The sequence below is a fragment of the Gillisia sp. Hel_I_29 genome (genome assembly GCF_000744275.1).
Classification (GTDB): domain Bacteria; phylum Bacteroidota; class Bacteroidia; order Flavobacteriales; family Flavobacteriaceae; genus Gillisia.
The window spans coordinates 692058-807400 of record NZ_JQLP01000001.1 but is presented as its reverse complement, the minus strand read 5'-3'; the positions used below and the strand labels follow the sequence as shown (position 1 = coordinate 807400).

Below are 115343 nucleotides of genomic sequence, written 5' to 3'. Positions count from 1 at the left end.
TAAATATTGATTTAGCAGTTAATATGGTAATTAAGTGTGAAATTTTTACGGTGATATATCACCATAAAGAATTATTTTATTATATTTACCTGATATTATTATATTTGCGAAACTTCTTAAAGTAAAAAATTAGAAGCATTCGCTTTGAATCTCGCCGTCAAAAACTGGTAATTTATGCAACGAGATGATAAGCAAGGATGCTCACGACCCGGGCGTGGGCTCTCTTATCGTTGCACGGTATACCAGTACCTTGATGGCATAAGTTGAGCTTTAACGCCCTTTTTATTTTTTAAAACAGGCATATATTTCTCCTCTTATTTTCAAAGCAATTTCCTTCAAATTCTTATAAAGTCTCGCAGTCCCAAATCCTAATTACTGGAATTTGTGACAAAAATCATGTCTAATACAAACTCGTTGCGGGACGGGTAAAAATCAAATAAAACTCTCGTGAAACGGCTTGCTCAGTTATTCTTATAGAATAATTAGAAAAGCTGCAATTGTTTCAAACCTGTTGCGGGTACAGGTGATAATCCCGTGGGAGCTGTATAACCCTATTTCCATACAGCGTGGGTGGGTGGGAATATATTACTCCTTTGAAACCAAAGGAATTGAATTAGCCTAGTAATAGGTATTAAGCTCAAAAGCCTTCCCCTTAGATTGGACTCGGTTGGGGAAGGCCAAAGCTTGAATAAAACAATGTTTCATTTAACACATTACAATATTATGAAAAATACTTACTCGCACCTTAAATGGGTGGCGCTAATTATTCTTAGTGGGATACTTATTTTCCTATCTAAGTCTGCTATGGCAGCAACCACTACTGCCCTACCCTTGCAACAGCAAAAGATTTCGGGAGTAGTAACAGATCCAAATGGGATTCCAATTCTCGGTGTTACTGTTACAATTAAGAATACTTTACAAGGTACGGTTACAAATTTAGATGGTGAATATAAGATAAGTGCTCCTGGCAATGCCATTTTGGTCTTTTCTTTTGTAGGGTTCAAAAAAGTAGAAATCCCTCTAGAGGAAAACACTGTAATTAATATTCAATTAGAAGAAGATATTGCCGCACTTGGGGAGGTACAAATAAATGCAGGATATTATAATACTACTCGAAGAGAAAGCACTGGAAATATTTCTAGAGTAACAGCAGAAGAGATAGAATTACAGCCCGTAGTGAGTCCTTTACAAGCTCTACAAGGTAGAATGGCGGGTGTTGAGATAACATCAGGCGGAGCCAACCCTGGAGCGGCTTCCACGATCCGAATAAGAGGTATTAACAGCCTTAGAGCGGAAGGAAATTATCCATTATATATTATTGATGGAGTCCCTATAAGTGCAGAGCCTGTAGAAACCAACTCACTTTTGAGCAATTCAGGGCTTGACCCTTTAAATAACCTAAATCCTTCAAACATTAAAAGTATTGAAGTCTTAAAAGATGCAGATGCAACGGCTATTTACGGCTCCAGAGGAGCTAATGGAGTGGTTCTTATTACTACTAAAATTGGTGCGCAAAAAGGAACCGGTCTGGACATACGCACTTATACCGGAATATCTTCAGTACCGAAAAAATTGGATCTACTTCGAACGTCAGAATATCTGACAATTAGAAAAAGTGCCTTTGAAAATGACGCTGTGGAACCTACCCAAAGAAATGCATATGATCTTGTGCTTTGGGACCAGAAAAGATATACAGATTGGCAGGAATATGCATTTGGAGGAAATGCTGAAGTTACGAATGCTAATTTGACTTTTAGTGGAGGGAATGACAAAACGTCTTTCAGATTGGGTGGTTCATGGTTTTCACAAGGAACTGTCTATCCCGGAGATTATCAATACCAAAAAATCACAGGAAATATGAGTCTGAATCATTTTTCTGAAGATGGGAAGTTCAAAATTACAGCTTCTCTAAATTATGGTATAGATAGGAATGAGATTACTGGAGATCTTAAACTCAGTTCTCTAAATCTGCTTCCACCCAATGCCCCAGCTTTACTTAATCCCAACGGAACACTAAACTGGTCAGAATGGGCAGAAGCAGGACTTGTAAACCCCTTAGAAGGATATTTCAATAGTAATGATATCGGCACCAATAACCTGATTACAAGTACAAGTATTTCTTACGAGATGTTACCGGGGTTCGAAATAAAATCAGGTTTTGGATACACTCGTTATGATAGCAATGAATTGTGGAAGATGCCGGCGAGATCTTATAATCCAGGTGGAAAACCAGTAAATAGGTCTGCCCATTTAAGCTCTGTAAGAAAAGCATGGATCATAGAGCCACAGTTATCCTACAATACCAATTTTGGCAAAATGGAAGTAAATTCCATACTTGGTGCCACTCTTCAGGAAAATAACAGTTCACGTCAAAGTTTACAAGGAAGCAATTATGCCTCTGAGGCACTCATTGGCAACCTTGCTGCAGCGCAGGATATTCTTAATGCCAAAAGCTCAAACATCCAATATAAATATGCAGCGGTATTTGCCCGTATTGGGATGAACTGGGACAAAAAATATTATCTCAACTTAACAGGAAGAAGGGATGGGTCGAGCAGATTTGGTCCCAATAACCGGTTCGCGAATTTCGGTGCCATTGGAACTGCCTGGATCTTCTCAGAGGAAGACTTCTTTAAAAACGTATTTTCCTTTATATCTTTTGGTAAGTTGAGAGCGAGTTATGGAAGTACGGGTAATGACCAAATAGGAGATTATGGATACCTCGATGCTTATGAAGCAACTAGAGGTCCAGGAGGCTTATACCCTACCTCACTTGCAAATCCAGATTATTCTTGGGAGGTCAATAAGAAAATGGAAGTGGGTCTTGACGTTGCTTTTTGGAAAAATAGGATGAATGTTGGTTTAAGCTGGTATCGTAACCGTTCTTCGAATCAGCTAGTAGGATATACACTTCCAGCAATTACAGGTTTCGAGTCTGTGCAGGCTAATTTACCTGCTACTGTAGAAAATAGGGGATTAGAGTTAGAGTTAAATAGTGTCAATTTTAACAATAAAAACTTTAGATGGCAGACTTCTTTCAATATAAGTCTTCCTGAAAATGAACTCCTGAGTTATCCCGGTATTGAGCAGTCTTCCTATGCCAATACTTACCGTGTGGGAGAACCACTCAACATTTCATTAAATTATGATTACACCGGAATAGATTCAGAAACCGGCTACTATTCTTTCACTGATGTGAATGGAGATGACAAGCTAGACTTTCAAGACAGAACTATTGTCGAAGATCGTACACGAGAGTTCTTTGGAGGTTTGAACAATAATTTTACTTATCGAGGCTTCTCTTTACAATTTTTGTGGGAGTTCGTAAAGCAAAATGGAAAGTTGATCTACTACAATGCAGGGAGAATACAAAACATACTCTCTAACTATTCTCGGGATGACTTCCAAACTCCAACCCAGTCTTATCAAGGTAATTTAGCATTTTCTAATGCTATTAATAGTTCTCGTTTTATTGAAGACGGATCATTTTTTCGTTTAAAAACTCTATCAGTAAGCTATGATATTCCAGAGAAAGCTCTTAAGGGCTTAGGGATACAGAGGTTTAATTTGTTTTTACACGGACAAAACCTCTGGACAATAACATCGTATGGTGGAATGGATCCCGAAAATTCTTTCAACGGCAATTTTATTGGCAATCTGCGAACCATTACAGCAGGAGCTCAAATCAACTTTTAAAAAAAATAGCAATGAAAATTAATAGATTAATTATTCGAACTTTCATTCTCATTCTTCTTAGCTTACACTTTTCCTGTGATGATCAGGTATCTATTGATGCTCCTACAGATAAATTAGTAAGATCTGAAGTTTTCAGCAATGATCAAACCGCAATAAGTGCCATGAATGGCATTTATAATGAACTATATCAGGCAGATTTCTCAAGTGGTTCCAGATCCAGCGTCACGGTATTGGCTGGGTTATCATCAGATAACGTTCGGTATTTCAATTCTGTGAATCTCAATATGATGGAATTCCAGGATCACGAAATTGCCCCAACTAATCCTGGTAACCTGGACCTTTGGTCAAGTGCTTATAACATTATTTATTTGTGCAATTCTTTTATCGAGGGCCTGACAAATTCTACTTCCATTGATGTAGAGTTACAACAACAATTGGAAGGAGAGGCAAGATTTGTAAGAGCTTTTACCTATTTCTACTTAGTTAATTTATATGATAAAGTTCCACTCGTTCTAAAAACAAATTACAACATTAATGCTCTGAAACCACAGGTAGAAAAAGAAGAGATTTATACTCAAATTGAAAATGATCTTCAGTTCTCATCTGAGGTATTAAATACATCTTATCGGAATTCTGAAAAGACCAGCGTAAATAAATACGTTGCCAAGGCCTTTCTAGCAAGAGTTTATTTGTTTCTGGAAGATTGGCAAAATGCAGAAAGATTGAGTACCGAAGTCTTACAAGAGACAGCTTCCTACGAAATTCTGGAAAACCTTGACGATGTTTTCCTTGCTAATAGTCGTGAAGCCATATGGCAAATCTCACCGATTGGAGGTGGTGGTATTGCTTCCAATACGAATGATGGTAGTATGTTCGTTATCGATCCATTTTTTTCTTTCTTTTCTACGCTAAAACTTGATGAATCTCTAGTTGCAGAATTCAATGAGAATGATCTTCGTCGGGAAAAATGGATTGGATATAATGCATCTTTAAAGGCATATTTCAGCCATAAATATAAAATCAGTGCTAGTTCCCAATTTCCTATCCAGGAATATTCAATGGTCTTAAGATTAGCAGAGCAATACCTGATTCGCGCTGAAGCCAGATTAAAAATGGATAAAACTCAGGAGGCAGTCGAGGATCTGGATGTGATTCGTAAGCGAGCAAATTTACCCTTAGTAGCAGAAATTAATCCCACCATTTCTGGTGAGGCATTACTGAAAGAAATTTATATCCAACGCCGTGAGGAATTATTTACAGAATGGGGTCATCGTTGGTTTGATCTAAAAAGAAGTGGCTATATAGATACTATTTTTAATAATAGTCCTACCTGGGAAATAACCGATGGCTTTTATCCTATTCCGAGCGAAGAAATTTCAAAAAATCCAAATCTAATTCAGAATGATGGTTATTAATCGACAATTAATTTACACAACAAGCTTTATTTTAAGTACATTTTTTTCCTACGGACAAGTCTCACAGACAAAACTTTCAGATAGGCCTATTACACTAGATAGTACCGTGAGATTTGGTAAACTTGATAATGGTTTTACTTATTACCTAAAGAATAATGATGATCCACAAGGAGAAGTAATTATGAAAATGATTGTTAAAGCAGGAAGATTTCATGAAGATGAAGATCAATCCGAGTATGCTCATCTTTTAGAGCATGTGGCTGTTCGGGATGTAGAGAAATATAGCGATCTGATAACGATGCTTACTCTTCAAGGAATTGATCACAGAGCTCACACCAGCAGACTTTCTACTAGCTACTATTTGTTTATTCCAAATAGTAGTAAGGAGAAGCTCCAACTTGGATTAAACGTTCTGGAACAATGGGCTGGAGGTATTAGAATTGACTCTTCACACCTTGATATGCATCAAGGAAGCATACTTGGTGAATTACGGCCGACTGATGCTTATAGCAATTGGCTATACAATAAAGAAGGAGATATTATTCTTCGAAATACCTCATTTCCTTCTAAAGATATAAATGAAAGTATTGAGGCTGTAAAAAATATTAATATTAAACGATTAAAGGATTTTTATCATGATTGGTATAGACCAGATTTACAAGCTGCTATAGTGGTTGGATCTTTTAATCTTGACAGTCTTGAAAATATCATTCAAAATAAGTTTTCCAAATTAACTAAACCATCAGAAATTAGGAATCCATCTCAGGCTATTAAAAAGTTTGAATATCAATTAACCGGGGAAAACCAATATGAATCTATTAATGATACCTTGAACACTAATTGGCGACTTGATATTTTTTCCAAAAGAACCAATTATGAATTCAGATTTAGGTCGGTAAAAGACATTTACTTTGGTATTCTTCAAAATTTATATGAATCTATCATAACAAAAAGAAAAACAGAATATGAAAGGCAATATGAACCTTCATTTTCAAGATACTCGACTAGATATTATACTAATGGATTGGCTAGTAGCCAAATAAGCATTGGACTTATGAGTGTTGAATTAGATCAAAAATCTGCTTCTATAGAAGATAAAATCTTTGAAGCTGTTAAAGCAGATGTGATTATGCACTCCAATTTCACACAGCAAGATTTGCAGGAAGCAAAAGACAGATTAAAATCAACGATGGTAATTTCTTCCCCAAGTTCAAAAGAACTTTCAAGGGAATATGAGAATCATTTTGTGTATCAGAATGCAGCGCCATCTGATAGTGTGCGGAAAAAATTAGCTAACCTTGTCGAGAAAATCTCTCTTTCGGAATTACAAAAATTTGCAAATGAAAGAAGAAATTTGCTAGAAAATACTGATTTCATCTTTATTAATGTACCAAAAATCTACATTCCGAAAGATTATAAAATTGAAAAGGTTATTAAAAAGGCATATGATATTCCCATTGCAAAATATCGTTCTCCATCAAAGAAAATTTATTCGATTAAAAGCGTAGTAGATAAAAATATTATCCCTAAAATGAATATAGTTAAGAATTCTGTCAATGTAACTACAGTCACATTCGGAAATAATATTAAAGTTCTGTTGAAGCCTACAAAACCTCAATCTCTAAATTTTAAAAATCGAATAGAAGTTTTAGGTTTCCAACCCATACGTTTTAACGGGAATTCGGAACTTTATAATAAAAATCTATTAGCTCACAATTACTCCTCAATTGCTGGCACAGATTGGCATACTCATTTTCAAATTGAAGAATTCCTGAGAGATCATAATATGCAGATGAACTTCGGAACAGATCAGGAAAATTTTCTTATTGAAGGGAATTTTGAGAGAAAGAATATACATAATTTCTTTAATCTTTTTATTCAATACATTAAGTCACCTAATAATGATGTTCACGCTTTTAAATACTGGAAGAAAACAATGAAGGAACGTTTTAGCCCTTACCAAATAAAAGGGGGAACTGGCTTTTTTAAAGACAAGATCGAAAAAATATGGAATCCAAAACACCTATCTTTTGATGAAAAAACCATAAATGAATTGAGTCAAAAAGATATGTTACATACCTTTAAGCAACATTTTTCAAACTTTGATGAATATACATTCATTGTCACAGGTGATTTTCAGTCCTTGGAACTTATAGAAGAAATTGCACCTTATTTATCAGGCTTACCTGTTTCAGGAGGTCGTGAAGGAGAAAAAATTAAAAAATGGAGTAAAAGACTAGAGAGACGAAGTGATACTTTACGCTACAAGGGTATTGACCAATCATTTTCTGAAATATACTTTCCGGTTAAGATAGACCCAACAATTAAAAATCAGATTATTTTAGATCTTGTTAATAATGCTTTTCATGAAAGACTTGTTAAGGTTTTACGATTAGATTGTTATGCTCCCGGTGCAGGCGGGCAGTGGATCAAATTAAATGATAGTTTATACACCTTCCAGATAAACTTCAGTAGTACACTAGGAAACGAAGGCAGTATGTTTGCCAATTCGATGAAGGAAATCGAAAAACTCAAAACAATTGGTGTGGATGATGATTGGTTGGCATCTCATATTAAGTATGCATCTATAAGATTTAGTTCTCGAATAAATTCATTCGGTTACTTTAATTTTTGGCCACAATTTTTAAAGAGTCGATTGGAAGATAGAAGCGATTATGAGGAATATATTTTAGAATATCCCGGAATAATAGAAAATTTTATTAGCCTAAAAGATGTCAATGATGCCATCGATAATTATATTGTAAAAGACAATTTACAGAACTTTCTGGTGCTACCCGAGTAAATTACATGATGAAATCATTCAGGTTAATAATGAAATAGCCTACTGAAACTAATCAGTAGGCTATTCTAAATTAAACCTATTAAAGAACAATTATAGTTCCATCACTTTGGTTTTTCTTGGTAAATTGATCCATTTCATCATATAGATCATAAATTGGTCCATTTGCACCAAATTGAACCTGACAAGTTTGTGTACCTCCCGTACAATTTTGTTCCGGGACTGCTCGCCAGTTACCATTATCCAATACATAATCATTCGCAACCGCTTCCAGTTGAACTTCTGTTTCACTTCCCAAACTTGTAAAGGACATGCCTAGAACAACAAGAAGCGCCATTGCTGGAATTAAAAATAACTTTTTCATAATATAAAGTTTTAATATATACCTACTCTTTGAAGGATTTTCGGCTTCTCCTACTTTCTGCGCAAAAAGATTTCTATTTTTAATCTTTGTAAAATATCAGTGTATTACTGAATTTTGAAAAAAGTTTAAGCTTAAGGCTACTATCATTTACATAAGTAAATTTCATCAATTAACCTTAAAGAAAATGGTTGCTAAAGCCGTAATACTATTCTGCTATTGAATTGACCAAGCATTTTCCATTCTGTATAACGAGGGGGTCTTTCCATATTGGCGTCGAAAATTTTTAGAAAAATGCGAGTGATCCTTAAAACCACATTTCTGCGTAATTATGGAGATAGGTAATTCAGTACTTCGTATTAATAATGCACCTTTTTCCAGCCTCTTTTCCATATGAAATCGCGGGATCGTAGTGCCGTAAATTTTCTTGAATTCTTCTTTAAGCTTAGTTTTATTTGTACGATGAATAAGTCCCAATTCCTTCAGGGAAGGAAGTTCAGTATGCAAATTTCGCAGTATATAGAGACGAACTTGTTTTATCAATAATTTGGTCGCGGCATTTTCCTTTTTTCCTAATTTTGAAGAGCCACTGGTATTATTTTGTTTCACTTCCTCTTCATCATTTTTATGTCCCAAACGGAAAGCTGTAATTACATAATAACAATCTGAACTCATGCCTATCATTTTCTGAATTGTACAAGGAACCCTATAAAGAGTATTATTTTCTGTTAGAAAATCTAAAGGAATTAATCGCTGATAGGGTTTACCATTATTTGTTTGAAGTTCCTCTTTTAACGCTTTTACTGAATTATTTGAAAGAATTACTGAAACTGGTCTATCAAAATTTTCATCATCCCATTTTAAAATTTTTAAGGTTCCAGAAGAATAGGATGTTATGTGATAATGTGTATTTAGAAATATTGAAAAATGAAATTCCGGATATTCGTCCCAATGCTGAGCGTTAAAACAGGAATAATTAATCTCTTCTGACATCATGTTTAGTAATACTGTTATAGTATCTATATGATCTCTACGACCTGAAGGTTCTTGACGAAACATAAAATTACCACAGGCAATTTCAATGATTTGCTGATGTAAAGAATTTAATCTTATTTTCTCATCGTTGCTAATTTCCCTTTCCATAATTATTTTATTAATGGTTACTTTTATCTGTAGTCTTGCAAGAATGCAAGCGCTTCTTCCTTATTAGTAAATACCTTAGTAGGATAAGCCGGGCTGCTTGTTTTTATATATAGCTGAGTAATTACCATGGCGTGCTCATCTTCCACTAGTATTGCAAGAGCTTTAGTCATATATGCACCTTCAATTGCCAAATAATCTCTGGCTTGTTTTTGTGCATTAGTGACCGCCCTTAGATCGCAAAATATAGGATATGAATTTTCATTTTGCAGTTGTAACCGCTGGCTAACGATCTGTTTGGCCATACTCCGATTGATCTCATAAATTTCTTTATAGACAAAGTATAAGATCCCCTTGGAAATCCACATTTTTGCATAAGTACCATCCACAACCATCCCGTAATAATTTGGATATCACTAATATAGAATAAATTTTCAATACGTCTTACCAGAACATCATTCTTGACTTTATATAATAGGATATAAAGCTATTCTCATAAGATTTAATGGCATTTGAACGAAAAGACGAATAACTGTTCTGAAAAGACTTTTTTTTATAACGGTTAGAATTATAATAGATATTTATCATAGCTTGAAAAGGGAATATTCATATCAAAAATTATGGCTAAGGTTAAACACAATAATTTTCTCGATACGGTTGATGAAGTAATTACAAATGCAACTAATGCCGGAGTTATCCATCTTCATGCAGAAGGTGATGAATTAAATGGACGTCGAATAACTGTTAATGGTAAATCTTTATATCATTTCGGCACCACGGGATATTTGGGACTTGAACAGGATAAAAGGCTTAAAAACGCAGCAATAAATGCTATTCAAAAATATGGAACCCAGTTTCCCTTATCTAAAACATATATTTCTCATCCGCTTTATGCCCCATTAGAAGAGAAAATTTTTAAAATGTATGAGCATCCCATACTCATTACTAAAAATAGCACTCTTGGGCATTTAGCAGTTATCCCGACTGCTGTAAGGGAAGGAGATGCTGTGATTTTAGACCACCAGGTGCACTGGAGTGTACAAAGTGCTACCGAAGTTTTGAAATCGAAAGGTGTTACGGTAAGGATGATCAGACATAGTAATATGGAAATGCTGGAACATTATATCAAAGACTTAAGAAATAAGGTCAATAAAATTTGGTATATGGCAGATGGGGTTTATTCTATGTACGGTGATTTTGCTCCGTTACAAGACCTTATAGAGTTATCCCAAAAGTATCCCCAATTACATCTTTACATAGATGATGTCCATGGAATGAGCTGGAGAGGAAAACATGGTTCCGGGTATGTGATGTCTGTATTGAAAAAGCTTCCACAAAATATATTATTATTTGGAACTTTAAGTAAAACTTTCGGAGCTAGTGGCGCCGTCCTTGTTTGCCCTGATAAGAAATTGCATAGAAAAATTAAAAATTTTGGCGGACCACTCACATTTTCTGCCCAATTAGAACCAGCCTCCGTGGCTGCTGCAATTGCTTCCGCAGATATTCATTTATCGCCGGAGATCTATGATTTACAATCAGATTTGGAGCTAAAAATAAATTATTTCAATGAATTACTAGAGTTAACAGATTTGCCACTGGTACATAAAAATGATTCTCCGGTATTTTACATTGGCACTGGACTCCCAGCCACAGGTTATAATTTTGTAAGCAAAATGATGAATGCCGGATTTTTTGTAAACCTTGGATTATTCCCGGCCGTTCCGGTTAAAAATACAGGCGTTAGAATAACAATTTCCAGACATAATGAATTGATAGATATAAAAGCATTAGTAGATGCTATGAGTTATTACTTTCCGCTTGCAATGGAAGAAACATACACCAATGTGTCTAAAATTCACCACTCTTTTGGAATTCAGAAAACCGAAATAAAAAAAGTAAGAGATTCTAAAATTGATGAATTAAATCTGGAATGTACTACAACAATTCAACAAATAGATAAGGAGGAATGGGATACTTGTTTTTCAGGAAAAGGTACATTTGATTGGGATGGTCTAAATTTTATAGAAAAAGTCTTCACTAATAACAATTTACCCGAGCATAATTGGGGTTTCTATTATATTACGATAAAGGATAAAGAAGGCAAAATGGTTTTGGCAGTATCTCTTACCAGTGCGCTATTAAAAAATGACATGCTATCTAATGTAAAAACCTCAAAAATTATTGAAGAGATGCGTGAGGAGGACCCCTATTATATGACCGATATAGTATTATCATCAGGATCGGTTTTTTCAGAGGGGGCTCATTTGTATTTAGATAGTAAACATTCTCTACATCTACAATCAATGCGATTATTTTTAGATAAACTTGATCAGATAAAGACTCAAGTTGGAGCAAAACTTATCATCATAAGGGATTTCGAAAAAACTAATTCTTTAAACACTTTTCTTCACGAACAAGGATTCATTTCCATAGATATGCCCGATGCTTGTGAACTTACCAACCTCTATTGGAATGATGAAGACGAATATTTGAAATCGCTCAGCAAACGTTCAAAAAAGCATTTTAGAAAAGAAGTGAAAGCATTTGAAAATTATTTTACCTTATCAGTAGTTAAGAATCCTACCCCTGCCCAAGTTGATTATTACTATTCATTATTCGAACAGGTTTGGAGTAATAACTTAGGAATCAACACCTTTAAATTTCCAAAAAAGTTATTTATTGAAATGGGTAAAGATCCAAAATGGGAATTTTTAGTCCTAAGTCTAAAAGTTGAAGTTAAGAACTCTGACAATGCCATGGGGGTCATGTTTTGTACTAATTCAGGTGATACTTATATCCCAAGCTTAATAGGAATGGATTATGATCAAAACGAGAAATTTAATATATACCGACAATTACTTTATAAAACAATCCTAAGAGCGAATGCGCTCGGATTTTCCAAGATTGATTTAGGACTTAGCGCTAGTTTTGAAAAAAGAAAATTAGGAGCAACCTTGATTCAAAAATTAGCCTATGTTCAGGCCGATGATAACTTTAGCCTAGAAGCCTTGGATTGGCTTAGAAAAGATTAACTCCCCCTTTGAAGCATATTTTTTAATATTTACCCTATAAAAAGCCATATTGAAAATAGCACAGCAAAGGCATTATTTGTTTTCAAAAAATACCGAAGTAATGTTCGAGAAAGCGATGTCTACATTTAGCGAAAAAGTTGACAGCCTAATTCAATCAGGAAAAACTGATTTGAACAAGGCTGAGGATGGTATTAGCCTATGCATTAGAACTTTATCTAAACTGCAAAGACAGGTTGAACAGAACGACTTTGATGATTCCCAATCTGAAATTGATTTTTTCAGAAATATCAAACCGCTACCCATGAGCTATCTTATATATTTTACAGAAGTTAGATCTTGTGAACTGATGCTTCCAAAAGCAGGGAATTCTCATAAAGTTCGCTATTTAGAAAAAGAAATTAAGAAAATCAACAAGTTCTTTTCAGCCAATAATAGTTTTGTGAATTATATGGAACAAAACCATAATTATTTGGATCATGAATTCTTCAGCAGAAAAGGTGGAAGAGATTTTTCTTTCAGCCCTACTATTAATTATTATCAAAATCCTGAATTTTCCACCAGTCATGATATGCTTTGGTCTAAGATACAGGCGCTTTATCGCTACATACATTATATTCGAGAGAAATTAGAATTAATTCAACCCGGTAGCATTGGTAATTTCAGGGAACGACAACCAAAGCTTCTAGTATGGTCGGGTTCTAAAATTTCCTTGGTTGAAATCATATATGCACTTCATAATGCAGGAGATATTAATCATGGAACAGCAGATCTTAAAACCCTCTTTGCTGCTTTCGAGGATTTCTTTAATATTAAGCTAGATAATTTTTATAAATCTTACGGCGAAATGAAAGCTCGGAAAGATCCCAGGGCTAAATACCTTTACCAGCTTGCGAGCAACTTAGAAGCTAAGATGCGAAAAGATGATGAAAAATAATTTTTCGAAGTAAAGCGTAACTACGAATATCCGGAGCCCAATAATATTTATTTAATATTGCTCTTCTCACCTTCTACTCTACTCCCAAATTTCAACAATTCAAATCAAAAACTATTAAAAGTTAAAATTTATCGTACTCCGAAAGATATGGTGAAATATTTTCCTTAAACAATTTCAATTTTATGGAACAATTATAAACCAGGTCAGGAACAAACAAATATTATGTTCTGAGCCATTAAATTTGTTCTATTATGCCAACATCAATTATTACCACAGACGATCTTAGAGAATTCAAAATGGAATTACTCGAGGACATTAAAGATCTTCTTACCAAACAAACTTCAGGGAAGATTAAGAAATATCTTAAATCTTCAGAGGTTATGGATTTACTGCAAGTTAGTCCAGGGACCTTACAGAATCTCCGAATCAATGGTACACTGCCATATTCCAAAGTTGGAGGTATTATTTATTATGATGTGGTGGAGATTCAAAATGTGATGGATTCCAACCGTGTTCAGCGTGAGATAAATTATAAGCGATGAACTATATAAAGTTATTAAATACAGCTTTTTCAACCTTCTATTTTGATGACCGTTTAAACCCTACCCACATTAGTTTATACATGGCACTATTTCAAGAGTGGAACAGTAGTCGATTTGCAGATGAATTCTATGTGAACCGCAGGGATTTAATGATCGCCTCAAAAATAGGATCAAAATCCACCTACCATAGGTGCATAACTGAATTACATTCTTGGGGCTATTTATTCTATTTACCGTCAAATAATCCGTATAAAGGAAGTAAAATTAAGATGGCCATTATTGAAACAGGTGACGAACCAGTTACGGGACAGTACAATCCCATGTTAGAACAACTCGCGGAAAAGTACCATCCCAGAAGTGTACCTATTGTGAACCAGTACCATCCCATATCTGAACATGTTATGGACTCGCACCGTCCCACTAGTGGACAAGCATTGGTATCTACTATAAACAATATCAAACAAGTAAATAAATTAAAACAGCCAAAGGGCAGGCAGGCCGTAATTAATTTTTTTAAGGAAAAAAGTTTTAATGCTGATGAAGGAAAAAAATTCTTTGAGCATTATGAAACTCGGAGTTGGAAAACCAGCGATGGAAAAGATATTCGAGATTGGCGTGCTTTGGCCATCCACTGGATGGATAGGGCAGAATTATTAGCCAATGAAATCATATCAAATCCGAAAGAAGCGTCTCAAATTAAGGACAACTTACGAACCACTAAAAACAAGGATTATGGACAACCCCTCTAAAATATCTGAAGCTGGCGTGGAATATTCGCTTGGAGAGTTTGATGGAAAAAATGTATTATACGATTTTTCAAAAATTCTTATTTATCTTGATGTCAAAGGCAAACTGCTTTTCGGAAATAAATTTAAAATTCACAAAAAAGATAAAAAAATATTATTGCAGCTGTGCTCCTACTTCATTCGCGACGAAGAAAGTTGCAGAAAATATAATTTAGATATAGAAAAAGGAATATTACTCTCAGGACCAGTCGGATGTGGGAAAACCAGCTTAATGAAATTATTGCGTTATATCGTACCCTTGCAAAGACCCTATGAGATGATTCCATGTAGAAATGTAACTTTTAGTTTTAACCATCTTGGTTATAAAACAATCGAAGAATATGGAAATAATAAATTCTTCTGTTTTGACGATTTGGGAGTGGAGCCTCCTGGGAGGTTTTACGGAAAAGATCTCAATGTGATGGGTGAAGTTCTTCTTTCAAGATACGATCTATACGTGCAATCAAAATATAAAATAAAAACTCATGCAACAACGAATCTAAATGCCGAAGAATTGGAAGAACGATACGGCAATCGGGTACGTAGCCGAATGAGGGAATTGTTTAATTTGATAGCTTTTGACAGAGAAAGTGCGGATAAAAGGAGATAGTTATTTTCTACAAGATTTATAGAAATCGATAGATTCAGTAATTTAAAAAGTAATAATTTTTTTCAAGATTTTAATTAATGCTTCAAATAAAATTTTCATGAGTTAAAGATTCTGGATTAATAATAAAATTGCTTTGGCCATTGCCGTAATATTAAAATTTTCCATAAAGTATTTGTTATCATAAGGATTACTTAAAAATCCAATCTCCAATAGAACTGAAGGACAGTAATTAACCATTTTTTTCAACACCTGAAAATTTGCAAATTTTACACCCCTACTATCAAACCCTAATTGCATTTTAATATGGTTTTGTAATTGATAGGCAAACCAAACTGACTCTTTTGAATATCTAGATTCATTCATGCCAACATATACCTCTATTCCTCTAGCCTTTGGATTATCCGAATGATTACAGTGTAACGAAATAAAAAAATCAGCATTAAGATTTTGGGCAAGTTTAGGCCTATCCGATAATGAGATTAAGGTATCCCTATATCGAGTCAAATAAATATCCATTGGTGCGTCCGACTTTTTATTAATACTCAATAATTCCTTAGCAATCTTCAAAACAATCGTTTTTTCTTTTATATCATTTAATGCAATGGTACCAGAATCTTTTCCTCCGTGTCCAACGTCAATTACAATTCGTTTTTGAGTTACGTTTTCCTGTCCAAAAATGAAGCACAATTTTAGAAGCAAAATGACAAAACTGACGTTTTTGAGCAGATTTTTCATATTTGGGTTTTAGGTTATTAACAACTTCCACTCAAGAATTAATAGAATTTAATATCAAATAATAGCAACCGAATTCAAATACAACCAAATAATATTTTATTTACAAATACTTGATTACCAGTTATTTATAATCAAATATATGTATATTTCAAATAACGAAACGAATCAAAATTTTAAACCTTTCCGTTATGAAAAATTCATTATTATTAACCGCATTTTTTTTGATGATCTCCACTTCGCTATTTGCTCAAATTGGTGGTATTGAAGATTCAGTTAATGAAGTTTCCAATACCATAAGAACTATTTTCCCCATCATTCTGGGGGTGATTTTCCTAATTGGCTTCCTGTTTAATGCAGGTCACTTCTTTGGAGAAAATGCAGACCTCAAAAAAGGTATTACAAGGGTTCTTGTATTTGTTTTAATCGCTGGGGCAGTAGTAGGCATCTTTACCTACCTAATTGGGATCGTAGTATAAGTTTATAAAAGACACTTTTAAGTAAACAGTACTTATGAAAAAGTTCGAGATCTATAGAAATATTAGAAAAAAGGCAATCATTTTTGGGTTACCCATTTCCCTGTTTGCCCTGATGATGATGTCCATACTAGGATCGCTTATGATTATTATTTTTTCATTCAGTTTCGGGATAATTATAGGCATCTTAATTTTTAATACTGCGCTTTTCATTGCACTGACCCGTATCACGAACAATCCACAACTGTTTGAGATAGCGAACTCCTTCCCGAAAATAATTAGTAACAAAAGAAATTCAGGCTTTGATTATGAACAAGATTAACCTTTCAGCATACAGACCTATTGCAGATATTCAAGACAATATCATTTTTGCTAATAATGGTAATGTGGTCTTGTGTTATAAAGGAGATCTGCCAGAAATCTATTCTTTATCTGAAAATGATTTGGAAGATATACACGGTGCCTGGTTTCAAGCTTTGAAGTCGTTGCCTGTGGGAACCGTGGTTCATAAACAGGATATCTATCTCAAAAAAATATATTCCTCAGAAAAACTTCCGAACAACACCTTTTTGGAAAAAGCCACACATGAGCATTTTAAAGGCCGGGAGTATATTGAGCATAAATGTTATTTATTCTTCATCTTAACCAAGAATAAAGCACTCAATAATTCTAAATATGTCAATCCTTTTCGAAAAATTTCAAAGGGAATTGTACAGAAACTGGATGATAACATTAAAAGTTTCGCCAACTCGATACACGATTCTGTTTCTTTTATAAATAACAGCCGGAAACTGTCTCTCACCCCATTAAACGAAAAAGAAATTGTCGGTCTCACAGATACCTATTTCAATGGATTTAATGAAGGCTGTGATACTGATATTTTACTGGATAATAAAAGCGTCAATATTGGCGAAAACCATTTTGATGCCCTTGCCATCAATAGCGAACTGTGCTTTGGCGAAAGTGTACAGAGTAGCAAGACCAATGAGAGATTCACTTCAGACGATTTTGTGTTTCACCAAGGGTTTATTGATGGCTTAGGGCTTACGCTTAAAGAAAATCATATTGTCAACCAAATTCTATATCTCGATGACAAGCATAAGTGGCGTAAGCTGCTCGATAAGAAAATTGAAGAACTCAGCAAGAGTTCAAACTTCGGTTCACAAAACAAGGTGGTGCTTGGAAAGATTCAGCATATCCTTGACCAAATCAATGCAGATGACAATTCCAGAATTATCCGTGGACATCTCAACGTTTTTTATTGGGCAAAGGAAACTAAAGAGTTAGACAAAATAACTTCAAAAATAAAAACTGAATTTAAGGAACTTGATATCATTCCCTACTACCCAAGAGGAGAAGAACGCAAAAATTATATACTAAACAGTTACTGCTGTTTCTCATCCAATTTCTCAAATAACGATTTATACGTAACCGATTTAAAACATGCACTTTGTCTATTTGTCAACAACACCAATTATAAATCAGATACAACCGGCATCATTTTTAACGACCGTGAACATAACATTCCCGTATTAAAGGATGTTTGGGATGAGCGTAAAAAACGTATCAAGGCTAGAAACTTTGCCATCTTCGCTCCTACAGGCGAGGGTAAATCTTTTTTGGCAAATAACATTCTACGTCAATATTTTGAGAGTGGCGTTCGTCTTGTAATTATCGATTTGGGTGGTTCCTATAGCAAATTCGCTAAACTCTATCCGGAAGAACACACCATATTGCGTTATGAGAGCGGAAAGAATCTGGGTATCAATCCATTTTACATCAGCAATCAAAATGACCTGACACCAGAACGATTGGAAGATTTATCTGTCTTCTTATTTGAACTCTTTGCCTCAGATTTGAAAATAACAAAAGCCCATTCGGTTTCCGTTAAAAAAATACTGCGTTATTATTATGATAGTACTTCTGTAAATCATTCTTTGGAAGGTTTCTACAACTTCATCGAGAACAATCAGGATGATCTACTAAATAGTCTCAAAATTCATTCTGACTACTTTAATGTAACAAGCTTCTTACACGTAATGTCGGAGTATGTAGGCGATGGACTATATAGTTTTCTTTTTGAGGTAAGCCAAGACCAGACCTATAAAATTGAGGATAAACGCCTGATCGTTTTTGAACTGGATGAAGTGAAAGACAACAAGGAAATCCTGTCCGTAATGTTGAAGCTGATTAAGTCAGCTATTCAAAGAACAATCTGGAAAAACAGGGCTGAAAAAGGTATCATCCTATTCGATGAGTTTGCCAAGCAATTGAAGTTTGAAAATGTATTGGAAAGCGTAGAATTTTATTATCAAGCTATTCGTAAGCAAAATGGTGCTATCGGCATCATCTTACAATCTATCAATCAGTTACCTAACAATACCACTTCGGCAAGCATTCTGGAAAACACTCAGGTAATCTATAGCCTTAATAACGAGAAAGGTTATGACGAACTGGTAAAAAGGCTCAACCTCTCCACCCACGACTTGAACCAATTAAAGTCTATCAAAAACAATCTTTCTGGCCAAAGGAAGTACACCGAAATGTTCATCAAGATTGGAAAGGAAAGCAACATTTTTAGGCTTGAAGTTCCGAAAGAAGTCTATGCCGCTTACCTAACGGACGGAGAGGAAAATGAAGCCATAATGGCCATTTACAAAAGAACCCAGAACATGGAACAAGCAATAATAGAATTCATCTCTAAAACATAATACCATGAAGACTAAAATCAAAACAATCTCATTAGGACTAATTCTTATGATTTCCCAATTATTGCCTGCAAGCGCTGCGTGCCAGGGAATGCCTACTTATGACAATACCAATTTTATAAGCCTGGTAAAACAACTCATAGAATCAGGGAAGCAAACTGCAAATATTATCAAGACTGTTCAGTTCTTAAAAACCCAACAAGAAAATATAGAAAAGGTCAACGATGTGGTTAGGCAATTAAATGCTGTTCGCGAAATAGGAAGAAACAACCAACGTCTTATCCAGATGATGCAAAACGATTTAAGGGATATTCTTGATAGTCCTTATATCAAACTCGATGAAGTGGCCAGAGTTTCGGAATCGTTTACTGCCATTGTAGAAAATTCTATAGAAACAATGGACTTCATCGATGAAATATTATCCAGTGATTATCTAAAAATGAGCGATGCCGAACGTGCTGAAATCCTTAAACAAAAAGAACTGGAATCAAAGGAAATGGTTTCCAATATCAAAGTCAAGACCAAACGATACATGGATATTATTTCCTTTAGAAAAATGCAGGATAAAATTAATTATCGTGAAACTGATTTTTAGAAAATGGCTGCAACTATTATTTTAGGAATAGGACTGGAATATATTGATACGGTATTCCAGACCATACAGGACAGCAGCTTCTCGCAATATACTATTGCCGGAATGAAAACGCTTGCTGTGCTGTTTTTTCTGGTTAATATTCTTAAAAAATATAACGAAGGTATTTCTGATAAGGACGGATATACCTGGGGATTGACTCCAGGGGAACTTGCTAAAAATTTTGCGGTAGTACTATTGGTTATTTTTTCAACACAGATTTTAGGATTCTTCGATAGCATTCTAGTTTCCATAGAAGCCCAATATCGCGGCACAGCACCTGATCTTATGCCTTTGCAAATGCAGGATATTCCTATTGAAGAGGATGTTAATCTCATAGATGTTGCAAAAAATGCTATGACAATGCTTTATGAAGCTTTGGTAACCCCTCTCTATGGATTTAAAATTTTCGCATTCATATTTAGTGTCATACTTTGGATTTTGGATCTTTTCATATATCCTCTATTCTTGGCAGAACGGTTCTTTCTTTTAGGAATTATGCAAGCTTTTTTTCCTTTGGTATTAAGTTTAGCGGTATTTGAAAAATTTCGCTCGCTGGCCTATACCTTTTTTAAATTGTATGCCGCGGTTTATATGCTTGTACCTGCCTTCTTTCTGGTCAATGTATTTATCAATGCTCTCTATACAGAAATCAATACAAATTTCTGGAACAACTTATTCGGAACCGATGCTGGTCAAGGCTTTTTTGCGCCTGTGATACAACTCGGTTCAGTTGGCTTTATCGTTTTCTTAAAATTCAAATTGTACAGACGTGCAACATCTTTTACGCTCAGATTATTCACCTCCTAATTCCAATCAAAATGAAAGCACCATATAACAACATTTACAACATCTTAAAATTAAACCGATTCATCGTGTTCTCGGTTGTGATTTTTGCCTTTTTATTTAGCATATTTTCATTATGGATGGCTTTTAGCACGAATAAAAAGGCCCTGAATAGTGCTTTTGCGATCAATACAGATGGCAGTATTATTCCGCTAAAACTTATTACCCAAAAGGAGAATTTCAGGGTGGAAGCTTTGGCGCATTTAGAGTTGTTTCATACTTATTTCTACAATATCTATGCGAGCAATTACGAAAGGAATTTAGAAAAGGCACTCTGGTTGGGTAACAGTTCTGTAGATAATCTATACCGACAGAAAAAAGCGGATGGTGTTTATAATCGCCTATTGCAATATTCATTGGTCCAAAAGGTACAGAGTATCGATTCAAGGTTAACCGAAAGTAATGGCTCATACAGTTTCACAACCACAACCATTTTCGAAATCAATAGGGGTTCTATAATTGACACCTACGAACTGGTTTCCACAGGAAGCCTAATGATAGTTGACAGAAACTTCCCCAACAATCCGCACGGATTATTGATTACAGACTATTTCGAAAATACCTTAAAAAAATTAAACAATGAAAATTGAGCCGATAATGGGCATTTAAAAACACACGATTATGAAAATAGAAAAAAATAAAATTGTATTCGCAACGGTACTAGCTGTAATTTTTTTGTTTCTGATTTCCTATTCCTTGATGGTAATGGGCGATGATGAAAGTAAAAATGAAAACCTTAAGCAGACCTTGGTACCCAATTTAGAAGAAAACCAAAAAGAGTACGATTCTAAATTAGATGCTATCAATGATTTAAAGGAAGTCCGTGAGAACAATGCTCCGAGTATTTACGATGAAAAACTGATTGATTCCCTAGGTTATTATGATCCAGATCTGCCGGAACGGGAAAAGAAACGCATTGTTGATAGCATCTATTCCGCTGGGAAAATGAAATATTCTGAATCGACCTATCAGAATCTTAGAGAAAGAAAAATAGCACACAAAAAAATTCAAAAAATAGATCCCCAGGAAATAAAACGGGAACAGAAGATTCAAGCTAAGGAAATGGGTTTGGAACATCAACTGTTCTTTGCCTCCTCGCCTAAGCCCAACGACATTTCAATTATCGGGAATACAGATGAAACAATATATGTAGTAGTTGATGGCGATCAAGTTGTAAAAGAAAATAGCCGACTGAAAATGCGACTTTCAAAAGCTGCAATGATTAACAACAAGCAAATGCCAAAAAACACCTATGTTTTTGGATTTATCAGTTTTCAACCCAATAGGGCTTTAATAGAAATCGAGAATATCAAACATCATCCAACGAAGCTCAAAGCCTTCGATTTGCAAGATGGTAGTGAAGGTATCTATATTGAAAACAACATTCGAGCAGAGGCTACCAACGAAGTACTTGATGATATTATAGGGGATATTAATATTCCGAGTGTCCCGCAAGTGGGAGGAATCACGAAAGTACTAAAACGCAATAACCGTAGTCTGAAAGTGACCGTACTTAACAATTACCAACTTATTCTAAAACCAAAATTATGAGGCCCATAATGGGCATTTAAAAACGCACTCTTATGAAAAACTATATCATCATTTCGGCTTTTATTGTTCCTTTAGCTTTCGCAAAAGTGAACGCGCAGACCACAATAGTCCTCGACACCATTTATGCAAATGATACAAAGAACGTTGCACTATTTTTTCCAGAACCTATACGCCAAGGCATAACTGGTGCAGAGAATTTTGTGTTTACTTACAACCGTGAAAAAGAACAGTATTTCGGTTTGCTTCAGGCCAAACCAGGAAAGGAAAGCAATCTCTTGGTAGTGAATAATGATGGATCTATTTTTTCATATATAGTCCGCTATAAAGCCCAGCTATCAAAGCTCAATTATTTCGTTCCTCTATCAAGTAGTATCGGAAATGAGAAACCAAGAGTAAAGGATGTAATTCAGGTTAAGACTTCTGAGAAACGTGTTAATTTTCGAAAGTATTATTATGAAAAATTCTGTTCCTTTCTTCTTGACAGAAAACAGAGTATTGGTCGAATTAATAATAGGAATGAAGGTATTGTTTTGAGTGTTGAGAATATTGTTTTTGATAAGGAGGAGCTCTATTTTGTTCTAGAGATCGATAACAAGTCAACCTTAGATTACGATTTAAATTTCCTGAATCTTTCGGTTGAAACAAGAAAAAAAGGAAAAAGGAAATCATTGCAACGTCTGTGTCAAGAACCACTGTTTCGATATAATGTACCTTCCAAAATTAGTGAAAACGAAACGGTACGATTCGTTTATGTGTTGCCCAAGTTTTCGTTATCCAATGACCGTAGGGCAATTTTAGAATTGAATGAAAAAGATGGGGAACGAAATATTGAACTGAAATTATCGCATAGATATGTCATTAACCCAAATTAATGGTGTTATGAAAAAAGAATCAGAAGCTGATTTTAAAGTGATAGATGAAGCTTTGAACGGCTAGTCGACTGGGGGATTGAACTGTGAGAAAAATTTCACTCAAAGAAATTACGAAAATAAAATGCTGACTTTTCCTATTCGCCATCGCTTAATTAATATTCCATTTTATTTCTTTTAGTCTTGATCCAATCATCATCAAAGATTGAAGCACATCCTTTTCATCAGGCAATTCTCCGGTAAGTAACTCTTTAAAAGAGCCAGCATAAATTTTACTCAAAGTTTTCCAAACTATTTCGGTTTCCCTGAAAAATAAAGATTCTGATGGATGTTTGAACAACCATTCCTTATCGTTAGGTATGGCTTTGTCATCATCTTTTCCTACTTGTATTAGCATTGTTTCAAAATCATCCAATTTCAAAAAAGATGAGATCTTACTTTGCTTTAGTAATTGGTGTAAATCGTAGGTGTGACGAACTTTATTAGCCAAATCCTCTAAAGGATTCTCGGTATATGAAAATCTGACAAGGCTTATTATTTTTTCACAAAAGGTGCGCTCGATGCTTATTACCGTTACCTTAAATGGTTCAAGTTGGTATTCCTTGATAAGGTCCGGGCTATTGGTTGTGGCAATAAATTGCGTAATCATGGAGTGCACACTGACTTTTTCCGAAGGATGTGAATTACCAAGACTTGAAACTTCCAGAACAATGTGGTCACGAACTTGACCATACGCTCCTTTAACTCCAACCTTGTCATACCCATAGACCACTTTTCTAATCTTTCCACATTTGTTTTCTAAAGGATGGTTGGGAATGACAGTCATAAATTCTTCCAAAGTGCTTGTTATTTTTTTGAGTTTTCGTTTTAAGGAATTTTCTGTTTCTCCATCTTCTTTAATGACCACCATATCAATATCTTCAGAAAAACGCTCAATGATTTTGAAGCATTTGGAAAGGGATGTTCCACCTTTAAAAACAGCGATTTCCTTGGAACTGGGATCCGTAAAAATCTTTTTGAGGGCAAAAGTTACCCAATAATCCTTTTCAACATAGATTTCTGCAATTCCAAAGTGCTGAGCAGTTGCGACGATTGCTCCTTCAAAGGCGTCTTTATAATTATGTAATTTCATTAGGCAATGTTCCAGTTTGAGATAGTAGGCAATGTTTTTTCGGATATTCCAAATTCATAATTGCTCAAATAATTAATGGTTTCTTTAAGTGATTCACTTAATTCGTTATAGGAAAGGTTTTCAAGAAGTGCTCCCAATAAAGCCCTAACTTTTGGTGGGTATGCTTTTGCGAAAATGGTCAACTTGCCTTTATCTTCAGCCGTAAGATTTTCAATCTGTTCCTTCAGAAAATTAACAGCTCTTTTTTTGTCCATATCTGGAATGTTCTTAAAATCCTTCATTACGTCCAAGAGTTGTAATAAAGGCACATTCTTTCTTGTAACAGGCACGTAACTCTTGGCAGGTTTTATAATTAGGTTTCCTATTTTCGTCTTTATCTCTTTATCCTTGCTTGCTAATCTTACAACCTTAGAAACTTGGGTGGTCAATCCAAGTTGATTGTATAATCGAACACCGGTTATGTATGCAATTTGTTTATTGTTCTCAAAGAGATAATTTTTAAGCAATTCATCCTCTCTTGGTTTTAGTTCTCCAAAAGCGGTTTGTTTGGGTTTATAGTACATCCCATTTTTATACCTTTTGATTACGCCATTGGAAACCATGCGGCTTAAAGCCTTTGCTGCTGCGGAAAATTCACTTTGAGCAATAGATAACGTATCGTATGTAAATACTTCTCCAGTATTTATACGAGCGACTTTGTTCTTTATTGATGTTGTTATATTCATAATTATGATAGGACAAAGATACTCATTACAGTAATATTTGTCAAGTTTTTTCCAATTTTTACTTGACAGTTAGAAATAATAATATTTCAGTTATAGATTTAGTGAATATATTATTTATTAAAAATAGACCTAGCCTCCTCATAAATCCTTTCAAAATTAGCTTCCAAATCTTCATTAGAAAATTCTTTTACAACCCTTGGAAGTTCTCTCTCAATCTTCTCCAACTTAAATTGCACTTTTTTATCCTTCCCATCCGCATAGGTAATAAATTCACCTTGCTTTAAACGAAAAAAAACATCAGCTCTTATTTTAGGGATTTCCTTCTCACCTGTTGTTACGCGCGTATCAAAATCTAGGTTATACCCTCGACTTACACTTTTTGTTGGATCTTTAACTATTACAAAGAATCGTTCGTAATATTTTGCGGTATCCGGATCGTTCACTTTACCAAAAAACTGATAAGAAAGATTGCTTAGAATTGCTTTGCTCGCTTTGTCTCCATACATCATATCGTTCTGAATCTTGTCTTGGATTACATAAATGGTTGCGATGTTATAACTTCGCAAAGTTGCCGGAATACGGTGCATATTCAATAAACGTATGGTGGGTGCTTCTTCCATCAATAAGAAAGACGGTCTTTGACCGCGTACGCTCATTTGTTTGGTAAGTGTATGGATGATTGTAGCGATCACGGGCGAATAGGAAGTTTCAAATTTGGGATTGTTCACGATTGAAATCACACATGGATTTTCAGGATTATTTATATTTAGTGGTACTTCATCAGCAGAAAGTGCCATAAAAATACGTTGCGTACTGATTCGTTTAAGCGCATTGGCTAAGGTGCTTTTTACTCCAGCTGTTTGTCTTTCAGAATCTTTCCCACTTATAAAAGCATCTGCCATTGCTCTCGATGTTGTATTGGTTTCAAGAAATTGGATAAGGCTGTTGGTATCGAGATATTGGTATATAGCAATCAAATGAGGAAGTGTACAGAACTCGGGATAGGTGGTTTTCAGTTTCCAAATAAGACCTCCGATCAATCCTTCCGCAGCATCATTAAAAAATTTAGTTGTTCCGGTTGTTCCAGATTCTCTTTGCTCTAAAAGGTTTTCAATTAGTACCCGAGACACCTCATTTACGCTTTCCTCGTTCTCTAAATAGCGTGGAGCTATAGGATTTACCCTATGAATGATTTTATCGAAGGAAATGATCTTAAAGGAGATATCACCATCCTTAAATAGCGGATATGCCATCTCCGTTAGTTCAAAATCTTTATAATCGTGAATAATTCCGCAAAAACTTTCTTTTCGAAAGTGTTTCAGAAAACCGTAAACTACACTCTCAGTCTTTCCGCTTCCAGCAGAACCAATAACCGATGCACCACGCTTGATGTTATCCAATTTAAAATTTCCTTCGGTGGTGGGAAAGTTAACCCGATATTTTATATCACCATTTTTTGGGGTATCAGTTTTGTGCAAAAACACATACATCCCTGCATTAATTAATGTTAGCGGGCAGACCAAATAAAGTACTCTTAATACCAATGATAATTCTTCATCACTATAAAATACAAGAGCACCAAGTATTATAAAATTAACACGGAAAGCGAATCTACTTACCCGGTACATTCCATAGAAAACACTACTGGCCAAACCAATAATTAGAAATACCATTAACAGATTGTCTAATTGCATAATTTTATATTAGATTCCTATGGAACTCGATTTAATAGCCACTTCCGCTCCACGTCTAAGCTGCTTAAATATTCTCATCGCTAACTGTGCTTGTGTAACAGGAATACGAGGCATCATTGGGATGCCAGCCTTGCCCATTATTTTAAAGGCAAGTGCTTTTTCGTTTGTGGGGAGTTTCATCAGGGCAGAAAAATAGATTTTCGGATTTTTGATGAAATCTTTTCTTGCCTGGTAGGTTTCGGCAAAATTTCTATGATAGCTAAAAGTTTTATCAAAGGTTTTCTCTGCACTATCAAAAAACTTATCACGATCGAAACCGCGTTTCACTTGCTTCCCGTGCATCTCCACTTCCGAAGCTTTGTGCTTGCTTCCGGGCGAAAGGCTGAAGGTATTGGAAGCATCTTTGCGACTAACGATGATATGGATATGACTTTGGTTTCCGGCTTTTGGCATTCCTTGCACAATTCGCTTTCCTTCTTGTTGATTTGGTGCCTCACGTTCCAACTTGATAATTTCCCGCTTTTTACTTTTAATATTCCCTTTAACCGTCCCATTTTGAATTCCTCTGATTTCATTCTTTAGCTGAAGTATTTTTGTAGCATAAGGTTGATTTTCTTTGATCTGTATATCCGTTCCTTTAAAGGTTCGTTGATGTTCGATCTTCGCATAATATTTTATATCATCGATTCTTATAGGGCATCCGTTGATTTCTCGATTGAACGAAGCAACATAATCTTTCATGAGTTCACGTGTGTACTTTTTTAGATCCTCGCTATGGTTCTGTAATCTTTTCAATTCATATTGTGAAGGGCTGACCGTAATGGAATAGAATTTCGGTTCGGTCTTTTTAAGCTTTCCACCATTTCCATCAATATCTTTTACCACTACCTCTGCAGAAATATTATCGGTGTATTGATTAAAAAAGTGCTCCATTTTTTCCTGTTCCAGACCTTGGTTTTCTTTCTCCAAATAGCCCACAAAATCAGCTGAACTTTGGGAGTATGTGCCACCTAATTTTTGAGGTGTGATTGTGATATACATTTTTCAAAAATTTAAAGTTGATTGTTTGGATTTAGTTTTTCTTGGAAACGAACTTCCTTCTTTTCCTCTATAAATTTCTTTTCTAAAATCAATGGTTTCTTTATTGGTTCATCGGTTTGAAAAAGTGATTCTATCATCGCAACTGTAGGTTTGGTTTGCGTCTTTTCCATATCCCTCATAATGGCAATAACCGCATTAATACGTTTCTTAAAAGAAGCTTCGATAGTCCTACCTGTAGGCCCTAATTTTTCTCTTGGAGAAATTTCGTTATAGAAGAAAAAGTCGAGCATTGTCTCCAGGGCTTCGGTGTGTGATTTGAAATGTGTTCTTGAAAATTCCTGGAAGCGTTTTGCTGTTTCCTTTTTGAACCTGATGCCAATAAATGAATCCATAATTCGTCGATTTGTCGCAAATTCTTCCCTAAAATTGGGCCCTGGCAGGGCATTTGTCGCAAATTGCTTAAAAACAGGAATTTGAATATATTTTAAACAACTGGTTTACAGTTATTTAAAAACGAAAAGGAGTGCTTAACATCGCGTAGCGTGTTACCCTCTTGCTACTCCTTTTCGTCCCGCAGCGCGGGACAAAAATGCCGTACAATTTGGTTTGTTGCCTGTCCATATAGACAGTCAAAAGCCACTTGCCAATTCCCGGAAAAATTTCCGAATTAATAATTTTTTGATGTGCAGGAATATCGGCGAAAGTCAAAAATGGATACACTGCGTAAATTTGAATACTGAAAATCAGTGTAATAAAGATACATTATTTTTACAAAATCAAGGCAAAGAATACCTGACGAATAAACTTTTTGCTATATTTAAAATCATTTGAATTTTTCATTTAATGAAAGAAAGGAAAATCCAGATAACAGGGATTTTCCTTTTTTACTTGAACTGAACGTAAAATGCTTCATATTTTTAAGCACCACCAACCAGGCTATTTTGCGCGTTCCTGTTATAGAACTGCTTTGCTTAAAAGATTCATTAAGAAATATCTGAGCCTAAAAAAACACCCCTAAAATTAGAAGTGTTTAAAATCTGGTTAGCATTGGCCAGGTAAATTACAGAATGCCTTCATCTGCAAAGCTGTAATAATTACCATCAGGAATTAGAATAATATGATCCAGTACTTTAACATCAAAAAAAGATGCCGCATTTTTAATTTTCCGGGTCAGGCTTTTATCTGCTTCACTTGGTTTAAGGGTTCCACTGGGGTGATTGTGCATTAAAATTATTGCCGTGGTCAAGGACTTTAATACTACTGCGAATAGGATTCGAATATCGACCAGGGTCCCTGTAATACCTCCATTAGAAACTTCATAAATTCCTTTAACCTTATTAGCATTATTAAGCAGTATAATTTTAAAAGTTTCCTGCAATTCAATATTATTTTTATTCCAGTGGTTAAATGCCAAATCGGCCGCACATCTCGAACTGGTTATTTTTGGAAGCAAATTTGTTTTTAAGCTTCCGCTGTAGCTTACCGCTATTTCATTAACTTTGGATTTCATCATTAGCTTATTTAAAGGGTTAATAATTAAAAGAGGGCGAAATTTTCGACGATGACGCCCTCTTTGTTTTTACTCGAGAACTAAAAAGTCCAGGTAGCTTAATTACCGGAAGCTTCTCCACTTCCCAAAAACAGGATTTCACTAACTAAAATTTCGGTAACATATCGTTTCTCTCCGCTTTGGGTTTCATAGGATCTGGAAGTCAGTTTGCCGCGGATGGCCACTTCTTTACCTTTATCGACATATTTTTCGATAAGCTCTGCCTGTTTTCCCCAGGCCACTACATTGTGCCAGTCGGTTTGTTGAATTTTCTCCCCTTCCTTGTGGTAGTACTCATTGGTAGCCAGTGAAAAACTGCATACTTTTTTACCACTTTCGAAATTTTTGGTTTCTGGGGTATTCCCTACGTTACCGATTAACTGTACTTGGTTTCTTAGACTACTCATAATTAAAAGATTTAGATACCTGCTTTTAATACAGGTTGATTAAACGTTGATTTACTTATTATATCCGGAGCGTTTTCCTTTTTTGATTTTTTTACTTCGCTTCCGTTTTTGTTGTTTTGAAATGATTTCATAATTTTTATTTTTTGATTTACTTCCCATAGCGCCGTTTGCTGTTCCCTTTTTTGATGCTGATACAGTTGCTAATATTTAGAATTAGGGAAGGTTTATAAAAAGGAGGGACGACTGGCTTATGCAACCTGGACTAACTTCTAAATATTGGTATTTTGCATTACAAAAAAGGTAAGGACAGCAACGGCCGGAAGGAAATGGAGATACTGAAATTGAAAAACAACCGGAAGCGAAGTAAATGAGTGAATGGAATTCCGATTTAGCGGGCGTCCTTTTTTACTTAGTTTTAAGTATAAGACTACATGAGGACAGGCAACTACTTATATAACTGATCATCATTAGGAAAATGAATAGGATACCCAAGATATTCTTAGGGAAACACCACTATTCCCCATTTTAAGTATAATTACACTTTCTTATACTTTTAACCAGATTTCCAAACTCCAGCAACCATAAGATTTAATGATGATAAAGAAACTCAAGAGATCTTGTCTAAAACAATAAAATTGGAAACTGTAAATCAAGCAGATTATGACGCAGTATTTTATCCTGGTGGACACGGTCCTTTATGGGATTTAGCTGAAGATGAAAACTCAACTGCCTTAATAGAAGATTTTTATAACAACAATAAACCTATTGCTGCTGTTTGTCACGCTCCTGCAATTTTTAAAAACACAAAAAATACGGATGGGACATCTTTGGTTAATGGGAAAAAAGTAACTGGATTTATAAACGGAGAAGAAGAAGCTGTTCAACTAACTTCTGTTGTTCCATTTTTGGTTGAAGATATATTAAAGAGTAATGGTGGAATTTACACTAAAAAAGCAGACTGGAATCCTTATGCGGTCGAAGATGGTTTATTAATAACTGGACAAAATCCTGCATCTTCAGAACTAGTTGCCGAACTATTACTAGAAAAGTTAAAGTAAAAACTACTCACAACAACACGTGTATAAGTAATAGCGACTTAGTTTTTTAATCCAAGTCGCTATTCTTTTTTATTTTGTAAATTACTTTGCAAAAGTGATCGCAAAAATTTCGCTACTATTCATACACAAATATGCGTTGTACGCAAGTCTATATAATTTTATTCTTTCGAAACATACTCAGATATATCCTTGGTTAAGATAAACTTGAAATTGGCAAACGTGTAAAACAGCATACCTATTGTAATTCCAACAAGCGCATACTCTATTTTTGGCAAATAGGTTGATGCTATGGTTATAAAAATACATACCAGTGTATTAATTGTCATCCTTTTACGGAAGGGAGGAATAAAAACAATATAAACGGTTTGTTTTCCGATATAAAAAAAGCTCATTCCCGTAATCGCCAGAATTCTAAACTCATCCATATTTAGATCATTTAAAATAGCATGTCGAATCACATTAGCCAAGATTACAAAACCCATAGCTAAAAACAAGTGGGAATACAACATAGGAAACCCGTTGGTCATAGATTTAATCCGCTCATTAACATGAAAACTATCATAATATATCCACCAAATAAGGCCAATCATAATAAAACCCGTAACTGCCGCCACAATACTTAAAATGTCCCAATTGACATTTCTTAAAGTACCTGTAAGACTTATAATAGATTCTCCCAGAAGTATTATTGAAAATAATCCTATTCGTTCTACCATATGTTCGCGATGGACTGGTTTTGGTTTCTCCAAATTCCGTGTACTTACAAGATAAATACCGAGCATTTCAACTAGAATTCCTGAAACCAAAACAATTTCCCTTAAGGGTGTTTCCAAGGAAATGGAAATAGCTGAAATTCCCGTGCCTAAAAGAATTATATAACCACTTTTCCTAGCATAACTTACAGAGTGCTGGTCTTGATTAGATGCTCTAAAAAATAAAAACACCAATATTAACTTTATAACCGCATAAAAACCGACAAAGGCAGGATAATCCTGAAAGAGATCATCTCCAAAAAATGCAGACATGATTATCATCAAGAACATAATTGTAAGACTAAAGATTCTTTCAGTCCTATTATCATGATTGAATCGATTGGAAAATAAGGTATGTACGATCCAGATCCACCAGATCAAAATAAATTGTAATGGGAATAGCCAAATCTGTTCAGGAGTTAAATGGTTATTATGAGTATGCGCCAGAGAATGAGTTACTACTCCAATGCTGGATACAAAAACAAGGTCGAAGAATAGTTCGAGCCAAGTAGCATGTCGGTGTTTTAGAAAATATTCCAAATATTCAATTTTCAGGATTTACTTTTAATGAAATTGTAAGCGACTTTTCCTTCAGCAACCACTTAACCTTCCTGGAAAGCCTGCATACTTGTTGCTGTTAGTCTATTGCCCAAAAGTACTAAATTATCTTAAAATAATTAAATGCTTTTGCACCTTGTAAATCATCAATTCTAAGATCAATAGTTGCTAATTTATCTTCTTTAGAAATAAAATTGGCAATTCCAACCATTCCACCTACTGAATCCATTATTAGATCAATAACGCCACCGTGCCACCTGCTTCTTCGAATGTCTCCTACCAATTCTTCCCTGTAAGGTAATAATACCCGTACTGGCTGAACCAAAAACCAAAGTTGTACAAATGAAAGCGCTAATATATTAATGGAAAAATGTTTAGCAGATTCTAAAGAAATGGCAGTAAAATATCCTGATTTGACTAAAGGGTATTGTAAATGATCAACTGCAAAGATTCAAGCGGAATACATCGAGATTATTAAAATTGGAATTGAAGAACAAAAGCAAAAGTTATTACAAGTATTTCCAAGCTGCTTGTCGGATTACCAAAATAATGTGAAAAAGCATAATTAAAACATTAATACTAATAAGCCTGCGCACAACAAAGATGAGACACTTCTTCTGGGAAGAGTTGTCGTGTACGACTGATGGTAGAATGCCAGGGTAGCTCTTCATCAATATAATACCCGATGAAATACAAGATATCCAGCCGCATACTGCAATGTTCGATAAGTTTGCGGTCACTGATGATAATCTCTAAATAGCCCACCAGGCAAAGTTTAAAGAACACCACCGGATCTATACTCTTCTGACCGCTGCTGCCATAAAAGCCACGTGTAAGATCATAGAGAAAATCTAAGTGTAAGGATTCTTTCAATCGGCGGTAGAAATTAGTGACCGGCACCCGCTCACTCAGCTGAAAACTGTTGAACAGCTGTTCTTGATATACTTTTTTTCCTTGCATACCATGAAATTAGAACACAACTGTAAATTAAGTATAACCGTATGTTAGCTTTTTGCTAACTTGTGCAACAGGCACAATGTGTATAAGCAATAGCGGGTTAAGTGCTTAATTCAAGGTTATTGCATTTAATCCGCAAAAACCAATTTTTTATTTGCTTTTAAAATGTAAATTAGCAAATAGATAAAATGATTTTGCTTAAATTAGTACAAAGTTGAGAGTTCAGTCTTTCTAATCCGCTCCTTCGCAAAGCCCTTTTCCGTTGTGCGTCAGCTTAAAAAATCTATCGTACCAAAATAGGTTGACTAAAATTTAAACACTTTTAGTATCCTATGGACACACAAAACAATCAGCCCTGCCGAAAAAGAAACGGTAAAGAAACCTCTTTTGAATTCAAGATTTTCGTCATTCAGCAAATTGCCAACGGACAAATTTCTGCTAACTTTGCTTCCAAGAAATACAACATTTCCAAAAGTACAATCGCCTATTGGCAAAAGAAACTATCCAATTATATGACCGAAAAAAAATACAGAAGCAAAGACGATGAGATTAAAGCATTACGCGAAAAAACCTACGATTTAGAAGGCATCAAAGACTTCCAGCAAGACATCATCATTGAGTTTGAACGAGTTACCGGAAAGGAACTCTCAAAAAAGTTCTTGCCCGGGAAATTGGCAAACGAGATTCAGCGCAAAAAGAAAAAATTAAAGGATTAAAACCTTTTAAGAAACGCTGGATATACCAATCTCTCGGGATATCTAAACAAGCTTACTATCAGAAAATTAAAGCAGATAAAATTCAAGAAAAATCAAACCAAACGGTATTAGAAATGATCGCTGAAATTCGAAAATAAAGACGGAAAACAGGAACCGTAAAGCTATACGAAGAAATCGCTCCTAAACTCAAACAAAAAGGTATCGAAATGGGTCGTAACAAGCTCAATTCCCTATTCCGTTTTAACGGAATGCTCATAAAGAAAACTAAACGCTTCCACATCACAACAGACTCTAAACATGGATTTTACAAGTCTCCTAACAGAATTAAAGAATTGGAAATAACTCATGCCGAACAGGTGTTTGTTGCCGATATAACCTACATCAAAACGGATTCTGGACACACCTATTTGGCTTTAGTAACCGATCTTTATTCCAAGAAAATTATGGGCTGGAGTTACTCCGACAAAATGCCTGCAGAAATCGTGATCCACGCACTAAAAATGGCTAAAAGAAACGCTATTCATCACGAAAAAGAAATTATTCACCATTCAGACAGGGGGATCCAATATTGCTGTCCTGCTTTCTCTGAATATGCCGAAAAAAAAAAGGATTCATTTTAAGCATTACCCAACAATATGAACCTTATGAAAACACTGTCGCTGAACGTGTTAATGGAATTTTAAAGAGGGGGGGGGGGAATTTGGTCTAAAACAATCCATCAAAAACAAAGAAACTGCCTTTAAAATGATTGCTCAAGCCGTAAGAATTTACAATGAAAAAAGACTGCATTGGTCACTTCAATTCAAAACTCCAGAAGAAGTTCATTGCAGTTAAAATGAAACGAAATACCTTTCTTATAAAAGAAAAACCGCATGATGTTGTCGAAAAAACTACGCAGAGGGCGGGAAATAAAATGTGGGAAAATTAAGCCCAGAAAAGCTAGGAAATTTTTCCAAATTTTATTCTCGCAAAAACAAAAAAATAACTGCTTTTGAATTAATAATTAACCTAAAAAAAGGTCAACCTATTTTGGCACATGACAAATTTTTAAATTCCATTTCATCTTGACTACATTAGATCATTTCTATATATAAAATCCTTTGTAAAATTTTACAAAGGATTTTATACATAAATGAAATATTTTATTTTTAAAAAATTAAGGGGTCAAAACCACTTTCACACAACCATCTTCTTTATTTCTAAATTTCTTGTAAGCTTCCGGAGCTTCACTTAATTTCATTCTGTGTGTGATAATAAAAGAAGGATCTATTTTTCCTTCTTCTACTTTTTTAAGTAGAGGATCTAAATAATGTTGCATATGTGTTTGTCCCATTTTTAAATTAAGGGATTTATTCATTGCCATTCCCATTGGTAGCCCATCAACCTCTCCTACATAAACGCCGGGTATAGAAACATTTCCTCCTTTTTTACAGGATTTAAATATTTGAGCCAACGCATTTGGCTGTGCTTTATCAAGATCTTTATTGAAGCCTTCCGTACCGTGAGCTTCTGCACCAACCGCATCAATACAACAATCAGGGCCCTTGCCACCTGTCATTTCCATCAGTTTGGCATATACTTCATCTGCATCTACAGTTCTAATAACTTCAGCCTTACTATGTTTCTCAGCCATATCTAGACGTTCTTTAATCACGTCTATAGCAATTACACGTTTTGCTCCTAGCATCCAAGCACTTTGTATTGCAAATTGGCCTACTGGTCCACAACCCCATATTGCAACCGTGTCACCTTGTTTAATATCTGCATTTTCTGCACCCATATAACCGGTTGGGAAAATATCAGAGAGAAATAAACTTTGTTCGTCACTTAAAGAATCCGGAACTTTAATTGGTCCAAAATCTGCATAAGGAATTCTTACATACTCAGCCTGTCCTCCAGAAAATCCTCCCAACATATGCGAAAATCCAAATAGCCCGGAAATGGAGTGTCCTAAATTTTCTCTACAAAGTTCTTCATTCGGGTTAGAATTGTCACAAAGAGAATATTTGTGATCATCACAATAATCACAATTTCCGCAGGCAATCGTAAACGGAACTACAACACGATCTCCTTTTTTTAATTTTTTGACATCTTTTCCTAATTCTACAACCTCTCCCATAAACTCGTGACCAAGGATGTCACCATCCTTCATGGTAGGCATTAGATCGCCATAAATATGGAGATCGGATCCACAAATTGCGGTAGAAGTCACTTTAATGATAACATCTCTTGGATCTTCAATTTTTGGATCGGGGACATTATCAATTCTAACGTCTTCCTTTCCGTGATAACATAATGCTTTCATAATGATTTATTTAATTGGTTTCTAATTGAGTAATTTATTTAAGATACTAAATGTAACATTTGTAATGAAAGAACTATTTAAGTTTAACAAGTTTTATGAATATTGTAAAAACTATATACTACATACATAATATAATTAAGAAAATAGTCTGCAATACAGTTAAGTGTTTTCCGTATAAAGCACTTTATACCTACCCACATTCTTTAATTTTATCATCTTAATAAAGTTTTATGAGGAGAGGTTTTCTGTATAGTATTATATTTTTAGTGGGTTTAGTTTTAATGTGGTACGATTCTTCAATTTTTGTGTTTTTATTACTTATTAATTTTGGTTTTCACTATTTCCAATTAATAAGTCAGTTATGGCTAGCATATAGAAAAAAACGTACTTATACTCCTCTTAGAAAGAACAAAAATTCCCCATTTATTTCAATTCATATTCCTATTTGTGATGAGCCACCAGAGATTGTCATCCCTGTAATAGAGAGCTGTTTAAACCAGACTTATTCAAACTTCGAAATTATTGTTTTCGACAATAATTCATCCCAAGAGGCTAATTGGAAGCCCGTACAGGAATTTTGTGCTTCACATAATAAAGTTAAGTTTTTCCACCAGAAAAAGCTTAAAGGGTTCAAGGCAGGTGCGTTAGATTTTTGTAGAAAAAAATCTCATCCTTCCACACGTTACGTTATTACGGTTGATGCGGATTATATGTTAGATAGAAAATGTTTATCTACCGCAATTCGCTATATTACAAACTCTAAATTAGCAGTTGTACAATTTCCGCAAGCTTATTATAATGCTTCGGAGCAAAATTTTCTAGTAAAAGAATTTGAACATTACTTTAATACATATGCTAATGGTGGAAATAAGAAAGGTACAGCTCTACCTACGGGTACGCTTACATTAATTTCTGTAAAAGCCTTAAATAAGGTAGGAGGTTGGAAATCTTTTTCCCTTACCGAAGACGCTAATTTAGGAATTAAATTGTTAGCCAATGGTTGTAACCTATGGTATATTCCTAAAATAGTTGGTAAAGGTTTAATCCCTTCTACCACTATCAGTATATGTAAACAACTTAATCGATGGATTTACGGCAATATGCAATGTTTAATTAAAATTTTTAACAATAGCAGATTACGCTTTAATGATAAGTTGATCATAAGCGTGCAACTTAGTGCTTGGATAAATTTTTTAGGTTTTCCTAGCTTGGGGCTTTTATTGTTGCTTATTTCTAGGGCTTTTAATCAAAGTTTACCACTGCAAACTATGATACAAATTTGTTTGGGACATTACTTACTATTTATCCTTGTTAAATTACTTATTTTTAAAAAAGCAAGAGTTCCAATACGCCCGATTGGGTAAAAGAAAAAACCAATTTATACCGTTTTTTTATCTTCAGAAAATAGGAAGTCGGTTTCTTTACCGAAAATTGAAACAACCAAACGTGTTTTAATAATTAGTGGTAAAGGCGGAAATGATAAATTAGAATCAAGCACTGAAATAATTGTTGAAATATTTAAAGGATATGAAATTTTAGCTGCAGGAAATCACAACAAAAAAGCTTCCGATTGGCGATTTACATTTATTTCCAAATCATTGTATTGGGTTGCAGAGAACAATGAAGTTAAGACTGAAACACACCCAAAATGCTATACGTATCTTCTAGGTAAAAATGAAACTGTAAAAACGGCGGTAAACCAATTTGAATGGCTTTTTAATCAAATTAACTCTAGAGAGATTCTAAAAGACGAGTTCTATCTCGACTAGACCTTTGATAGCCTACAACACGCAAAGAGAGCAACAAAAAACAATTAATCTATACAACGAAATAAGATTACATTTATCTTTAGACTATAAAACACCGAATATGGTATATTTAAAAACAGCGTAAATCTCCCGATAGTTATCGGGATTAACCTGTAGCCATATTTCAGGACAAGACATTAATTTGAATCTAGTTTAGCAAAACCAACTGTCTTACGATAATTATCAGGTGATACTCCTACCTTCTTTTTAAAAAAACGACTGAAATAGAATTCATCGTCATAACCTAAAAAAGCAGCAACTTGTTTCACTGGTTTAGAAGTTAGATAAAGTTCTCGTTTCGCCTCAATAATAATCCTATTTGAAATTAAGGATGAAGTCGTTTGATTGAGATATTTCTTGACGATACCGGCTAAAGTTTTAGGACTTACACATAGTTCATCTGCGTATTCTTGGGGAGAATGGAATTTGCAATAATTACTCTCAATTGCATCGACTAAATTTTGTAAAATTTCTGTTTTTGAATCTGACAATCTGGGAGTTAATTGTTGATCAAATTGTTTCTTATGTCTGACCGCTTCTATTAAAAACACTTTTAAAAATGCCACAAGAACTTCATGCTGAGCAATTGAGTCTTTGTCCATCTCTTTCGAAATTTGATCAATCAAATTAAGAAATAGGCTTTGCTCGTTTACAGTAAAATAGGGTAAACCATGGAAATTATTAAAAAGGGATCCCTCGGTCTCTATTTCGTTTTGATGTCTATATGTACAAAAAAAATCGGGATGAAAATTCAATAAATAACCCTGACACTTTTCTTCAGAACATATCATGAAAGGTTGATACGGAGCCAAACAAATCATTTGATTTCCTTGCAATTCAAAACTTTGAAAATCAACGCTTAGTTCATAGCTAATTCCACATAACAAAACGATAGAATAATAATTTCTTCTTTGTAAATGATCAAACTGGCTTAGGTCGTTGAACTCTTCTAATCTAAACGCAAGTTCCCCGTTTTGTTTGTCTATAATTATTTGGGCCATACTAAATTTATTTTTTAGCTCATTCAAATTTAAAAAGAAAGGAGTGCCAAAAGCACTCCTTTCCTAAATCAAATATTTATTTTGAAGCTAGAATGTTAATTTTTTGAATAGCTGAAGCATCAAAGCCTTCCAAAATTAAAGGCGCATTCTCCATCAACGCTGCTGCTACTTTCCCTGTCAAATGAGCATCTCTGCCAGCGTCATCTGCAAACGTATCGAAAATGGCATAGGTTTCTTCATTGATTTTAATAGCATACCATGATAAAGTTGCAGGCTCGGAATTTACCAATGACTGGCCCGCTTGTAAGAAATCCTCCACTGCAGATGTCTTTCCTTCTTTGGCTTTCATAATCACCAACAATCCGTTATTCTGATTACCCACTTTATGATTACTTGCTTGAACATCAACGGTCTTAATGTCTCTGCTAGAATCAAAACCTTCTAAAAGATCTCCAGCATTGGCCAATAGGGCTTTTGCCACTTCTCCTTTTAAGTGTGCCTGTCTGCCTTCTTCAGCTTCAAATGTGTCATAAATTCCGAAAGTTTGTTCATCTATTTGAAATGCAAACCAAGATTCAGTTTTTGGTTCTGCATTTACCAATGATAAACCACCTAAAAGAAACTCTTTCACTTCTTGCACCTTACCTTCTTTCGCTTTCATGATTACTAATAATCCGATTTTTTCATTTTTTGTGTTGTCCATAATATTGCTTTTTTTAGATTGAGAAAATGTTTGAATTGTTATCCCTAGAAGTAGAACTAAGCTACTTAATTTAAATAAACTTTTAAATTTCATTTTGACTTATTTTGTTACACTGCAAATGTGGAAATAAATAAGGGGCCTTGGAATGGAGATAAGAGACTTGAGCATGGACAATTTTCCAGTGACAATGAAGAATGTAAAAAAGCTCATAACACTTTATATGAAATCATAGCTCCCATTCGGGCGGTACGCTTCATATACTAAACGTTGTGCGTAATGCGGAGAAGTGTCATTTCCTGAAATAGGTTGACTAAAAATTAAACCTTTTAGTACTTGGAATTACTACATTAGACTGGACATAGAGTTGAGTGACTATTATTGCAAGTTATTAACTTAGCAATTATGAGACGTAAAGCCAAACATTACACTTTAGAGTTTAACAAAAAGCAGTAGAATTAAGTTATGCCAAAGGCAGTGTAGCACAGGTTTGTGAAGACTTGGATTACTTACCTGCTGTTCTTTACCGGTGGCGTAAAGAGCAAAAGAATTATGGTAAAAATAGTTTTCCCGGCCAGGGTAATCCTAAAATGACCGATGAACAAAAAGAGATAGCTCGTTTAAAGAAACAGCTTAAAGAAGCCGAATTAGAACGTGATATCTTAAAAAAGGCGATTGGCATCCCAGCCTGCCGGCTGGCAGGTTCTCCGCGAGCGACAAGAAAAATACAGGTTCATAAAACAGCATCGTATGAAATTTCCTGCCCGTAAGATGTGCACTATATTAGCTGTGAGTAAAAGCGGTTATTACCATTGATTAAAATCTGGTCCCAGCACCCTTTGGAAAGAAAATCAGAAGCTCTCTTCATTAATCAAAGATATATTTGAGGATAGCCACCAGAGCTATGGAGCTCCGAGAATAGAAGCTGAATTGAAAGCTTTAGGCTTTAAGATTTCAAAGCCACGGGTAGCCCGTATAATGAAGGCAAACTATTTATATGCTAAGAGAAAGCGTAAGTTTAAAGCCACCACCGATAGTAACCATAAATATCCCATAGCACCAAACTTGTTGAACCAATGCTTTAATGTAGCTAGAGCTAATCAAGTATGGGTAAGCGATATTACCTATGTTCAGACCAATCAGGGTTGGAGTTATCTAACAGTGATTATCGATCTATTTAATAGAAAATTTAAGTGATACCCTAAATACCGAAGATACTGTTATAAAAGCTTGGCAGATGGCTATTAAAAATACCAAAATCACACAACCTTTGATTTTCCATTCAGACCGAGGTATTCAGTATCCCAGCCAAAGATTTACCAATCTACTTAAAAGTTATAATGGCCTGGTAAAACAATCTATGAGTCGAAAAGGAAATTGCTGGTACAATGCCGTGGCGGAATCCTTTTTTAAATCTCTAAAAGTAGAGTGGGTATATTGGCATAAGTACAAACTTAGATCACAGGCAGAGTTATCTATCTTTCAGTGGATAGAAACCTGGTACAATACCAGAAGAAGACATTCTTATTTAGGAAACAGAACCATTAAAGAATTTGAAAGAGATATGTATAATCAAAAACTAGCAGCATAGTCACTCAACTTAAAGTCCAGTTTTTTATTGCAAGTCCACTATTGGAACTTCCATCAATTCAGGATATGGATTATCTAATAGTATTGGTTCAACACTATCATCAATATTGCTCGTATAGTACATTTTAAAATGCCCCACAGGAGCATCTGGCGTATGTTTTCGATCATTATCATCCTCCCAATGTGTGAACACACTACCTTCCTTTATCTTTTCTAAAACAGTTTCTATTTCATTTTGAGGTAAAAGGAGGATAACTAATATATTTTTTAAAAAGATTACTCCAAAAGTGAGTCGACTTAGAAAATAACATTCCAACAAGACCAAAAATTATTCCTGCCAATAATGCCCATAAAAGATTTTCAGGATTCATATCGGCAATTTCTTTAATGTAATAATGAGTATGAGAAACATTCCATATTCTACAAAAGAAATCAGCTAAAACAGCTGCTATGAAACTTGGAACGATGGCATCTAATCTAAGTCTTCCCAAAATCAACACTTCCAAAGCAAATATTCCTCCAGCCAAAGGTGTTCTAAAAACAGAAGCAAATCCTGCACTTATACCAGCGATCAGAACGATTTTCCGATCTAGTTTGGATAATTTAAAGAGTTTAGTAAATCGATCCGCGACCGCACCGCCAACTTGTACAGCCGTTCCCTCCCTTCCAGCAGATCCACCAAAGAAATGAGTAAGCACTGTACCAAAAAGTACTAAGGGAGCCATTCTAAATGGAATTATCTTTTTGGGAGAATGAAATTCTTCTAGAAGCAGATTGTTGCCTTTGACAACACTATCTCCATAAAAATAATATGAAAGTCCTATTACAAAACCTCCTAAAGGAAGTAACCATATAATCCATAAATGTAATTCTCTCCAGTTAGTTGCCCATTCTAAACTTAAGAGAAAAAAAGCTGAAATACTCCCAACTATTGCACCGATTAATGTGCAAATTAATAACCCGATGTAAATACCATTACAGCCTCTGAAGATGGAACACTAAATATTCAATCTGGCCTTACTTTCGATTCTCAAGTAGACGGATTTCAAGACGTGGATCGAAATGGAAATACCATGGTTGGTATTTCTTCTCCTTTAAGTCCGACTATGGGTGAAAACATAAAGTTTTATACGGTAGATATTGCCTCCAATACAAAAAACAATATCACCAACATTCCATTTAGCAGTGTGTATGATATTACTCAAGATTGGATTTTTCATACTGGAATGCAGATAAGCGGAGGGAAATTATATCAAACCTTTTACCCTGTAAATGCCACTACTTACGAAACCAAAAATACTGATACACAATATGTAGCAATTTATAGCTACCCCGGCTTTGAGTTTGTAAAAGTAATTACAGATACTCGTGTAGGACCAGCAGGTGCTTTTAATACGCGAAGCGGTATTTTTAAAGCTGAAAATGGTGATCTATATACTATTTCAAATTCTAGCTTTACAAATGGATATAGCCAATCGACTAAGCCCGCTGGAATCTTGAGAATTCCAGCAGGTACCAGTTCTTTTGACCCAGATTATTTCTTCAATACAAGCGAAGCTATGACAGGAGGGCGTATTGCTCATGCTATTTATATTGGAAATAATAAATTATTTGCAGCCGTAACTGTTGCAGAACGTACAATAGATAATCGTTGGAGTGATACAAACTTGCGTTTAGCAATTGTAGATCTTACAAGTCAAACTATTTCTCTTATCGAAGGTGCGCCGGAATTTACCGGAAACGGCGGGCGCAGTTTTGCAGCTTTTAAAGAAGAAGGAAAAGTATATACCTCAATTTCTGATGCTAATGGTACTGTAAATATTTACCAAACAGATATTAGTACTGCAACAGCTGTTAAAGGAGCAACAGTAGAAGCTTCATTCGTTGGTGGAATAGGACGTTTAAGATAAGTGAATTAGCAAATTAATTAAAAAACGCGTATTCTTTTAACTAGAATGCGCGTTTTATATTTATGAAAAAAAAGCGTTTAATACTTAATTAGCCCTTAATTACACCCAACAGAAATTAAGCATAGAGTAAGTTATAGTGAATTTGGGGTGACCATTGAATAAAAATTGTACTCTTATCTTACCATAGTATCTTTCTACCTACCTTATATTCACTCCAAAGAATAGATAAAGGAATAGTTATTACTTAAATAGTTTTAAGTTGTCGTCAAATCTGCACTTATTTTTTGCAATAGGAATAGTTTCATTGCAATTTATCTCTTTTTCACGGCTACTGACTTTTTCATTATTACGAATCGCTTTTCAGCTCTGAAAAATTCGGAGATATTTTTCAGTAGGATTTAATCAAAATTATTAAAATATACCTCATTGGGTATATTTTCTTAAAAAATTAAATAATATACCTATTCAGGTATAAAACATGATAATTTTATTATATTGCACCCGTAAAGGTATATTATGGAAAAATGGAATCGCAGCAATCCTATTGCCGAATATTTGCGAAAACAGAGGAAAGCGAGTAAAATGACCCAAACAGAGCTGTCCGACCTGACGGGAGTAGGGCTGCGTTTTGTTCGTGACCTAGAACAAGGTAAGCCCAATTTAATGACTGATAAAGTAAATCAGGTATTGCTTTTTTTTGGTGCTACTTTGAAACCTCAGCCTATAACAAATGAGAAAAGCTAAAATTTTTATTGACGATGTATTAGCTGGAATACTATCTGAAAATGAGGAAGGATATTTTTTTCAGTATGAAAAGACTTATTTAGATAGTATGGTTAAGAAACCTGTTAGTTTGACATTGCCACTTCAAAAAGAACCTTTTAAAGCCGAATATTTATTTCCATTTTTTGATGGTTTAATACCAGAAGGTTGGTTATTAAATATCGCTCAAAAAAACTGGAAATTAAATCCACGTGATCGTATGGGATTACTGATGGACACCTGTAAAGATTGTATAGGCAATATAAGTGTGACACCGTTATGAAAAATTGTTTAGCCTGTTTTATGCCCTTAAAAAAGGATGATATAATTTATCATCCTAAATGTCTTGCAGATTTCTGGCAAAATGAAACTCCTGTATTGAAATTAAACTTCTCAATATTAGAACTGGAAAAACTAGCCAAAGAAAATATCTCACAACGTATAACGGTACCCGGTGTGCAGCCAAAACTTTCATTAGGGTTCACTAACAAAGAAGAAAATAAAAGATTAACCATAGTAGGAGCATTGGATGGTAAATATATTTTAAAACCACCTTATTCACAGTATCCTCAAATGCCGGAAATAGAGGCATTATCGATGTTAATGGCTCAGGCTTGTGGAATTGCAACAGTTCCTTTCTTACTAATTCCTTTGAAAGATGGAGAGCTCGCATACCTTACACGTAGAATCGATCGGGATCAGAAAAACAATAAATATGCTATGGAAGATGCCTGCCAATTTACTGAACGGCTTACAGAACATAAATATCGAGGTTCATATGAACAAATTGCCAGAGCTATCTTAAAGCATAATGGAAATCGATTGATGGACGTAGTGCATTTTTATGAACAGGTAATAGTATCTTACCTAATTGGTAATAATGATATGCACTTAAAGAACTTTTCTTTGATATCTACAGAAACCAATTCATATCAATTGGCACCGGCCTATGACATTCTTGCTGTAAAACTACTAATGCCAGAAGAAGATGAAGATCTAGCGCTAACACTTAACGGGAAAAAGCGAAAACTAAGGCAGAATGATTTTAATGAAGCTATGTTAAAAGCACATATCCCAGAAAAGGCAATTGATAATCTTTGGAAGCGAATTGGGAGAGGTATGTTTGAGTGGAAAGAATTGATTGAGCGTAGTTTTCTTTCAAACGAAAGAAAAGAAAATTTTAAAAAACTAATAATCCAGGAATCAACAGAAATAAATTTAAGAACGACTGACTAATATATATTGATTTACGCATATCTTCAATAATAGATTGTTTTATAGTTATAATCGCTTATTTCATTCGAACAGAAATACCTGACTTTTTATAACATGTAACGAGAATGTTATTCGAGTTTCCAATTAAAAAATACCTCTATTTAAAATTTATCTTTAATAATTAATAAAATTTACATATCATACCCGCTCCTTTTTTCGATTTAGTAAGTGGTAGCATTTATGAAGGCGATTAATTTGATAGATCATAATTATAATTGTTGTATAAACATAGCTATTCCAGTTTATAAAGAATAGTCACCTCCATTGTACGAAGAGATATTTAAAAAAATTATATTAATCCGTAAGAATAATTTAATAAGGAAAACACATAAAGTACAAGCTCCTATAATCTTCTCTCAAACAAATGAAGCTATCAAATAAATTTTGATAGCTTATATACATTTAATATTAATGTAAGTTCTTTAATCCTCATATTCTTTAATAATGGAACCAATTTCATCAAAAATTACCATTTTTTCATTGTTCCAACCTTTTTTTAATTCAACTTCGTAAGTAATTTTACCCGCTTCTTCCTTCATTTCTATATCCTCAATTTTAAAAGAAGAATAAGAAGTACTAATTTTAGATTTGATAGCCTGTGGTAGTTCTGCTTCATTTAATTCTTTTTCCGTTTTTATAGTTTTTCCGGAAGCATCATACCAAATTTCATTTTCATTTCTAGCTATATCAAATTCTACTTTGTAGAGATCATTTTGTTTTTCCCACTCTATATTTGTGGCATTGACAAATTCCTTTTCGAAATTTAGTCTTAAATCCCTTGGAACTTCGTTATTTTTTAAGTCTTGCGCATTTACTGCCACAGTTGCAAATAAAGTAAGAGCAGCTAATTTTAAATTTTTCATAATAGTTGTTTTTTAATTTGATTCAAAGAAAGAAGCCAAAACTGGAAGAAATTAGGAACTTATAATAAAATTGAAATTCCCAAATCTTTCTAGAATTAGCTCGTATTTTTAACCTTTATCACCGAATATGAAAATACTTATAATAGAAGACGAGCAGGAAATGCGAGAGAATATGCAAAATTCTTTGGAAAGAGAAGATTTTGTAGTAGAAACTGCAGATGGATATCATGATGCACTTTCCAAAATTGGTGTATATGAATATGATTGTATTTTGCTTGATATATCTCTGCCAGATGGCAACGGACTTGAAATTCTAAAGGAGCTTAAAAATAAAGAAATATCAGATAACGTAATTATAGTTTCTGCTAAAGATTCTTTAGATGATAAAATTAAAGGACTGGATCTGGGAGCAGATGATTATTTGCCAAAGCCTTTTCATATTGCAGAATTACATGCAAGAATAAATGCTGTTTTAAGACGCAAAAAATTTGATGGATATAATATTCTGAACATTGCTAATGTGTCTATCAATTTTGATAAACATCTGGTATTTATTGATAATAACGAAATTAGTTTTAATAGAAAAGAATTTGACATTCTCTTATACCTTGTCACAAATAAAGACAGGTTGGTAAATAAATCTGCACTTGCAGAGCATGTTTGGGGAGATTATATAGACCAAAGTGATGATTTTGAATTTATTTATTCCCAAATAAAGAATTTAAGAAAAAAGCTTAATACATATAAGGCTGACATTGAAATAAAAGCAGTTTATGGAATTGGATATAAACTGATAAGTTTATGAAATTACTAAATTATACTACCAGATATTTTGCAATAATCTTATTTGTTCTTCTTTCAATTTGGGCGGTCATATTTTATTATGCCATGCTGGATGAAATATACGATAGTATGGACGATGGTTTAGAAAATCAAAAAATGTTAGTGATTCGTCGTGCAGTAGAAAATATTTCTATTGAAGAGAAAAATGACTTTGGAGATGGTTATTATACGCTCAAAAAAATCAAATCAGAACATGCTAATAATATCAAAGATCACTACCGAGACACTTTGATGTATATGCATAATGAAGAGGATTTTGAACCAGTAAGGCTATTGGAAAGTGTTTTTAAACATAACAATGAATATTACAAGATAAAAGTTATTACCTCGATGGTCGAAGAAGACGATCTTATAGAAGATCTCTTGTACTCACTCTTATGGCTATATTTAGGTTTAATAATTTCAATAATATTTTTGAACAATATTGTCCTCAATAAAATTTGGAACCCATTCTACAAACTTATCACTGAGCTTAAAAATTTTAATATTGAAAAGGATGAAAATATAAAGGTTCAGCAAACTTCAATTGAAGAGTTTAATTTATTGAATAAACAAATTCAGGTCCTCCTGCAAAAATCCCGAGATAGCTTTATAGGTCAGAAGCAGTTCATCGAAAATGCTTCCCACGAATTGCAGACTCCGTTGGCTATTAGTATCAATAAGTTAGAATTATATATTGAAAACTATGATCTAAGCGAAAGTGAATTAGTGCAAATTGCCCAGGTACTGAATAATTTAGAGCGTTTGACCCGCTTTAATAAATCCTTGCTGCTATTAAGTAAGATTGAAAATCGACAATTCCTTTATGTACAAGAGGTATCCATCATTTCAATTATCCAAGAAGTGGTTGAGGATTTTTCAGATTTTGCTGCTCACAAACAAATGGAGTGTATAATAACATCCGAAGAAAACATTGTTTTTAAAATGAATAGGGACCTGGCAGTCATTCTATTCACCAACCTCATTAAAAATGCAATTGTTTATGGGGAAAATGGAAGTCTGATCAATATTGAAATTGAGAAACAAGAGATAAGAATCTCTAACTTATCTACACAAGAAGCCTTGAAAAAAGAGAAATTATTTACCCGTTTCTATAAAATAAGCAGTAAAAATTCCAATGGTCTTGGTTTGGCAATCTCTAAAGCCATAGCTGATGAATACGATCTAGAATTAGAATATTATTTTGATGAAAGACACATTTTCAAAGTAGTATTTCCAAAATCCTAAATTTCTTCCCAAAATATAATCTTACAAGATAAATTCCAGGTTCTTTCCTGATTTCAGTTTCATATTGCGGTAATCTTTAAAATCTGTAATATGAAACGAAGAATCTTAATGACAGTGATTTTAGCAGGAATCCTTATATCCTGTAATTACAATGATAGTCCTGATGTGAAAACTCCTTCTGTGGTATTAAATACTTTTCAGCGAGAATTTCCAGAAGCAATAGATATTAGATGGGAGGAATTTAAAGATAAGTATGAAGTAGAATTTGAATATAAAAATATAGATTATTCCGCCATAATTGCGAGGGATGGTAACTTGATTAAATATAAGTATGAAATCTTGTCTTCCCAATTACCAGAAGCTGTGAATAACACCATCAAGACTAATTATGATATGAGAAAAATTGATGACTATGAAATTTTAAAAATTGGAAAAATTACTTATTACCAGATAGAAATTGATGGAAGCCTAATGGACGAAAAACTGGTTTTTAATTCAACTGGAGATCAAAATCCACAGATAAAATATTTTGATTAATCTAGTAGCTACAAGAAATATCAACCTTTATAAATGCCTATTTATAAAGCGATTTTTTTACTTAAAATTATCAATTATGAACAAAACTGTTTTATCAATTATACTCGGAGTACTTATTTTGGTGGGAGGATTAATTTTCTCATTTGAGAGAAAAGGAACTTTCACACAGAATAAAGATTATTCCTATCAGATCGAATCCACATGGGAACTTCCCAAAATTTTGTCTGAAATTTCAGGAATAGAATGGATTGACGAAAATAAAATTGTGGGAATTCAGGATGAAGATGGGATCCTATTTATCTATAATTTAAAAACATCCAAGATTGAGAAGAAAATAGAATTTGCTGACAAAGGAGATTATGAAGGTCTAGCAATACATGAAAAAAATGCATACGCGTTGAGAAGTGATGGTACTATTTTCGAAATTCTCAATTTTATGGAGAATCATCCAAATATCTCAAAGTTTGAAACTTTCCTAACTGCTTCTAATAATGTCGAAGGACTTTGTCTGGATCTAGCTCATCATCAGCTTTTACTAGCCATTAAAGATAGAGAATCAGGTAGTGATGATTATAAAGGGGTATATTCCTTTAATTTAAAAACTAAAGAATTAAATAAAAACCCCTTTATTAAACTTGGTATGAAGGATAAGTTACTGGAAAATTCTAGCAATAATATAAGTAAAAGATTGAGACCTTCAGACATTGAGATTCATCCTATAACCGGTGAGATATATATTTTAGACGCTAAAGATCCCAAGCTGCTCATATTAGATAAGAACAGAAAATTTAAAAAATTATACGCTTTAGATGAAGATAAATTTAATCAACCGGAAGGTCTTACATTTACTCCTACCGGCAGACTCTTCATATCGAATGAGGCAGGGAGTAACCCAGCCAACATTCTAGAGGTTATTTTAAAGAAAAATTAATATATGAATACTGCATCTCTCGAAAATGCTTCAATTAAAAAAAGCAAAGCACCATTATATATTTCCATAAGCATTATTGCACTGATAATTGGCTCTTATTTTTTGATTCCCAGCGTACAACAATTCTTAAATGAGAGCTGGAGCGTACTTACTAGCAATAATAATGAACGTATCAAAAACTGGGTAGATGGTTTTGGTTGGTTTGGCCCTTTGCTCTTAGTATTATGTATGGTAGCGCAAATGTTCCTTCTAGTGATTCCGTCCGTTGCGCTTATGGTTGTTTCGATTTTGGCCTACGGTCCGGTTTGGGGTAGTTTAATTGTACTGGTTTCCATATTTACCGCCTCCTCTACAGGTTATTGGATTGGTCGATATTTTGGACCTGGGATTGTAGAGAAATTAATTGGTCATAAATCTGAAAAAAAGATCGCCAATTTTTTGGAAGATTATGGTTTTTGGGCAGTAATCGTTACACGTTTAAACCCTTTTCTTTCAAATGATGCGATAAGTTTTGTTGGGGGAATTCTTAAAATGGGATATTGGCGCTTTATTTTTGCTACTATAGTTGGGATTGCACCTTTAACACTATTTATAGCTGTAATAGGCAAAAGTACCGATTCTTTAAAAAACGGATTATTATGGGGATCGTTGGTTAGTTTGGTAATTTTCGGACTATATGTTTACTGGGATAAATGTAAAAGAAATTAAATTTAAAATTCCAACAGTAAGGATAAATGACTTTCAAGGCTCAAATAAAAATAACTCTCTTCTTATTTTTTTTTCTTACGAGCAATAATCTTGCATTTACACAAAATACGCAATCTTACTTTTTTGAAAATGAATTCGAGGTTTCTCTCACTTTAGTAAACAGATGGTCTATGAATTTTGGAGTAGGTAGTCGCAGTCTGCTCGAAGAAAGATTTGATGGTGAAAGAATATTTGGGTATCAACATGAGCACCTCGAGTTGAATCATTTTACGAATTATCAAACCAATGAATCACTGCTTTTAAGTCTAGGACTGCGATATAGATTTAAAGAAATCTTCAATCCTATTGAAACAAATGAAATCAGAATTATTGAGCAAATAAAATTTGTGCCTATAAATTCATCTCTCTTCCATAGATTACGCCTCGAACAGAGATTTAGAAAAAATACAATACATCGTCTAAGATATGATATATCATATTTATTTCCTCTAGACCAAAATTTCTCTTTAACATTAGGAACGGAAGCTTTATATGCTATTTCTTCCCAACTAAAACCAGAGGCCGAACAAAGATTCTCAATTGATCTAGAAATTTCTGCTTTGAAAGATTTAGAACTTGAGCTTGGTTTCGAATATAGGATAGAAAACTATTCTCAAGATCTGGAACATGAGTTTTTTATACTAACTGGGATGAGTCTGAATCTGAACTAAATTTGATTAAATAAATAGTAATTTGATCCTTTAAAAGTTAAAATTTAGTTAAAGGTGTCCACTTCGGGGACACTCCCATCGGCTATGCTTGGAAAGTCCAATAATAGAGGCACGAGCAAATTTTAAAGCACTCCCGCCTCGAGTACTTAAAAACCCTGATAATCATTTAATTATCGGGGTTTTATTTTTTCCTAATTTCCTTGGGCTATTCACAACACCTAAATCAATCATTTTTCTACCAATCCAGATCACTCTATCTTTATGTAGCTGAATGTTCTCTTCAGACATACACCACATCAACATTCTAACCTTCAATAAGATCGTTAAAAACGTTACAAAATTAACTCAACCATAAGATTTACGAAACTTTAACATATCCAGGTTTTAAAAATTCCTTTAATAAAGTATGAATATAGATCTTATCAAGTAAAATTGGTTTAGATCAAAATGAGATTATTTATTATACGACGCTAAAAAAAGCAAGTAAAAAATTCAAACTAATCTAAAAAGAAGTTGTGAATTCATACCGCATATGTAAAGGCAAATGCCAGTTACAAGATAGTTCTTGCAGCACAAATTACTATTTTAATAAACCTAGAAACTTGGCCTTCTCAGCAACCAAACTCTACGAAGATACATGTGCGAATTTCACTTTAATGACTTCGGACTACCAAAAAAAGAATGGATGATCTAATGGAAATAAACCCCATTTGACACTATAAATATTTAAAGATATCATACACAGTCATTTATAGAATATTATTTAGAATTATTATAAATAGTTAGGTTATTTGGGTTCATAAATATAAATTTGACCAAAAATATTATTTATAATTAGTCTAAATAAAAACAAATGAAACAACTATTACTTCTATGCATAATGTTAACCGGCAGCTTGATGCTTTCACAAAATTCTCAGGTTTACGGAATAGTTAACGATGCAAATATGCATCCGCTTTCTAGCGTAACCGTTCTATTAAACGGTCTGAATAAAGGCACCCTGTCTAACAATAAAGGAGAATTCTATTTTTATGATCTTAAAGACGGAAACTATACCCTAACTATTTCCTATATAGGTTTTAAAACCAAAGAAATTTCTTTTTCCATTACCAACAATGAAGATCTAAATTTAAAACCAATAGTTATCTATGAAGGCAGCGAGATCTTGAATGAGGTGATCATACAAGGAGAACGCACTAACAAATTCTCTAGAAAGAAAACCGCTTATGTGGCTAAATTACCTCTAAAAGATATAGAGAACACTCAGGTTTATAGCACTATTACAACAGAACTATTAAAATCTCAACTAACAACAAATTTTGATGATGCTTTAAAAAATGCTACAGGTGTAGAACAATTATGGGCATCTACCGGTCGAGGTGGTGATGGAGCTGGCTATTATTCACTACGTGGATTTTCTGTGCAGCCTCAATTGGTTAATGGATTGCCTGGATTAACGAATGGAACCATTAATCCTGCGAATATTGAGCGAATTGAAGTCTTAAAAGGCCCTTCTGCTACTTTATTTGGTAACGCTGTAAGTTCTTACGGAGGACTTATAAATGTAGTTACCAAAAAACCGTATATAGGAACTGGCGGAGAGTTATCCTTTTCTACCGGATCATACGGGCTTAATCAAATTATTGGTGATTATAATACCGCATTAAGCAAAAAAGACGATCTCTATTTTAGAATAAATACCGCTTATACTACAGAACAAAGTTTTCAGGACGCAGGATTTAGAAAATCTTTCTTCGTAGCACCTTCTCTGTCTTATAAAGTAAGTAACAAACTTTCATTTTCTTTCTATTCAGAAATCACACAGGCAGAACAAACCAATCCTACATTTTTATTCTTGAACAGATCTGCACCATCTGAGGCTAAAGATCTTGAAGAACTTAACTACAACAATAAATTATCTTTTACGAGTAATGATCTCACCTTAGAAAATCCCAATCAGAACTATAGAGTGGAGATGGATTATAAAATTTCAGATTCTTGGCAGTCTCAAACTCTGGTGTCAAAAAGTGCAACTTCTACCAATGGTTATTATTCCTATTTATTTGAATACGGAATTTTACCCAACAACACATTTACCAGATATATAAACAAACAAAACTCCAATACTCAAACCACCGATATTCAGCAAAATTTTATTGGCGATTTTAAGATTGAAAACTTAAGAAATAGAGTGGTTATTGGATTAGATTACTTTACTGCTACTACCACAGATAATAGTACGGGTTATGCTTTTTATGGCAACATCACTCCACAAGGTGGGGCCAATGGAGATAATCCATTTACAGAGAATGTGGAAGAGGATCTTTATCCGCTTTCCACCTCAGCTGTAGACGCTGTGCTAGCTTCTCAACCTGTAGGGAATAACAAATCTAGATATCATATCTATAGTTTATATGCTTCTGATGTTTTAAGTATTACCGATAATTTCTCTGCGATGTTAGGCTTAAGATTAGATAGGTTTGATAATGAAGGGGATGTTAATACAGAAGAAGACAACTATCAGCAAAATACGCTATCTCCTAAATTCGGACTGCTTTATCAGCCAATAAAAGATAAACTTTCGGTGTTTGGAAACTATCAAAATGGTTTCAATAATGTAGCTCCAAAACTGGTTGGAAATCCCGAAGATGGCGCACAACAACTTAAAACCTTCAAGCCTGAAAGAGCCAATCAGACGGAAATTGGAATAAAGACTAACTTTTTTCAAAATAGATTCAATTTAACAGCAAGTTATTATAACATTCAGGTTAAAGATAGAGTGATACAAGATCCAGACTCTCCTTTTAATAGCATTCAGGGTGGGGAAATAGAAAGTAAAGGTTTTGAGATCGAAATAAACACCAATCCGTTACGAGGATTAAATATAAGAGCAGGTTACAGCTATAATGAAAGTGAAACCACCAAAACAGACGATCCTTTAATTCTGAATAAAAGGCCTTTAGAAGCCGGTCCCAAAACCTTATATAATTTTTGGGCAGATTATCAATTTAACGGCGTGTTAGATGGATTTGGATCTGGATTAGGTTTTAACGGAGCCAGTGAGCGTTTTGTTAAGAATTATACTACTACCGGGAACTTTATTTTACCTAGTTATTTTGTAGCAAATGCTTCGGTTTACTATAAAAATGACCACTACAGAATAGGATTAAAACTGAATAATGTTCTTAATAAAGAATACTATAAAGGGTGGTCTACCATCAATCCGCAAACTCCAAGAGCATTAATTGCCAACATTTCATACACTTTTTAATTAGCCAAACCTAGAAGAGTAATTTTTAGGAATTACTCTTCTTTTAATATATTATTATGAATTTTAAGAAGATCGTTTTTCAGGCACATAAGATAATAGGCTTAGTTACAGGTATTATAATTTTTGTTGTTGCCATTACCGGTTGCTGTTGGGTTTTTAAAGAAGAGATTGAATCCCTAACTAGCAAAGAGATCTATGTTGAACCTCAAAGTACTGCAATCTTAACTCCTTCTGAAGTAAAAACTATTGCAGAAGATGTATTTCCAGAAAACACCATTCATGGTGCTATTTATGGAAAAACCAATGAAAACATTGAAGTAGTATTTTACGACTTGGAGCCAGAATTTTATAAGAGTGTGTTCATAGCTCCGTATACCGGAGAGATTCTAAAAATTAATGATCATTTCTCAGGATTTTTTGCTTTCGTTCTTAAAGGTCATACCAGATTATGGTTACCCGCTTGGTTGGGAGAAGAGATCATTGCTATCTCTGTGTTATTATTTGTTATTATCATGATCACAGGATTTATTCTATGGTTACCTAAGAAAACTAAAAATTTAAAGCACAGATTAAAATTTAATTGGAAAAAGACCACGAGATGGAAAAGAAAGAATTTTGATCTACATTCTATTGTTGGTTTTTACAGCATTCCGCTAGCCATTATATTGGCCTTTACCGGACTTGTAATGTCTTATGATTGGTTTCAAAAATCTATGTATGTAACTATTGGCGGAGAGAAAAATCCAACTTTTTTAATTCCGGAAAATATGGTTAGTCCAGAAAATATTAGTGCGTCCACGTTACCAATTGATCTTTTATTACCAAAGCTTAAAAATGAAAATCCTAAAGCAAAAAGTTTCGAAATACATTACCCTTATAATGCATCAGAATCTATATATGTAGAAGTTACTAATACAGATGGTATCTATTACGATTCAGATTTTTTATTCTTTGATCAAAACTCTCTGGAAGAAATAAAATCTCCAACAATTTATGGCAGGTATGAAGATGCTAAAATTGCAGATAAAATTCTAAGAATGAATTATGATATCCACATTGGTGCTATTGGTGGTATTGCTGGTAAGATCTTAGCATTTTTGATAAGTTTAACCATTGCAAGTTTACCTGTAACCGGGATACTACTATGGTATGGAAGAAATTACAAAAAAAAGAAGAGATCAACTAAAAGTAAACCTATGCTATAATATCAAGATATAGGCATTTGCGAATATTATAACAATGAGCGGAAATATTTATCGCTTATTCATAATACTCATATGCGTCTATAATATCTAAGTAGACACCATCAAAACCACACTTTATAATTTTATCTGTATAAGAAGATTCTGCTGCATAAATTATGTTCTGCCAGTCTTTGTTCCAATATTTCACCTTGTAATTGCCTTCCCATTCCGGATTTTCATTACTCAACCAATCCGGAGTATTTTTTTTCCAAGTACTATCCCAATAATATCGGTAAGACTCGGCTTCACCAATAGACATATAAGAAATCACTAATCTACTCCCACCGTTTTGTTTGGTCTTTAATTGCTGAACATCTTCTTTCGTGAAAATCTCTTCATTATAATAGGCATCTAATATTAGAAGATCATAATTTGTTTTGGAGAGTGCTGTTAGCAGCTGATTTTTAGTACTAAATTGGTCATAATTCAACAGATATAAAAAATTCTTAGCCATCTTTAAAGAGGTGATATTCGAAGAATTTTCATTATTAAGAGTAGTATTTGTATCTGGAATCTTATCTAACTCTCTACTTGGTGCAGCAAAGGATATATAATTACTATCATTATTTTCAGCATAAGATTTCATTACCTTCGAGGAAGTCCAGCAATAATCTACCACCAATATCTTTTTATTTTCAGCATAAGAAATATCCAGCAAACTTTTAAGCTCCTTAGTTACATCAACCGGAGTACGCTTATCATCGTCTTCATAACCATACAAAAGATCTTCTTGTGCATTGGCGTCTATGGCTTTAAGATAAGCAGTAGCTCTAGGATCTTCCGGCTCTCCATTGCTGGTAATAAGTGCTATTCCATTTTGAGGAATAATCATAAAATTAGGAGCCAAACTATGAGAATAAGTACTAATATCAATTACGAAATCTCTCATTTCCTGACGGAAATCTAGATCTTCCAGTGGCATTTCAGGGTCGTTGCTAGAACATCCAAGATTAATAGTTAACAACAGGGCTAAGAAAATCATGAAAAAGCATTTCATAAATAAGGTTCTCTGTCAATTAGATGCATAAAAACCATTCAAAATTACGCTTTTAAGGAATTGCTTCTTTAAAAAATGATTATATTTTTGTAGGAATTGTATCTTCGAAGAATCTTACTAAAAACCTATGGGGAAGGAAGCAGTGATGTTGGTATTGGAGGGAACATATCCTTATAATGGGGGTGGAGTTTCTACTTGGGCACATTTATTATGTAGTAAGGTGCAAAACGTAAATTTCAAATTGTACTCTATAAATGCAAATTTTGAAAATAAGCCTAAATATGATCTAAGTCCGAATATCACGGAAGTGATTCAGGTTCCTTTATGGACCCCAGATGAGCCTTATGATTATATTAGTTACGGTGATGAATATTATAAAACCGTGGGAAAGAAAGAATGGACTACTACTGCCGTAGTAGAAAAGAATTTTGTTCCATTATTCTCTAAGCTTCTGAACCTAATTTATGATGAAAATGTAGATGTTAAAGACCTAGATGAGGTTTTTAGAGCGTTATGGTTGTATTTTGAAGACTATGACTATAAAGAGACCATGAGAAGTGAGCCGGTTTGGAAGGCCTACAGAGAGGCGATCTCTAAAAATATCGTAAGAGACTATAGCCCGGATGCAGCCTTAATAGATATTACTATTGGTTTACGATGGATCTATAGATTTCTAATTCCATTGGCCATTACCGACGTTCCAAAATGTGCTATTGCGCACCTAACTCTCTCCGGTTTCCCAGTTATTCCGGCTTTGATTGCACATTATAAATACGGTACCAAGATAATGCTTACAGAGCACGGCGTATTTATTAGAGAGCGTCTATTGGCGCTTAATAATTCCGAATATCCGTTCTTTTTAAAACGACTTTTAATACAATTCTCTGAAGCCATAGCAAAACTGGCTTATTACAAATCTGATGCGATTGTTTCTGTAAATCAATTCAATATAAAATGGGAAAAAATGTATGGGGCAGATCCTAAAAAGATCTCTATAATTTATAATGGAATAGATTCTGAAAAATTCAAGCCTAAACCTAAACCTCAACATCTTCAGAAGATACCAACCGTAGTGGCTGCTGCAAGGATCTTTGAATTAAAAGATGTATTAACCATGATACGATCTTGCGCAGTTGTAAAGAAAGAAATTCCAGAAATACTATACCTAGTTTATGGTGACGATAAAGCAGTTCCAGAGTACACTCAAACCTGTTTAGAACTTATTGAAGAATTAGGAGTAGAGGAAAACTTTAGATTTATGGGACCTAGAAATGATTCTCATGAGATTTTCCCGGAGGGAGATCTATCTATCCTAACATCTATATCAGAAGGTTTCCCGTATACTGTAATAGAAAGTATGAGTTGTGGTGTTCCTGTAGTCTCTACAGATGTGGGTGGTGTAAAAGAGGCACTAGATGAAAACAGCGGATATTTATGCAAACCTAAAAATGCAGAAGAGATTGGATTACGCATTATAGAATTATTGCAGGATAATGAGAAACGCTTAAATATGGCTAACCATGCCAGACAGCGAGTTTTGGACAATTTTACCATCTCAAAGTTCATACAACAATATGAAGATATTTACGAATCGCTTTTACAAGAGAATATAGTAGAGAGCAAATACATGGAGGTGGAATAAATGAGTCCGGATCAAATAAAAGCGGTAGCATCGCTAATTATACAGGTTAAAGAACGAAACGGTAAGCCCGTAAACCTAAATGTAATAATTGCCACTATAGAATCTTTAGGGATACGAGAAATCGATGCTCAAAATGATTATGGTTTTAAAAGTATCTCTCACCTTGCAGAGTACATTTACAAAACCTTTGGGCTTAGAGCCTATAATAATCTTAAGAACGATAAACAACGTATTGCAGAAGCTAAAAATTATAAGAAAATAGCAATAGCTTCTAACTTTTCTTCTCGAGCCTTAAAGCAATTTGTAGTTGAAAATGGCTCTGGTATAGCAAACTTTTTTCCTGTTTCAATTCAAGTGATATCTATTGTACTGTTTGGCATATCGCTCTGGACCTTTTCAAAATTTAATAACCTCCAATCTACCGCTGTAGTTTTAGGTGTAATAATTGGATTCATTGCAACAGGTGGGTTTGTTCAGGTTATTGGGAAACAGGTGTCCTATTACTGGTATAATGAAGATTTCTACATGGCCCGGCATTCGGTAATCAAGATCATAAAATATGGTACACAAACCATCTTTGCTATATTCCTGCTATCTGCAGTACTCAACTTTATAACCCCACTTTATTCTTTTAGTTTTGTTATAATTTGCTTTGCCTATGCTTTATTAATTGGGTTTCTCCTTTTAGTATTAGCTCCTCTATATGCGTTAAAGCAACGTTGGATGATCACGGTGAGTATTACCTTAGGAACTGCTTTGGCTTTAGCATTGCATTTTACTACCAACATACCTGTTTACATTATACACTGGAGCAGTATTCTTTTTGCAGCATTGATTCTGTATTTTACCTGCAGTGGTTTCTAAAACATACACTAAAGAGGAAAATATCCCGGTCTATCGTAGAACCAAAGGTTACCCTGTCTATCTACAGGAATTTTAATTATTTTCTATATGGGATATTCTTTTTCCTTTTTATATTTATGGACAGGATCATAGCCTGGTCTTCTTCTACAAATCGTGAGATTCCCTATTTATTCTACTACGAAAAAGATTATGAGATTGGAATGGATCTAGCCATTCTATTCTTTTTCTTATTGGGGGGAGTTCTGGAATATAGCATCACATCGTTTAACAGACATTTAGATTATTATCAGCTTATTCACAGCTATTCTAAATTTAAGAAATTCAATTCTAAGATGATAGAATTATATTATAGAAATTTAAGATTGTTACTTATAACCACTGTAGGAGTTGCCATACTCTTATATCTTATTATGACGCAACCTTGGGGATACAGCGCCGGATTTGATGAAACCCTATCTGAGCTCAGTATTAAAGTAAGCATTTTAGGTAGTTTAGGATATATTTTCCTAACCATTGGTGTTCTTAACACCTTATATCTATATACTCTTAATCAAAATAGAAAACCCCTAATAGCTATAATTGCAGCACTAATAACCAACTTTACATTTGGTGTGCTTTGCAGCAGGTTGATATCTTATGAATATGCCGTAATTGGCATGATGTTAGGATCTTTAGTATTTATGATCGTTACATTTAGATACACCAAACGTTTTTTTAAAAATCTGGACTATTACTATTATGCAGCGTATTAAATTTATAATGATGTACATTGTTTGCTTTTCCATATTTAGCTTTTCTAAATGCAAGAATGATATTGAGAAAAAAGTTTTAGTAAACTATGGAGATTTTGATCCGGAAACTGTAAAAGGTTATGATTATCTAATCATAGAAAGTGCACATTTTTCTGCAGAAGATATTAAATTATTGAAAATGCACAACCAAAATGTGCTGGCTTACGTAAGCTTTGGGGAAGTGAATGAATCTGCCTCTCATTACAGCGATATTTCAAAATACACCTTGTCTAAAAATGAGGTTTGGAACAGCTACGTTTTAGATTTAGCTAATAAAAATACGAGACAAGCAGTGTTTAAAATTGTGCAGAACAATATTGAAGAAAAAGGTTTTGACGGTCTGTTTTTAGACAATATAGATAATTATACTTCATTTGGACCTACCCCTTACAAACTAGCTGCTTTGGTTAGTTTTTTAAAAGAGATCAAAGAAAAATATCCAACAACTCACCTCATGCAAAATGCGGGACTTGAGGTTTTGCCTAAAACAAAAGATCTAATAAACTCTATTGCTGTAGAATCTATAGCAACAGATTATAATTTTGAAACTTCTACTTATAAACTAAGAGAAAGCAAAGACTTTAAAGAAAGATTAGATCACCTTAATAGGACAAGTCAGCAATTTGGCTTGCCTACCATAATAATTGAATACGCAGATACTAGAGATCTGGCCAAAGAAGTACTTAAACGTATGAGAAGCTACAAGACAAACCTTTTTATAGGTGAAATAGAACTTCAAAACATTCCGCGTTATGAACCATGATATCCTATTTTGGTTTAGCGCTACGTTGCTGGGTCCATTAAGAATTTTCCTTTTTTTCCTGATCTTCTATGTTTTCTATAGACTATCTGCTGTAAAACTACCAGAACAAACAGGTATAGAATTCTTTGTTCCCAGGCTAATCATGCTTCTATCTGTTGCCATTATTGGAAGTTTGTTCTTAACACAGATAAATGGTTTTGACACCATGCTCATTTTAATGATCACTTCGCTCTTTTTTATGCTGAGTTTTCTAAATCTTAAAAAAGGTAAACCCCTAAAAAAACAGCTTCAAAAGGTTTATAGCAGATTTATAATTTATGTAGTGAAACGGTTTGAGAATAATAGGGCTTTGGTAGAAAGTAAGAATTTTCAAAAAAGAAAGCCTGAAAGTAAAGATTCTAAGAATATCAAATTCTGGCAAATAGGTATCGCCACTTTTATATTCGCAGCGATCTTAGTGAGCAAGTATTATTTCTTAAAATATGATAATTATTTATTGAGTTCTTCCTGGTATGAAGATCTAGATAAAATGAAGGCCATTGCAGATCAAACCTGGTTTAGTATTGTTACAGATTCTATGGGTAGCTATGCTATAATCTCTCTTTACGCTAAAATTACAGGTTTAAGTGATATGTTGGCGCTTAGCAATTCTGGATTTATCGAGTCTGCGCTGTTGGCAGTAATTATTTATTGGGCGCTTTATAAAATTACTCACAAACACGGGCCTGGATTACTTTCTGCACTTGTATTTGGATTTGGTTACTCCATTATTCCTTTAAATATAGATTCATTATTGCAGCATAAAACGGTATTCCTTTCTATGTCTCTTGCTTTGCCGTTAATGATCTTTAATATGTATCCTACAAGTTTCAGACAGAAAAAAAGGATGTTCTTTAATTGGAGTCTTGTATGTATTTTGGCGTTGAGTTTTTTAAACTTATTTATTGCGCTAGGGATCTTATTACCATTTTTTATTATCTGTTACCTTATCAATCCTTCAGAAAAAAGAGCCTATAATAAAGAATCTATACAGGCCTATTTCTTAAGTGCTTTAATTATGGCTGGCATCTATGCTATCGCATCTTTTTTTCTAGAAAGAAATTTTATAGATGTCTTTATGTCTAAGCTGGCATCTTATGATTATTATACATATACCCCAAACCTTATTATTCCTTTCTCTGAATTAGTTTGGTATTATCTTGGAGCGACACTTTTCTTAGGTTTAGTTTCAGCATATTTAATTTTTAAAAAATCAGAACGTTGGAGATCTATATCTACCATTCTTATCTTTGTGATCTTTTTATTGACTATATATACTGTAGAAGTTCCGTTTTTTGATGAAGACCTTTTGCTTCAGGTTATTTCTGTATTCCTGCCTATAGTATTAGGGCTCTTATTCTATTTGATATATCTGCCCGTGCAAGCCCTATTTAAAAAGGTGAGCATCTCAAATTCGGTTGAAATTAGTCTCGCAATGGTTCTTGCTTTTGGTATTTTTTATATGAGTAAAAATGATGCCAGCGCAACTCAAGGCGTTTTTAGCTCTAAAAGAGATGTGCTTCAAGCGTATTTTGAAATTGAGAACAATAGACTTCCCTATTCTTATGCAGTGGTTAATACTTCTAAAAATAGTCGTGTTAGCCGTGGAGGGCATTACTTTTTGAGTTATTCAGATTTTAATAGTGCCTATCTTCAAAAAGATGCGCTTTTCCATAAGTATAAAGAACAGAAAGAATATTTAAAAACACATCCCGAAGTCATATTACCATCAAGTGTTTTTGTATTTGTTCCAAACAAGCGTAATGCACATGTTCCTGATGAGGTTTTTAAAAGTCTGCAAACTCTTAGAAAACGTGGAAGAGAAATGAAACCTATCTATGTAGGAGAATCTATAAAAGTTTTTGAGATCGTGAATATTCCGAATTCTAGTAAAATAAATGATTTATTGCTGTGAGAATGATAAGAGGTTATAGAATAATCATTGTGTTAACTACGGTATTTTTCACATTTTTAAGTTGTGAGAAAGATGTAGAAAATGAAATTGTTTTTAGTAAAGAAACGGCAGAAGTAAGTTACGAGGCATATAGTGATGATCCTTTGGTAACATTTCTGGTAGACCCAAAAGAGTCTACTAGTATGGATTATAAGAATAATCTTCAAAAAACACTTAATTACTCTAAAATCCCATTTAGAGCCATTAGTCTGGAGAAATTTAATGCTGATCCAAATTTAGGAATTAACAATAAGGTAGTAGTAATTACTGAACCTCAGGAGCTAAGTGATAATGCTTATAATAAAATACTTCAATTTATAGATAATGGAGGAATGTTATTGCTACCAACAATTAGTGCCGGAGAAAAATTTGAGTTCTTAGCCGGAGTTCTGGCAAATACGAGCAGAATAACAAATACAGAAGCTAAAGGATATCTTTCCAAAGATGATATTCTCCCAGATTTCAAAAATAAAGCCTTTAAAATAGGAACCGTTCTTTATGGAATTTCTAGAGAGAATTTTTCTCCAAATATTAAAGTAATAGCTACCTCTAGTAATGATCTGGAGTATCCCGCTATTGTTCAAAACGATCTAGGAAACGGGAAAGTGATTTTAATGAACACTTCTCAGGCTTTTGAAAAACGAGATAGAGGTTTGTTATTTAGCATGCTCTTAAAAGGATTGGAAGGAATGCCTTATTCTGTAGCCAACACCACAAGTATTTTTTTAGACGATTTTCCAGCACCACTTTATGATATGGCCATGGAACCGGTACATTCTGAAATGAATGTTACTCAGGCCCAATTTTATACAGACCATTGGTGGCCAGATATGGTGGAATTAGGAGAAGAAGAAGGTCTTGTTTATTCTGCTTACGTAAGTTTTGATTATCGCAATCTTACGGTACCTCCTTTTACTTTTGAAGAATGGGAACAATCTAAAAAACGGGTGGAGGGAAAAAGTCTTTCCGCGTCAGATTGGCTTATGAATAAGATTAAGAAATCTAAACACGAGTTGGCTTTCCACGGGTACAACCACGTTTCTCTCTTAAAGAACGATTGGCCTAGTTATGACTTTATGGTGCTGGGATTAAAAGCAGCAAAAAAGAGATGGGAACTAAAAACCTATGGAAAACTTCCAGTAACTTATGTTCCACCTTCAAACAATATAGATAGCTTAGGATTTGCAGCTCTGGCTAAAGTTTTTCCTTCCATTAAATATAACGCAAGTTTATATTTAGGCGATTTCAAAGAAGGTGGAAATAGAGAATATGATGTAGAACCTTATAATGATCATTTCTTCAATTTTCCACGAGTAACTAGTGGTTATGTTATGGATGTTGCTAATCAATACAATCAGCAAAATTTATATTTATACACCGGTATCTGGTCTCATTTTATCCATGCAGATGATATTTATCAAATTCCGGCAAACACCATAAATTACGAAGAGGTGTACGAATTCAGGAATCAGGATAGATTAGGCTGGAAAATATCTGAGGATGGCTCTGAAGGATTATTTCCTAGCTTTAAGTCTTATATCCATCAAACCAAAAGATTATATCCATTAATGAGATTTTTTGCAGTTAAGGATGCTGCTAAGATTGCCCAAGATTGGAGAAAATCCACTTATACTTATAGCTTTAATAAAGATGAAGTAAAAGTGAAATTAAGCATGGAGCAGGCAAACTGGTGGTTTGTTTATGTAAGTTCCAAAAATAGCGCTTTAATGGAACAATCTTTTAAAAAGCGATCTTATGAATTTAGTAAAACAGCATTTCATAAAGGTAGCCTCTACATGATAAAAACCCCTGCTGGAACTATAAGTGCTCCTCGAATTTTCGGTAAAAACAATAACTCTAACATCTCTTTAATAGAACAATATGAGCAATACCTCTCTTTAGAAGAACTACCAGTACAGGCCAATCCTTCAGAAAACATCAAACAACTTAGAGCTAGTATTACAAATTCCATTGCTTATAATGAAAGTAATTGGACAGAACTGTTCCAATATTTAAGCTGGAATAATAGTCAGGCAGAGATCTGGCCTTTATTAAAAGAAAAATACGAGAATAGTAATAAAGATCTTAGGTACATTTATTTAGCTGAAAAATTTGTAAAAGGTAGCGATTATCCGGATTTGCAAACTCGCAAATATTGGATGACGGAGAAGATAGCTATTTCTAATGACCCAAAAACCAAAATGGACTATATAGGATATTTTGGGGAGCAAGACGAGGTTAAATTAAGTGCGGCTGAATTAAAACAGTTAATTAAAGATGCAGATCCAGATAATAGAACCTCTTTTATAGAGATTTTAATTAAGCGCTATCCTAAAGAGGCTATGTCCATATTTAATGTGTCTGAACCTTGTGAAACTTATAAAAACTCGGGAGAGATCATAAGCTGGTTCTATGCAGATCATAACAATTTTGAAAAAGCGATAGCCTGGTCTAATTGTTCAAATTCTATAGATAAAGTAACCATAGACCAATGGTATCTTAAAACAACAGATGTTGAGAAGATAAAAGCACGAGATTATACTTTATATATAAATTGGTTATTGATTAATGAACCATCTAAAGCTACAGCAGCGCTTATAGATATAGACCCGTGCAGTCTTAACTATAAATCTATCGCATTAGATATTGCATACGCCTTCGGAAACCAGGGGAGTTATCGTAAAGCTATTGAATGGAGCAATTGTACTACAGAATTTCCGGTGCTTACTAAATTGTTCTGGCACGCACAATTGAAGCAAACTCAAGAAATAGAGGCGCTTTATGCCAATACAAAACTTTCAAATGAAAAATTTGATGAAATTCAAGCTTTTTTAGTTTCTTACTATATTTCCGAAAAGAATTACAAAAAAGCCTGGACGCTTACTAATACCATGGCAGCATCAGCCAAAAAAGAGGAGCTTAGAACACAATTCAATAAAGACGTGCTTTATCTAGATAGCAGTCTTCAAAAAGAACTTCTACTAGAAACACCAGAACTATTTGATGCACCTATTGCAGCATCTATAAGAAAGAAAATAAGAATAACAGAAAGCGATTTTATTCAGTTAAATGGAATTATGGTGGCAGATAGGTTAGATCCTAACTATTATGAAGCCAAGCTGGGTTACGGACTTCGAGATCGTAAATACAATACACATATCATTAGCGCAGTAAAAAATCAGGCATACAGAGTGCCTGTGGTTAATGTTGATAAAGAAAATATAGACAGAGGTTTATATGGGTTGGATTATCAATTTCAAACTGCTATAAAACCAGGAAAATTTAATTATTCCGGAGGTGCGAGGTTGGAATTTGACACTGCAGACAATGTATATTATCACTTACGAGCTGGAGCTTCTATAAGTCATGACAGCCTTTATAGCGCTGCAGCAGCATTTAGAAGGCCAGCATTAACTGGTGGGGCTTATGGATTAAAAATTTACCAAACTCAACTTAACATATACGAAGAACTAAGGATCAATAAGATCTTTAGGTCTACCTTATATTTAGAAGGAAATCATTATGATGATGATGGCACTGTAGATGCTACAGCAGCTTTGGCTTTTTACGGGAAGGTATACCAAAATGGAAGGTCTTCAATATCAGGTTTTACAGAAATTGCCGGTTTGTTAGGTAATAACGATAAAAGCAGCGGTTATCCATATTGGACATTAGAGGAAAGGCTATATGGAGGTATTGGTGCCGGATATTCTTTTAATATTCCTAAAAAAGACATTAATATAACATTAGATGCAGCTTACTTTCTAGACACTTTTTCTGATAACTTTCAACGGTATCGAGGAAGTTTAAGCTACCCTTTTTATGATAAGCTCTATTTTAGCGGTAATCTGGAATTCTACACCTTGAAGAACTTTTATTCTAATAATTTTGGAATAGGGCTTAAATATTATTTAGATTAAGAGAACGCATAAAGCATGAACAGAATAGATCTACCATACCATCTAATAATTCCTGCTCTTATTGCTGTATTTGCCCTTCTTGCTATATTCTACAAAAGAAAGGGCATGTTCTTTAGTGGAAAGCGTAAGTGGTTATGGATTGGTTTAACCGTGTTCTTTAGTTTCTATTTAATAATAGTTGGTGCAGCTGCATATTCTGATATTTCGTTGAAACTCACTTTGCTTGAATTTGATTTGAATGGAGATGATTTTTTTAGCGGGACTGAAATTACACCTCAGCAAAAGATCGCTATGCAAAGGGTAAGTTCTGATACCGCAAGAAACTTTTCTGTTATTACCGGTTTTATTATTTCAGGAATTTTGGCTTTTGTAGTATTTCTAATTGGTAAAACCTCTGAAAGATTATTGAAAAAAAGAACAATTCAGAACTTAGGGTAGCTCTCGGAAATCTATAAATTATCAGAATTCTTAACTATAGCAACCCTATTAGTCCTTTTTTTGAATTAGATACGCAAAAGCCTCCATACCCTTAGTATGATCAAAAATTACTTTAAGAACACCTATAATTGGTAAGGCTATAATGGCACCTACAATTCCCCATAATGCAGAGAATAGAATAACACCAAAAACGGTGATAAATGGATTTAAATTCGTTTCATCTCCAATAATCCAAGGTGTAAGTATATAATTTTCTAATAATTGAGCAGCAGCAATTACGGCTATCACAATAAGTGCAGGAGTTGCACCAGCATATAGAAATGACAATAATACTGCAACACCACCTCCTATTATATTACCAACATATGGAATGATAGAAAACAAAGACGCAAAAAGTGCTAAGAACAGCGCATATGGAACAGAACCTAAAATAAACCCTAAGTAATAGATCCCAAATAAAAGAATCATGATTTTTCCTTTCCCGAAAAGATAGCTTGTAATTATTTTTGATGAGTTGCTAAGAAGAGATCCCATAGCTTCAGAATTAGAGGTCAATTTTTTAAAGAAGCGGATAAACATGACCTTTTGCATTAATAGAAGAACTATATAGATGAATATTACAAAAGATTGTGAAAGAAGATTAATAATAGAAGATAGAAATACTCCGGCAACACTTTCCATTTTTTGAACTAGCCTCTTATTATTGTCTATATAATCTTTATAATCCCAATTTAAATTCTGATTTGCCCACTGTGAAAGATCATTTAATTTACTGGTGGCCTTTTCTTTAATTGTTGGCCAATCTCCAGCCATGGTATTGATCTGAGAACCTATTAGCCATGTCAATAGAAAAAATATTACTAGCATTAAAATTACAGAGAGTGTTATAGCCAACCAATTTGGTACTCCCCACTTTTTCATTTTCTTGGCAGGTTTATCTAAAAGAACTGCAATAATAGCTGCTATAAAAAGAGGAAGTAGAAGGCTGGAACCTATGTAAAGTATTGCAGAGATGCTTCCAAATATAAGTATTGCTTTAATTAGATAGCTGCCAGAAATACTTATTTTAGAATTACTCATATGATGAATTTTGAAATGGAAGACTTAATTTGATCTTCATTCTTAAATGTAAATTTAGCCGATTTTTTTAATCTAGACTCCTAGGTGTTTTGTTAAATCTAAAAGCATTGCGATCTCCTTAAAAATCGCAAAAGCACTTTAATTAAAAACGAATAATTTTGTATAAGGATAAGGAAATTTTAGAGTTTTTGAGGAGCTAAATTTTATTAAATTAGTGAACGATGCCTCGATCTAACTAAAGAAGTCTACAAAACATGGATACAGAATATGATTATGTAATAATTGGTAGTGGTTTTGGAGGTTCTGTAAGTGCTCTTAGATTATCAGAAAAAGGTTATAAGGTTCTGGTAATAGAAAAAGGAAAATGGTTTAAAGCAAAAGATTTCCCTAAAACCAATTGGAATTTTAGAAGATGGCTTTGGATGCCGAAATTAAAATTTTTCGGTATTATGAAACTATCAATCTTTAGACATATTGCAATTATTTCTGGTGCTGGTGTAGGCGGTGGATCTTTGGTTTACGCTAATACCTTACCAACTCCCAAAACAGCGTTCTTTAATTCTGGAAGCTGGAAAGATCTAGAAGCGTGGGAACATACATTAAAACCTTATTACCAGGAGGCACTTAAAATGTTAGGTGCAGCACAAAATCCAAAATTATTTGATGGCGATGTGGGGCTCAAAAAAGTTGCAGAAGATCTAGATATCAAAGAAAATTTTGAAGCTACGCGAGTTGCAGTATTCTTCGGAAAACCAAATATTACCCAAAAAGACCCCTACTTTAATGGCGAGGGGCCAGATAGGTCTGGTTGTACATTTTGCGGTGCATGCATGACGGGGTGCAGATATAATGCAAAGAACACCTTAGATAAGAATTACCTTTTTCTAGCTCAAAAAAACGGAGCAGAGATCATAGCAGAAAATGAGGTTATAGATGTGCAATCGATCCATGCCAAAGATGGTTCAGAAGGATATGAGGTTTTAACAAGAAGTAGCACTAAATGGCTGAATCAGAATAGAAAGATCACCACAAAGGGGGTAATCTTTTCTGGAGGAGTTCTTGGAACTGTGAAATTGCTGCTAAAACTAAAAAAGAAATCGCTACCGCTACTATCTAATAAAGTAGGTGAAGATATAAGAAGTAACAATGAAACATTAATAAGTGTATCTGGGTTGAATAAGGAAAAGAATTATTCTAGAGGTGTGGCAATAGGAAGTATTTTAAATACAGATGAGAATAGTCATCTAGAGATCTGTAGGTACGGAGAAGGATCAGACGCATGGAAGCTAGCACATTTACCTTACGTAACCGGTTCTAATGTAGCTTCCCGTATTTTCAAAACGCTGGTAAAACTCTTTAAAAATCCTATAGACTATTTTAAGATATATTTCGTGAACGGTTGGTCTAAGAATACCGTTGTGCTACTTTTTATGCAAACTTTAGATAGCACTCTAAAATTTAAAAGAAATATTTTTGGGCATATGTATTCTACGGTAAGTACCGGGAAGGCTCCTACTCCATTCATTCCGGAATCTATACAACTTGCAAAGGCGTATCGCAAAGCAATAAATGGAGTTAGTACATCCTTCGCTTTAGAAACATTAGCAGGTATACCATCTACTGCACATATATTAGGGGGTGCCGTTATGGGAGAAGATATAGATACAGGTGTAATAGATAAACATAATAAGGTTTTTGGCTATAAGAATATGTTTGTAATAGATGGCGCCATGATCTCATCTAATCCAGGAGTGAATCCTTCACTAACCATCACAGCAATAGCAGAGCATGCTATGGACCAAATTCCTGCAAAGACTCTTTAACTAACACTCTCATTTTGTAAGCTAGAATTTTTAAAAAGGCTAAATACTTTTAATTCTAGTAGATAATAAATCCTGTTACAACAAAAAAATTATATTTAAGAAAGTGTTTTACTCAATACTCCTATCCTAAAAACATAATAGCTAGTTTCTTTAACACACTTATGTTAAAGATTGTTATCAAAAAACATAATTTTCTTCTAATACTGTAATTTTATATTAAGAGGAAAACTTCCTCCTTATTTATAATTAATTAAAAAATATTAATATGAAAACTCCGAATTACGAAAACCAACAAGGAAAGCACCCAATCCCACATGCTGAAGGAATTTTAGACGACGCAAAAAGTGTTGAAGAAAAAAGAAATGAGGATAAAAATAAAGACAAGAAATAAATTGTTCTTTAGAGATCGAACAGTAATTATATAATAATCATACACGATCTATTTGAAGTAATTACTAGCATAAATACATTAAAACAATTTGAGTAAATCCCGCTGTTGAAAAAAGTACTATTTACTATTTCCTAGCTGGGCGATAAATTCAAAAACATAAACTTAAAATTATGAGTCAGCAAAATCCAAATCCAGAGAAAACGAGTAAGAAAGAGCAAGCTATTAATCATGAGGCAACTCAAGGAGCAAAGATTAATCATCAGGTAAAAGATAAAAAAGAACACACAGCTCCAAGAGACAATTTATCTTCAAAATCATGATAACATTAATATAAGGATATTTAGAATCAACATTTTCTAAATATCCTTTTTCTTTTTTAGACTATTACTTCCCATTCCATAATTTTCCAAGCATTCTTCGCTTTATTTCCTCTTCAGCATCTTTTAGCTACCGTTAATTAAAGACGAGATCAATATTTAACAATTATTAGATCTAAAAATTAGACATATAAGCTGCAACATTCAATAAAATAAGGACTTCACAATACTTCCAACAGGCAATAGCCCTTCTAAATATTATCATCTTCAATTCATAAGCAGACATTAGAATGAGATATCTTTAATTACCAATTACAAAGAGCTCATGAATAAAAACAACATCGCTATTATAGGATCTGGTGCTACTGCACTCTATTTTATTAATCATATTGCGGAACATCTGAGAATTTTTAATACTATTATAGATGAGATAAGCATCTTTGAAAAAGGAGCTCTTATGGGAATAGGAATGCCTTATAACCCTGAAACAACAGACATGTATAATCTTGCCAATATCTCTTCTGAAGAGATCCCAGAGCTTCCTACAAGTTTTGGGGATTGGCTGAGAGGGCAGGATACAGCATTATTAAAATCATGGAACATCGTTAATCTGCCAATAGATGATACTAAGGTATATAGCAGGATCTCTTTAGGGGCTTACTTTCAGGACCAATACAATAACATTATCAAAAAACTTTGTGAGGGTGGGATTCTAGTGCATCAATTAAAAGAAGAGGAAGTAATAGATATTGAAACTGTAAATGAACAAGTAATTATAAAGACTTCCAAAGGAACTACAAGAGAATTTGAGAAGGTAATCATCGCTACCGGACACCATTGGTCTGAGGGAGATAACTTAGATATTGGATATTATTCATCTCCATGGCCTATTCAAAAATTATTGCCTTCTCCGGGTAATTTTTACAACTTCACTATAGGAACTCTTGGAGCCTCTTTAAGTGCATTTGATGTAGTAACATCTCTAGCTCACAGACACGGTAGGTTTAGCAAAATTAACGGGGAGCTTAATTATAAGCTATATTCCGAAGCTAAAGGTTTTAAAATAAGCATGCACTCCTCTGGAGGGTGGCTACCACATTTGCAATATGAACAAGAATTTCCCATGCGTGAGATATATAGGCACGTAAAGAAAGAAAAGATGCTATCACTCATAGATAAAGACGGATTTCTTCGGATACATACTTTTTTCGATAAGGTTTGTAGAAACGCATTGATTAAAGCCTTTGAAAGAGATCAAAAATTTGAGATGGCAAGCAAGCTGAAAGAGGAACGTATCAACTTTAAAGAATTTGTAGAACTGATGTCTTTAGAGCATGAGTATTCAGATTCTTTTGAAGGTATGAGAAAAGAACGAATAGAAGCCCGCAATTCTATCAAGAACAACAAGCCTATTTATTGGAAGGAAACTTTAGATGATCTTATGTATTGCTTAAATTTTCATGCTGAATTGTTACCTGCAGAAGATCACTTATTTATTCGCAATGAAGTGATGTCATTCTTAATGAATGTAATTGCAGCACTACCCTTATCTTCTGCAGATATTCTTCTGGCACTCTATGATGCAGACTGCATAGAGCTAGTTACAGGTAAAGTTGAAGTAATGGAGGACGCTGTAAATAAGAACCGCACTCATATTAAAGTTGAACAAGAAGATGGCACAAAGATTCCATTAGACTATAAAATGTTTGTGAACTGTGCCGGACAAAAAAATATTGATCTAGAACAATTTCCCTTTACCTCACTTATTAAAGGTGGAAAAGTGAGAAAAGCGAGAGCACAGTTTGAGAAAGTAAAAACTAGTATTGAACTTCCTGAAAGCGTAAATAGAGAACTGATCTTTACAGATCAAGATAAACTCAGTCTTTATACAGGAGGTATAGATGTAGATGCAGCCTATAGATTGATAGACGAAGATGGAACTCCAAATAACAATATCTTCGATATAAGTTTTACACATACTTCCGGATGCAGACCTTATTCTTATGGACTGCAAGCTTGTAGTGCAACCAGTAAGATCCTAACCGAAGTGTGGCTATCTGCTATTTCAGAAAGATCTGAAATTAATGTTGAGATAGAGAAAATTACAAGTCTTTACACCGAAAATGATATTTAATCATCTTACCTGATTTATAATTAAGGTGAAAAGTGCTGCAAGTCTATTTCAACATTAGAGCTTCAGATTAAGTTTCAATTTTAAGAATGATCAGATCACTTTAAATACTGGTTAACTAAGAGTATTAATAACTATGATCATCTAATCTTACTTTTCCAGCAAAGGTCTTGTAAACAAAATAGGTATACCCTAAAACAAGAGGAGTACCAATTAAAACCATGGTTAGACTAATTCCCAAGGATTTATCTGAAGAGGCAGCGTTATATATTGTAATACTATTAGCAGGGTCTATGGTAGAATATAAAAGAGTGGGATAAAGTTCTATTGCTACCAGCACCATCATTAAAGAAATAGTTAAGGCTGAAAAGAAAAAAGCAATTTTGAATCTTCTCTTACTCGCTAGTCTTGGGATGTTTGCAATACTTAAAAATGTAAGAACGGGAATTATAAATAAGATAGGATTTGCTTTAAAATCGTCGCTTAGATGAGGAATATAAATAAGAGTGTACAAAGATGTTATAACAAAGAATACAATAAATAGAATGATTCCTTTTTTTAGCAATCCTTCAAGCTTATCAAAAAGTTTTCCTTCGGTTTTTAGAAGTAGATAAATTGCACCGTGAGACATAAACAGGAATAGTGTAGTAAAGCCCGTGATTATAGCATACGGATTTAAAAATCCTAAAAAAGGACTTCCATCATATTCCTGATCTGGACCTATCGGAATTCCCTGTAACACATTACCTAAAACTACTCCAAGAAGAAAAGCCAACATAATACTGCTTACACTATAAGCAATATCCCACATTTTGCGCCACCATAACATTTCCTCCTTACTTCTAAATTCTATAGAGATCGCTCTAAATATAATAAACATTAAAAATAGCATGAATGGAATATACATACCCGAGAAGAAAGTACCATACATAACTGGAAAACCGGCAAATAAAGCCCCCCCGCCAATAACCAACCAAACTTCATTCCCATCCCAAACAGGACCTACGGCATTAAGCGCTATGCGTCTACTATGTTCCTTTTTAAAAAATAAATGCCAGGCACCTGCACCAAAATCAAATCCGTCTAAAATTGCATAGCCAGAAAATAAGCCACCTACTACCAAGAACCAAAGAGTTGGATAATCTATTCCTAAAAATGTTTCCATAATTCTAAGCGTTTATTGATTTAGCAACTTCATCTGTAATTTCTCTGGTAAGCTTTCTTTCTCCCATATCATCATCATTTTCATCATAGGGACCATGTTTTATTTTTTTATTTAAGAGGTATAGAAATAAGAACAATAACAAAGAGTAAACTAATAAGAATAGAATTAATGAAAATACGATCTGATTTGCTGTTACAGCTTGAGAAAAAGCTTCAGAAGTTCTTAGATGGCCATATACAACCCAGGGTTGCCTTCCCATTTCTGCAGCAAACCACCCTACTTGATTCCCGATCTGAGCAAGTATTACAGAAAAAACAAAGATCTTCAAGACCCACCTTTTTTCAAATAACTTTCCTCTCCACCATAAAAAAGAGGCATATAATGTGAGTGCAATAAAGAACATTCCTATAGCAATCATTATATGATAAAACTGAAAGACCGCATTTACTTGGCCAGGTCTATCTTCTTCAGGAAATGCATTTAAACCTATAACCGGAGCATCAAAATCCTGATCTATTAAAAATGACAGTCCTCCGGGAATCTTTAAACCTGTAATTTCTTGACTCTCATTATCCACCCATCCAAAGAGATACATATCTGCGGGCGCGCTTGCCTCATAATGCCCTTCTAATGCTGCGAGTTTAGCTGGTTGATTTTCTGCAACTCCATTTGCAGAACTATGACCTGTAACCAATTGCAGTAAAGAGAACACTGTTGCGACTCCTAAGGCAATTTTAAATGCCATTTTTGAAATCTCCACATATCTTCCTTTTAATAAATAATAAGCATGAACACTCAAAACTAGAAAAGCTCCTGCAAGAAATGCTGCAAACCATGTATGAGTTAATCTATCCACACTAGAGGGGTTAAATACCATTGCCCAAAAATCTGTTATTTCGGCTCGGGCGTTCATACCTTCCCCTACTATATGATAACCTGCCGGAGTTTGCTGCCAGCTATTTGCTACTACTATCCACACCGCAGAGAACATAGAGCCAAGAAATACTCCTATAGTTGAGACCAGGTGAACCCATGGTTTTACACGATTCCAACCAAAAAGTAATATTCCCAGAAAACCACTTTCTAAGGCAAATGCAAAGATTCCTTCTGCAGCAAGGGCGCTTCCAAAAATATCTCCAACGTATCTAGAATAGGTTGCCCAGTTGGTACCAAATTCAAATTCCATTACAATTCCTGTAACTACTCCTATCCCAAATGTTAAGGCGAAAATCTTGGTCCAGAATTTAGCAAGAATATGATATTTTTCATTTTTAGTTCTAATCCATAGACTTTCCATGATAACCATGATTAAACCTAAACCAATACTTAGCGGAGGATAGATATAATGAAAGGAAATGGTAAATGCGAATTGTATTCGAGCGAGGATTTCAGTGTCCATTTATGTACTATTTGGAATAATAAAGGTAGGTAGAATTTTCAAGATTTTTATGTCACTTTAGTTACATCAAACTAAAAAAAAGAAGATTATAGCACCAAATATTAAAGGTAATTTGAAGTAACGCCACATCACCAATAACTATATCCCAAGGCTGATGGAAAATTCAGATCAATCTTTTACTCTAGGTAACAATAGTCACCTTTTAAGCTAAATGTAATTGATATTTTTGCAGAATGAGGCTTGCTTTTACTTACATAGTATCTCTTATTCTATTTAGCAATAGCCTGATGCTTACAATTACTTATGGCTGGTATAAGCTAAATATTGAAAGTTTTATAGAGCAGTTATGTGAGAACAAAGATAAACCCGCACTAGAATGTAATGGGAAATGTTTTCTTACTAAAATTTCTGATGATTCTTCCAGCGATAGTAAGAGTAACATTCCAAAGATAGAGAGACAGGAATTACTATATTATCAAGCCACTAATATCTTCGAAATCTTACATTCACCTCTAAAATTGAAAGAAGCTAATTTTTATTATCATGAGGTTGATACAAATTCCTATACGATTTCAATATTTCATCCTCCTAGATATTCCTAATTAAATAGTAAAAAATACCCTAGAGCTTGTATTAAAAATACCTGCTCTCAGTCAATATGCTATTAATTTTGAATAATATCTAATGAAATTTATTAAAATAGAGCTTCTATGCGCACTATTACCCATGTCTCTTAAAGCACAAGAGACCTATAAAAAAGAACAAGATTCTACCCGAGATCCTATAGAACTGAATACAGTAATTCTTATAGGAAAAGGATTGTTAGATCCAGTGCTAAGTATGCAAAAGATAGATTTGCCTAAAAAAGTGGTTCAACCTAAGAATGTAGCAGATCTATTTAGTGATCTTAATGGTTTTTCACTCATTAAACGCGGTAACTATGCCATTGATCCATCGTTTAGAGCATCGCAATATGAACAATTAAATATACAATTTGATGGAGAGACAAAAGTAATGAATGCATGTCCTAACCGAATGGATCCCATCACAACACACGTAATTCCTGAAGAAATAGAACGTATAGAGGTAATTAAAGGACCATACACTGTACGTTTTGGAGCAACCTTTGGAGGAATTGTTAATCTTGTAACCCAAGAACCAAACACCTTAACTACTGGTTTTCATGGCAGCCTAAGTTCGGGGTATGAAACTAACGGCAATGCATTAGTTTCTTCTCTTGTTTTACAACAGGTTAGTGACACTTATGATGTAAAGGTAAATGCAGGATATCGCGATTTTGGTAATTATGAGGACGATGATGGGACAGAAATACCTTCAGCTTTTAGAAGTCTAGATTATGGATTACGTTTAGGTTATAATATAGAGGAGAATCAACGGTTACAATTAAATTGGAGACAATCTTTTGGCCGTGATGTTTTACATGCGGGTTTACCTATGGATACCGATGAGGACAATAGTTCAATTTTATCTTTAGACTATAAAATTTCAAATTTGACAGGCTTTATAAAGGAGATGAATGCTAAAGTGTATTATTCTTATGTAGATCACATAATGTCTAATAATAGAAGGCCTTCATCTATGATGACTGAAGCCCTCTCTACAATAGATGCTTCCACCGCTGGTGGGAAATTTGAATTGAAGATGAAACCTACTGAAAATTGGATTCTTTACGGTGGATTGGATGCTTTATTAATTGCTAGAGATGGAGGAAGAACACGTCTTGTAAAACGCAATATGATGGGAGATCTATTACCTCAACCTGTAGAGTTTCAAGACAAAATTTGGCAAGATTCTTATGTGAATGACCTTGGACTTTTTGCTGAAAGCAAATATGCATTATCAGATAAAACTATGCTCACGGCAGGAATACGTTATGATCTTGTATTATCAGACATTAGAGATCCTGAAGCAGATTTCCAGGAATTTTATCCAAACTTAGAGCAACGTGATGAGCACAATATCTCTGCAACGGTTTCCATGAAACATGCACTTTCAGAAAATGCAGCTGTAGAACTTGCGTATGGCCGTGGTGTACGCTCTGCTAATATGATAGAACGCTACATCAATCATTTTACGGTGGGTCAGGATCCATTTGAGTATTTTGGTAACCCTTTTCTAAAGGCAGAAGTAAATAATCAATTCGAGCTAGGCTTACGAGGTGTAGAGAATTTTGAGAATGGAATTGAAGCGTTGAGTTATAGCATCTCTGGGTATTATTCTCTTTATGAAAATTACATCGTACCAGTTGTAGATCCTTCGCTGAATAGAAAATTTATGCCTACTGCGTTACCACAGGAGGTAAAACGTTTTATTAATCTGGATAAGGCATACAAGACTGGTTTCGAAGCAGAAGCAGCGATAGATTTCGCTCAATATTTTAGCTTTAAGACGGCAGTTTCTTATGTTTATACTAAAAACAAAGATCTAGATGAGTCCTTACCCTTAACGCCTCCATTAACTATAAGATTGGGTGTTGGTTTTGAAAGAAGCAAATTCTGGGCGAATTTAGATTACCAGATTGTCTCTAAGCAAGATGAAATTTCTTCAAGTTTTAGAGAGCAAGAAACCGCTGGTTATGAAACCTTAGATGTAAGATTTGGTTTAAAACCAATTAAAAATTTACAACTTGGGTTGGCAGTTTTAAATGTTTTTGATGCTACTTATAATAACCATTTGAATTTCTCTTTTGCGAATCAGGCAGATTTTGGAAGAGTGCCTATTAATGATCCGGGGCGTAATTTCTCTGCTTTCATTAAATATGGCTTTTAAAAAAATTAAGCCCTTCAGAAATGAAGGGCTTAATTTTTACTTTTATTATTATAATATATTCTATTTTTTCACTCCTACAAAACGAATCACTTCCGCTTTTCCCTGATGATAATCACCTTCAGAGAGTTCTATAGATTCTTCTTTTAAAATTTTAAATTCAAGTTGAGGGAATTCAGCTTTAATCTCCTCTATAGAAAATAACATTTCTAAATTTTTTGGGCCACCGGAAGATTTTCCTAATTGCGATTTTGCAAAAGCTTCAAAGATCACGATGCCACCAATGTTTAAAAATTGCAGCAAATGTTGATATGCCTCCTTCCGTATTTCAGAAGGTAAATGTGCATAGCTCAAACCAATTGCATCATAGTAACCATTAGTTTCAAAATCTAGTACATCACTTATTTCATAATTAATAGAGACCTCCATTTGTTTAGCTAACTGCATGGCCTTTTCTCTACCACTAGAACTTATATCAAAAGCAGTAACCTCCCAACCTAAAGATGCTGCATAAACAGCATTACGCCCTTCCCCTTCTGCTGGCAGTAAAATTGTAGAAGGTTTAATTCCCTCTAACTGTTCTTTAAAAAATTGATTTGGAAAAATGCCATAAGCATATTTTGAAGTCTTATAGCGGTCATTCCAAAAATCCGTAACCTGGTCATTCATTATTTCTACGTATTAAAAAGAAAGTGTTTTCAAAACTCCTATTATTCAATACGAATACCACCAAAAATCATCAGAAGTATATTAATCTTATTAATTAGAACTGAAATTCTATTTTGTTGGACAGGTATTTATATTAATCAATTTATATAAAGGGCAAAAGCTTACTAAGCTCGTTAATAGAAATACTCCCGCAACAATTATTGCAATATAAGACCATGGACTTTCAATAGATCCCTGCCAGACCAAAACTCCAACAATCACTGCAATAATAACACGACTTATGCGATCTATTATTCCCATATTTTTTTTCATAATAGTAGTTTTTGAAGTTTTCTAAAAGTCTTCAGACAGCTAAACTGTTTCAAGAGCAATTCTAACGGTTGTTATACATCTTCTCCCTTCAACATCTTATTCCAATACAGATAAGGTAGTCCGTATTTTTTTAACATCCACAAACGCCAGTGCTCTTTAGAACTATCAAAGATCAATAAATTTTTTAGCTTCGGATCTGGAAGAAATTGATTCTTATAATCAAATTCAGCTAAAACCATTTTCCCGTAATCTGTAACTAAAGGACATGAAGAGTACCCATTATAAGCCATGGTTCCAATATGGTTAGATTCTATTAATAAATGTAAATTATCTACAACAATAGGAACTTGTTTTCTTATAGCCGCCCCGGTTTTAGCCGTTGGAAGCGCCGCTACATCGCCTAATCCAAAAATATTTGGATACTTAAGATGCTGCATGGTTTCATGATCTACATCTAACCATCCTGCATCATTAACTAGATTAGATTCTTGTACAAATTTAGGCGCTACAGAAGGAGGCGCAGTATGGAGCATATCATAATGAATTCCATATCTACCATCTTTAACTGTTACTTTCACATCCTTGTAATTGTACTCAAAAGTTTCATCTAAAGAATTTTCATCGTCATCATTAGACATTACAACACATCCACCAATTTTTACAGCTTTGGTAAGCTCATACCAGGCAATTTGATTTTGCGAATCTACTTCTACAAGCTTATGATTAAAACGTAGGTTAATATCTTTCCTATCAACTACTTTCATAAGAGTTTCTGCTATCTCTTTTACTCCAAAGATCACAGTTCCTGCGGTAGCAAAAACAACATCTGTTTTAGAACGAACTCCGCTCTTTTTGAAATAGCTTTCTGCCAAGTACATTATCTTTTGTGGTGCACCTCCACATTTAATGGGAGTTGCAGGCTGTGTAAACAAGGCTGTACCACCCTTAAAATTCTTTACAACATCCCAAGTATGTTTTGGGTCTGTATAATTGCTACAAACTACACCTTTATCCATTGCTTCGCCTAGCCCTGGTACTAAACTAAAATCATAGGCAAGACCTGGAGCCACCACCAAAAAATCATAAGTAATAGAACCGTTTTGTGCTGTTACCACTGTATTTTTATCGGCTTCAAAAGCTGTAGCCTTATCCTTGATCCACTTCGCTCCTTTAGGGATAACTTTAGCCATTGGTCTTCCTGTCTTATCATAATCATAAGTGCCAGCACCTACTAAGGTCCAGGCAGGTTGATAATAATGTGTGGAGGCAGGTTCAATTACAGCTATACTGGAAGATATTTTCTGCTTTAAAAGTTGTGCAGCAGTCATAATTCCAGCAGTACCTCCACCAATAATCAGAATTTGATAATGATTTGACATAATGTTTAGATTTTATTATTTAAATATAGGTTATAACTATAGTTTACAATGTAACTTATGTTACACTAGTTATAATTCAGCAAATTCATCATATGAAAAGTGTAGTTATTTATGGCTATATCATAGCTACTATTGTAACTACAAATACAATTAATTCAAAATCTTAGACCTCTATAAATTAGGCTCATAGGAGCCTAAAATAAAATCTGTAGCCATTTGTGCATGAAGATCTGTAGTGGCTAAAAGAGGCAACTTAAAATGAGTATTTTCAAATAAGATAGGTAATTCTGTACATCCTAAAATTATTCCTTCTGCACCACGCTTTTTAAGCAATTTCATTTGATTTGTAAAAAAGCCTTTAGCAGTTTCAGAAAAGATTCCTTGTGTTAACTCATTGGAAACAAAATTGTGAGCTTCTTGTATTCTGATAGGTTCTGGGATGATCGTTTCTATATTATATCTCTTCTTTAATATAGAGGAAATAAATCCTTTTGTCATGGTAGGTTTATTTCCTAGCAAGCCCAAAGTTTTAAGGCCTAATCTTTCTGCTTCTATTCCTATAGCATCTGCAATATGGAGAATTGGAATACTGATCTTAGGCTGAACAAAATCATAAGCCATATGAGGAGTATTAGCACATATAACAATAGCTTTTGCTCCCGCAGATTCTAGCTTCTTAGCTATATTTAAATATTCGAGATTGATTTTATCAATATCTTGAGCCCGCATTAATTCAATGTTCAAACTATATAATAACAGCGGCGGATTTGCTTGAGAACCTATCACTTTGCCAACCATTTCATTAATCATTCTATAATATACAATTGTAGAATGATAAGAAGTTCCACCTATGAGCCCTAATAATTTCATATTGTTAATTAATTCATTCTTTTTCTCCCTCTCATTTTACCCATATGCTCCTCGATCCATTCGGGTTGTTCTATTTCATTACCATATAAATAATAAGCGATGGCAGTTATCTCTTCCTTTTTAAAAGACTGTTTAGGCATGATCCCAAATCTGTTTATAGCACCTTTCATTTTAGAGTTTTCTTTGGATGGATTTTCCACCCACTTCCATAGCTCTAAAGCAAATTCTTTGTTAGTGATACCCTCGGTTATATAATGCTTCTTAACCGCGATCATTGGTGGGGCTAATCTATCTTGCATGGATTTAGATGGACTATGACATACATAGCATTTCTGTTCCATCAAAAGTTTTCCATTTAAAGCTGTAGTATTGGAGGGAATGATTTCAGAAGTATACGCTGCATCAGATTTTTGCTTGCAACCCGTAGACAACAGTAATATCATTATAAAGATCGCGATAAACTTCATGGTTAGGATTTTATAGTGAAAATGAGAACTATACGTTCTTTAAAGCTACTTCTTTGCAGACCACAGCGAGTAACCTCCTTCTAGATCATATACAGTATCGAAACCCATATTCTTTAATTGCTCTGCTGCCTGATGACTACGATTCCCGGAACGACAATAAAGATATACCGGCCTATTTTTGTCCAATTTTTCAATTTGCTTGATAAAACTTTCTTGTTGAAGAAAGTCCATATTACGTGCACCTTCAATTGCACCTTCATTAAATTCCTTCTCAGTTCTAACATCTATTAACTGAACATCATTATTCAATGTTTGCTGGTTAAATTCTGAAACAGTTAGGATGTTTATATTAGTTAATTCCTGAGCTTTTGCACCAAATAATGTGCTTAAAAACGCCATAATCAATAGTATCTTTTTCATCTGTAATATATCTCTATTGGTAAATTTAATCATCATAATGATCTTGTCATGCAACTTTTGTTACCCTCAATAAAAAAAGCGACGTTATTTCGCCACTTTTTTAAAAATTATAAGGAATTGATATTATTTAGGCACTAGCACTTTTGCTAACCTTTTCAGCTATTTCCGCATTGTACTTAAAGAAGAAGTGCGCCCATATAGATTTTGAAACCGCTCCAATGTAGGGCATGGTAATAACTAAGGCAATAATAATACTTACCAGAATTTCTGTAGGACCAAAGTCGAGTCTAAAAATTAAAGACAACACATAAACTGCTACTGCAACTGCCACACCCACCGCATAGGAAACATACATGGCACCAGTATAAAATGCCGGCTCCATAGAATATTTTAGATCGCATTTTGGACAATGCTCTTTCACCTTATTCATATTAGAAATTTTATAAGGATTTGCTTCTAAAAACTCACCTTGTCTACAACGGGGACATTTGAGAAATAAAATGCTATATAATATGGATCTTTTCATGACAAATTAATTTTTTACAAAGTAAAACTTAAGAAAATAAATACAAGTAACTAATGTTACATAAATTTTGAAAGTCCCTGAGTTCTGAATTTAAATATTTATGAACCCTACAATTCTAAAACATCTCGATCATTGATCTTTTTTGTAATAGAACTTACAATTCTGGTAGTATCGTAATTATTCTTTTGTTTAACCAGATGCCCTAAAATATCATTATAATTTGAAATGTCCATAGCTTTTTCAATATAACCATAGCCTTCATAAATTCCGTTATGCTCATAGATAAAGGCATCTTCAGAACTATTTCTACCTTTTAGTCTATAGATCTTTTTAGTGGTTTTTCTTCGGAATTCATCAAAAGCGATCTGAAATCTTCTGTTATAATCTTCTATAGATTCTCCACCAGAACAAACACAGGGAATCCCTCTTTTTGTAACATTGCTACAAGGCCCTTTCACCGTTTCGAGCGAACAATGCTTTCTGCATAAATTATTATCAATACAGAAATCTTTTAGAGATTCTATTACAGAATTTCGATTGAAATATTTTTCGGGTAAACTGTCATCAAATTCTTTACGGGTTATCTTGATCTTCGAGATTCCTTTGGCGGTAGTGCTTAATGTAATAATAAAAGGATCGGGATCTGTGATCTGCTGCGAGTTGTAAAGAGGTTGTAGATTTTTGATGTTTTCGGTCTCTACCAATTGCGCAATCGTATCATTACCAGTATAGATCACATCTATATCGTGTACATGAGAATAATCTATATTGGTTTGTTTGGCAGTATTCGAAAAATGACTTTGCAGGCGTTTTCTTATATTTTTGGTCTTCCCTACATAGATCACCTCCTCCGCTGCATTCAGAAAAAAGTAGACTCCGGCAGCATTATTATATTTTGAAAGATCATGAGCTTTACGATCTAGATGCACCTCTTTATAAACTTCTAATTGCTGCCCTTTTTGATCTTTATAATTAGCCATTTCCGCTACAATAGCTTTAGCAAATTCTAAAGATTTTAGCTGATATCGTTTAGAGATCAAATCGGTGAGTTGCTCTAGTGTGCTATTCCCTTTTTTATCTGAAAACCATAAGATAGTGGGCTTCAAATTAAAATTGTAACCAATATTCCTAAACTGAGATTTTAGTAAATTGAACTGTTCTTTTTCACTAAAAACTAGTTGCTGATCTCTAAAAAGATCAATCAACTCATCGGCAGCATTGCAAAAAGGATCACTAGCTAATACTTCCAGTCTATCAATTGCATTTAGAGCATACACTTTCTTAGGAATAGAAACCTCCGGTCTTATATTAAAAACTTTAAAATCGTGATGCAGATCATCAGAATAAAGAACCACTCTAAAAGGAACTTTTGTCTTTACACCCAGCCTTATATATTGAATATAGATAAATATCATCGGGTCAAAAATAGGAAATATTCCGCATTTTGGAAATAATCCTAATTGCCTAATAATTATTATCTTTACAAAAAAAGAAATTGGAGAATCATATTCTTAACGAGCAGCAGAAGAAGGCGGTAGAATTTAGCGGGAAGCATTTGTTAGTTCTTGCCGGCGCGGGAACGGGTAAAACCAGATGTATTGTGGGAAGAGCTGCTTATCTCATAGAACAAGGTACACCTCCTGAAAAAATTCAGATACTTACTTTCACAAAAAGATCTGCAAACGAAATTGTAGAGCGGGTAAAATCTTCACTATCTAATAATCAGGCGCAAAGTTTGAACGGGTCTACGTTTCACTCTTGGTGCAACCAACTAATTGTGCGCTATCCCAATTTGTTCGGTGCCTCTAATTATACGGTAATAGATCCAGACGATCAGTTAAGTGTTATGAAAATGGTGTGTGGAGATCAAGTTATTGAGTATAAAGGCATTCGCATAAAACCTCAGCAGTTAATCGACATATACTCTTACGGAAGAAATACGCGACAAAATCTTACCAATTCTATTCGGGAAAAGATATATAAAGGGAAGGTGGATGAAGAAACCAATGATGAAATAGATATCATAAGGCCTAAAGTAGCAGTTTTACTGAAGGCGTATCAAACTAAAAAAGGCGAAGGGCGCTATCTGGATTATGACGATCTTTTATTGATCGTGGCTAACAGGTTGCGAAATGATGAAGAGGCCAGAGCCATTCTTTCTAACCAGATCAAGCATTTATTGATAGATGAGTTTCAGGACACCAATCCGCTGCAATGGTATTTGTTAGAACCATTCTTAGAAATTGCAAAATTTTATTGTGTGGGAGATGATGCGCAGTCTATCTATTCTTTTAGAGGAGCCGATTTTAAAAACGTGCATTTATTCAAAGAACGTGTGCCGGACTCTGAGATCTTGATCCTAGACAAAAATTATAGGTCTACCCAAGAGATTTTAGATCTTTCGAATTGGTTGTTAGAGGAATCGAGTTTAGATTATAAGAAGAAATTGGTTGCTACAAGAGGAGAAGGCCTAAAACCGAAATTGATCAATGTTGCAAGCCAATGGGAAGAAGCTAATTTTATAGCAGAAAATATCCTTGAGAACTTTTCAGAAAACAACAAGAGCTTTATAGATCATTTAATACTTTCAAAATCTACTTATTACACCAAACCTTTGCAAGCGGTATTTATTCAGAAGAAGATTCCTTATGTAACTTATGGTGGTAGAAAATTCATGGAAGCTGCTCACATTAAAGATGTAATTTCTGCTCTAAGAGTGGTTAACAATGTATATGATGAAATTGGATGGATGCGTTTTCTTACTTTTTGGGACGGAATCGGAGAAATTAGAGCGGGAAAATATATCTCTAAAATTTTAGAATTTAAAGATCCGCTGGAGTGTGCGCAGAATCTAGAAGACGTTATTGGTGGAGCAGATGGAGAAAAGATTGGAGATATTTACAACACCATTTTTATAAATTCCGGAAATGTAAAGAGAGCTATCAAGGAAACCTATTCTAAAATGGAAATGCCTTTGGCTTTTAAATACCGAAAAGATTGGGAGGAAAAGCGAAAATCTGACTTTCCTGTGCTCGAAATGTTAGGAGATAATTACTCCACTATCGGTCAGTTAATTTCTGAAGGAATTCTTGAAAACGCAAAACAGTTAAATGGAGAGCCGGTTTTGGAAGGTTCTCAACTAAATGATAGCGAGATCAAAGATCACGTGATCATTTCTACCGTGCATTCTGCTAAGGGTTTAGAATCTGATGTTTGTTATGTGCTGAATGTTTCCCCTAAAGTATATCCAAGTGCTTGGAATTTACATAGCGAAGAAAGCATAGAAGAAGATAGACGGGTTTTATACGTGGCATTAACTAGAGCTAAAAATGAACTTTTTATCACTCGAGATACCAATTCCATCAACACCGTTAATAATTCTGAAAGTTCTGATGCTACTTCTAAGTATTTTCTGGAGAAATTACCAAATACGCTCATAGAGCAAGTAGTAAATTCATCTAGTTTTGTAAAACCAAGAGATATTTTAACCCCTAATAGAATAGATCTTTCTGAAGGAATGGATTTTTCATAAAATGAAGGTCTTAATTTGAAGTTACTTATAAAAAGCTTTTAGATCAAATCGATTTTTTTAACCTTTTGGAAATTCTTACCAAGGTATTACCTTCAGAAAAATATACAATAATCAGCAAAATTTTATCGACCTATAGGTTAATTCAGCTATTTGATATTATAACTTATGAAAGAAAAGATAAGGTATACCTCTGCAAAACTTAAAGATCTTAAATCGATTTTGGGGATGAGCATGAAACTTTGGAAAGGTTTAGAAAAAGAAGATCTAGAAGCGCGCTTAAGAAAAGCAATAGCAACTGAGACTAAAAGAATTTTCATCGCTACATCTTCTACAGATGAATTGGTTGGATTTTCATTCTTTTCTATTAGAACAGATTACGTTGAAGGCGCAAAAGATTTACCTACAGGTTACCTGGAAGGTATTTATTTAGAATTTGAATACAGAAAGTTGGGAGTTGCAAAAGAATTGGTTGCTCTTGGAGAAAAGTGGTGCAAAGAAAAAGGTTGTAGCCAAATAGGATCTGATACTTGGTTACCTGCAACAGCTTCTAGAAATTTCCATGAAAAACTTGGGTATTCAGAAAAGGTTGAATTAGTCCATTTTATAAAAGACCTTGAGTAAACAGGTAATCATCTCATCAATAGAAAACTCCATTTACCCTACTCTTTTATATAAAATAATTAACTTGCAAGATTATCGGTTTCAGAGTAAAATAAGGCTATTAAGATGAAACTGACCTTATTAAATTTCTTACCATAAACTAATCTACTAAAAACAAGTTAAGCATAAATGAAAGAGGCCAAAAATGAAGAAATTCTTGAAACAGACTATTTAATTATAGGCGCTGGAGCTGTTGGGATGGCATTTGCAGATATCATATTGGCAGAGACCAATGCGAATATTATCATGGTAGATAAACATCACAAACCGGGAGGGCATTGGAATCTAGCTTATCCATTTGTAAGGCTTCATCAACCATCTACTTATTATGGTGTGAGTTCTACAGAATTGGGAGAGAATGGAAAGGATGAAATAGGCTTTAATAAAGGATTGAAGCACTTGGCATCTGGAGCTGCAATTAATGCTTATTATGATGATATTATGAACTATAAGTACTTGCCTAGCGGAAGAGTAAAATTCTTTCCAATGTGTGAGTATAAGGGAGATGGAAAATTTACCTCTCTTCTTACTAATGAAATGCATGAGGTAAAGGTTAATAAAAAAACAGTAGATGCCACCTATATGAAAACTAAGGTGCCAGCCAGTCATCCGCCAAATTATATTGTAGATGCCGATGTAAATTTTATTCCAATTAATGGTTTACCTAAACTTACGGAGGCTCCATCAGAATTTGTAATTATTGGCGGTGGAAAAACCGGGATTGATGCTTGTTTATGGCTTTTAGAACATAACGTAAATCCAGATAAAATTACCTGGATAGTTTCTAGAGATGCATGGCTTATAGACCGAAAAAATCTACAACCTTCTGAAGAATATCTAGAAGATTATTTGCAATATCTAGCTTTACAATTTGAAGCTTTAGAAGAAGCAGATTCAATTTCTGAGCTTTTTGAAAAACTTGAGAAATCTGGAGTATTAATTAGAATAGATCAAAATGTGAAGCCGCAAATGTTTAGGGGTGCTACAATTAGTAAATTAGAACTAGAGCAACTTAGAAGAATTAAGAACGTAGTGCGTAAAGGCCGAGTAAAGCATGTAAGCAAAGACAATATTAGCTTTATAGAAGGCTCTATTCCTGTAAAAGAACATTTTGTATGTGTAGATTGTTCTGCCAATGCACTTAGCCATGCTAAATCTAAACCGGTGTTTTCTAAAGATACTATAACATTACAGATCATTAGAGGGATACAAATTGTATTTAGCGCAGCAATGATTGCCCATATTGAAGCTTCAGATAAGGATGAAAAACTGAAGAACGAACTATGCAAGGTAATTGAACTCCCAAGCAGCGATACAGATTGGCTAAGAATGTTGTTAGGTACTTTGGTGAATGAAGAACTTTGGAAAGAAGATGAAAATCTAAAAATGTGGTTGCATGATAATAGATTGGATGGCTTTAGTGACCTAGTGGCAAATATATCTGAAGATAATAAGAAACTTCAAGCTCTTGTAAATAGAATAGAAAGCAGTAAAAAACCAGCTATTGAAAAACTTAAATATTTTGAAGCAGAACTTTCATAATCTAAGAGTTATTAAAAACAAAAAACTCATCGAATTTTGATGGGTTTTTTGTTTTTATAAAAGCATTTCCATAAGAGCAATTCCTAGATTAAATTTATAATACTTAGTTACTTTAAATTATTTCTGTATTGAACTGATAATTGCTTCTAAATATAAGTATGTAACATATTACCTTTAGAAGGCCAATAACAGTCAACATATGAATATCTCCAATAAAAAAGCTTCCATTCTATTAGCTACAGGCTTATTCGTCATGGCGGGTTCGCAAATTCTATCTCAGTATTATCCACTTTCTGATATTGCAAATGGATGCCTTGTTGGTGTATCTTTAGGTTTAATGATCTTGGGAATTATCATTAGAACTAAAAACACTGCTGCTCAAAAACGGCAAGGTAGCTAAACGAACTTTTCTATAACAATCTATAGTAGCCATTTACAGCACCCGGTGGATAAGGTTGATAGGTATTTTATTAAATTAGTGTTCTTTCAATTCGTTAACGAACAGCAATTTTTTTCTTTTTCTTCTTTTTGCCTTTTTTCTTCTTAAACTTATTCCACCAAATGATAGTTCCGGTAACCGGAAGACTGGTTGCAATTAAACAAGCCAAGAAATATACGATCTTAGACAATTTACCAAATATCGCACCCGTATGTATTGGTTTTATTAAGGTCGCAATTTGAACATTTAAAGGTTTATCTTTAAAAAGTTCTTTTTTAAGCACGCTCCCATCGCTATCTATTACCAAATTATCTGAAGTTACCGGAGACCAGTTGGCATCATTATACTTTCTAATTTGATAGACTCCCTTTTGATCTTGCGGTAAAGTGATATTGGTCTTTCCGGAATAATTTAATTCCCGATTCGAAATGTCATAGATCTCCCCTATTTTGAGTACCTGCAGATCCTCTGACTTTGAATTAATTTTAGCACCTCCCCTTTCACCAAAGATCTTAGTTCCCAGAACCATACTTCCTGCATCACGATACCAACCAAAAGACCAGCAAAGCCCAGTAAGTATCATTACTACTAATACTATACAAGAATAAAATCCTAAAGTATTATGTAGATCATGGTTTATTCGTTTCCATTTAGCCGAGAACTTAATTTTAAGACCAGGTTTAAAAGCCTTCCATTTCCATTTTTTTGGAAACCAAATTATGATCCCGGTAATACTAAGAAAGAAGAAGATAATGGTAGCCACTCCTACTATAGGTCTTCCAATTTTGCTGTCTAAAAGCAACCATCTATGTAATCTAAACATACTCCCAAAGAAACCATCCAATGAAGATTTTTGTGGTTTTAGAACTTTCGCAGAATATGGATCTACCATAAAACTGCTTCCACGCCTATCTTTAGGGGACGTTTTAATCCTAAACACGTAAGGTTCGGTTTCTGCAGATGGTATAGCAATAGAAGATATAGCTCCTTCTTTAGACATTTGCTCCTGTAATTCTTCAATACTTAATTTATCAGATTGAGCTGAGATTTTTAATTCTTCAGCAAAAATTGATTTTATCTCTTCCTCAAAAACCAACATTGTTCCGCTAAAACACACAAGAAAGATTATGATACCACTCCCAAGTCCCAACCACAAATGGATATCTGTCATAAACTTTCGGAAGGTATAAGATTTCTTTTTTTTCATGGTTTGAGGATAAAACAGGTGTATGTATTTACTTAAATATTAGCTTACTGTAGGTATTGCTAAGGCAATTATAGAAATATTTCTCACTTAAGCTTATTCAGATTGATTAAAGATTAAGGGCCAAATCTAAAAACTTTATACCATTTCCTCAAAATTATTTAGACTAACTTTAAATAAAATTTCATAAGCCTATATAATTATCTGAACATCAGAATAATATTAAATAAAAAATGCTTTTAAAAACTAATTTCGGTAATACTTAAAATAACGTAATCCGCTCCTGTTTACCACTCGTCTACACTTAATATCCGTTCACCGAAGCTATATTTTGTATCAACGATGTTTCAAATTTAGAAGCATAAAAATGTAGATCTTTGACTTCCTAGTCAATTATTCTAACTGAAAATGAAAAATAAGCTCAACATATTGTTTATTGAAGACGATGAGATAGAAGTGATGAAACTCAATCGTACTCTTAATAAAATAGAACTTAAGCATAGCATTCGCGAAGCAAAAGATGGCGAAGAAGCGCTGCAAATTTTGTCAGATAAAAATAGATTGCCAGACATTATTCTATTAGATCTTAATATGCCAAAGATGAATGGAATAGAATTCCTAAAGATCTTGAAGGCAGATGAGACTCTTAAATATATTCCTACCATAATTCTTACCACTTCCAATAATAGAAAAGATGTTCTAACTTGCTATGAAATTGGAATTGCAGGTTATGTAATAAAGCCTCTTAAGTATGAGGAATACGTACAAAAACTAAATGCTGTTCTTAATTACTGGAGCGAGAACGAATTGATTAAACCTTAATTATGAAAGGAATTGTTTTTACAGAATTCTTAGAGATGGTAGAGAACAGTTTTGGACTGGAGACTCTAGATAATATTATTGAAGGATCTAGATTGCCCTCTAAAGGAATCTATACCTCTGTTGGTACCTATGATTTTTTTGAAATGCAAAGTCTCATTGTGAATCTTAGTGGAGAGACCGGAATTTCTATAGATGATCTGGTATATACTTATGGAAGATACTTTTTTGATGTTTTAGAGAAGAATCATGCTAATATTTTTAGTCTATATACCTCTCCAATAGAAATGTTGGCTTCTATAGAAAATCATATTCATGTAGAAGTTAGAAAATTATACCCCGGAGCAGAGCTTCCAAAATTTAAAATCATAAAACATGAGGATAATTTCCTTGAAATGATGTATTTTTCTGAAAGATCTATGTACATGTTTGCCAAAGCTTTGATGGAAAGAACGTTTGAGCATTATGATTCTAATTATAAAATAGAATTAGAAAAGGTTAAACAGGATGGAACTAAAGTGAGATTTTTGATTTACAAGCAGCCCCATGCAACAAACCAGAGAAATTGAAATACTAAAAAGAGCACTTCATCGTGAAAAGGAATCAAGAAAAGCTGCAGAGCAAATTCTGGAGCAAAAATCTACTGAACTTTATCACATTTCTGAACAACTTCAAACTTCAAATAAAAAATTAGAAGAACTTTTAAATTCAAAAACATCAGAACTTGAAGGTGTTTTTGAAAATATTATTGATGCTTACGTGGTTATGGAAATTTCAGGAGAAGTAATTCGAATGAACCAAGCTGCCATAGATTTATTAGGTTATGATATCAGTAAAGAAAAATTCAATCTAAGACATCTTGTAAAAGAAGAATTTCAGGAATATACCAACACAGCATTTGCAGAATTATACCATAAGGGTAAATTCAATAATTATAATGCAGTGATACTTACCAAAAATAAAGAGGAGAAAATAGTACAAATAAATGCCAGTATTATTTATGATAGAGCTGGGAAACCTATAGCTGCTCAGGGAATCGCCAGAGATATTACGGAAGAGACCAGAATTAAAACTATTGTTGAAGATCAAAAAAGAAAACTAGATGTAGTTTTTAATCACTCTCCTATTGGAATTTCTTTAGCAGATTCTAAAGCTGAAAAATTAATTTTTGTAAACAATGCTGTTTGTGAAATGCTGGGTTTTACAGAAGAAGAGCTACTTAGCCATAGTGCCAGCAGCATTACCCATCCAGATGATGAAGATCGCTCTCAGGAACTAAGATCTCAATTATACGAAGGGAAGATAAATACCTACACGCTAGAGAAGCGATATTTAAAAAAGGATAAATCTTATCTATGGGTTAAAACTTCGGTAACTGCCGTTAGAGATAATAATGGTGAGCTAGATTATCAAGTAGCTACGGTAGAAGACATCACCAAAGAGAAGATCGCTAAAGAACGTTTAAAGGAATCTGAAAATAGACTTTCCAGAATTATAATGAACCTTCAAAGCGGTATATTATTAGAAGATGAGAATAGAAAAATAAGATTGACAAATCAGCAATTTTGCGATATTTTCAATATCCCTGCTCCTCCGGCAGCGCTTATAAACGTAGATTGTACAACCTCTGCAGAAGAATCTAAAATGCAATTTCATGATCCGGAAGGATTTGTAAAAAGAATTCAGGAATTACTGGAAAATAAAGAGACTGTAATAGCAGAAGAACTGCAAATGGTAGATGGCAGAGTCTTAGAGCGTAGTTATATTCCTATCTTTAATAACGGGGAATATAAGGGACATTTATGGAGTTATGATGATATTACCATCCGCCGCCGTTATAAGGAAAATCTTAAGGCTCAAAAAGATAAATATAGCAATATCATTGCTAATATGAATCTTGGTCTTGTTGAAGTAGATAATGAAGATCATATCATTATGGCAAATCAAAGCTTTTGTGATATAAGTGGATATTCTATTGATGAGTTGGTAGGTAAAAAAGCTGCAGAGCTTTTATTACTGGAAGAGTATATTCCAGATTTTTACAAAAAGAATCAGGAAAGAGAGGAAGGCATTTCAGACTCTTACGAAGTTAAGATCAAGACCAAAAATAATGAGCTAAGAAATTGGCTTATAAGTGGCGCACCAAATTATGATGTAAATGGAAATGTTGTAGGCTCTATAGGAATTCATTTAGACATTACTACTCAAAAACAATTAGAAGAACAGCAAAAAGATCTACTTAAAAGTTTAGAGGTGCAGAACGAACAGCTTAACGATTATGCCCATGTAGTATCTCACGATCTAAAATCGCCTTTAAGAAATATATCTGCATTAATAAGCTGGACTCGTGAAGACTTTAAGGATAAGGTAGGAGATGATGGAATTCTTAATCTAGATCTTATGCAGAATAAGGTAGAAAAGATGGATCATCTTATTGAGAATATCTTAAAATACTCCAGCCTGGAAAGTCATAGAGCGTCCAAAACTATTGTAAATCTTCAAGATCTTGTAAAAGATATAGTATCAATGATCTATATCCCAGATCATATCAAGGTCATAATTAAGCGTACCCTTCCAATTATAGAAGCAGACGCTACCCGCATGCAACAGGTATTTCAAAATATTATAAGCAATGCTGTAAATTACATAGACAAGGAAGAAGGACTTATAGAAATAGATGTAAAAGAAGATGATGAGCATTATATCTTTTCTATAAAAGATAATGGTTGTGGTATAGAAGAAGAGCATTTTGAGAAGATCTTTAAGATATTTAGTTCTGTAAACTCTAGTAAGACCTCTAGCGGAATTGGATTAAGTATTGTGAAGAAGATCATAGAAATTCATAACGGGAAAATTTGGTTAGAAAGTGTATTTGGGAAAGGAACTACCTTTTTCTTTACAATTAAAAAATCAGAATGAAGGTAGTACAGGCTAAATACAACGCAGGTAACTGGAAATATAAGGGAGATAGATCTGATCTTAAGGATCCTTTAGTTTTTGTTTTTGCAGATCGTTATTTACTGGAAGATGAAGCAATAATAGCTACCATAAAGCGAGAATTCCCATATAACAATCTCGTCTTTGGATCTACTGCCGGAGAGATATGCAATAGTAATGTTGAAGAAGGTACTGTTACCATAACTGCAATAGAGTTTGAAAAGAGCAATTATAAAATAAAGACCGAGAATATTAAAGATTATCAGCAAGACTCTAAGTTAATAGGAGAAAAGCTAATTACTCAACTTCCTAAAAAAGGGCTGAAGCATGTTTTTGTACTTTCTGAAGGTAGTTTTGTAAATGGTAGTGCTTTAATTGAAGGATTAGAATCTAATCTTGATAATGATGTAGTCATTACCGGAGGAATGTGTGGAGATGGATCTAGATTTGAAAAAACCCTAGCAGGCCATCAAACTCCAAACGAAGGAGAAGTGGTATTAATTGGTTTCTATGGAGAAACTATCGAAGTTTCATACTCTAGTGTTGGCGGATGGATTCCCTTTGGACCAGAACGAGTAATAACAAGTTCTAAAGATAATGTTCTGTTTGAATTAGACGGGAAACCTGCATTAGAACTATATTCCAAATACTTAGGAGAAAAAGCTTCAGAATTGCCTCAAGCATCGCTCTTATATCCATTACATGTTAAAGCTTCAGGAAAAAAAGAACCAGTAGTAAGAACCATACTTGGTATAGATACAAAAAATCAATCTATGACTCTTGCAGGTGATGTACCTCAAGGCTCTAAAGTACAGTTAATGATGGCGTCTGCAGACGGACTTGTTGAAGGTGCATATCAGGCAGCAAAATTAGCTATGGATGCCAGAAAAAATAAACCGGAGCTTGCAATTTTAGTTAGTTGTATTGGCAGAAAATTGGTTTTAGATCAACGTGTAGAAGAAGAGATAGAAGGTGTAATAGAAATGATTGGCAATACCGCAGCGGTTACAGGTTTCTACTCTTATGGAGAGCTTGCGCCATACTATGGAGAGCAATCATGTGAATTACATAATCAAACCATGACCTTAACCCTACTAAGCGAATGAACCCACTTTTAAGAAGGCAGATCTCTAAACATTTAGGTGCCGATGCTCTAAAAGATGAAAATCTACAGGAATTTATAAAAGCCGTAAATAGATCTTATGAAACGCATCAAGATCAATTTAATATGCAGCAACGAGCCATGAAAATAAGTTCTGATGAGCTTTTTGAGGCTAACGAAAGATTAAGAGAAGAAGCAGAAGGCCAAAAAGAAATATTGGATAGCATACATTTGGCTATTGCAGCACTAAATCTAAAAGAATATGAAGATCGCCAGACCGGTGAATTAGATGTAAAGAATTTGGCGATTTATATAAAAGATCAAAGTGAAGATCTAAAGATTGCTGTAACCAAGCAAGAAGAACTTTTTAAGAGCCTGGAAAAAAAGAATCAATCCCTCTCAGACTATGCTCACATCGTATCTCACGATCTAAAATCGCCATTAAGGAGCATCAATTCTTTAGTGAATTGGATCATAGAAGACAATTTTGAAGGATTAAATGAAGAAGGAAAACAGCATTTTAATCTTATTTTAAATAATCTTGAGAAGATGGATGCGCTTATAGATGGAATTTTACATTATTCTACCATAGATGAGGCAGATATTGTTCAATATCAGGTAGACACTCATCAGCTTATATTAGAAATTGAAGAGTTGCTGTATATACCAGATCATATACAACTTCATATTTCGAAAGACCTCCCAAAGATAAAAGCAGACAAATTTAGGGTACAACAGCTTTTTCAGAATTTAATTCAAAATGCAATTAAGAGCATAGACAAGGAAAAAGGAAGTATAGAAATTTCTGTAGAAAGCACTGCTTTAGAATGGCGATTTAGTGTTACCGATAATGGGAGAGGAATTTCACAAAAGCATCACAAGAAAATTTTCAGAATATTCGAAAAAATAGAGAACGATCAGGCTTCCACCGGCATAGGACTTTCTATTGCGAAAAAAGTTGTAGATTACTATAACGGGAGTATAAGTTTAGATAGCAAACTAGGAGAAGGAACCACATTTTATATTAACCTGCCGAAATGATAGAACAACCAAACATGTCATACATCCACGAGTTATCTGGTGGAGATAAAGAATTTGAAGCAAAACTTTTAGAGGTAGTGAAAAGAGAACTGCCGGAAGAAGTTGAGGTGTATAGAATGAACTTTAAAGAGAATAACTTTTCTGAAGCTGCATTAAATGTGCATAAGATTAAGCACAAAATTAGTATTTTAGGTCTCGAGAAGAGTTACGAATTTGCTGAAGGCTTTGAAACAGAGCTTAGAGAAGGTATTTCAAAAGGCGATGAAGAGTTTGAAAAGATCTTACAGCAAATGCTCTTATTTATAGACCAGCTTTAAATAACCACCATATGAAATGCCTTATAATTGATGATGAAGAAATGGCTAGAACCATCATTCATCAATTCATTAAAAAAAATCCTCATTTAGAATTTGAAGCAGAATTCTCCCATGCGTTACAAGCCATTAAATTTCTCAACCAGGAGTCTGCAGATCTTATTTTTCTAGACATTCATATGCCAGATTTTACCGGGTTTGATTTTATTCAAACCTTGAAAAATCCGCCAAATATCATTTTAACCACTTCAGACAGAAATTTTGCAATTGAAGCCTTTGAGTATGATTGCATCGTAGATTATATTGTGAAACCCGTTTCTCAGGAACGTTTTGATAAGGCTGTGCAAAAAGCACTCAACTTTAAAGCTCCAGAAACATCTCAGGACACTGTCTCTTCTATAAACAAAACAGAGAATGATCTGTATGTAAATATTGATAGAAGACTTATTAAAATAGATATTCCTACGATCTATCTTATAGAGGCTAAAGGAGATTATATCCAAATTAAGACCTCTGGTAAGAATTACACTGTACATTCCACGCTTAAAAAAATTGAAGATAAATTACCGTTAGATCTTTTCCTTAAAGTACATAGATCTTATATCATTAATACACAAAAAATAATAGATATAGAAGATAATAGTGTTCTTATAGAAAAGGATGTGGTTCCTGTAAGTAGGTCTAACAGGCCGGAACTTATGAAAAGGCTTAATCTTCTCTAAACATTCATCTACACTTTATTTCCATTGGTCGATTAATATTTGACGACCACCGAATTTCTCCCAAATGCTACTGGGCTTCGTTCTATATTTGAACAGAAGCCCAAATAAAAAGAGCCAGTGGATACCCTACCGTTAAGATCCATTTCTTTAAGAATGGCTGGCTCTTTTTTAGTTAGAAATTAATTAAAGCTATTTATAATTTTGCTTGGTTTAGGTTAGCTAAGTAATTGACGTGGTGCATGCAAAGCCGAAGAGAGATCTTCGGCTTTTATGTTTAAATAAAACAACATCAACCACTTACCCGTTCATCTTTTAGAATTTTACATTCATCTCCACTATTTTTCAGTTCATCGAAAGAATTAAAAATTAATGGCTCTCTTATCTAATTTTATCAAAAATTAAGAACTATGCTTAGACCTCTACTTATAATAATCTTGCTTTTTAGCTTTCAAATAAACGCTCAGAATTATAAATTTCTAGGAGGTTATGATGCTTTGGGTGTACCGGAATATCTGGAAAGTGCTAATGACGATATCAACCCGAAAAGCATGACTCTTATTGAGAATGCCTTACCAGAGTCTTATCCAGTACCAGATTACAATCCTCATTACATCTCTTCTGGTTATGATAATGATGTACAATTAGAAAAAGATGCTGCGGTGTGGGTAACTTTTGTTAAGGAAGGTGCAGGTTATAGAAACGTACTTGGATTTTATACTTATGATCTTAATGATGCTACTGCAACAAAACCTCAACCGGAAGATATCACCATTATCTTCCCAAACGTTTCCGCAAGTGGTTCTGGTGGAGGCCTTAAAAAAGGAAATAAAGTAAAGATTGGAGATTTTAAAGCAGGAACCGGAATTGGCTGGGTTCTACTTGCCAATGGATGGAATGGCTCTAAAGTTACTAAAGGGAACCTTCAGGTGTTTTCCAACCCAAAATACAATCCAGAAAGTTCTGAAGATCTAAAACAACATATGGTGTTGCTTGCAGATGAGCAGCAAGAAAGAATTTATCTGGGGATAGAAGATATAAGAAGAGATTGGAGCAACTGTGATCAGGATTTTAATGATGCTATCTTTTTTGTTACCGCAAACCCGTATGAAGCAATTAAGTCTTATAACTATGCAGATATAAAGAGTGCTACAGATGTTAGTTCAGCCAATAAAGGTGGACTTGAAAGCAATGGAAGATTAGCAGGACTAATTGCCGAACGTAACTTCAACAGACTTAAAAATAGTTACAATAAATTTCAAAAATCAAAACAACAAAATTTTAAGAGTGCCAATACCTTACAAAAAGGACCAAATGGTGTAGACCTAGCCTCTCTTCTACCAGCCTCCGGAATGTTTGGTACCGAAGTGGGAAAAATTTCAAGTCCGGAAGATCTTATGGGTATTACCAATGCTGAAGCTGTTTTTTCTGCAGATTATTATGAAGGTGATAAACGTATAGCTGCAGCCTTAATCACTAAGACCAAAGGGAGTATTTACAATCACTCTAAAGTGATCTGTGACCGTTTGAATTCTGCAAGCTTAGAAGACATTAGAACCATCAATCTTAAAGGTTATGATCTGGTTATGATAAAAATATTAAGAGATAGCGGGAAGTTGGAATATGCTGTAAATTTTTCTATCTCTTTAGATGATGTAAATAAGCTTTACTCTTTTTGGAACATCGCAGATTATCCTGCGGGAGATTTTGCAAATTTCCAGGTTTGGGGAGGAAGCATGGGCCAGGTTAGCAGTATTGCAGGGCATATAATAGATAAATTTTTAGCTTACAACTCATTGGTAAGCGATAAGATAGCTGGCAAGTTCCCTACCCTCTTTGTAAAACGTGGGTTTTATAAAGATGGCCAGCTTCATCTTATCGTGAAGAACAAGAATAAAGATGTAGGCTTTAAGATAGATGGAAACTTGAGAGAAACAGAGCTCGATGAAGAGATTTCTTTTACAAAACAACAATTTTTATCATCAGACTATGAGCAGGAAATAAGAATTGATGCGGGTAGCCTCTTTGATGTTGGTTTACAAATAAAAGGGTATAACTCTCCGCAACCAGACGCGCTTTATTTAGCCGATGGACCCTGGGGAATAGATTATGTGGCAGAAGAAACTCAAATAGACAATTTTAACATAGTTCCCGATACAGAGAAGAAATTTGCTACAGATCATAGACTGGAAAGAAACATAGCACTTAACGGAAAGGTGTATGGTACCGTTAATCTTTTTAGAGCAATTCTTCCGGGAGACCTAGCTTTTGATAGTTCCCCTTTTACGGCAATAGAATTTGATATAAAAAATTCTAAAGCTGTTGAATTAATATTGGTAACAGAAGACCTACAAGATTGGGACAAGAGATTTCGATTAGAAATTGAAGCGCATGAAACTTTGGAAACTTTAAACCTAAGACTCTCAGATTTTACTAATGGTAGCCAGAACTATAATAATGAACCTTTAAAAACCTTAGTGTTTTCTGTTCCTGGAGATTATTCTAGCTTCTCTAATTTTGAGTTGAATTTAGAAAAAGTATCATTTACAGATTTTAGAGATCTCCCGAATCTCCCAACAGAGGAACTTGCAAAAGATGAATTTATTGAAAAGCCCTATGCCTATAATTACCCTAACCCTTTCAAAACAAATACTACTGTAGTTTTACCCGAGGCCAGACTAACAGCAGATATTATCATATTCGATCTTAAAGGTAGACAGGTATGGAGCAAAAGTTATAGACCTAATTCTGCACAGATAGAATTTCCTGTAGAATTGTATAACATGACGCCGGGAATGTACAAAGCTTTAATAATTACTGAAAAAAATGAAAGATTTTCTATTAATTTATTGATGAAATAGATTAATTAGGTTGATTGGTTGGTTGGTTGGCTAGTTGAGCCGGGGGAATTCCCTCGGCTTTTTTTATTTAATTTTTATTGAAATATGAACTTGATAATAACTTTCACAAAAAATCTAAATTTTTATTTCATTTTAAATAATGTTTAACTCATTTCGATAATAAATAATATTATATTAGTCTCTGCCCTACCAGAATGCCAAATTCATAATTGTACCCTTAAATAATTTTTTTGGGTTTTTGATAGTTGGCAAAATCTAATCAATTATAACAATGATCATTTTCCCCGAATGATAAAAAGAGTTGCTAAATATTACCTACCTCTTTTAGTAGTAAGTCTACTGCTATCTATATGGATATTTTATAATGAAAAAAAGAACATCTCCAATTTGGAGTTAAAAGAACTCGCGCTTAAAAGCAATCTTATTGTCGAAAATCTTAATCCTATTATTGCAAATATCTTTTATTGGAGTCAGAATGATTTTACAAAAGAAGATTTTGACCCACGATACAACCAGAAATACGAAGAGCAACTGGGTAATTTTATTGTAGGCATGAATCATTACAGTCAGTTTAGATTCATTAAAAAAAATGGAGAAGAGGCACTACGACTAATAAGAACTAAAGATGGTAAAATTATAAATGACCTGAATTTTCAAAATAAAAAAAATGAAGGGTATTTTAAAAAGACCATTGCATTAGATAGCAGTGAAATTTATCTCTCTCCATTAAATTTAAATATTGAAAACGGCAAAATAGAAAGACCATTTAGCCCAATGATTAGAGGTGGCGCTCCTGTTTTTAATAAATCTGGAGAAAAACTTGGAATGGTAGTTATAAACTACGATGCTAAAGAGTTACTCGCTACGCTTACTAAAAAATTAAATTACACGTTCTACCTGGTAGATTCTAACGGTAAATTTCTTGCCAATTCAGAAAATAACAACAGGGCTTTTGAGCATCTAACAGATCCAAATAATCACCTGGATTTTTCTACCAGCTTTCCAAAAACCTGGAAAGCTATTACCCAAGATAAAGAAACTCAATTTGGAACTGGAAAGAATTTTTGGGTTGTAACTAAGTTGGACTTTAAAGAAGCAATTTCTCAATTTAATGTAATAGATAGCAATCGTTCCAAATTAAATTCTTCTAATGAGTGGTACCTTATCTCTAGAGTTTCAAATACAGATGTTTTAGCTGCTTCTATGAACTTCTATTTAGCACTCTTTGTATTAAACCTTATTTGCTTTATCATAATCGCCTATGTGGCTAAAGGTGAAGTAAAGAATGAAAAAATAAAAGAAGTCTATTTGTTAAGACTAAAAAAGAAAAGGAAAGCGCTTGAAAATCAAAATGTGCTGCTCACATCTATAAAAACGAAATTAGAATTAAGAAATAGGCAGCTTAAAGAATATAATAGTATAGTAGCACATAATTTAAGAGCTCCAACTACAAGTATGTCTGCACTCATTTCTATGGTAAGTGGTTCCGAAGACTATGAAGAAGTAAAAACAATTATTCCAAAATTAAATACTATATCGGGTAGTATTAATACACTTGTTCAAGACCTGTTAACCTATGTGAGAGTTCTTAATGATGATACCATAGAAATAGAAAAATTCGAGATCAAACCAGTTATAGAACAGTCGCTTTGTTTGTTTGTAGAAACCATAGATGGTACTGTAAATGTAGAAATAGATCTAAGCGGTTGGAAAACTATTAAATTCTCAAAAATATATTTTCAGAGTGTTGTTCAAAATTTAATCTCCAATGCTATTAAATATAGAGATCCAACTAAAGAAAGTTATATCAAGATCAAGACAATCAGGCAAAAAGAAAAAAGAATTCTTATTGTGGAAGATAATGGAATTGGAATTAATCTTGAAAAACATCAATCTGAAATCTTTAAATTGTACCGAAGATTTCACAGAAATGTTTCTGGTAAGGGTATGGGCCTTTTTATGGTAAAAACCCAGTTAGAATCTTTAAATGCCGAAATTAGAGTAGAGAGCGAATACGGTAAAGGCTCCTCATTTATTATCACGTTCAATTAAAACTAAATAGCCATGATTTTTTTTCTTATAGACGATGATCCAATCTTTCAATTTATAACCGACAAGACCTTAAAAAGAATTAATCCACAAGTTGTAGTAGAAAAGTATGCAGATGGAGAAGAAGGCATCAATTGTATTAAATCAAGATTATCGAATACTGCCATGCTACCAGATGTAGTTTTACTTGATATTAATATGCCGTTTATGAATGGATGGCAATTTTTAAAAGAATACAATAATCTGAGTAAAGATATAGATAAGAATATCCAAATCTATATGCTTACTTCTTCTGACGATCCTGAGGATGTTGAAAAAGCCAAAAAATTTAGTGAACTTTCCGGCTACCTCATCAAACCTATTACAGAATTAGAACTGGAAGTTCTTATTAGGGAATTCCCAATAAAAACATGGTATCAGCCAAACTGTTAAGCCAATATTTAATATTTAAAAATAGGCTTCTTGCTTACAAACCATTTTAAGTTTAGCCCCAATTCGGTATACGTAAATCCTGCAGCAGTAGCAGAAGCTATATTACTGTGATTTCCATAGATACCTGCTACAAATCTATCTGAAATTTGATAGCCAAATTTTCCCTGAAGTCTATAGGTTCCTTGTTTTTCTTGATCTTCTATAAATTGATATCCGGTGGCTGCGGTTAGATCATATAGAAGTTTACTATTCTGATTATTCTGTGTAAGACTTAAGAAGACCTCTGCAGCATGAAATTTCTCCGGACTAAAATAAATAGCCGGAACTTGGTCTTTAAAGGTGATGTATTGATAATTAAGTCCTCCTTTTAAGAATGGCTTCTTCAAAATATTATAATACAAAGAGGTAAATAGTAAATTTCTAGTATTATCGTCGCTCTGTTGTGTATATAGATACTGCAAATACCAACCTAAACCAAAAGTTGTTGAATAGTTGTTATTTAAAAAGAAATGATTCCCTGCTATTTTTCTATTCAGCAATTCAGCATTAAAATCTTGAAGATCTCTTCTATATCCAATCTCCAGATCATTTCTAGAAAATGGTTTTAATTGTGCTGCAACTTCTGCCACCAGATTGGTGAAATCTGTAAATTCTGAAGTTGCTTTTACCAATCCAACATTAGCTCTTAATACAAACCCTGGCTGTAGTTGATATTTTCCTGCAAGGCTGAAATAATTAGAATTGGCTTCCTGTAGATCTTTGGTGTTTTTTGTATTTCTATAAGAATACACTCCAGAAACTTCCAATTTTGTACTTAAAGGTAATCGTAACGATGTGGTGGTTGCCAGTGCTCTGTTATTTCCATTATCATAAGAATAACTCAAATTTTCTTCTAGCATTGGAGTAAAAGACTTATCTAATTTCACTAAAAATTGTTGTGCATCTAATTGATTTTTGTAGATCTCTAATGTTGTATTAGCATATTGTTTGGCTTCTATAGCCGCACCATTCGCAAAGTGAGCGTTTGCCAACCCTAAATTTCCATCAAAAGAAGTAGCGTCTAATGCTAATAACTGCTGGTAATTATTGATACTAGATTTAAAGTTTCCGGTATACATCCCCAAGGTGGCTTTAAGAGCTAAGATCTTTTTTGGCTCATTATAATTAGTTTTCATTCTATCCAGAAAATCTTCAGCTCGCTTATATTTTGAATTCCAGATAAGTGCCTGCACATAGCGCTCTTCAGCTTCAAATTTTCGCAAAGTATCGTTAGTGGTTTTAGAGAGTTCTAAAGCTTTTTCTGCATAATTCAAGGCTTGCTTTTCATCTTCATCTATATGATACGCTAAAGAAATTCCGCTGAAAGCAAGAATACTATCATTCTTATTTATAGCAAGCTCCTCGTAAACGCTCTTGGCTGCAGATCCATTTTTTGTGATAAGATAAAGATTGGCCTTATTTAATAAGGTTTCTTTGTCTAAAGGGAAGTCGGTAAGGTTTTCATCTAAAAAGTTCAAAGCACTCTCATAGTTCCTTTCCTGCAAGTCTTGATTTGCATAGCCAAGTCTAATATATTTTTGAGAGATCTTAGCGCTTGGATTCCCGGGAGATTTCTTTAAAGCCAGCTCTATATAATTTAAAGCAGGTTTATACTCTTTTAAATTGCTTAACGTATTTGCATAGCCTAATAATGCACCAAAATTACCTGGATGTTCTTCTACTAAATTTGCGTAATAGGATTTTGCCTTTTTATAATCTTTATTCCAAAGTAGGCTTTCTGCATAATTAAGTTGGATCTCCAGATCGTTTGGATATGTTACCAACATTTCTTCAAATAAAGCTATAGCCTCTTGCGGTTGATCATTAAGTCCAATAGCACGCCCGTAACATAGTTTAGCGGTCTTATTCTCTGGGTACTCTTTAAGAATATCTGCAAAGAACATTTCTGCTTTTGCAAATTCTCCTTTTTCTAATTGATCAAAACCTTTTTGCATCTCTTGAGCAGAAGCTCCAAGACCTAAGAAAAGCATTAGAATAACTAAAAATCGTTGGGTAACTATCATAATGTAGGCTGGTTTGTTGGACACTAGCAAGTTAAATAAACATCTGTCATATTCACCTATAGCAAACTACCAATCATCGAAAGTTAATCTATATACATTGAAATTACCAAGATATTAGCATCAGTATTAATATAATACCTCAAATTATGGCACTATCTATAAGAGTTAACAACGGAGTTTTTGAAATGACAGGTAGACTAACATCTGATAATACAAATCAAGTAATCAAATATTTTAAGATCATTCTTAAAATGAATACTCGCATAAAGATAAGCTTAGAAAAATTGGACACTATAGATATGACGGGTATCCTAAAGTTAAAAAGATTATCCAAATATGCCAAAGAGAATGGGGTACACATAAGCTTTCTAAGTGCGCCACATGCCAAGATCAACACTACCTTATTTGGATCTGGCATAACGCTTTCCACTTTTAATGCATCAAAATATTCAGCATAATAAAATCTACCACCATGATCACCTTAAAACTTAAGTCTTTTAGCTTCAACCTTAAATCTGAACAGATCTTTATGATAAGTGCCCTTTTGGTTAATGTGGGTAATTATCTATATAATTTGGTACTAGGGCGATTGCTTGGACCACAAGCCTTTGCAGATGCAGCCATTTTGGTAACATTTTTATTGATCTTGTCTTTTTTAGCCATGACTCTACAAATTACCGTTGCAAAGTTTACCGGAAGTTTTGACGAAGCAAAAAGAGAGTCATTCTTGAAGGTTTCCAGAAAATGGGGATTTATCGTAGGTTCTATAACAGGACTTTTGATTATTCTGTTTTCTGGAGAGCTCCAAAATTGGTTTCAAACAAGCTCGTCTTTAATGTTCAGTATTTTTGGTGTGGGTGTTCCCCTTTACTTTGTAATGAGTGTGAATAGAGGTTTTTTTCAAGGAGAACAAGATTTTATAAAGCTTTCTCTTACTTATCAATTTGAAATGCTTACTCGCTTATTTCTAACCTTAAGCCTTATTTTAATACTTCCATTCAACAGCGCCGATCTAATTTCCTTCGGAATTTTGATCTCCTTTATTCCTGGCTTAATGCCCTACAAGAAAATTAATGTTGCCAATCTGCCAAAGATCTCTGTGGATGAATTATCTCACCTAAAGAAGTTTGTGGTTATAACTGCCTTTTACGAGCTTACCCAGATCTTGATAAACAATGGAGACATCTTATTGGTAAAACATTATTTTGATGCAAACACAGCCGGACTTTATGCTTCTTTGGCACTTATTGGTAGACTGGTATACTTTGTAGCCTGGATGTTTGTAATGCTTTTATTACCAGAAGTTGTAAAACGATCTAAAGCCGGATTAGATACTACCAAGTTGTTTTTTAAATACTTAACAATTATAGGATTTCTTGCTTTAGCAGTGGTAGTTACAACCATGCTTTTTCCTGAATTGATCATTCGTATGATGTTTGGAGAAGCGTATTTAGAGATTGCAGGATTGTTATGGAAATATGCCTTAGCAAGTTCTCTTTTTGCAATCGCCAATGTATTTGTATACTATTTCCTTTCGCTAGATAAATATATTCCGGTATTACTTTCTGGGATCTTTGGGATAGTTCAACTGAGCATGCTTAGTATTTGGCATAATAGCTTAGCTCAAGTGGTTGATCTACAAATTATTGCCATGATCTCTCTACTATTTATTCAAGTCTCTTATTTCTTTTATCAGAACAAAGGAATATTTCACCGAAAGTAAATCCCCATCTACCGAAAAAATCTCTTATACAGATGTAAAGATTAGATATTTACATCAAGAAACATAATAATCTTTAAAACACAGCACCATGAAACTAGCCCTTGTAACCGCATTTCCGCCAAGTAAAGTAACTTTAAACGAGTATGGATATCACCTTGCAAAGCATTTTGCTAACAATCCGGAAGTAGACGAACTGATTCTGATAACAGATCATACTTCAGAAGCAAAACAACTAGATTTTGATGCGCCACATTGTAAGATCACAGTGAAAGAAAGCTGGAAGTTTAACAGCTACAAAAATGTTATCAATATCTATAAAAGTATTAATGAGACTAAACCAGATGCTGTTTTATTCAATCTACAATTCATGAAATTTGGAGATAAGAAGATCCCGGCAGCTTTAGGATTATTTCTACCATTTATTTGCAAGTTAAAAGGAATTCCTACTGTAGCTTTACTACACAACATTCTAGAGCAGGTAGATCTTAGTAATGCAGGTTTTACAGATAATCGTATCTTAAAAAGCATCTTTAATTTTATAGGCACTAGTCTTACCAGAGTAGTTCTAAAAGCAGACGTTGTTGCGGTAACCATTGCAAAATATGTTGAAGTTCTTAGTGAGAAGTATAATGCTAAGAATGTTTCACTTTTACCTCATGGATCTTTTGAAACTCCAGCAGAACCAAACTATGAGCTTCCAAAAGGCCCAAAAAAGATAATGACTTTCGGGAAATTTGGAACCTATAAGAAAGTAGAAATTTTAATAGAAGCTGTAGAAAAATTACGACTTACTTCTAATGAAGAGTTGGAGATCGTAATAGCGGGAACAGATAGCCCAAATACTCCAGGCTACTTAAAAAGTGTTGAAGAAAGATATAGTCATGTTCCAGGCATTACGTTTACAGGTTATGTTGCAGAAGAAGATGTACCTGTAATTTTTGGAGAAAGCACCGTAGTTGCCTTTCCTTACACTTCTACCACAGGAAGTTCTGGAGTGTTACATCAGGCAGGAAGTTACGGGAAAGCGGTAGTAATGCCCAATCTGGGAGATCTAGCGCTTTTAGTAGAAGATGAAGGATATACTGGAGAATTTTTTGAACCAGGAGATGTAGATTCCTTAGCTATATCTATCGCAAAGATCATTGAAAGCGATGCGCATAGAATTGAAATTAGTAAAACCAATTATAAAGCTGCCTGTAGCCTACCAATGGAAACTATAGCACAGATGTATGTAGATGAGTTTAACAATATAATAGTATCTAAAGCTAATTTGAAATATGCTTAAAAGCAGGTTTTTCCTTACCGGAAGCATCTAAAAACCCAAAATGTTTTTGCCTTGCTTTCCTCCAGGGTAAAACTCCTACTACATTAGATGGAACCTCATTAAAATCATACAATGTCCAAGACATGAATGCAAGCTTTTCTTTAGATAGGAAAGCTTGCATTGCTTTATAATATTCTGCCTGTTCATCCAAACTATATCCTAAAGGGTTCCATATACCAGAATAAGAAGATCTTCCAAATTCTCCTAAGATCATAGGCTTATTAACAACAATTTTAAGTTTTGAATATGCTTCTTTAAATTCTTCTGGAGATCTATAATAATGAAATGAGATTAAGTCTAGTTCTTCTTGAAGAATTTCAGCTTTAGTTGGATCAGACCATCCAACAGTTACCAAATGCGCAGGATCTTCTTTTTTAATGATCTTATTTAGATTAGATAACCAGTCTATAACATTTTGAGTGCCTCTGCTATCAAAATCCAGATCTGGTTCATTCTTAAGATCATAAGCCAAAAGGGCTTTTTTATCTTTGAGCGCAGTTACAATTTGACGCGCATGCTCATGCGTAAGAGTCCAATTTAGAACATCATAATCTCCATAAAAATCAAAAAGACAAACCACAACCTTGAGGTCTAATTTTTCTGCAAGATCCATTAAAATAAGTAGTTTTTTCAATTTCTCCTCTTTAACATCTGCTTTCCCAAAATCATCATAAGGCACAAAAATTCGCAATGTATTTAACCCTGCGTTTTTGATGATGGTAAAGTCTCTAGCTAGAATATTAGAATCAAAATCTTCTCCAAAAAGATCCCAGGCGGTTGTCTGAGGGTAATAATTAATACCTTTTATATCAAAGGGATTTCCATTGTAAAGCAATTGTTTGTTTTCAACTTTCCAGTTTATTTGCGCTTTTTTCACCACCTCCACTTTTTCTGGAGCAATTCTTACCTGATGTCTAATTCGCCAAAATCCATCTTCCAGCAGCATTATGACTTTATAGGTAGCAGTATCTGTAACCGTTGCTATAGATTGTTCATCTAAAAATGAGTGCCTATATTCCACCACATTCTTATCTGTGAACATAATAAATTGACCGTCTGCACTGTAGAATTCTAATTTTGGATGGTGTTCTACAGAAGTTGATTTAAAATGTAATTTTTCTTTTTTGTTAAATTTGAGATTCTTAAAAAGGTTTACCCGAGCACTATCTGTATAGTAATCTGCAATTCCATCATCTTTATTGGTACTAAGAGCAACTTGTTTTACATACCATGCATTAAGATAATCGCGCTCAATTTCTTGTAAACGCTCTTTTTCTATAGGTCTACCTTCCACGTTAGTAGTATCCCATATTATCTTAGGAAGATACATTCTTGTGCCTTTAATCTCGGCATGCAACATGGTAGATCTCTCTGCTCCCGTATTTAAAAAACCTAACACAGAGCTAATTCCAAAGATTATTAGCCCATTCAAAGCTAAGAAGCTAAGAATTATTAAAGCCCTATATAGATTTTTATTGATCTTTTCTCGCATTAAAATGTTACCTGAATAGATTTGGATAGTCCCAAGGTTATTACCTTAAAAGTATATTTTTCTGATCTAAGATCTTTATTGTTCAGTTCAAATTCAACAATTCCGTTTTCTGAAGTCTTCATCATCCTAGCCACCACATCACCTTTACTGTTTTCAATTTTTAAAACTACTTCAGCCCCATCCGGAATGATCTGATTCATAAAACTTTTTATAGGTCCAACTTTTAGTATTTTTTCATGCTCCAGAATTACTATTGGGAAATCTTCTAATGCTGCTTTAAAATTAAGTTGAAGAATATCACTTTGAGCCATTCCGGTTACATTTGCCTGAATTTCCCAGCTATCTTCCGCGCTAGGGTGCAACACTTTTACGGTAGCTATTCCATCTATACTCCCGGCGGAAGATTCCAATATAGCGCCGGCATTATTAGTAATTATAAAATTTACCATGGTTCCATCAGACACTATATTATCAAATTCATCTTTTAAAATAGTAGTTTTAATACTGGCTATCTGATTACCATCTGCAAAATTATGTTCTCTCTGTGCTAGAATTTTAAAATCTGTTGCGGTAGATGGATATACAAAACTTACCAGTTCTTTAGTTTGAGTATCATTACTTTCTACGCCCACAAGAATTTTTGCTGAAGTATGTTTACTGAAAATATTTATCCAACTAAACATATTCTCTGTGAGTTGTGTTGTATTTTGAAGATCTCCTAAAAAGAACTCGGCTATATCCACCGTGGTATTATCTGGCGTTGGATTATCAAATTTATCTGTGGGAATAGCAACCAGCATACTAAAATCTCTATCTCCAGCTTGTATACTTCTAGGTCCAAAATAGGTCTCTATCAATATTGGTTGCTCTTCTGGCTGAATGGTAAAAGAACCATTTTGAAGAATTTTTCCATCGCGTATTAATTGCCAGGAAACCAATCCAGCCTTGTTTGAAATAAAAGACGGAATTTGAAAGTAACTTTTTTGATCATCTTCTGTAGGGGTAATAATTGTACTCCCGTAAGAATATTGTAAATTCATAAATGTCTTTACGCTAGTTGAGTCAAATTCAACTCTTATCTTTTCACCTGTTTCATATAAAGCTTTAAATTTTAGTTGATTACCTGTTGAATCCACAACCCTACCTTCTTCAGAAAAATTACTGAAGAGTACTAGAAATGCTATAATAAGAATATTTCTCATCTTGGATTGCCAATATAATTATTCAAATCTACCTTTATATAATTAAACGTTTCTGCCTCCACACGCTGCAAGTTCAAATTGAGTTGCTCTGCGTTTCGGTCTGGGATCACTTTCCCGGCTATTGAAGTATTTGGAAGTCCGTTAACAAATACATTCTTCATAGAATCATCAATGATCTTCAAACCATTAAGCTTTGGGAAATCATTATAGAAACTTTGCTTTCTTTGCACCCGTATTCCATTTTGCAGATATAGATGTTCTACCCAAATAAGATCCTTTTGCTCATTATAATAAGAGAATAATACCTGCGGAATGGTAACTTCCTGTACCCCAAAATTAAATAAAGAACCCTGAAGTCTTTTCCCTTCCACTTCCATAGAATTCACGGAAACACTTTTATAAAGATCTGTAATAGCCACATTCCCTGCACACTGTAAATTGAATTTTACGGGCTTATCTTTTAACAAAATGGGAGTAAATTGTGCAGGATCAAAAGTTTCTGGAATAGCAGAATTCTTCTCCAGCCAAGCTATGCCTTCAAAATCTACTCTAAAACTAGTGATCTCTTTCGGCATTAATTTATGATTCATGGTTTGTCTGGCATTATATGATGCCAGTTCATTATTAGCTTCATCATATAAAGTACCTTTAATAACAACATCTGCCGGCATAAAATCTATATTCTGAATTTCTCCTATAATGGCATATCTACCATTATACTCAATCAATTTAGCAGAAAGCACTTCTAGTACAGGCTGCTTTAATATATCTTCATGGTAGGTTTGCTGGGTAGAGATCTTTCTTCTTCCATGATTATAGAACTTTGTGTTATTCTCAGAAAAGAACTGATCTGGTGGTAGATCATTATCTATTGTTGCCGGTTCTATAAACCACTTATTCTTAATTTTTTTAAGATAATGAACATCCTCCTTTTTAATCATTTCTAAAGCTGTGATCCAATTTGTAGCTGTTTTGGCGATCGCAACAGAATCGTTTACACTTTCAATTTCTACATGTATACTATCCAATTTAGCATAAGAGCTCAAAATACCATCGGTTACAGATACTTCCAGCATATATTGTGAAAGGTTTTTATCTGAATTTGGATCTAAATAGCTATGTGCTCTCTCAAATTCTTTAAAATCTAGGGCATCATAATAAGCTTCCACTACATTCTCTGGGCTAATTTGAGTGCTATTTTCAAAATAACCCCATGCAGAAAGTGCCAAAATAAGCAGTGTTAGCCCGTAAGCCCATAAATGATTGATCTTTACAATTAGTGGATTAAACCTTTTATATTCAATTCCATATCTTAGAAAATCTGGTTTTGCAGGTATCTTCGTTTTTAAAGTATTCCACCAAATAAGTTGGAAATTTATGATAAAAGCAATTATAACGGTTAGAATTGGAATGATGCCCCACATCAGTTTTAAAAAGAGCGGTACATCTTCTATGCTAATAACCTTGGATAGGGGTGGTACATTAAGCTTCTCCCATACCATGATCCCATTCTCCAGCTGTTGTAATCTTTGCCACCCACTAAAATACAGAATTGGATCATAGAACTTATCATTAGAGAAAATGTACTTTAAATTGTATTTCTCTGGTACCGCTAAGAATTGCTGTAATGAACCTATACCTTCTACTCCTCTAAACTTTGAATTCTCTAAGCGTTCTACAGCTCTTGTGGTAAGTTCTGGTAATCTACGTGCAGAATGATAATTTCCATCTACCGTTAGGGCTTTTGTTTGAGCAGAGAGCCATGCCATTTGATCTCCAAAACCAAGGGTTAAAAATCTCCAATGATCGTGCTGATCTTGATTTAGAAAGTTAATAATAGGAAGCGATTTTATTTGCTGCGGCTGCATTGGCCTAAAATAGCTCATGCTTAGGGTGAAAACACTTATAAATAAGAACACAGCTACAAGAAATCCACCTATTAATCTATGGTACACCGCTCCAAACCTATCCTGAATTCTTTGTTTTAGATCACCTTCAGAAAACCTATAAGCAAATTCTCCAAACATGGGTAGCGCCATTATAGAGCCCCAAAGGGTAAACCTATCTAGGGTTAAAATATTAAAGGCAGTATCGCCTAGTAGTAGCTTGGGAATTGGAGTGGTTCCACCGGTTCCCAATATAAATAACATCAGAAATGATAATCCAAAAAATATATATCTCTTAGAAAAATAGCGATAAATAATATATGGAAATAGAAAAAATAAGATTCCCCATGGAATAATAAAGAACACTAAACCAGAAGAAGTAACCTCTATAAAACTATCTCTACTCCCATGCGGAATTGGTACTTGTGTAATTGGATTATTCTTTGAATTTATCCAGTACGGCAGAATACAAAAAACTATAAGGAATAGAGAGCTAAAGCCAAAGATTACTATTCTTTTAAAAAGTTTGAAAAACGAATTTAGAAATACCCTAAAAGTTACATCCTTAAATGAGCCTGCAATTTCTCTTGAATGATCCATGATCACCATTCCTATTAAAGGAAAGATAAAAAATATCATTCCAAAAATTGGAGTTACATGATGCGATGTTACTGTTACCGCTATTAAAGAAACGGCTCTTAGAAAATACTTCCACTTCCCTGTTTTAATATACAGATAGATCTCGGGCAAAGAATGCATAAGCACAGAGAGGCCTATGATACTTGGGAGCTGTCCAAAAATATGCAAAGTTTCTACAAAAGAGGATGAAAACACTGCTAGTAAAGCAGCATAACCAGCTACTTTTCTATTAGCGGTAATAAGCAAAGAGTATCTATAAACCCCGGTAATAAATAAGATCACCGCTATTATAGCTGTGGTAAATAGCCCAAATTTAAGTCCGCCAATATAGGAGAACAGCGCAATGGCCTGATGTACCAGCGGTGGATATCCCATTACTGTAAACCCCGTATACCATTTATAGTTCCAAGGTTCAAACCAATTGTTAGAATAATGCTCTGCAAAAAATAGGTGTATAAGTGCATCATACGTATTTTCTAAGGTGAAGAAAATACTGGAAGAATGAAACACTATTCCTATGATTAAGGCAGCAATTAAGTATTTATTGGTGGCTTCTTTTAGACCTTGCATGTATTGTAATTAGTTGACATAAAGATAAGTGAAGCTTAAAAGGCATCAAATTCAGTCATCGTATCGAACGTTCCATTCATCGAATCAAACCTACGCATTTATCTAATATAGAATTTATGATCGGTATATCCATATACTTTTACATCAGAATTTAATCTTAATCGCCATGAAAATATTAGCCGTAGATGACCAGCAATTAGTTTTAATGCCCCTAGAAAAGAGATTGAAAGATCTTGGATATGAGGTAAAAACCTCAACTCATTCTGAAAGTGCTTTAGAACTTTATAAAAGTTTTCAGCCGGATCTTTTAATCTTAGATATTAATATGCCTGGAACTTCTGGAATTGAAATTATAAGATATATTAGAAATTGGCTTAAAGACGAAACTCCTATTATGGTTCTTTCTGGTAATACCGATGAAAAGATCCTTTTAGAAGCTTTTGAGCTTGGCATTCATGATTTTATGAAAAAACCTCTTAGCTTGGATGAGATCTCTGCTAGAGTTAAAAGATTGGTAGGTCCTGCTTTAGAAAACGAAAAAATTATTACTACCAACTCTATTCTTCAAAATAGATGTGTAGGTGTGGTTATACCTTGTTATAATGAAGAAAAGAGATTAAAATCTAAAGAATTTATAGATTTCATAGAAGGAAATTCTGGATATCACTTTTGTTTTGTGAATGATGGAAGTTCAGACAAAACCATAGAAGTATTAGAGCAATTACGTGCCGGAAGAGAACACTACATAAGTATCTATGATTGTGAGAAAAATGGAGGAAAAGCAGAGGCTGTAAGACAAGGGCTTTTGCATATGGCACAATATGATGATCTAGATTATCTAGGCTTTTTAGATGCAGATCTTTCTACAGACCTTACAGATTTTGATGATCTGGTAAAGACAATTTCTACCACAGATTTTCAAATTGTAAATGGTTCTAGAATAAGTAGAATGGGAGCAAATATCACTAAAGAAAGTGCAAGAAAGCTAATTAGTATGACCATTAATCTTATTATTTGCAACATTCTAGGAATGTCTTTTAGAGATACTCAATGTGGAGCAAAGATCATGAGAAAAGAATTGATCCCGATTGCTTTTAATAAACCTTTCCTTACAAAGTGGCTATTTGATGTTGAAATATTTATGAGAATGAAGCATCATTTTGGTAAAGAAAAAGCCAGAGATATTATATGTGAGCAACCATTAAAAAGATGGATACACGCAGATGGATCTAAACTTTCTATGAAGGATTCTGCTAAAATTGGATTTCAATTGATACATATCTACTGGAACTATACAGGAAAAAACACATTCCAAAAAGCATCCTAAATTTACTATATAAAAGAAAACTATTAATACCCGATTAAATTCTGAAAAGACTTCTCTAAACATGGTTAGAGGAGTCTTTTATATTTATTCAAACTGTTTCTTCAAATACCTTTCTGCAATTAATTCTTCTGGCAAAATACTATTATCTGCCAGTAACATTTGCTTCTTACCTGTTACCGGGTTTTCAAATAGAGAATACCCAGGTCTACAGGTTTTAAACCTGTACAGCGCGATCTTTAGACCTTCAATAAAACCGTGATCTTTAGTAACAGTATAAATTTTACGAGAACAGGTAGTCTTATACAAACATTTAGGCCTCTTAGATTCGGGTACCAGTTTCCAGAAAATTTCTATACTAATAAGAAGAAGATATCTCATTTTCAGAAGATTAAAAATTATAAATTAAATGCCGTTTCCACTCGCTACCAGCTATAAGAGAATATGTGGTATTAGCAGAAATCCGACACTCAATTATAAAATTTGATGGGGTACTATATCTTTCCGAAAATACTATCATAACTTTTAATTTCCTTACGGCAATCCATACAAGAAGTATGGTTTAAGTTAAAATTCAGAAAGTAGGGTAACTGAAGCCTTATTATTAATTCTGATGAGGATCTTTCAAAATTCACGCCGAAAAATGGTTGATTTAAAAATTCTTCGATCATTTCTCGCTTTTTTAACATTATAGACATTTATAGGCAACATCTCTTTTATATGATTTTTTCAATCTCCTTAACTACAATTTTCAGATTATTAAGCTGTTAAGAAATATTCAGATGCGTTATCACCATCTGTTGCACTATAATTTAAGAAAGCTTTGACTATTGTTTAACAATCCTTTATAATCGACACTAGAAGGTTAATTCTAATTTTAAGAAAGCAAAAACCACAGAAATGAAGGAAGAAAAAAATAA

General features: G+C 34.0%; 99 protein-coding genes and 3 pseudogenes (1 of these 102 only partly in view). 64 read left to right on the top strand and 38 right to left on the bottom strand.

What is annotated here, in order from left to right; translation table 11 throughout:
* Positions 1–723: 723 nt before the first annotated feature.
* Genes P163_RS03625 through P163_RS03615 form a run of 3 tightly spaced genes read left to right on the top strand, consistent with a single transcriptional unit; the run spans position 724 to position 7914 of the window.
* Entirely contained in the window at positions 724–3696 is a 2973-nt protein-coding gene (locus P163_RS03625; RefSeq protein WP_034887658.1) for a SusC/RagA family TonB-linked outer membrane protein, read from the top strand.
* An 11-nt stretch (positions 3697–3707) separates the two neighbouring features.
* Positions 3708–5111 carry a RagB/SusD family nutrient uptake outer membrane protein gene (locus tag P163_RS03620; RefSeq protein ID WP_034887656.1) on the top strand — a complete coding sequence of 468 codons (1404 nt, stop codon included), beginning with the start codon at positions 3708–3710 and terminating at the stop codon, positions 5109–5111.
* Entirely contained in the window at positions 5098–7914 is a 2817-nt protein-coding gene (locus P163_RS03615; RefSeq protein ID WP_034887655.1) for a M16 family metallopeptidase, read from the top strand. Before P163_RS03620 ends, P163_RS03615 begins: the two co-directional genes overlap by 14 nt.
* 79 nt (positions 7915–7993) lie before the next feature.
* On the opposite strand, the gene P163_RS03610 is transcribed toward P163_RS03615, so the two are convergent.
* From P163_RS03610 to P163_RS03600, 3 genes are all read right to left on the bottom strand, one after another.
* Positions 7994–8275, bottom strand: a complete 282-nt coding sequence (locus P163_RS03610; RefSeq protein ID WP_034887653.1) for a DUF6520 family protein — start codon at positions 8273–8275, stop codon at positions 7994–7996.
* A gap of 213 nt (positions 8276–8488) precedes the next feature.
* Positions 8489–9415: a helix-turn-helix domain-containing protein gene (locus P163_RS03605; protein ID WP_034887651.1), complete on the bottom strand. Its 927-nt coding sequence runs from the start codon at positions 9413–9415 to the stop codon at positions 8489–8491.
* 23 nt (positions 9416–9438) lie between these two features.
* The gene (locus P163_RS03600) at positions 9439–9807 is read right to left on the bottom strand and encodes an STAS/SEC14 domain-containing protein (RefSeq protein ID WP_034887649.1); all 369 of its coding nucleotides are present in this window, start codon (positions 9805–9807) and stop codon (positions 9439–9441) included.
* A gap of 225 nt (positions 9808–10032) precedes the next feature.
* Here P163_RS03600 and P163_RS03595 point away from each other — a divergent pair, with 225 nt between their 5' ends.
* The 5 genes from P163_RS03595 to P163_RS03575 all read left to right on the top strand — a co-directional run bounded on the left by P163_RS03595 (position 10033) and on the right by P163_RS03575 (position 15318).
* Positions 10033–12447 carry an aminotransferase class I/II-fold pyridoxal phosphate-dependent enzyme gene (locus P163_RS03595; RefSeq protein WP_034887647.1) on the top strand — a complete coding sequence of 805 codons (2415 nt, stop codon included), beginning with the start codon at positions 10033–10035 and terminating at the stop codon, positions 12445–12447.
* A gap of 100 nt (positions 12448–12547) precedes the next feature.
* Positions 12548–13381 (top strand): RteC domain-containing protein, encoded by an 834-nt coding sequence (locus P163_RS03590; protein WP_034887645.1) that lies wholly within the window; start codon positions 12548–12550, stop codon positions 13379–13381.
* A gap of 251 nt (positions 13382–13632) precedes the next feature.
* Positions 13633–13923 (top strand): helix-turn-helix domain-containing protein, encoded by a 291-nt coding sequence (locus P163_RS03585; protein WP_034887642.1) that lies wholly within the window; start codon positions 13633–13635, stop codon positions 13921–13923.
* Positions 13920–14672, top strand: coding sequence for a hypothetical protein (locus P163_RS03580; RefSeq protein WP_034887640.1), 753 nt, complete (start codon positions 13920–13922; stop codon positions 14670–14672). Before P163_RS03585 ends, P163_RS03580 begins: the two co-directional genes overlap by 4 nt.
* Entirely contained in the window at positions 14656–15318 is a 663-nt protein-coding gene (locus P163_RS03575; RefSeq protein WP_034887638.1) for an ATPase, read from the top strand. The genes P163_RS03580 and P163_RS03575 overlap by 17 nt, the downstream gene beginning before the upstream one ends.
* A 102-nt stretch (positions 15319–15420) precedes the next feature.
* On the opposite strand, the gene P163_RS03570 is transcribed toward P163_RS03575, so the two are convergent.
* Positions 15421–16053: an N-acetylmuramoyl-L-alanine amidase gene (locus P163_RS03570; RefSeq protein WP_034887636.1), complete on the bottom strand. Its 633-nt coding sequence runs from the start codon at positions 16051–16053 to the stop codon at positions 15421–15423.
* 188 nt (positions 16054–16241) lie between these two features.
* On the opposite strand from P163_RS03570, the gene P163_RS03565 reads away from it, so the two are divergent.
* The 7 genes from P163_RS03565 (at position 16242) to P163_RS03530 (ending at position 23134) form a co-directional block, all read left to right on the top strand.
* Positions 16242–16529 (top strand): hypothetical protein, encoded by a 288-nt coding sequence (locus tag P163_RS03565; RefSeq protein WP_034887635.1) that lies wholly within the window; start codon positions 16242–16244, stop codon positions 16527–16529.
* A gap of 305 nt (positions 16530–16834) precedes the next feature.
* Positions 16835–19237 carry a TraG family conjugative transposon ATPase gene (locus P163_RS03555; protein ID WP_034887633.1) on the top strand — a complete coding sequence of 801 codons (2403 nt, stop codon included), beginning with the start codon at positions 16835–16837 and terminating at the stop codon, positions 19235–19237.
* Between the two features lie 4 nt (positions 19238–19241).
* A complete protein-coding gene (locus P163_RS03550; protein WP_034887632.1) occupies positions 19242–19829 on the top strand; it encodes a conjugal transfer protein in 588 nt (195 codons plus the stop codon).
* 3 nt (positions 19830–19832) lie between these two features.
* Positions 19833–20675 carry a hypothetical protein gene (locus P163_RS03545; RefSeq protein ID WP_034887631.1) on the top strand — a complete coding sequence of 281 codons (843 nt, stop codon included), beginning with the start codon at positions 19833–19835 and terminating at the stop codon, positions 20673–20675.
* Positions 20676–20686: 11 nt separating this feature from the next.
* Complete coding sequence (locus P163_RS03540; protein WP_034887630.1) at positions 20687–21301, top strand: conjugal transfer protein TraK; 615 nt, start codon at positions 20687–20689, stop codon at positions 21299–21301.
* A 31-nt stretch (positions 21302–21332) separates the two neighbouring features.
* Positions 21333–22262 (top strand): conjugative transposon protein TraM, encoded by a 930-nt coding sequence (traM, locus tag P163_RS03535; RefSeq protein ID WP_034887629.1) that lies wholly within the window; start codon positions 21333–21335, stop codon positions 22260–22262.
* Positions 22263–22294: 32 nt separating this feature from the next.
* Positions 22295–23134 carry a DUF4138 domain-containing protein gene (locus P163_RS03530; protein WP_034887628.1) on the top strand — a complete coding sequence of 280 codons (840 nt, stop codon included), beginning with the start codon at positions 22295–22297 and terminating at the stop codon, positions 23132–23134.
* Positions 23135–23282: 148 nt separating this feature from the next.
* On the opposite strand, the gene P163_RS03525 is transcribed toward P163_RS03530, so the two are convergent.
* From P163_RS03525 to P163_RS03495, 7 genes are all read right to left on the bottom strand, one after another.
* Positions 23283–24263, bottom strand: coding sequence for a nucleotidyl transferase AbiEii/AbiGii toxin family protein (locus tag P163_RS03525; RefSeq protein ID WP_034887626.1), 981 nt, complete (start codon positions 24261–24263; stop codon positions 23283–23285).
* Complete coding sequence (locus P163_RS03520) at positions 24263–24988, bottom strand: DUF6088 family protein (protein ID WP_034887624.1); 726 nt, start codon at positions 24986–24988, stop codon at positions 24263–24265. The genes P163_RS03525 and P163_RS03520 overlap by 1 nt, the downstream gene beginning before the upstream one ends.
* 110 nt (positions 24989–25098) lie before the next feature.
* Positions 25099–26682: a type IV secretory system conjugative DNA transfer family protein gene (locus P163_RS03515; RefSeq protein ID WP_034887622.1), complete on the bottom strand. Its 1584-nt coding sequence runs from the start codon at positions 26680–26682 to the stop codon at positions 25099–25101.
* Between the two features lie 9 nt (positions 26683–26691).
* Positions 26692–27723, bottom strand: a complete 1032-nt coding sequence (mobB, locus tag P163_RS03510; protein ID WP_034887621.1) for a MobB family relaxase — start codon at positions 27721–27723, stop codon at positions 26692–26694.
* A gap of 11 nt (positions 27724–27734) precedes the next feature.
* Complete coding sequence (locus P163_RS03505) at positions 27735–28115, bottom strand: BfmA/BtgA family mobilization protein (protein ID WP_034887619.1); 381 nt, start codon at positions 28113–28115, stop codon at positions 27735–27737.
* A 668-nt stretch (positions 28116–28783) separates the two neighbouring features.
* A complete protein-coding gene (locus P163_RS03500; protein WP_034887618.1) occupies positions 28784–29233 on the bottom strand; it encodes a RadC family protein in 450 nt (149 codons plus the stop codon).
* A gap of 98 nt (positions 29234–29331) precedes the next feature.
* Complete coding sequence (locus P163_RS03495; protein WP_034887616.1) at positions 29332–29679, bottom strand: single-stranded DNA-binding protein; 348 nt, start codon at positions 29677–29679, stop codon at positions 29332–29334.
* A 560-nt stretch (positions 29680–30239) separates the two neighbouring features.
* Here P163_RS03495 and P163_RS03490 point away from each other — a divergent pair.
* A pseudogene (locus P163_RS03490) lies at positions 30240–30737 on the top strand (type 1 glutamine amidotransferase domain-containing protein); the annotation flags it as partial.
* 158 nt (positions 30738–30895) lie between these two features.
* Here the strand turns inward: P163_RS03490 and P163_RS03485 are convergent.
* The 3 genes from P163_RS03485 to P163_RS03475 all read right to left on the bottom strand — a co-directional run bounded on the left by P163_RS03485 (position 30896) and on the right by P163_RS03475 (position 33007).
* Positions 30896–32029, bottom strand: coding sequence for a low temperature requirement protein A (locus tag P163_RS03485; RefSeq protein WP_051931085.1), 1134 nt, complete (start codon positions 32027–32029; stop codon positions 30896–30898).
* Between the two features lie 118 nt (positions 32030–32147).
* Positions 32148–32372 carry a hypothetical protein gene (locus P163_RS17730; RefSeq protein ID WP_051931083.1) on the bottom strand — a complete coding sequence of 75 codons (225 nt, stop codon included), beginning with the start codon at positions 32370–32372 and terminating at the stop codon, positions 32148–32150.
* Positions 32373–32626: 254 nt separating this feature from the next.
* Positions 32627–33007 (bottom strand): transposase, encoded by a 381-nt coding sequence (locus P163_RS03475; protein WP_034887614.1) that lies wholly within the window; start codon positions 33005–33007, stop codon positions 32627–32629.
* A gap of 329 nt (positions 33008–33336) precedes the next feature.
* Between P163_RS03475 and P163_RS03470 the strand changes: the two genes are divergently transcribed.
* From P163_RS03470 to P163_RS18265, 3 genes are all read left to right on the top strand, one after another.
* Positions 33337–33720 (top strand): helix-turn-helix domain-containing protein, encoded by a 384-nt coding sequence (locus tag P163_RS03470; RefSeq protein ID WP_034887612.1) that lies wholly within the window; start codon positions 33337–33339, stop codon positions 33718–33720.
* A 206-nt stretch (positions 33721–33926) separates the two neighbouring features.
* Positions 33927–34340 carry a DDE-type integrase/transposase/recombinase gene (locus P163_RS18065; RefSeq protein WP_081891280.1) on the top strand — a complete coding sequence of 138 codons (414 nt, stop codon included), beginning with the start codon at positions 33927–33929 and terminating at the stop codon, positions 34338–34340.
* Positions 34341–34492: 152 nt separating this feature from the next.
* Positions 34493–34648, top strand: coding sequence for a hypothetical protein (locus tag P163_RS18265; RefSeq protein WP_156100642.1), 156 nt, complete (start codon positions 34493–34495; stop codon positions 34646–34648).
* 228 nt (positions 34649–34876) lie between these two features.
* Here the strand turns inward: P163_RS18265 and P163_RS03460 are convergent, their stop codons facing one another.
* Positions 34877–36025: a zinc-dependent alcohol dehydrogenase gene (locus P163_RS03460; RefSeq protein WP_034887610.1), complete on the bottom strand. Its 1149-nt coding sequence runs from the start codon at positions 36023–36025 to the stop codon at positions 34877–34879.
* Between the two features lie 230 nt (positions 36026–36255).
* Here P163_RS03460 and P163_RS03455 point away from each other — a divergent pair, with 230 nt between their 5' ends.
* A complete protein-coding gene (locus P163_RS03455) occupies positions 36256–37389 on the top strand; it encodes a glycosyltransferase family 2 protein (protein ID WP_081891279.1) in 1134 nt (377 codons plus the stop codon).
* Positions 37390–37970: 581 nt separating this feature from the next.
* On the opposite strand, the gene P163_RS03450 is transcribed toward P163_RS03455, so the two are convergent.
* Together P163_RS03450 and P163_RS03445 are read right to left on the bottom strand one after the other, a co-directional pair.
* Positions 37971–38834 carry a helix-turn-helix domain-containing protein gene (locus P163_RS03450; protein ID WP_034887607.1) on the bottom strand — a complete coding sequence of 288 codons (864 nt, stop codon included), beginning with the start codon at positions 38832–38834 and terminating at the stop codon, positions 37971–37973.
* A 76-nt stretch (positions 38835–38910) separates the two neighbouring features.
* The gene (locus P163_RS03445) at positions 38911–39537 is read right to left on the bottom strand and encodes a putative quinol monooxygenase (protein ID WP_156100641.1); all 627 of its coding nucleotides are present in this window, start codon (positions 39535–39537) and stop codon (positions 38911–38913) included.
* A 378-nt stretch (positions 39538–39915) separates the two neighbouring features.
* Here P163_RS03445 and P163_RS18055 point away from each other — a divergent pair.
* Positions 39916–41125 (top strand): annotated as a pseudogene (locus P163_RS18055) (IS3 family transposase).
* A gap of 24 nt (positions 41126–41149) precedes the next feature.
* On the opposite strand, the gene P163_RS18260 reads toward P163_RS18055, so the two are convergent.
* Together P163_RS18260 and P163_RS03430 are read right to left on the bottom strand one after the other, a co-directional pair.
* Complete coding sequence (locus tag P163_RS18260; protein WP_156100640.1) at positions 41150–41317, bottom strand: hypothetical protein; 168 nt, start codon at positions 41315–41317, stop codon at positions 41150–41152.
* Positions 41318–41369: 52 nt separating this feature from the next.
* Positions 41370–42116 (bottom strand): annotated as a pseudogene (locus P163_RS03430) (chloride channel protein); the annotation flags it as partial.
* 60 nt (positions 42117–42176) lie between these two features.
* On the opposite strand from P163_RS03430, the gene P163_RS03425 reads away from it, so the two are divergent.
* From P163_RS03425 to P163_RS03410, 4 genes are all read left to right on the top strand, one after another.
* Complete coding sequence (locus P163_RS03425; RefSeq protein WP_051931079.1) at positions 42177–43034, top strand: DUF4374 domain-containing protein; 858 nt, start codon at positions 42177–42179, stop codon at positions 43032–43034.
* Between the two features lie 516 nt (positions 43035–43550).
* Positions 43551–43778 carry a helix-turn-helix transcriptional regulator gene (locus P163_RS03420; protein ID WP_034887605.1) on the top strand — a complete coding sequence of 76 codons (228 nt, stop codon included), beginning with the start codon at positions 43551–43553 and terminating at the stop codon, positions 43776–43778.
* On the top strand, positions 43765–44079 hold the full coding sequence (locus P163_RS03415) for a HipA N-terminal domain-containing protein (protein ID WP_034887603.1): 315 nt from the start codon (positions 43765–43767) through the stop codon (positions 44077–44079). The genes P163_RS03420 and P163_RS03415 overlap by 14 nt, the downstream gene beginning before the upstream one ends.
* Positions 44080–44099: 20 nt before the next feature.
* A complete protein-coding gene (locus P163_RS03410; RefSeq protein ID WP_231556147.1) occupies positions 44100–45032 on the top strand; it encodes a HipA domain-containing protein in 933 nt (310 codons plus the stop codon).
* Between the two features lie 461 nt (positions 45033–45493).
* Here P163_RS03410 and P163_RS03405 read toward each other — a convergent pair whose 3' ends face one another.
* Entirely contained in the window at positions 45494–45934 is a 441-nt protein-coding gene (locus P163_RS03405) for a PepSY-like domain-containing protein (RefSeq protein ID WP_034887600.1), read from the bottom strand.
* Between the two features lie 127 nt (positions 45935–46061).
* On the opposite strand from P163_RS03405, the gene P163_RS03400 reads away from it, so the two are divergent.
* From P163_RS03400 to P163_RS03365, 8 genes are all read left to right on the top strand, one after another.
* A complete protein-coding gene (locus tag P163_RS03400) occupies positions 46062–46739 on the top strand; it encodes a response regulator transcription factor (RefSeq protein ID WP_034887598.1) in 678 nt (225 codons plus the stop codon).
* The gene (locus tag P163_RS03395) at positions 46736–48004 is read left to right on the top strand and encodes a sensor histidine kinase (RefSeq protein ID WP_034887596.1); all 1269 of its coding nucleotides are present in this window, start codon (positions 46736–46738) and stop codon (positions 48002–48004) included. The genes P163_RS03400 and P163_RS03395 overlap by 4 nt, the downstream gene beginning before the upstream one ends.
* A gap of 90 nt (positions 48005–48094) precedes the next feature.
* Positions 48095–48541 (top strand): PepSY-like domain-containing protein, encoded by a 447-nt coding sequence (locus P163_RS03390; RefSeq protein WP_051931077.1) that lies wholly within the window; start codon positions 48095–48097, stop codon positions 48539–48541.
* Positions 48542–48617: 76 nt separating this feature from the next.
* On the top strand, positions 48618–49472 hold the full coding sequence (locus P163_RS03385) for an SdiA-regulated domain-containing protein (RefSeq protein WP_034887595.1): 855 nt from the start codon (positions 48618–48620) through the stop codon (positions 49470–49472).
* A 3-nt stretch (positions 49473–49475) separates the two neighbouring features.
* Positions 49476–50180 carry a TVP38/TMEM64 family protein gene (locus tag P163_RS03380; RefSeq protein WP_034887593.1) on the top strand — a complete coding sequence of 235 codons (705 nt, stop codon included), beginning with the start codon at positions 49476–49478 and terminating at the stop codon, positions 50178–50180.
* 26 nt (positions 50181–50206) lie between these two features.
* Complete coding sequence (locus P163_RS03375) at positions 50207–50890, top strand: DUF2490 domain-containing protein (RefSeq protein ID WP_034887591.1); 684 nt, start codon at positions 50207–50209, stop codon at positions 50888–50890.
* Between the two features lie 853 nt (positions 50891–51743).
* Positions 51744–54161 (top strand): TonB-dependent receptor, encoded by a 2418-nt coding sequence (locus P163_RS03370; RefSeq protein ID WP_034887590.1) that lies wholly within the window; start codon positions 51744–51746, stop codon positions 54159–54161.
* A 56-nt stretch (positions 54162–54217) separates the two neighbouring features.
* Positions 54218–55366, top strand: coding sequence for a PepSY-associated TM helix domain-containing protein (locus P163_RS03365; protein WP_034887588.1), 1149 nt, complete (start codon positions 54218–54220; stop codon positions 55364–55366).
* Positions 55367–55421: 55 nt separating this feature from the next.
* Here the strand turns inward: P163_RS03365 and P163_RS03360 are convergent, their stop codons facing one another.
* The gene (locus P163_RS03360; protein WP_231556146.1) at positions 55422–56387 is read right to left on the bottom strand and encodes an endo alpha-1,4 polygalactosaminidase; all 966 of its coding nucleotides are present in this window, start codon (positions 56385–56387) and stop codon (positions 55422–55424) included.
* 142 nt (positions 56388–56529) lie between these two features.
* On the opposite strand from P163_RS03360, the gene pelF reads away from it, so the two are divergent.
* From pelF to P163_RS03325, 6 genes are all read left to right on the top strand, one after another.
* The gene (gene pelF / locus P163_RS03355) at positions 56530–58044 is read left to right on the top strand and encodes a GT4 family glycosyltransferase PelF (RefSeq protein WP_034887585.1); all 1515 of its coding nucleotides are present in this window, start codon (positions 56530–56532) and stop codon (positions 58042–58044) included.
* A gap of 647 nt (positions 58045–58691) precedes the next feature.
* Positions 58692–59660, top strand: a complete 969-nt coding sequence (gene pelG / locus P163_RS03345; RefSeq protein WP_081891278.1) for an exopolysaccharide Pel transporter PelG — start codon at positions 58692–58694, stop codon at positions 59658–59660.
* Positions 59647–60462 (top strand): endo alpha-1,4 polygalactosaminidase, encoded by an 816-nt coding sequence (locus tag P163_RS03340; protein WP_034887579.1) that lies wholly within the window; start codon positions 59647–59649, stop codon positions 60460–60462. Before pelG ends, P163_RS03340 begins: the two co-directional genes overlap by 14 nt.
* Positions 60452–62416, top strand: a complete 1965-nt coding sequence (locus tag P163_RS03335; RefSeq protein WP_034887577.1) for a hypothetical protein — start codon at positions 60452–60454, stop codon at positions 62414–62416. The genes P163_RS03340 and P163_RS03335 overlap by 11 nt, the downstream gene beginning before the upstream one ends.
* A 2-nt stretch (positions 62417–62418) precedes the next feature.
* Positions 62419–66375 (top strand): DUF2194 domain-containing protein, encoded by a 3957-nt coding sequence (locus P163_RS03330; RefSeq protein ID WP_034887575.1) that lies wholly within the window; start codon positions 62419–62421, stop codon positions 66373–66375.
* Positions 66376–66390: 15 nt separating this feature from the next.
* Positions 66391–66813, top strand: a complete 423-nt coding sequence (locus P163_RS03325) for a hypothetical protein (protein ID WP_034887574.1) — start codon at positions 66391–66393, stop codon at positions 66811–66813.
* A 48-nt stretch (positions 66814–66861) separates the two neighbouring features.
* On the opposite strand, the gene P163_RS03320 is transcribed toward P163_RS03325, so the two are convergent.
* Positions 66862–67893, bottom strand: coding sequence for an AI-2E family transporter (locus P163_RS03320; RefSeq protein WP_034887571.1), 1032 nt, complete (start codon positions 67891–67893; stop codon positions 66862–66864).
* Between the two features lie 254 nt (positions 67894–68147).
* On the opposite strand from P163_RS03320, the gene P163_RS03315 reads away from it, so the two are divergent.
* The 4 genes from P163_RS03315 (at position 68148) to P163_RS03310 (ending at position 72558) form a co-directional block, all read left to right on the top strand.
* Complete coding sequence (locus P163_RS03315) at positions 68148–69716, top strand: GMC oxidoreductase (RefSeq protein ID WP_034887569.1); 1569 nt, start codon at positions 68148–68150, stop codon at positions 69714–69716.
* A gap of 265 nt (positions 69717–69981) precedes the next feature.
* Positions 69982–70107 carry a hypothetical protein gene (locus P163_RS18695; RefSeq protein WP_262489650.1) on the top strand — a complete coding sequence of 42 codons (126 nt, stop codon included), beginning with the start codon at positions 69982–69984 and terminating at the stop codon, positions 70105–70107.
* Between the two features lie 170 nt (positions 70108–70277).
* Positions 70278–70427, top strand: a complete 150-nt coding sequence (locus P163_RS18435) for a hypothetical protein (protein ID WP_172822436.1) — start codon at positions 70278–70280, stop codon at positions 70425–70427.
* A gap of 322 nt (positions 70428–70749) precedes the next feature.
* Positions 70750–72558: an FAD/NAD(P)-binding protein gene (locus tag P163_RS03310; protein ID WP_034887566.1), complete on the top strand. Its 1809-nt coding sequence runs from the start codon at positions 70750–70752 to the stop codon at positions 72556–72558.
* A gap of 124 nt (positions 72559–72682) precedes the next feature.
* On the opposite strand, the gene cydB is transcribed toward P163_RS03310, so the two are convergent.
* A complete protein-coding gene (gene cydB, locus P163_RS03305) occupies positions 72683–73720 on the bottom strand; it encodes a cytochrome d ubiquinol oxidase subunit II (protein WP_034887564.1) in 1038 nt (345 codons plus the stop codon).
* A gap of 4 nt (positions 73721–73724) precedes the next feature.
* Positions 73725–75119, bottom strand: coding sequence for a cytochrome ubiquinol oxidase subunit I (locus tag P163_RS03300; RefSeq protein ID WP_034887562.1), 1395 nt, complete (start codon positions 75117–75119; stop codon positions 73725–73727).
* A gap of 233 nt (positions 75120–75352) precedes the next feature.
* Here P163_RS03300 and P163_RS03295 point away from each other — a divergent pair, with 233 nt between their 5' ends.
* Positions 75353–75721, top strand: coding sequence for a hypothetical protein (locus P163_RS03295; RefSeq protein ID WP_034887560.1), 369 nt, complete (start codon positions 75353–75355; stop codon positions 75719–75721).
* An 82-nt stretch (positions 75722–75803) separates the two neighbouring features.
* A complete protein-coding gene (locus tag P163_RS03290; RefSeq protein WP_051931075.1) occupies positions 75804–77909 on the top strand; it encodes a TonB-dependent receptor domain-containing protein in 2106 nt (701 codons plus the stop codon).
* Between the two features lie 60 nt (positions 77910–77969).
* Here the strand turns inward: P163_RS03290 and P163_RS03285 are convergent, their stop codons facing one another.
* The 8 genes from P163_RS03285 to P163_RS03250 form a co-directional block, all read right to left on the bottom strand.
* Positions 77970–78575: a class I SAM-dependent methyltransferase gene (locus P163_RS03285; protein ID WP_034887558.1), complete on the bottom strand. Its 606-nt coding sequence runs from the start codon at positions 78573–78575 to the stop codon at positions 77970–77972.
* 108 nt (positions 78576–78683) lie between these two features.
* Entirely contained in the window at positions 78684–78887 is a 204-nt protein-coding gene (locus P163_RS03280; protein ID WP_034887556.1) for a DUF2892 domain-containing protein, read from the bottom strand.
* Positions 78888–78958: 71 nt separating this feature from the next.
* Complete coding sequence (locus tag P163_RS03275; RefSeq protein WP_034887553.1) at positions 78959–80266, bottom strand: FAD/NAD(P)-binding oxidoreductase; 1308 nt, start codon at positions 80264–80266, stop codon at positions 78959–78961.
* Positions 80267–80437: 171 nt separating this feature from the next.
* Complete coding sequence (locus P163_RS03270; RefSeq protein WP_034887551.1) at positions 80438–81136, bottom strand: aspartate/glutamate racemase family protein; 699 nt, start codon at positions 81134–81136, stop codon at positions 80438–80440.
* Positions 81137–81144: 8 nt separating this feature from the next.
* Positions 81145–81603 carry a c-type cytochrome gene (locus P163_RS03265; RefSeq protein ID WP_051931074.1) on the bottom strand — a complete coding sequence of 153 codons (459 nt, stop codon included), beginning with the start codon at positions 81601–81603 and terminating at the stop codon, positions 81145–81147.
* A gap of 45 nt (positions 81604–81648) precedes the next feature.
* Complete coding sequence (locus tag P163_RS03260) at positions 81649–82023, bottom strand: rhodanese-like domain-containing protein (RefSeq protein WP_081891285.1); 375 nt, start codon at positions 82021–82023, stop codon at positions 81649–81651.
* Positions 82024–82150: 127 nt separating this feature from the next.
* Positions 82151–82453 carry a DUF983 domain-containing protein gene (locus tag P163_RS03255; protein WP_231556145.1) on the bottom strand — a complete coding sequence of 101 codons (303 nt, stop codon included), beginning with the start codon at positions 82451–82453 and terminating at the stop codon, positions 82151–82153.
* A gap of 203 nt (positions 82454–82656) precedes the next feature.
* Positions 82657–83964 (bottom strand): GIY-YIG nuclease family protein, encoded by a 1308-nt coding sequence (locus tag P163_RS03250; RefSeq protein WP_081891277.1) that lies wholly within the window; start codon positions 83962–83964, stop codon positions 82657–82659.
* 80 nt (positions 83965–84044) lie between these two features.
* Between P163_RS03250 and P163_RS03245 the strand changes: the two genes are divergently transcribed.
* The 4 genes from P163_RS03245 (at position 84045) to P163_RS03230 (ending at position 88683) form a co-directional block, all read left to right on the top strand.
* On the top strand, positions 84045–86081 hold the full coding sequence (locus P163_RS03245) for an ATP-dependent helicase (RefSeq protein ID WP_034887544.1): 2037 nt from the start codon (positions 84045–84047) through the stop codon (positions 86079–86081).
* A gap of 165 nt (positions 86082–86246) precedes the next feature.
* Complete coding sequence (locus P163_RS17725; RefSeq protein WP_051931069.1) at positions 86247–86702, top strand: GNAT family N-acetyltransferase; 456 nt, start codon at positions 86247–86249, stop codon at positions 86700–86702.
* Positions 86703–86870: 168 nt separating this feature from the next.
* Positions 86871–88283, top strand: coding sequence for a hypothetical protein (locus P163_RS03235; RefSeq protein ID WP_034887541.1), 1413 nt, complete (start codon positions 86871–86873; stop codon positions 88281–88283).
* A gap of 199 nt (positions 88284–88482) precedes the next feature.
* A complete protein-coding gene (locus tag P163_RS03230; RefSeq protein ID WP_034887539.1) occupies positions 88483–88683 on the top strand; it encodes a hypothetical protein in 201 nt (66 codons plus the stop codon).
* Between the two features lie 94 nt (positions 88684–88777).
* On the opposite strand, the gene P163_RS03225 is transcribed toward P163_RS03230, so the two are convergent.
* The gene (locus P163_RS03225; protein ID WP_034887537.1) at positions 88778–89929 is read right to left on the bottom strand and encodes a PepSY-associated TM helix domain-containing protein; all 1152 of its coding nucleotides are present in this window, start codon (positions 89927–89929) and stop codon (positions 88778–88780) included.
* A 405-nt stretch (positions 89930–90334) separates the two neighbouring features.
* Here P163_RS03225 and P163_RS03220 point away from each other — a divergent pair, with 405 nt between their 5' ends.
* The 10 genes from P163_RS03220 to P163_RS03175 all read left to right on the top strand — a co-directional run bounded on the left by P163_RS03220 (position 90335) and on the right by P163_RS03175 (position 102200).
* On the top strand, positions 90335–90748 hold the full coding sequence (locus P163_RS03220) for a response regulator (RefSeq protein WP_034887535.1): 414 nt from the start codon (positions 90335–90337) through the stop codon (positions 90746–90748).
* Positions 90749–90750: 2 nt separating this feature from the next.
* A complete protein-coding gene (locus tag P163_RS03215; protein WP_034887533.1) occupies positions 90751–91314 on the top strand; it encodes a heme NO-binding domain-containing protein in 564 nt (187 codons plus the stop codon).
* A complete protein-coding gene (locus P163_RS03210; RefSeq protein ID WP_034887531.1) occupies positions 91292–93664 on the top strand; it encodes a PAS domain-containing sensor histidine kinase in 2373 nt (790 codons plus the stop codon). Before P163_RS03215 ends, P163_RS03210 begins: the two co-directional genes overlap by 23 nt.
* A complete protein-coding gene (locus P163_RS03205; protein ID WP_034887529.1) occupies positions 93661–94788 on the top strand; it encodes an FIST signal transduction protein in 1128 nt (375 codons plus the stop codon). The genes P163_RS03210 and P163_RS03205 overlap by 4 nt, the downstream gene beginning before the upstream one ends.
* Positions 94785–95825 carry a sensor histidine kinase gene (locus P163_RS03200; RefSeq protein ID WP_034887527.1) on the top strand — a complete coding sequence of 347 codons (1041 nt, stop codon included), beginning with the start codon at positions 94785–94787 and terminating at the stop codon, positions 95823–95825. The genes P163_RS03205 and P163_RS03200 overlap by 4 nt, the downstream gene beginning before the upstream one ends.
* A 14-nt stretch (positions 95826–95839) precedes the next feature.
* A complete protein-coding gene (locus P163_RS03195) occupies positions 95840–96142 on the top strand; it encodes an Hpt domain-containing protein (RefSeq protein WP_231556144.1) in 303 nt (100 codons plus the stop codon).
* A gap of 11 nt (positions 96143–96153) precedes the next feature.
* Positions 96154–96861: a LytR/AlgR family response regulator transcription factor gene (locus P163_RS03190; RefSeq protein WP_034887525.1), complete on the top strand. Its 708-nt coding sequence runs from the start codon at positions 96154–96156 to the stop codon at positions 96859–96861.
* 407 nt (positions 96862–97268) lie between these two features.
* Positions 97269–99719, top strand: coding sequence for a DUF4114 domain-containing protein (locus P163_RS03185; RefSeq protein ID WP_034887523.1), 2451 nt, complete (start codon positions 97269–97271; stop codon positions 99717–99719).
* Positions 99720–100007: 288 nt separating this feature from the next.
* Positions 100008–101771: an ATP-binding protein gene (locus P163_RS03180; RefSeq protein ID WP_034887520.1), complete on the top strand. Its 1764-nt coding sequence runs from the start codon at positions 100008–100010 to the stop codon at positions 101769–101771.
* Positions 101772–101783: 12 nt separating this feature from the next.
* Positions 101784–102200 (top strand): response regulator, encoded by a 417-nt coding sequence (locus P163_RS03175; protein WP_051931065.1) that lies wholly within the window; start codon positions 101784–101786, stop codon positions 102198–102200.
* Positions 102201–102208: 8 nt separating this feature from the next.
* Here the strand turns inward: P163_RS03175 and P163_RS03170 are convergent, their stop codons facing one another.
* On the bottom strand, positions 102209–104263 hold the full coding sequence (locus tag P163_RS03170) for a tetratricopeptide repeat protein (protein WP_034887518.1): 2055 nt from the start codon (positions 104261–104263) through the stop codon (positions 102209–102211).
* A gap of 146 nt (positions 104264–104409) precedes the next feature.
* Between P163_RS03170 and P163_RS03165 the strand changes: the two genes are divergently transcribed.
* From P163_RS03165 to P163_RS03155, 3 genes are all read left to right on the top strand, one after another.
* Positions 104410–104721: an STAS domain-containing protein gene (locus tag P163_RS03165; protein WP_091262875.1), complete on the top strand. Its 312-nt coding sequence runs from the start codon at positions 104410–104412 to the stop codon at positions 104719–104721.
* A 14-nt stretch (positions 104722–104735) separates the two neighbouring features.
* Positions 104736–105986, top strand: a complete 1251-nt coding sequence (locus P163_RS03160; RefSeq protein WP_034887514.1) for an oligosaccharide flippase family protein — start codon at positions 104736–104738, stop codon at positions 105984–105986.
* An 88-nt stretch (positions 105987–106074) separates the two neighbouring features.
* Complete coding sequence (locus tag P163_RS03155; RefSeq protein ID WP_034887512.1) at positions 106075–107271, top strand: glycosyltransferase; 1197 nt, start codon at positions 106075–106077, stop codon at positions 107269–107271.
* On the opposite strand, the gene P163_RS03150 is transcribed toward P163_RS03155, so the two are convergent.
* The 3 genes from P163_RS03150 to P163_RS03140 are packed head-to-tail and all read right to left on the bottom strand — an operon-like array spanning position 107252 to position 113099.
* On the bottom strand, positions 107252–108742 hold the full coding sequence (locus P163_RS03150; protein WP_316930052.1) for a cellulase family glycosylhydrolase: 1491 nt from the start codon (positions 108740–108742) through the stop codon (positions 107252–107254). The genes P163_RS03155 and P163_RS03150 overlap by 20 nt on opposite strands.
* Positions 108743–108801: 59 nt before the next feature.
* On the bottom strand, positions 108802–110004 hold the full coding sequence (locus P163_RS03145; protein ID WP_051931061.1) for a hypothetical protein: 1203 nt from the start codon (positions 110002–110004) through the stop codon (positions 108802–108804).
* Entirely contained in the window at positions 110001–113099 is a 3099-nt protein-coding gene (locus tag P163_RS03140) for a membrane protein (protein ID WP_034887508.1), read from the bottom strand. Before P163_RS03140 ends, P163_RS03145 begins: the two co-directional genes overlap by 4 nt.
* Positions 113100–113265: 166 nt before the next feature.
* Between P163_RS03140 and P163_RS03135 the strand changes: the two genes are divergently transcribed.
* Entirely contained in the window at positions 113266–114426 is a 1161-nt protein-coding gene (locus P163_RS03135; RefSeq protein WP_034887506.1) for a response regulator, read from the top strand.
* Between the two features lie 84 nt (positions 114427–114510).
* On the opposite strand, the gene yidD is transcribed toward P163_RS03135, so the two are convergent.
* On the bottom strand, positions 114511–114804 hold the full coding sequence (yidD, locus tag P163_RS03130; protein ID WP_034887505.1) for a membrane protein insertion efficiency factor YidD: 294 nt from the start codon (positions 114802–114804) through the stop codon (positions 114511–114513).
* Between the two features lie 519 nt (positions 114805–115323).
* On the opposite strand from yidD, the gene P163_RS03125 reads away from it, so the two are divergent.
* On the top strand, positions 115324–115343 hold the beginning of the coding sequence (locus tag P163_RS03125; RefSeq protein ID WP_034887503.1) for a catalase. The gene runs 2107 nt beyond the window's last position; the window shows 20 of its 2127 coding nt (coding positions 1–20); the start codon lies at positions 115324–115326; its stop codon lies beyond the right edge, outside the window.

Bases quoted from the DNA above. Each gene is read 5' to 3' on its own strand.
- P163_RS03625 (WP_034887658.1), top strand. From the start codon at position 724: ATGAAAAATACTTACTCGCACCTTAAATGGGTGGCGCTAATTATTCTT.
- P163_RS03620 (WP_034887656.1), top strand. From the start codon at position 3,708: ATGAAAATTAATAGATTAATTATTCGAACTTTCATTCTCATTCTTCTT.
- P163_RS03615 (WP_034887655.1), top strand. From the start codon at position 5,098: ATGATGGTTATTAATCGACAATTAATTTACACAACAAGCTTTATTTTA.
- P163_RS03610 (WP_034887653.1), bottom strand. From the start codon at position 8,275: ATGAAAAAGTTATTTTTAATTCCAGCAATGGCGCTTCTTGTTGTTCTA.
- P163_RS03605 (WP_034887651.1), bottom strand. From the start codon at position 9,415: ATGGAAAGGGAAATTAGCAACGATGAGAAAATAAGATTAAATTCTTTA.
- P163_RS03600 (WP_034887649.1), bottom strand. From the start codon at position 9,807: ATGGTTGTGGATGGTACTTATGCAAAAATGTGGATTTCCAAGGGGATC.
- P163_RS03595 (WP_034887647.1), top strand. From the start codon at position 10,033: ATGGCTAAGGTTAAACACAATAATTTTCTCGATACGGTTGATGAAGTA.
- P163_RS03590 (WP_034887645.1), top strand. From the start codon at position 12,548: ATGTTCGAGAAAGCGATGTCTACATTTAGCGAAAAAGTTGACAGCCTA.
- P163_RS03585 (WP_034887642.1), top strand. From the start codon at position 13,633: ATGCCAACATCAATTATTACCACAGACGATCTTAGAGAATTCAAAATG.
- P163_RS03580 (WP_034887640.1), top strand. From the start codon at position 13,920: ATGAACTATATAAAGTTATTAAATACAGCTTTTTCAACCTTCTATTTT.
- P163_RS03575 (WP_034887638.1), top strand. From the start codon at position 14,656: ATGGACAACCCCTCTAAAATATCTGAAGCTGGCGTGGAATATTCGCTT.
- P163_RS03570 (WP_034887636.1), bottom strand. From the start codon at position 16,053: ATGAAAAATCTGCTCAAAAACGTCAGTTTTGTCATTTTGCTTCTAAAA.
- P163_RS03565 (WP_034887635.1), top strand. From the start codon at position 16,242: ATGAAAAATTCATTATTATTAACCGCATTTTTTTTGATGATCTCCACT.
- P163_RS03555 (WP_034887633.1), top strand. From the start codon at position 16,835: ATGAACAAGATTAACCTTTCAGCATACAGACCTATTGCAGATATTCAA.
- P163_RS03550 (WP_034887632.1), top strand. From the start codon at position 19,242: ATGAAGACTAAAATCAAAACAATCTCATTAGGACTAATTCTTATGATT.
- P163_RS03545 (WP_034887631.1), top strand. From the start codon at position 19,833: ATGGCTGCAACTATTATTTTAGGAATAGGACTGGAATATATTGATACG.
- P163_RS03540 (WP_034887630.1), top strand. From the start codon at position 20,687: ATGAAAGCACCATATAACAACATTTACAACATCTTAAAATTAAACCGA.
- traM (WP_034887629.1), top strand. From the start codon at position 21,333: ATGAAAATAGAAAAAAATAAAATTGTATTCGCAACGGTACTAGCTGTA.
- P163_RS03530 (WP_034887628.1), top strand. From the start codon at position 22,295: ATGAAAAACTATATCATCATTTCGGCTTTTATTGTTCCTTTAGCTTTC.
- P163_RS03525 (WP_034887626.1), bottom strand. From the start codon at position 24,263: ATGAAATTACATAATTATAAAGACGCCTTTGAAGGAGCAATCGTCGCA.
- P163_RS03520 (WP_034887624.1), bottom strand. From the start codon at position 24,988: ATGAATATAACAACATCAATAAAGAACAAAGTCGCTCGTATAAATACT.
- P163_RS03515 (WP_034887622.1), bottom strand. From the start codon at position 26,682: ATGCAATTAGACAATCTGTTAATGGTATTTCTAATTATTGGTTTGGCC.
- mobB (WP_034887621.1), bottom strand. From the start codon at position 27,723: ATGTATATCACAATCACACCTCAAAAATTAGGTGGCACATACTCCCAA.
- P163_RS03505 (WP_034887619.1), bottom strand. From the start codon at position 28,115: ATGGATTCATTTATTGGCATCAGGTTCAAAAAGGAAACAGCAAAACGC.
- P163_RS03500 (WP_034887618.1), bottom strand. From the start codon at position 29,233: ATGAAATCCAAAGTTAATGAAATAGCGGTAAGCTACAGCGGAAGCTTA.
- P163_RS03495 (WP_034887616.1), bottom strand. From the start codon at position 29,679: ATGAGTAGTCTAAGAAACCAAGTACAGTTAATCGGTAACGTAGGGAAT.
- P163_RS03475 (WP_034887614.1), bottom strand. From the start codon at position 33,007: ATGCAAGGAAAAAAAGTATATCAAGAACAGCTGTTCAACAGTTTTCAG.
- P163_RS03470 (WP_034887612.1), top strand. From the start codon at position 33,337: ATGGACACACAAAACAATCAGCCCTGCCGAAAAAGAAACGGTAAAGAA.
- P163_RS18065 (WP_081891280.1), top strand. From the start codon at position 33,927: ATGGGTCGTAACAAGCTCAATTCCCTATTCCGTTTTAACGGAATGCTC.
- P163_RS18265 (WP_156100642.1), top strand. From the start codon at position 34,493: ATGAAAAAAGACTGCATTGGTCACTTCAATTCAAAACTCCAGAAGAAG.
- P163_RS03460 (WP_034887610.1), bottom strand. From the start codon at position 36,025: ATGAAAGCATTATGTTATCACGGAAAGGAAGACGTTAGAATTGATAAT.
- P163_RS03455 (WP_081891279.1), top strand. From the start codon at position 36,256: ATGAGGAGAGGTTTTCTGTATAGTATTATATTTTTAGTGGGTTTAGTT.
- P163_RS03450 (WP_034887607.1), bottom strand. From the start codon at position 38,834: ATGGCCCAAATAATTATAGACAAACAAAACGGGGAACTTGCGTTTAGA.
- P163_RS03445 (WP_156100641.1), bottom strand. From the start codon at position 39,537: ATGGACAACACAAAAAATGAAAAAATCGGATTATTAGTAATCATGAAA.
- P163_RS03420 (WP_034887605.1), top strand. From the start codon at position 43,551: ATGGAAAAATGGAATCGCAGCAATCCTATTGCCGAATATTTGCGAAAA.
- P163_RS03415 (WP_034887603.1), top strand. From the start codon at position 43,765: ATGAGAAAAGCTAAAATTTTTATTGACGATGTATTAGCTGGAATACTA.
- P163_RS03410 (WP_231556147.1), top strand. From the start codon at position 44,100: ATGCCCTTAAAAAAGGATGATATAATTTATCATCCTAAATGTCTTGCA.
- P163_RS03405 (WP_034887600.1), bottom strand. From the start codon at position 45,934: ATGAAAAATTTAAAATTAGCTGCTCTTACTTTATTTGCAACTGTGGCA.
- P163_RS03400 (WP_034887598.1), top strand. From the start codon at position 46,062: ATGAAAATACTTATAATAGAAGACGAGCAGGAAATGCGAGAGAATATG.
- P163_RS03395 (WP_034887596.1), top strand. From the start codon at position 46,736: ATGAAATTACTAAATTATACTACCAGATATTTTGCAATAATCTTATTT.
- P163_RS03390 (WP_051931077.1), top strand. From the start codon at position 48,095: ATGAAACGAAGAATCTTAATGACAGTGATTTTAGCAGGAATCCTTATA.
- P163_RS03385 (WP_034887595.1), top strand. From the start codon at position 48,618: ATGAACAAAACTGTTTTATCAATTATACTCGGAGTACTTATTTTGGTG.
- P163_RS03380 (WP_034887593.1), top strand. From the start codon at position 49,476: ATGAATACTGCATCTCTCGAAAATGCTTCAATTAAAAAAAGCAAAGCA.
- P163_RS03375 (WP_034887591.1), top strand. From the start codon at position 50,207: ATGACTTTCAAGGCTCAAATAAAAATAACTCTCTTCTTATTTTTTTTT.
- P163_RS03370 (WP_034887590.1), top strand. From the start codon at position 51,744: ATGAAACAACTATTACTTCTATGCATAATGTTAACCGGCAGCTTGATG.
- P163_RS03365 (WP_034887588.1), top strand. From the start codon at position 54,218: ATGAATTTTAAGAAGATCGTTTTTCAGGCACATAAGATAATAGGCTTA.
- P163_RS03360 (WP_231556146.1), bottom strand. From the start codon at position 56,387: ATGATTTTCTTAGCCCTGTTGTTAACTATTAATCTTGGATGTTCTAGC.
- pelF (WP_034887585.1), top strand. From the start codon at position 56,530: ATGGGGAAGGAAGCAGTGATGTTGGTATTGGAGGGAACATATCCTTAT.
- P163_RS03340 (WP_034887579.1), top strand. From the start codon at position 59,647: ATGCAGCGTATTAAATTTATAATGATGTACATTGTTTGCTTTTCCATA.
- P163_RS03335 (WP_034887577.1), top strand. From the start codon at position 60,452: ATGAACCATGATATCCTATTTTGGTTTAGCGCTACGTTGCTGGGTCCA.
- P163_RS03330 (WP_034887575.1), top strand. From the start codon at position 62,419: ATGATAAGAGGTTATAGAATAATCATTGTGTTAACTACGGTATTTTTC.
- P163_RS03325 (WP_034887574.1), top strand. From the start codon at position 66,391: ATGAACAGAATAGATCTACCATACCATCTAATAATTCCTGCTCTTATT.
- P163_RS03320 (WP_034887571.1), bottom strand. From the start codon at position 67,893: ATGAGTAATTCTAAAATAAGTATTTCTGGCAGCTATCTAATTAAAGCA.
- P163_RS03315 (WP_034887569.1), top strand. From the start codon at position 68,148: ATGGATACAGAATATGATTATGTAATAATTGGTAGTGGTTTTGGAGGT.
- P163_RS18695 (WP_262489650.1), top strand. From the start codon at position 69,982: ATGAAAACTCCGAATTACGAAAACCAACAAGGAAAGCACCCAATCCCA.
- P163_RS18435 (WP_172822436.1), top strand. From the start codon at position 70,278: ATGAGTCAGCAAAATCCAAATCCAGAGAAAACGAGTAAGAAAGAGCAA.
- P163_RS03310 (WP_034887566.1), top strand. From the start codon at position 70,750: ATGAATAAAAACAACATCGCTATTATAGGATCTGGTGCTACTGCACTC.
- cydB (WP_034887564.1), bottom strand. From the start codon at position 73,720: ATGGAAACATTTTTAGGAATAGATTATCCAACTCTTTGGTTCTTGGTA.
- P163_RS03300 (WP_034887562.1), bottom strand. From the start codon at position 75,119: ATGGACACTGAAATCCTCGCTCGAATACAATTCGCATTTACCATTTCC.
- P163_RS03295 (WP_034887560.1), top strand. From the start codon at position 75,353: ATGAGGCTTGCTTTTACTTACATAGTATCTCTTATTCTATTTAGCAAT.
- P163_RS03290 (WP_051931075.1), top strand. From the start codon at position 75,804: ATGAAATTTATTAAAATAGAGCTTCTATGCGCACTATTACCCATGTCT.
- P163_RS03285 (WP_034887558.1), bottom strand. From the start codon at position 78,575: ATGAATGACCAGGTTACGGATTTTTGGAATGACCGCTATAAGACTTCA.
- P163_RS03280 (WP_034887556.1), bottom strand. From the start codon at position 78,887: ATGAAAAAAAATATGGGAATAATAGATCGCATAAGTCGTGTTATTATT.
- P163_RS03275 (WP_034887553.1), bottom strand. From the start codon at position 80,266: ATGTCAAATCATTATCAAATTCTGATTATTGGTGGAGGTACTGCTGGA.
- P163_RS03270 (WP_034887551.1), bottom strand. From the start codon at position 81,136: ATGAAATTATTAGGGCTCATAGGTGGAACTTCTTATCATTCTACAATT.
- P163_RS03265 (WP_051931074.1), bottom strand. From the start codon at position 81,603: ATGAAGTTTATCGCGATCTTTATAATGATATTACTGTTGTCTACGGGT.
- P163_RS03260 (WP_081891285.1), bottom strand. From the start codon at position 82,023: ATGAAAAAGATACTATTGATTATGGCGTTTTTAAGCACATTATTTGGT.
- P163_RS03255 (WP_231556145.1), bottom strand. From the start codon at position 82,453: ATGAATAAGGTGAAAGAGCATTGTCCAAAATGCGATCTAAAATATTCT.
- P163_RS03250 (WP_081891277.1), bottom strand. From the start codon at position 83,964: ATGATATTTATCTATATTCAATATATAAGGCTGGGTGTAAAGACAAAA.
- P163_RS17725 (WP_051931069.1), top strand. From the start codon at position 86,247: ATGAAAGAAAAGATAAGGTATACCTCTGCAAAACTTAAAGATCTTAAA.
- P163_RS03235 (WP_034887541.1), top strand. From the start codon at position 86,871: ATGAAAGAGGCCAAAAATGAAGAAATTCTTGAAACAGACTATTTAATT.
- P163_RS03230 (WP_034887539.1), top strand. From the start codon at position 88,483: ATGAATATCTCCAATAAAAAAGCTTCCATTCTATTAGCTACAGGCTTA.
- P163_RS03225 (WP_034887537.1), bottom strand. From the start codon at position 89,929: ATGAAAAAAAAGAAATCTTATACCTTCCGAAAGTTTATGACAGATATC.
- P163_RS03220 (WP_034887535.1), top strand. From the start codon at position 90,335: ATGAAAAATAAGCTCAACATATTGTTTATTGAAGACGATGAGATAGAA.
- P163_RS03215 (WP_034887533.1), top strand. From the start codon at position 90,751: ATGAAAGGAATTGTTTTTACAGAATTCTTAGAGATGGTAGAGAACAGT.
- P163_RS03210 (WP_034887531.1), top strand. From the start codon at position 91,292: ATGCAACAAACCAGAGAAATTGAAATACTAAAAAGAGCACTTCATCGT.
- P163_RS03205 (WP_034887529.1), top strand. From the start codon at position 93,661: ATGAAGGTAGTACAGGCTAAATACAACGCAGGTAACTGGAAATATAAG.
- P163_RS03200 (WP_034887527.1), top strand. From the start codon at position 94,785: ATGAACCCACTTTTAAGAAGGCAGATCTCTAAACATTTAGGTGCCGAT.
- P163_RS03195 (WP_231556144.1), top strand. From the start codon at position 95,840: ATGTCATACATCCACGAGTTATCTGGTGGAGATAAAGAATTTGAAGCA.
- P163_RS03190 (WP_034887525.1), top strand. From the start codon at position 96,154: ATGAAATGCCTTATAATTGATGATGAAGAAATGGCTAGAACCATCATT.
- P163_RS03185 (WP_034887523.1), top strand. From the start codon at position 97,269: ATGCTTAGACCTCTACTTATAATAATCTTGCTTTTTAGCTTTCAAATA.
- P163_RS03180 (WP_034887520.1), top strand. From the start codon at position 100,008: ATGATAAAAAGAGTTGCTAAATATTACCTACCTCTTTTAGTAGTAAGT.
- P163_RS03175 (WP_051931065.1), top strand. From the start codon at position 101,784: ATGATTTTTTTTCTTATAGACGATGATCCAATCTTTCAATTTATAACC.
- P163_RS03170 (WP_034887518.1), bottom strand. From the start codon at position 104,263: ATGATAGTTACCCAACGATTTTTAGTTATTCTAATGCTTTTCTTAGGT.
- P163_RS03165 (WP_091262875.1), top strand. From the start codon at position 104,410: ATGGCACTATCTATAAGAGTTAACAACGGAGTTTTTGAAATGACAGGT.
- P163_RS03160 (WP_034887514.1), top strand. From the start codon at position 104,736: ATGATCACCTTAAAACTTAAGTCTTTTAGCTTCAACCTTAAATCTGAA.
- P163_RS03155 (WP_034887512.1), top strand. From the start codon at position 106,075: ATGAAACTAGCCCTTGTAACCGCATTTCCGCCAAGTAAAGTAACTTTA.
- P163_RS03145 (WP_051931061.1), bottom strand. From the start codon at position 110,004: ATGAGAAATATTCTTATTATAGCATTTCTAGTACTCTTCAGTAATTTT.
- P163_RS03140 (WP_034887508.1), bottom strand. From the start codon at position 113,099: ATGCAAGGTCTAAAAGAAGCCACCAATAAATACTTAATTGCTGCCTTA.
- P163_RS03135 (WP_034887506.1), top strand. From the start codon at position 113,266: ATGAAAATATTAGCCGTAGATGACCAGCAATTAGTTTTAATGCCCCTA.
- yidD (WP_034887505.1), bottom strand. From the start codon at position 114,804: ATGAGATATCTTCTTCTTATTAGTATAGAAATTTTCTGGAAACTGGTA.